105 protein-coding genes and 2 tRNA genes (1 of these 107 running past the window's edge) are annotated in these 115,343 nt (G+C 50.1%); 54 read left to right on the forward strand and 53 right to left on the reverse strand.

Annotated features, from left to right (window positions below):
- Nucleotides 1-266: 266 nt before the first annotated feature.
- The gene (locus DESTI_RS18640) at nucleotides 267-899 is read left to right on the forward strand and encodes a hypothetical protein (RefSeq protein WP_014811521.1); all 633 of its coding nucleotides are present in this window, start codon (nucleotides 267-269) and stop codon (nucleotides 897-899) included.
- Nucleotides 900-941: 42 nt separating this feature from the next.
- Here DESTI_RS18640 and DESTI_RS18645 read toward each other — a convergent pair whose 3' ends face one another.
- From DESTI_RS18645 to DESTI_RS18700, 11 genes are all read right to left on the reverse strand, one after another.
- Entirely contained in the window at nucleotides 942-2,414 is a 1,473-nt protein-coding gene (locus DESTI_RS18645; RefSeq protein ID WP_014811522.1) for a B12-binding domain-containing radical SAM protein, read from the reverse strand.
- 90 nt (nucleotides 2,415-2,504) lie between these two features.
- On the reverse strand, nucleotides 2,505-3,389 hold the full coding sequence (gene hflC, locus DESTI_RS18650) for a protease modulator HflC (protein ID WP_014811523.1): 885 nt from the start codon (nucleotides 3,387-3,389) through the stop codon (nucleotides 2,505-2,507).
- 3 nt (nucleotides 3,390-3,392) lie between these two features.
- Entirely contained in the window at nucleotides 3,393-4,445 is a 1,053-nt protein-coding gene (hflK, locus tag DESTI_RS18655; protein ID WP_014811524.1) for an FtsH protease activity modulator HflK, read from the reverse strand.
- 184 nt (nucleotides 4,446-4,629) lie between these two features.
- A complete protein-coding gene (locus DESTI_RS18660) occupies nucleotides 4,630-5,991 on the reverse strand; it encodes an IS701 family transposase (RefSeq protein WP_014808181.1) in 1,362 nt (453 codons plus the stop codon).
- A 475-nt stretch (nucleotides 5,992-6,466) separates the two neighbouring features.
- On the reverse strand, nucleotides 6,467-6,889 hold the full coding sequence (locus tag DESTI_RS18665) for a hypothetical protein (protein ID WP_014811525.1): 423 nt from the start codon (nucleotides 6,887-6,889) through the stop codon (nucleotides 6,467-6,469).
- Between the two features lie 670 nt (nucleotides 6,890-7,559).
- Nucleotides 7,560-8,957 carry a class II fumarate hydratase gene (locus tag DESTI_RS18675; protein WP_014811527.1) on the reverse strand — a complete coding sequence of 466 codons (1,398 nt, stop codon included), beginning with the start codon at nucleotides 8,955-8,957 and terminating at the stop codon, nucleotides 7,560-7,562.
- A 225-nt stretch (nucleotides 8,958-9,182) separates the two neighbouring features.
- Complete coding sequence (locus DESTI_RS18680; RefSeq protein WP_014811528.1) at nucleotides 9,183-10,001, reverse strand: thiamine pyrophosphate-dependent enzyme; 819 nt, start codon at nucleotides 9,999-10,001, stop codon at nucleotides 9,183-9,185.
- On the reverse strand, nucleotides 9,998-11,776 hold the full coding sequence (locus tag DESTI_RS18685) for a 2-oxoacid:acceptor oxidoreductase subunit alpha (protein WP_014811529.1): 1,779 nt from the start codon (nucleotides 11,774-11,776) through the stop codon (nucleotides 9,998-10,000). Before DESTI_RS18685 ends, DESTI_RS18680 begins: the two co-directional genes overlap by 4 nt.
- A gap of 2 nt (nucleotides 11,777-11,778) precedes the next feature.
- A complete protein-coding gene (locus DESTI_RS18690) occupies nucleotides 11,779-12,795 on the reverse strand; it encodes an NAD(P)/FAD-dependent oxidoreductase (protein WP_014811530.1) in 1,017 nt (338 codons plus the stop codon).
- Nucleotide 12,796: 1 nt separating this feature from the next.
- Nucleotides 12,797-14,542 (reverse strand): FAD-dependent oxidoreductase, encoded by a 1,746-nt coding sequence (locus tag DESTI_RS18695; RefSeq protein WP_014811531.1) that lies wholly within the window; start codon nucleotides 14,540-14,542, stop codon nucleotides 12,797-12,799.
- Between the two features lie 479 nt (nucleotides 14,543-15,021).
- On the reverse strand, nucleotides 15,022-16,206 hold the full coding sequence (locus DESTI_RS18700) for an efflux RND transporter periplasmic adaptor subunit (RefSeq protein WP_014811532.1): 1,185 nt from the start codon (nucleotides 16,204-16,206) through the stop codon (nucleotides 15,022-15,024).
- A gap of 177 nt (nucleotides 16,207-16,383) precedes the next feature.
- Between DESTI_RS18700 and DESTI_RS29130 the strand changes: the two genes are divergently transcribed.
- From DESTI_RS29130 to DESTI_RS18715, 3 genes are all read left to right on the forward strand, one after another.
- A complete protein-coding gene (locus DESTI_RS29130) occupies nucleotides 16,384-17,076 on the forward strand; it encodes a phosphatase PAP2 family protein (RefSeq protein WP_014811533.1) in 693 nt (230 codons plus the stop codon).
- Between the two features lie 101 nt (nucleotides 17,077-17,177).
- Nucleotides 17,178-17,603 (forward strand): hypothetical protein, encoded by a 426-nt coding sequence (locus DESTI_RS18710; protein ID WP_014811534.1) that lies wholly within the window; start codon nucleotides 17,178-17,180, stop codon nucleotides 17,601-17,603.
- Between the two features lie 6 nt (nucleotides 17,604-17,609).
- A complete protein-coding gene (locus tag DESTI_RS18715; protein WP_014811535.1) occupies nucleotides 17,610-18,626 on the forward strand; it encodes a lysylphosphatidylglycerol synthase transmembrane domain-containing protein in 1,017 nt (338 codons plus the stop codon).
- 176 nt (nucleotides 18,627-18,802) lie between these two features.
- On the opposite strand, the gene DESTI_RS31100 is transcribed toward DESTI_RS18715, so the two are convergent.
- The 7 genes from DESTI_RS31100 to DESTI_RS18745 all read right to left on the reverse strand — a co-directional run bounded on the left by DESTI_RS31100 (nucleotide 18,803) and on the right by DESTI_RS18745 (nucleotide 25,639).
- Complete coding sequence (locus DESTI_RS31100) at nucleotides 18,803-18,955, reverse strand: DUF5989 family protein (RefSeq protein WP_014811536.1); 153 nt, start codon at nucleotides 18,953-18,955, stop codon at nucleotides 18,803-18,805.
- A 27-nt stretch (nucleotides 18,956-18,982) separates the two neighbouring features.
- Entirely contained in the window at nucleotides 18,983-19,423 is a 441-nt protein-coding gene (locus DESTI_RS29135; RefSeq protein ID WP_014811537.1) for an SxtJ family membrane protein, read from the reverse strand.
- A gap of 138 nt (nucleotides 19,424-19,561) precedes the next feature.
- Nucleotides 19,562-21,379, reverse strand: coding sequence for a carbamoyltransferase family protein (locus DESTI_RS18725; RefSeq protein ID WP_014811538.1), 1,818 nt, complete (start codon nucleotides 21,377-21,379; stop codon nucleotides 19,562-19,564).
- Nucleotides 21,380-21,384: 5 nt separating this feature from the next.
- Nucleotides 21,385-23,232 carry a discoidin domain-containing protein gene (locus DESTI_RS18730; protein WP_014811539.1) on the reverse strand — a complete coding sequence of 616 codons (1,848 nt, stop codon included), beginning with the start codon at nucleotides 23,230-23,232 and terminating at the stop codon, nucleotides 21,385-21,387.
- A gap of 66 nt (nucleotides 23,233-23,298) precedes the next feature.
- The gene (locus tag DESTI_RS18735; RefSeq protein ID WP_014811540.1) at nucleotides 23,299-24,816 is read right to left on the reverse strand and encodes a bifunctional metallophosphatase/5'-nucleotidase; all 1,518 of its coding nucleotides are present in this window, start codon (nucleotides 24,814-24,816) and stop codon (nucleotides 23,299-23,301) included.
- Between the two features lie 67 nt (nucleotides 24,817-24,883).
- Nucleotides 24,884-24,961: transfer RNA gene (locus DESTI_RS18740), tRNA-Pro, on the reverse strand.
- Nucleotides 24,962-25,033: 72 nt separating this feature from the next.
- Complete coding sequence (locus tag DESTI_RS18745; protein WP_014811541.1) at nucleotides 25,034-25,639, reverse strand: XTP/dITP diphosphatase; 606 nt, start codon at nucleotides 25,637-25,639, stop codon at nucleotides 25,034-25,036.
- A 263-nt stretch (nucleotides 25,640-25,902) separates the two neighbouring features.
- Here DESTI_RS18745 and DESTI_RS18750 point away from each other — a divergent pair, with 263 nt between their 5' ends.
- Both DESTI_RS18750 and DESTI_RS18755 read left to right on the forward strand, forming a co-directional pair.
- Nucleotides 25,903-26,847, forward strand: a complete 945-nt coding sequence (locus tag DESTI_RS18750) for a ribose-phosphate pyrophosphokinase (RefSeq protein ID WP_014811542.1) — start codon at nucleotides 25,903-25,905, stop codon at nucleotides 26,845-26,847.
- Nucleotides 26,848-26,910: 63 nt separating this feature from the next.
- Entirely contained in the window at nucleotides 26,911-27,516 is a 606-nt protein-coding gene (locus DESTI_RS18755; RefSeq protein ID WP_014811543.1) for a 50S ribosomal protein L25, read from the forward strand.
- Between the two features lie 97 nt (nucleotides 27,517-27,613).
- On the opposite strand, the gene dinB is transcribed toward DESTI_RS18755, so the two are convergent.
- Complete coding sequence (gene dinB / locus DESTI_RS18760) at nucleotides 27,614-28,768, reverse strand: DNA polymerase IV (RefSeq protein WP_014811544.1); 1,155 nt, start codon at nucleotides 28,766-28,768, stop codon at nucleotides 27,614-27,616.
- 9 nt (nucleotides 28,769-28,777) lie between these two features.
- The gene (gene lexA / locus DESTI_RS18765; protein WP_014811545.1) at nucleotides 28,778-29,389 is read right to left on the reverse strand and encodes a transcriptional repressor LexA; all 612 of its coding nucleotides are present in this window, start codon (nucleotides 29,387-29,389) and stop codon (nucleotides 28,778-28,780) included.
- 480 nt (nucleotides 29,390-29,869) lie between these two features.
- On the opposite strand from lexA, the gene tmk reads away from it, so the two are divergent.
- Both tmk and DESTI_RS18775 read left to right on the forward strand, forming a co-directional pair.
- Nucleotides 29,870-30,493, forward strand: a complete 624-nt coding sequence (gene tmk, locus DESTI_RS18770; protein WP_014811546.1) for a dTMP kinase — start codon at nucleotides 29,870-29,872, stop codon at nucleotides 30,491-30,493.
- A gap of 128 nt (nucleotides 30,494-30,621) precedes the next feature.
- On the forward strand, nucleotides 30,622-30,930 hold the full coding sequence (locus DESTI_RS18775) for a hypothetical protein (protein WP_014811547.1): 309 nt from the start codon (nucleotides 30,622-30,624) through the stop codon (nucleotides 30,928-30,930).
- A 145-nt stretch (nucleotides 30,931-31,075) separates the two neighbouring features.
- Here the strand turns inward: DESTI_RS18775 and DESTI_RS18780 are convergent.
- Nucleotides 31,076-31,168 (reverse strand) — tRNA-Ser (locus tag DESTI_RS18780).
- Nucleotides 31,169-31,222: 54 nt separating this feature from the next.
- Here DESTI_RS18780 and era point away from each other — a divergent pair.
- Nucleotides 31,223-32,122, forward strand: coding sequence for a GTPase Era (gene era / locus DESTI_RS18785; RefSeq protein ID WP_014811548.1), 900 nt, complete (start codon nucleotides 31,223-31,225; stop codon nucleotides 32,120-32,122).
- Nucleotides 32,123-32,139: 17 nt separating this feature from the next.
- On the opposite strand, the gene DESTI_RS18790 is transcribed toward era, so the two are convergent.
- The 3 genes from DESTI_RS18790 to DESTI_RS18805 form a co-directional block, all read right to left on the reverse strand.
- Nucleotides 32,140-33,462, reverse strand: coding sequence for a DUF362 domain-containing protein (locus DESTI_RS18790; RefSeq protein WP_014811549.1), 1,323 nt, complete (start codon nucleotides 33,460-33,462; stop codon nucleotides 32,140-32,142).
- A 472-nt stretch (nucleotides 33,463-33,934) separates the two neighbouring features.
- Entirely contained in the window at nucleotides 33,935-36,325 is a 2,391-nt protein-coding gene (locus DESTI_RS18800) for a DUF3536 domain-containing protein (RefSeq protein ID WP_014811550.1), read from the reverse strand.
- A gap of 461 nt (nucleotides 36,326-36,786) precedes the next feature.
- Entirely contained in the window at nucleotides 36,787-37,488 is a 702-nt protein-coding gene (locus DESTI_RS18805; RefSeq protein ID WP_014811551.1) for a phosphoribosylanthranilate isomerase, read from the reverse strand.
- Between the two features lie 104 nt (nucleotides 37,489-37,592).
- Here DESTI_RS18805 and DESTI_RS18810 point away from each other — a divergent pair, with 104 nt between their 5' ends.
- The 4 genes from DESTI_RS18810 to DESTI_RS18825 all read left to right on the forward strand — a co-directional run bounded on the left by DESTI_RS18810 (nucleotide 37,593) and on the right by DESTI_RS18825 (nucleotide 39,154).
- Nucleotides 37,593-37,847 (forward strand): hypothetical protein, encoded by a 255-nt coding sequence (locus DESTI_RS18810; RefSeq protein ID WP_041286330.1) that lies wholly within the window; start codon nucleotides 37,593-37,595, stop codon nucleotides 37,845-37,847.
- A gap of 231 nt (nucleotides 37,848-38,078) precedes the next feature.
- Entirely contained in the window at nucleotides 38,079-38,366 is a 288-nt protein-coding gene (locus DESTI_RS18815) for a hypothetical protein (protein ID WP_157212205.1), read from the forward strand.
- A gap of 85 nt (nucleotides 38,367-38,451) precedes the next feature.
- Nucleotides 38,452-38,670 (forward strand): FmdB family zinc ribbon protein, encoded by a 219-nt coding sequence (locus DESTI_RS31810; RefSeq protein WP_014811553.1) that lies wholly within the window; start codon nucleotides 38,452-38,454, stop codon nucleotides 38,668-38,670.
- A 46-nt stretch (nucleotides 38,671-38,716) separates the two neighbouring features.
- Nucleotides 38,717-39,154: a hypothetical protein gene (locus DESTI_RS18825; RefSeq protein ID WP_014811554.1), complete on the forward strand. Its 438-nt coding sequence runs from the start codon at nucleotides 38,717-38,719 to the stop codon at nucleotides 39,152-39,154.
- 268 nt (nucleotides 39,155-39,422) lie between these two features.
- On the opposite strand, the gene mazG is transcribed toward DESTI_RS18825, so the two are convergent.
- Nucleotides 39,423-40,241 carry a nucleoside triphosphate pyrophosphohydrolase gene (gene mazG, locus DESTI_RS18830; RefSeq protein ID WP_014811555.1) on the reverse strand — a complete coding sequence of 273 codons (819 nt, stop codon included), beginning with the start codon at nucleotides 40,239-40,241 and terminating at the stop codon, nucleotides 39,423-39,425.
- Nucleotides 40,222-40,377 (reverse strand): hypothetical protein, encoded by a 156-nt coding sequence (locus tag DESTI_RS31105; RefSeq protein ID WP_169316386.1) that lies wholly within the window; start codon nucleotides 40,375-40,377, stop codon nucleotides 40,222-40,224. The genes mazG and DESTI_RS31105 overlap by 20 nt, the downstream gene beginning before the upstream one ends.
- A 177-nt stretch (nucleotides 40,378-40,554) precedes the next feature.
- Here DESTI_RS31105 and DESTI_RS18835 point away from each other — a divergent pair, with 177 nt between their 5' ends.
- Genes DESTI_RS18835 through DESTI_RS18850 form a run of 4 tightly spaced genes read left to right on the forward strand, consistent with a single transcriptional unit; the run spans nucleotide 40,555 to nucleotide 44,762 of the window.
- Entirely contained in the window at nucleotides 40,555-41,553 is a 999-nt protein-coding gene (locus DESTI_RS18835) for a PhoH family protein (protein ID WP_014811556.1), read from the forward strand.
- Nucleotides 41,554-41,558: 5 nt separating this feature from the next.
- Nucleotides 41,559-44,042, forward strand: coding sequence for an HD family phosphohydrolase (locus DESTI_RS18840; RefSeq protein WP_052316071.1), 2,484 nt, complete (start codon nucleotides 41,559-41,561; stop codon nucleotides 44,040-44,042).
- A complete protein-coding gene (gene ybeY, locus DESTI_RS18845) occupies nucleotides 43,945-44,394 on the forward strand; it encodes an rRNA maturation RNase YbeY (protein WP_014811558.1) in 450 nt (149 codons plus the stop codon). The genes DESTI_RS18840 and ybeY overlap by 98 nt, the downstream gene beginning before the upstream one ends.
- A gap of 44 nt (nucleotides 44,395-44,438) precedes the next feature.
- On the forward strand, nucleotides 44,439-44,762 hold the full coding sequence (locus tag DESTI_RS18850) for a protealysin inhibitor emfourin (protein ID WP_014811559.1): 324 nt from the start codon (nucleotides 44,439-44,441) through the stop codon (nucleotides 44,760-44,762).
- A 39-nt stretch (nucleotides 44,763-44,801) separates the two neighbouring features.
- Here the strand turns inward: DESTI_RS18850 and DESTI_RS18855 are convergent, their stop codons facing one another.
- Nucleotides 44,802-45,023, reverse strand: coding sequence for a hypothetical protein (locus tag DESTI_RS18855; RefSeq protein ID WP_014811560.1), 222 nt, complete (start codon nucleotides 45,021-45,023; stop codon nucleotides 44,802-44,804).
- 520 nt (nucleotides 45,024-45,543) lie between these two features.
- On the opposite strand from DESTI_RS18855, the gene DESTI_RS18865 reads away from it, so the two are divergent.
- Nucleotides 45,544-45,777 (forward strand): hypothetical protein, encoded by a 234-nt coding sequence (locus tag DESTI_RS18865; protein WP_014811562.1) that lies wholly within the window; start codon nucleotides 45,544-45,546, stop codon nucleotides 45,775-45,777.
- Between the two features lie 428 nt (nucleotides 45,778-46,205).
- Here DESTI_RS18865 and DESTI_RS18870 read toward each other — a convergent pair whose 3' ends face one another.
- The 6 genes from DESTI_RS18870 to DESTI_RS18895 form a co-directional block, all read right to left on the reverse strand.
- On the reverse strand, nucleotides 46,206-46,718 hold the full coding sequence (locus DESTI_RS18870) for a ferritin family protein (RefSeq protein WP_014811563.1): 513 nt from the start codon (nucleotides 46,716-46,718) through the stop codon (nucleotides 46,206-46,208).
- A 527-nt stretch (nucleotides 46,719-47,245) separates the two neighbouring features.
- Complete coding sequence (locus tag DESTI_RS18875; RefSeq protein ID WP_014811564.1) at nucleotides 47,246-48,232, reverse strand: hypothetical protein; 987 nt, start codon at nucleotides 48,230-48,232, stop codon at nucleotides 47,246-47,248.
- Between the two features lie 129 nt (nucleotides 48,233-48,361).
- Complete coding sequence (locus DESTI_RS18880; RefSeq protein WP_014811565.1) at nucleotides 48,362-49,504, reverse strand: ABC transporter permease; 1,143 nt, start codon at nucleotides 49,502-49,504, stop codon at nucleotides 48,362-48,364.
- Entirely contained in the window at nucleotides 49,501-50,427 is a 927-nt protein-coding gene (locus DESTI_RS18885; RefSeq protein ID WP_014811566.1) for an ABC transporter ATP-binding protein, read from the reverse strand. Before DESTI_RS18885 ends, DESTI_RS18880 begins: the two co-directional genes overlap by 4 nt.
- Nucleotides 50,424-51,407 (reverse strand): HlyD family secretion protein, encoded by a 984-nt coding sequence (locus DESTI_RS18890; protein WP_014811567.1) that lies wholly within the window; start codon nucleotides 51,405-51,407, stop codon nucleotides 50,424-50,426. Before DESTI_RS18890 ends, DESTI_RS18885 begins: the two co-directional genes overlap by 4 nt.
- Nucleotides 51,404-52,021 (reverse strand): TetR/AcrR family transcriptional regulator, encoded by a 618-nt coding sequence (locus DESTI_RS18895; RefSeq protein WP_014811568.1) that lies wholly within the window; start codon nucleotides 52,019-52,021, stop codon nucleotides 51,404-51,406. Before DESTI_RS18895 ends, DESTI_RS18890 begins: the two co-directional genes overlap by 4 nt.
- Before the next feature lie 243 nt (nucleotides 52,022-52,264).
- On the opposite strand from DESTI_RS18895, the gene DESTI_RS18900 reads away from it, so the two are divergent.
- From DESTI_RS18900 to DESTI_RS18915, 4 genes are all read left to right on the forward strand, one after another.
- Nucleotides 52,265-53,416, forward strand: coding sequence for an acyl-CoA dehydrogenase (locus DESTI_RS18900; protein ID WP_014811569.1), 1,152 nt, complete (start codon nucleotides 52,265-52,267; stop codon nucleotides 53,414-53,416).
- 9 nt (nucleotides 53,417-53,425) lie between these two features.
- Entirely contained in the window at nucleotides 53,426-54,397 is a 972-nt protein-coding gene (meaB, locus tag DESTI_RS18905; RefSeq protein ID WP_014811570.1) for a methylmalonyl Co-A mutase-associated GTPase MeaB, read from the forward strand.
- A complete protein-coding gene (locus DESTI_RS18910) occupies nucleotides 54,394-56,814 on the forward strand; it encodes a penicillin acylase family protein (protein WP_014811571.1) in 2,421 nt (806 codons plus the stop codon). The genes meaB and DESTI_RS18910 overlap by 4 nt, the downstream gene beginning before the upstream one ends.
- 530 nt (nucleotides 56,815-57,344) lie before the next feature.
- On the forward strand, nucleotides 57,345-57,641 hold the full coding sequence (locus DESTI_RS18915; protein ID WP_014811572.1) for a hypothetical protein: 297 nt from the start codon (nucleotides 57,345-57,347) through the stop codon (nucleotides 57,639-57,641).
- A gap of 11 nt (nucleotides 57,642-57,652) precedes the next feature.
- Here DESTI_RS18915 and DESTI_RS30875 read toward each other — a convergent pair whose 3' ends face one another.
- Nucleotides 57,653-57,829 carry a hypothetical protein gene (locus DESTI_RS30875; RefSeq protein ID WP_157212206.1) on the reverse strand — a complete coding sequence of 59 codons (177 nt, stop codon included), beginning with the start codon at nucleotides 57,827-57,829 and terminating at the stop codon, nucleotides 57,653-57,655.
- Here DESTI_RS30875 and DESTI_RS18920 point away from each other — a divergent pair.
- Nucleotides 57,812-58,153, forward strand: coding sequence for a hypothetical protein (locus DESTI_RS18920; RefSeq protein WP_157212207.1), 342 nt, complete (start codon nucleotides 57,812-57,814; stop codon nucleotides 58,151-58,153). The genes DESTI_RS30875 and DESTI_RS18920 overlap by 18 nt on opposite strands.
- A 109-nt stretch (nucleotides 58,154-58,262) precedes the next feature.
- Here the strand turns inward: DESTI_RS18920 and DESTI_RS18925 are convergent, their stop codons facing one another.
- The 6 genes from DESTI_RS18925 to DESTI_RS18950 all read right to left on the reverse strand — a co-directional run bounded on the left by DESTI_RS18925 (nucleotide 58,263) and on the right by DESTI_RS18950 (nucleotide 64,188).
- A complete protein-coding gene (locus tag DESTI_RS18925) occupies nucleotides 58,263-58,766 on the reverse strand; it encodes a hypothetical protein (RefSeq protein WP_014811574.1) in 504 nt (167 codons plus the stop codon).
- 138 nt (nucleotides 58,767-58,904) lie between these two features.
- Nucleotides 58,905-61,613 carry a vitamin B12-dependent ribonucleotide reductase gene (locus tag DESTI_RS18930; protein WP_014811575.1) on the reverse strand — a complete coding sequence of 903 codons (2,709 nt, stop codon included), beginning with the start codon at nucleotides 61,611-61,613 and terminating at the stop codon, nucleotides 58,905-58,907.
- A 76-nt stretch (nucleotides 61,614-61,689) separates the two neighbouring features.
- Nucleotides 61,690-62,094 (reverse strand): FmdB family zinc ribbon protein, encoded by a 405-nt coding sequence (locus tag DESTI_RS18935; protein ID WP_014811576.1) that lies wholly within the window; start codon nucleotides 62,092-62,094, stop codon nucleotides 61,690-61,692.
- A gap of 346 nt (nucleotides 62,095-62,440) precedes the next feature.
- Nucleotides 62,441-62,881 carry a cytidine deaminase gene (locus DESTI_RS18940; protein ID WP_014811577.1) on the reverse strand — a complete coding sequence of 147 codons (441 nt, stop codon included), beginning with the start codon at nucleotides 62,879-62,881 and terminating at the stop codon, nucleotides 62,441-62,443.
- Between the two features lie 84 nt (nucleotides 62,882-62,965).
- Complete coding sequence (locus DESTI_RS18945) at nucleotides 62,966-63,625, reverse strand: GNAT family N-acetyltransferase (protein ID WP_014811578.1); 660 nt, start codon at nucleotides 63,623-63,625, stop codon at nucleotides 62,966-62,968.
- Nucleotides 63,625-64,188: a GNAT family N-acetyltransferase gene (locus tag DESTI_RS18950; RefSeq protein WP_014811579.1), complete on the reverse strand. Its 564-nt coding sequence runs from the start codon at nucleotides 64,186-64,188 to the stop codon at nucleotides 63,625-63,627. The genes DESTI_RS18945 and DESTI_RS18950 overlap by 1 nt, the downstream gene beginning before the upstream one ends.
- A 201-nt stretch (nucleotides 64,189-64,389) precedes the next feature.
- Here DESTI_RS18950 and DESTI_RS18955 point away from each other — a divergent pair, with 201 nt between their 5' ends.
- The 11 genes from DESTI_RS18955 to DESTI_RS19005 all read left to right on the forward strand — a co-directional run bounded on the left by DESTI_RS18955 (nucleotide 64,390) and on the right by DESTI_RS19005 (nucleotide 73,633).
- Entirely contained in the window at nucleotides 64,390-64,575 is a 186-nt protein-coding gene (locus DESTI_RS18955; RefSeq protein ID WP_014811580.1) for a DUF8462 domain-containing protein, read from the forward strand.
- Nucleotides 64,576-64,677: 102 nt separating this feature from the next.
- Nucleotides 64,678-66,150, forward strand: a complete 1,473-nt coding sequence (mpl, locus tag DESTI_RS18960; RefSeq protein ID WP_014811581.1) for a UDP-N-acetylmuramate:L-alanyl-gamma-D-glutamyl-meso-diaminopimelate ligase — start codon at nucleotides 64,678-64,680, stop codon at nucleotides 66,148-66,150.
- Nucleotides 66,125-67,138 (forward strand): AmmeMemoRadiSam system radical SAM enzyme, encoded by a 1,014-nt coding sequence (gene amrS / locus DESTI_RS18965; RefSeq protein WP_014811582.1) that lies wholly within the window; start codon nucleotides 66,125-66,127, stop codon nucleotides 67,136-67,138. The genes mpl and amrS overlap by 26 nt, the downstream gene beginning before the upstream one ends.
- A 169-nt stretch (nucleotides 67,139-67,307) precedes the next feature.
- Nucleotides 67,308-67,988, forward strand: coding sequence for a ribulose-phosphate 3-epimerase (rpe, locus tag DESTI_RS18970; RefSeq protein ID WP_014811583.1), 681 nt, complete (start codon nucleotides 67,308-67,310; stop codon nucleotides 67,986-67,988).
- A 50-nt stretch (nucleotides 67,989-68,038) separates the two neighbouring features.
- Nucleotides 68,039-69,766, forward strand: a complete 1,728-nt coding sequence (locus tag DESTI_RS18975) for a tetratricopeptide repeat protein (protein ID WP_014811584.1) — start codon at nucleotides 68,039-68,041, stop codon at nucleotides 69,764-69,766.
- 54 nt (nucleotides 69,767-69,820) lie between these two features.
- Complete coding sequence (locus DESTI_RS18980; protein ID WP_014811585.1) at nucleotides 69,821-70,867, forward strand: lysozyme family protein; 1,047 nt, start codon at nucleotides 69,821-69,823, stop codon at nucleotides 70,865-70,867.
- A 107-nt stretch (nucleotides 70,868-70,974) separates the two neighbouring features.
- Nucleotides 70,975-71,415: an Hsp20/alpha crystallin family protein gene (locus tag DESTI_RS18985; protein ID WP_014811586.1), complete on the forward strand. Its 441-nt coding sequence runs from the start codon at nucleotides 70,975-70,977 to the stop codon at nucleotides 71,413-71,415.
- A 49-nt stretch (nucleotides 71,416-71,464) separates the two neighbouring features.
- A complete protein-coding gene (locus DESTI_RS18990; protein ID WP_014811587.1) occupies nucleotides 71,465-72,409 on the forward strand; it encodes a DnaJ C-terminal domain-containing protein in 945 nt (314 codons plus the stop codon).
- Between the two features lie 80 nt (nucleotides 72,410-72,489).
- Nucleotides 72,490-72,906: a DUF1844 domain-containing protein gene (locus DESTI_RS29140; RefSeq protein WP_014811588.1), complete on the forward strand. Its 417-nt coding sequence runs from the start codon at nucleotides 72,490-72,492 to the stop codon at nucleotides 72,904-72,906.
- A gap of 27 nt (nucleotides 72,907-72,933) precedes the next feature.
- Complete coding sequence (rpmB, locus tag DESTI_RS19000; RefSeq protein ID WP_014811589.1) at nucleotides 72,934-73,128, forward strand: 50S ribosomal protein L28; 195 nt, start codon at nucleotides 72,934-72,936, stop codon at nucleotides 73,126-73,128.
- Nucleotides 73,129-73,288: 160 nt separating this feature from the next.
- A complete protein-coding gene (locus DESTI_RS19005) occupies nucleotides 73,289-73,633 on the forward strand; it encodes an aromatic acid exporter family protein (protein WP_014811590.1) in 345 nt (114 codons plus the stop codon).
- Between the two features lie 148 nt (nucleotides 73,634-73,781).
- On the opposite strand, the gene DESTI_RS19010 is transcribed toward DESTI_RS19005, so the two are convergent.
- The 5 genes from DESTI_RS19010 to DESTI_RS19030 all read right to left on the reverse strand — a co-directional run bounded on the left by DESTI_RS19010 (nucleotide 73,782) and on the right by DESTI_RS19030 (nucleotide 79,726).
- On the reverse strand, nucleotides 73,782-74,309 hold the full coding sequence (locus tag DESTI_RS19010) for a hypothetical protein (RefSeq protein WP_014811591.1): 528 nt from the start codon (nucleotides 74,307-74,309) through the stop codon (nucleotides 73,782-73,784).
- A gap of 46 nt (nucleotides 74,310-74,355) precedes the next feature.
- Nucleotides 74,356-76,569 carry a RelA/SpoT family protein gene (locus tag DESTI_RS19015; protein WP_014811592.1) on the reverse strand — a complete coding sequence of 738 codons (2,214 nt, stop codon included), beginning with the start codon at nucleotides 76,567-76,569 and terminating at the stop codon, nucleotides 74,356-74,358.
- 75 nt (nucleotides 76,570-76,644) lie between these two features.
- A complete protein-coding gene (gene der, locus DESTI_RS19020; protein WP_052316143.1) occupies nucleotides 76,645-78,036 on the reverse strand; it encodes a ribosome biogenesis GTPase Der in 1,392 nt (463 codons plus the stop codon).
- Nucleotides 78,037-78,164: 128 nt separating this feature from the next.
- On the reverse strand, nucleotides 78,165-78,371 hold the full coding sequence (locus DESTI_RS19025) for a hypothetical protein (protein WP_014811594.1): 207 nt from the start codon (nucleotides 78,369-78,371) through the stop codon (nucleotides 78,165-78,167).
- Nucleotides 78,372-78,472: 101 nt separating this feature from the next.
- A complete protein-coding gene (locus tag DESTI_RS19030; protein WP_014811595.1) occupies nucleotides 78,473-79,726 on the reverse strand; it encodes a M48 family metallopeptidase in 1,254 nt (417 codons plus the stop codon).
- Between the two features lie 139 nt (nucleotides 79,727-79,865).
- On the opposite strand from DESTI_RS19030, the gene DESTI_RS19035 reads away from it, so the two are divergent.
- On the forward strand, nucleotides 79,866-80,492 hold the full coding sequence (locus DESTI_RS19035) for a cyclase family protein (RefSeq protein ID WP_014811596.1): 627 nt from the start codon (nucleotides 79,866-79,868) through the stop codon (nucleotides 80,490-80,492).
- Between the two features lie 756 nt (nucleotides 80,493-81,248).
- On the opposite strand, the gene DESTI_RS19040 is transcribed toward DESTI_RS19035, so the two are convergent.
- Nucleotides 81,249-82,391, reverse strand: coding sequence for a hypothetical protein (locus DESTI_RS19040; protein ID WP_014811597.1), 1,143 nt, complete (start codon nucleotides 82,389-82,391; stop codon nucleotides 81,249-81,251).
- Between the two features lie 266 nt (nucleotides 82,392-82,657).
- On the opposite strand from DESTI_RS19040, the gene gmhB reads away from it, so the two are divergent.
- Both gmhB and DESTI_RS19050 read left to right on the forward strand, forming a co-directional pair.
- Nucleotides 82,658-83,272 (forward strand): D-glycero-beta-D-manno-heptose 1,7-bisphosphate 7-phosphatase, encoded by a 615-nt coding sequence (gene gmhB / locus DESTI_RS19045; protein ID WP_237671499.1) that lies wholly within the window; start codon nucleotides 82,658-82,660, stop codon nucleotides 83,270-83,272.
- A gap of 39 nt (nucleotides 83,273-83,311) precedes the next feature.
- Nucleotides 83,312-84,082, forward strand: coding sequence for a YkgJ family cysteine cluster protein (locus DESTI_RS19050; RefSeq protein ID WP_014811599.1), 771 nt, complete (start codon nucleotides 83,312-83,314; stop codon nucleotides 84,080-84,082).
- A 409-nt stretch (nucleotides 84,083-84,491) separates the two neighbouring features.
- Here the strand turns inward: DESTI_RS19050 and DESTI_RS19055 are convergent, their stop codons facing one another.
- Nucleotides 84,492-86,120: a nucleotide sugar dehydrogenase gene (locus tag DESTI_RS19055; RefSeq protein WP_014811600.1), complete on the reverse strand. Its 1,629-nt coding sequence runs from the start codon at nucleotides 86,118-86,120 to the stop codon at nucleotides 84,492-84,494.
- 803 nt (nucleotides 86,121-86,923) lie between these two features.
- Between DESTI_RS19055 and leuS the strand changes: the two genes are divergently transcribed.
- The 7 genes from leuS to miaB all read left to right on the forward strand — a co-directional run bounded on the left by leuS (nucleotide 86,924) and on the right by miaB (nucleotide 95,775).
- Nucleotides 86,924-89,401 (forward strand): leucine--tRNA ligase, encoded by a 2,478-nt coding sequence (gene leuS / locus DESTI_RS19060; RefSeq protein WP_014811602.1) that lies wholly within the window; start codon nucleotides 86,924-86,926, stop codon nucleotides 89,399-89,401.
- Between the two features lie 78 nt (nucleotides 89,402-89,479).
- The gene (locus DESTI_RS19065; RefSeq protein ID WP_014811603.1) at nucleotides 89,480-89,803 is read left to right on the forward strand and encodes a hypothetical protein; all 324 of its coding nucleotides are present in this window, start codon (nucleotides 89,480-89,482) and stop codon (nucleotides 89,801-89,803) included.
- Complete coding sequence (locus tag DESTI_RS19070) at nucleotides 89,793-90,227, forward strand: hypothetical protein (protein WP_014811604.1); 435 nt, start codon at nucleotides 89,793-89,795, stop codon at nucleotides 90,225-90,227. Before DESTI_RS19065 ends, DESTI_RS19070 begins: the two co-directional genes overlap by 11 nt.
- A gap of 15 nt (nucleotides 90,228-90,242) precedes the next feature.
- Entirely contained in the window at nucleotides 90,243-90,851 is a 609-nt protein-coding gene (gene lptE, locus DESTI_RS19075) for an LPS assembly lipoprotein LptE (RefSeq protein ID WP_014811605.1), read from the forward strand.
- A gap of 162 nt (nucleotides 90,852-91,013) precedes the next feature.
- Nucleotides 91,014-92,681: a glycosyltransferase family protein gene (locus DESTI_RS19080; protein ID WP_014811606.1), complete on the forward strand. Its 1,668-nt coding sequence runs from the start codon at nucleotides 91,014-91,016 to the stop codon at nucleotides 92,679-92,681.
- 229 nt (nucleotides 92,682-92,910) lie between these two features.
- Entirely contained in the window at nucleotides 92,911-93,846 is a 936-nt protein-coding gene (mdh, locus tag DESTI_RS19085; RefSeq protein WP_014811607.1) for a malate dehydrogenase, read from the forward strand.
- A gap of 603 nt (nucleotides 93,847-94,449) precedes the next feature.
- Nucleotides 94,450-95,775 (forward strand): tRNA (N6-isopentenyl adenosine(37)-C2)-methylthiotransferase MiaB, encoded by a 1,326-nt coding sequence (miaB, locus tag DESTI_RS19095; protein WP_014811609.1) that lies wholly within the window; start codon nucleotides 94,450-94,452, stop codon nucleotides 95,773-95,775.
- A gap of 251 nt (nucleotides 95,776-96,026) precedes the next feature.
- Here miaB and dacB read toward each other — a convergent pair whose 3' ends face one another.
- On the reverse strand, nucleotides 96,027-97,541 hold the full coding sequence (gene dacB / locus DESTI_RS19100; RefSeq protein ID WP_041286335.1) for a D-alanyl-D-alanine carboxypeptidase/D-alanyl-D-alanine endopeptidase: 1,515 nt from the start codon (nucleotides 97,539-97,541) through the stop codon (nucleotides 96,027-96,029).
- A 361-nt stretch (nucleotides 97,542-97,902) separates the two neighbouring features.
- Here dacB and DESTI_RS19105 point away from each other — a divergent pair, with 361 nt between their 5' ends.
- The 8 genes from DESTI_RS19105 (at nucleotide 97,903) to DESTI_RS19140 (ending at nucleotide 107,551) form a co-directional block, all read left to right on the forward strand.
- Nucleotides 97,903-98,967, forward strand: coding sequence for a hypothetical protein (locus DESTI_RS19105; RefSeq protein ID WP_014811611.1), 1,065 nt, complete (start codon nucleotides 97,903-97,905; stop codon nucleotides 98,965-98,967).
- A gap of 673 nt (nucleotides 98,968-99,640) precedes the next feature.
- Entirely contained in the window at nucleotides 99,641-101,452 is a 1,812-nt protein-coding gene (locus DESTI_RS19110) for an SGNH/GDSL hydrolase family protein (protein ID WP_014811612.1), read from the forward strand.
- A 125-nt stretch (nucleotides 101,453-101,577) separates the two neighbouring features.
- On the forward strand, nucleotides 101,578-101,775 hold the full coding sequence (gene rpmI, locus DESTI_RS19115) for a 50S ribosomal protein L35 (RefSeq protein ID WP_014811613.1): 198 nt from the start codon (nucleotides 101,578-101,580) through the stop codon (nucleotides 101,773-101,775).
- A 54-nt stretch (nucleotides 101,776-101,829) separates the two neighbouring features.
- Nucleotides 101,830-102,189 (forward strand): 50S ribosomal protein L20, encoded by a 360-nt coding sequence (gene rplT / locus DESTI_RS19120; protein ID WP_014811614.1) that lies wholly within the window; start codon nucleotides 101,830-101,832, stop codon nucleotides 102,187-102,189.
- A 609-nt stretch (nucleotides 102,190-102,798) separates the two neighbouring features.
- Nucleotides 102,799-103,815, forward strand: coding sequence for a phenylalanine--tRNA ligase subunit alpha (pheS, locus tag DESTI_RS19125; protein WP_014811615.1), 1,017 nt, complete (start codon nucleotides 102,799-102,801; stop codon nucleotides 103,813-103,815).
- An 11-nt stretch (nucleotides 103,816-103,826) separates the two neighbouring features.
- On the forward strand, nucleotides 103,827-106,226 hold the full coding sequence (gene pheT / locus DESTI_RS19130) for a phenylalanine--tRNA ligase subunit beta (RefSeq protein WP_014811616.1): 2,400 nt from the start codon (nucleotides 103,827-103,829) through the stop codon (nucleotides 106,224-106,226).
- Nucleotides 106,227-106,332: 106 nt separating this feature from the next.
- On the forward strand, nucleotides 106,333-106,761 hold the full coding sequence (locus DESTI_RS19135) for a MerR family transcriptional regulator (protein WP_014811617.1): 429 nt from the start codon (nucleotides 106,333-106,335) through the stop codon (nucleotides 106,759-106,761).
- Between the two features lie 601 nt (nucleotides 106,762-107,362).
- Entirely contained in the window at nucleotides 107,363-107,551 is a 189-nt protein-coding gene (locus DESTI_RS19140) for a hypothetical protein (RefSeq protein ID WP_014811619.1), read from the forward strand.
- A gap of 447 nt (nucleotides 107,552-107,998) precedes the next feature.
- On the opposite strand, the gene DESTI_RS19145 is transcribed toward DESTI_RS19140, so the two are convergent.
- The 5 genes from DESTI_RS19145 to DESTI_RS30880 all read right to left on the reverse strand — a co-directional run bounded on the left by DESTI_RS19145 (nucleotide 107,999) and on the right by DESTI_RS30880 (nucleotide 112,921).
- Entirely contained in the window at nucleotides 107,999-108,457 is a 459-nt protein-coding gene (locus DESTI_RS19145) for a VOC family protein (protein ID WP_014811620.1), read from the reverse strand.
- A gap of 358 nt (nucleotides 108,458-108,815) precedes the next feature.
- On the reverse strand, nucleotides 108,816-110,150 hold the full coding sequence (gene murD / locus DESTI_RS19150; protein ID WP_014811621.1) for a UDP-N-acetylmuramoyl-L-alanine--D-glutamate ligase: 1,335 nt from the start codon (nucleotides 110,148-110,150) through the stop codon (nucleotides 108,816-108,818).
- A 33-nt stretch (nucleotides 110,151-110,183) separates the two neighbouring features.
- Nucleotides 110,184-111,680, reverse strand: a complete 1,497-nt coding sequence (locus DESTI_RS29145) for a serine/threonine-protein kinase (RefSeq protein WP_014811622.1) — start codon at nucleotides 111,678-111,680, stop codon at nucleotides 110,184-110,186.
- Nucleotides 111,681-111,824: 144 nt separating this feature from the next.
- Nucleotides 111,825-112,589: a type I methionyl aminopeptidase gene (gene map, locus DESTI_RS19160; protein ID WP_014811623.1), complete on the reverse strand. Its 765-nt coding sequence runs from the start codon at nucleotides 112,587-112,589 to the stop codon at nucleotides 111,825-111,827.
- Between the two features lie 188 nt (nucleotides 112,590-112,777).
- On the reverse strand, nucleotides 112,778-112,921 hold the full coding sequence (locus DESTI_RS30880) for a hypothetical protein (RefSeq protein ID WP_157212208.1): 144 nt from the start codon (nucleotides 112,919-112,921) through the stop codon (nucleotides 112,778-112,780).
- A 508-nt stretch (nucleotides 112,922-113,429) separates the two neighbouring features.
- On the opposite strand from DESTI_RS30880, the gene DESTI_RS19165 reads away from it, so the two are divergent.
- Both DESTI_RS19165 and DESTI_RS19170 read left to right on the forward strand, forming a co-directional pair.
- Complete coding sequence (locus DESTI_RS19165) at nucleotides 113,430-114,686, forward strand: CoB--CoM heterodisulfide reductase iron-sulfur subunit A family protein (protein WP_014811624.1); 1,257 nt, start codon at nucleotides 113,430-113,432, stop codon at nucleotides 114,684-114,686.
- A 6-nt stretch (nucleotides 114,687-114,692) separates the two neighbouring features.
- Nucleotides 114,693-115,343, forward strand: the beginning of a protein-coding gene (locus DESTI_RS19170; RefSeq protein WP_014811625.1) for an FAD-dependent oxidoreductase. Its footprint extends 1,488 nt past the window's final position; 651 of the gene's 2,139 nt are visible here — the first part of the coding sequence; its start codon is at nucleotides 114,693-114,695; the stop codon falls past the right edge of the window.

Consider the following 115,343-nt stretch of genomic DNA (forward strand, 5'->3'; position numbering starts at 1 on the left):
AAAATTGAACAATTATGCCATCAAGGCAAAATAAAAAATTGACTTCTTGCATTCCATTGTTTTAAGGTAACATTGCTAGCCTTGAAATTCGCCCGGCGGAACGACCGTATCCTCCTTGTTGGAGCCATACCCTTTTGTCTTAGCCGTCGGGCTTCTTTTTTGGCAATTCCATGACATCCGGCATGCTACAAATTCTTTCGATCAAATGTCACATATACAGATGAGGGTCACTGCCGATCAGTGAGAGAAGGACGGTACAGAGTGCTATGAGTGACGACAGTTCGACTCCCAATATAGATCCTGAACAGCCGACGGTTCAGGAAACCACAGCGCAGGAAATGCATTTGCGCGAGAGTCGAGCGGATCTCGTACTTTTCCTTGGAATCCTTTCTCTTTTCATGTGCGGTCCTCTGGGAATTATTGCCTGGATAGTCGCCAATTCGGACCTGAAAGGAATTCGGGCCGGAACGGTGTCTCCCCGACGGACGCGAATGCTTAAGACCGGAAAAGTTCTAGGCATACTGGGGGCAATTCTGTTCGTGGTCGCCATTGCAGGCGTTACCTTCACGGTACAGAAATATGATGGATTACCGGAGCTGTTGGGACCGCGACCATTGAAATCGAATCAATTCCCTTTTGTCGGAGAATGGTACGGAAACCAGGGAACGTATATTAAGATTTATCCTTCAGGCAAAGCAGATTATGTAACAGCGAATTCCCGGGTGCGCGGGGGAACTCTTACTATCACGGAACAAACATTGAGCATCGGATTTTTCGGGTTTTCAAAAACCTGGCATATAGAACGTCTTCCGGAGCATGCAAACGGATACTATGCAATGCAGTTGGACGGTGAGATATTCGTGAAAAAGAGTGAAGATATTCTGGTCCGATTCGACTGACCCAGACTAACCGAGTCCGTCGAATCGGTGTAAATGCATGATCTATTTTTTCAACAACTTTCGGAAGTGATAGCCGAATATCGCGTGGGATACTGCTTCTCCGAACGACTGACGATGAAAGAGGAACGCCTTTATCAAGAGCTTCCAATAGTAAATTTTGTTCTTGCCCTTGTCCAGAATACCCAGATAGAGAATTGAGTTAAAAAATGCCCTGATCTCCAAAAGCTGAAGACGTCTTCTGCGTACGGGCCGGTAATCCTTGAGGAATTCCAGAACCCTGTCATAGTACTCTCGTGGTGAGTAAATATAATTCAACACCGTTTGGTACCCGTCTCGTAAGATCTGAGCATCCATTTTGGGAATAAAATTCAGCGAACCGTCACAGTTATCACCAGTACAACCCTGTATAAGACGGCCTTCCGATTGCAGTCTCTTGTACAGGCGAGTTCCCGGAATAGCATTCAGAAGACCGATCATTGCCTTGGAAATGCCGCTATTCTGAATGAACTTGATCTGGCGCTCGAAGATGTTGGGAGGATCGTTGTCAAATCCGATAATAAAGCCGCCCATTACCTCCATGCCATGTCGCTGAATAGTCTTCACCGCCTCAAGGAGGTCTACGGATCTATTCTGGTGTTTGCCGCATTCCATGAGACTTTCTTCAGCCGGCGTTTCAAGTCCCAAAAATACACTGTCGAATCCCGCGGAGGTCATCAACTGCATGAGTTCCTCGTCCTGGGCGAGATTCACTGAAGCTTCCGTAAACAGAGAGAACGGATATTTTTTCGCTATTTGCCATTCGGTAAGGGTTCTTAGCGTAGACTTCACTTTCACACGATTACCGATGAAGTTGTCGTCAACGATGAAAAGGCGTCCTCGCCATCCCAGGTTATACAGGATTTCGAACTCGCGTACCATCTGTTCGTTGGATTTTACCCGCGGCCGGCGACCGTTGAGATTCACTATGTCGCAGAATTCGCAGTCAAAGGGGCATCCTCGTGAGTATTGCACGGACATGGATGCATACAATTTCATGTTGAGCAGTTCCCATTTGGGAAGAGGCGTTTTCGTGATATCCGGTTTAATATCCGAGTCATACACGCGTTTGGCACGCCCTGCTTGAAAATCCTCGAGAAACAAAGGAAGCGTTATTTCAGCTTCGCTGAGCACGAAATGATCTATTTCATCGAATTCATTCCACATGCTGGAAAACAGCGGACCGCCTGCAATCACCAGTTTCCCGGCGGCTTTGGCACGCGAAGCAACGTCCTTTACGGATTCCCGTTGAATCACCATAGCCCCGATGAGCACCACATCGGCCCAGGCAATATCGCGATCGCTGAGATCCTGCGCATTCATGTCAATGAGACGCAACTGCCAGTCTTCGGGAAGCATGGAAGCAATGGTCAACAGACCGAGAGGAACATGGGCCGCTCTCTTGCGGATGAATTTCAATATGTGCTTAAAGCTCCAGAAAGTATCCGGAATAGCCGGATACACAAGTAATGCTTTCATTGTTAACTCCTTACCGCTGACTAATTCGTTGAAGTAGATCGTTTTATAAGAGATTCAAATAAAGCCGGTGCGACAAGGCGCCACTCAATTCTATTTTTGTCCTTTACCCGGTAATTGCTTGAGTTGTTGACCGAGCGGAGAGTCAAAATACTTAAGCAATTCGGAATCAGGCCGCAACATCAAAGAAGTTTCTGTTCCGAAAATCTTTTTGTACGCTTCAAGATGCCTTGTGAAAGAGAAGAAATTCTCGTCTTTTCCGTACGCATCTGCATAAATTGCAGTAGCTTCTGCATCCCCTTCTCCGGATAAGACTTCGGATTGCCGGTACGCTTCCGCGAGAATTATCTCCTTCTCTTTGTTGGCGTTTGCGCGGATTTCCTTTGCTTTCTCCTCACCTTCAGCCCGGTAACGTTTTGCTATCCGCTCACGTTCGGCTTTCATGCGGGCGAACACGCTATTTTGTACCTCTTCCGGTAAATCGACACGTTTAATACGGACGTCAATTACCGAAATACCAAATTTCGACGCGACATCGGCGGTGCCAGCCGTTACGTGGCGCATGATCCGTTCGCGTTCCTCTCGGATGAAATCTTTGAAGAAATGATTTGCGATTTCCTGTCGCAATCGCGCTGAAATAATATCATTCATCCGCGCAATTGCTCCCTGATAATTCTGGACTGTCTGATAGAAAATCAGTGGGTCTTCGATTTTCCAGCGTGAGACGGTGTCGACCGTGAGTCGCTTCTTATCGAGCGTAATGTATTCCGCAGGCCTTGCTTCTGCCACAAGGATTCGTTTGTCCAGTAAAATGAGATCCTGAATGAGCGGATACTTGAAGTACAATCCCGGCTGACGAATAATGCGCATGGGCTTTCCGAACTGCAGGATCATCCCCTGCTCACCTTCAGAGATGACGAAAGCCGATTGAGCCAGGACCACCAAAATTATGATTATGGCGAGTACTACTCTGATCATGTCCTAATTGCCTTTCTTTTCCGTCGACTTTTCTTGGTCGGCGGGACTGGACTGCATCATCGCAGCACTGGGGGGCGTAAGCGGAAGAACAGGCAATACTCTGGAACTTCCATTCTCCATTATGTACTTCTTGGTTCCAGGAAGGAACTGCTCGGCGGTTTCCAGATAAAGGCGCTCTCGCGTGACACTCGGCGATTTCACGTATTCCCGCAGGACAGTCGTGAACCTTTCTGCATCGCCTTTTGCACGGATAACACGCTGCGCTTTGTAGGCTTCAGCTTCGCGAATGGTTTGCTGCGCCTGACCTCTGGCTTTGGGGATGACGTCTTCTCTGAATCCTTCAGCTTCTTTTATCAGGCGTTCGCGATCTTCCCAGGCTCGAACAACATCATGAAATGCCTCCTGCACTTGAGCAGGAGGATCGACCACGAGAAGTCGTGCCTGAGTAACCTTCAGCCCTGTATTGTACGAATCGAGAAGTCGTTGCAGGTATGTCTCAACCTTCTGCTGAATCTCAAGGCGGCCCTCTGTCATCGTATGATCGATGGTGTTTTCCCCGACGACTCCACGAAGCGCCACTTCAGCAGAGGTCTTCAGCGCATTTTCGGGGGCATCGGCACCGAACAGGAACTTGACCGGATCTTGGACCAAGTATTGAACAAACAGTTGAACATCCACTATGTTTTCGTCACCAGTCAGCATGAGCGATTCCACGGGAACAGTCCGCGTCCTGTTGCGGTCGGACCTGAACCCGATTTCTGCACGCCGGACCTTGGCAATATCCACAACAGTATGGGACATGAAAGGTTTAGGCAGCCGATATCTTAATCCTGGATCGGTGATGGAGTGCACTTCTCCGAACATGAGGACCACGCCTTTTTCGCCGGGTCCCACGATATAAATGCCCGAAGCAAGATATACAAGGAAAAGAATCAAAATAAAAAAGAAAAGTCCGCGGCCTTTCAGGAACCGGTCCATTAAAGCTCTGAAATCTTCTACGCCGCGTTGTAGATCGCGCACAGGGTTAGGATCTTCTCTCGGCCTGAATTGGTCCATTGTCCCTCCTTTGAACCACCATCCCCCTTTTATAGTTCATGACCGATGGGAAAGCAAATATCTCGTACCTTCGTTCCCAAGGGTCTGATATAACAAAATCAGGCAACGATCCGACTTGACGCTCCACAGATCACGGATGAATACTGGTGCGACTTCTAATACCATTTCGCAGTTATGCATATATCTATAGTTTCGCGATTCTTGCATGGTCGAGTCCGCGCGTGGAGCGCGGGCCGTTGAGTTTTTCGAACTTATTGATTCGGCTGGCTTTCGAATAAATTCTCAGCGAGAAATGACTCCTTCGAGCTGCTGCCAGCATGTCTGAAAAGGTGAACGACTTTTTCCGGCAGTACCAGGGAGCCGGGTCGGCAACGAGGTTCTTTGCAGTGACGAATTGCCCAACGAACCAAAGCACTACAAAGCAGTAGGCCCAGTAAGCAAACATAGGGGCACGGGTTACCGAGGTCTCTTTCCGACACTGAGGTTCAGCCGCACCCAGGAGGTTCTTGGTCTCTCGATTGGTCATCTCAATGCTAAAGCGTGCAGCGTAGCGCTCGATAATCTGCTGTGGTGCAGCCTGAGGGTCCGTATCGAAAAACACCATATTGGCATGGTGGCCGGCCGGGTCATGGCACAACACGATCGAAAGAGGCTGTTGCCCTGCGCTATGATACCATAGCGCCGTGAACTGATGTATCAGGAGCTTAGTTTGTTTTCCATAGCAGAAGACCCTAATCTCATTCCACCCCAGATTGGGGTCCTGGAACATCGTTTCCAGGGAGGGCAGTCGAGCGCCTCTCTTGCGAGGTCTGCCCATCACTGTAAATGGAGCAGGTTCCAGCACAGCGAACAAAGCTGCATCCTTTCTCAGCCTCCCTGTAATGTGCACATTCTTGGGTCGTGCTTTGAGGATGGTATCGCAGCAGTATCCCAGGTCGAACACAATTCTCAGTCTTTCTCCCTCTTGGAGCCATGAATGAGTCAGATTTATAAGATCCAATCCAAGTTCGGGTTTTGTCTTGTAGGGCAGGCTCTTGGGATTAAACTTGGCCTTTGGCGGCCACCAAAGGCGGGCAGCGTATGGCAGACAAAACATGCGATCGCTGATGCCGGGAAGGCGAATCGCCAGTCCTATGATGACAAAGCACACTCCATACCCCTTTTGCTTAGTATGCTTTGGGAGTGAACCATCATGCTGCCAGCCCGCGCCACAGATCTTCTTGCCAGTGTGCTTGTTCAAGGTGTCGTCAATCACCACAAGGATCTCGATCCCTTCTGCAATCAGCGTTTCTACCAACATTCTGAAGACGAAATAGGAGACAAAGTCAGTCTCCCATCGTCCCTTGCCGAGGAATCGGTAGATGCTGGCGAAGTGCTTGGATTCATGGAGTCTCATGGTCAGAATCACCTGGCTGATAGTGTGCTTGCCCATAGTGAGCACCCAACCGACCACCAGCGCAACGAAGATACGGAAACTCGGTGCGCTGAAACACGCTCTGAAATGAATCTCGTCAATCCCGAACGGATCTGGTATAGATCTCTTCAACTGGCGTTCCTCCTTCCCAGAATCTTTACACAAAACCGGGTATGTGCGGAACGCCTTATTTTTTCAAGGATTATCTCACCATCTAACCGTCCAGAATACAAAAAGGGCGAAACTATAGATATATAGGAATTGCCAAAACCAATGCCCGATTGAGGACAGGGATACTGGTAGGTGCCGTGCCTCCGTGCCGGCACGTCTTCAATATGATCAATGATATCGCTAAAATGGACCGGCAGGGACGCCGGTCCCCACCAATATCCTGTAATTCCACACGCGGGACAAACGACGAAATTTTTGGCACTGACTATAAGATAGCGAAGGCTCGGGGATGAGTTGGTAAAGCGCTCTGCTATACATGAAAGGTCAAGTGAACGATAAAAAAAAGGGACGAAATAGGGATCGTCCCTTGAGGAATTGTAGCGATCAGCCGAATGGTGGGTTATTCGCGAATATTTGTTCCTTTTGAAGAGTGCTGTTACGGCATCCGTCCGTTTCGAATTTCCAGGAGGGCCCTGTTAAACATTTCTCTTGCCTGTAGCTTTCTTTCCTGAAGAGCGGCTCGCCACGCGTCTACTTTCTCAATTGCTTCTTCTTCCCAGGGTAGCCAGCTTGAAGCTTCCCGTTTTCTGATACCTTTTTCCAGGTCTTCCGGTATTGGAGGGTTACAGCATTCCTTATAGTGGCCCTCAATTTTGCGGAGAAACTTGAAAAGCTGCTTCATCTGCTTTTTTGTCAATGTGCGATCAGGCTCATCTTCTCCGAACACTTCCTTGCGAAAGCTTACGCTGTTTTCCGTCTTCAGTTCCTCAATAAGCTTCTTCAGGTACTTGTAGTTACGATTAAAATCATACGAATCCAGAACCCCTGCGGAGGAGACGTGAGACGCGCTCTGAGTCATTGGGCACTCCTTTAGACTGTTATTTATATGTGTACTGTAATGATTACTGACAGAATGTAGAGTTGAGCGAACCCCATACACCTAATCATATCACCGGAGACGCACTGGTTGGCGTCTCAAACTCATGGGGTGGGCTCCTATCACCCCGTTCGCGGCGAGTCAAGAAATTATTATTGCTCAAACGCGAATATTGTATCTTTTATCTTTTTCTATTTCGCGAATATACCTTAACTTATTTCTCTAAATCGCGATACATTGAACCACTTTTCGCGCGGCGCGACACAATCGCGCTTAGCACTTTTGGGAGCGTATTTCCCACCGCGCGCATTTTCAGAGCGGCGAGAAGACTGAACTTTCATGTATCTATTCCCCCCGTTTCCTGAAATCTCATTGTTTTGGATGTACAGGAAATGGTGCTCCAGGACTGGATAAGGGTAGAAATTGCCGGAATTATATAATATCCGGTTGAGAATAGGAGTCTTGGTGGGTGCCGTGCCTCCGTGCCGGCACATCTTCAATATACAATGATATCGATAAAATGGACCGGCAGGGACGCCGGTCCCTACTAATATCGTGTATTCGAGTGCAGAACAAGCGTCATAATTCTTGGCAAATCGCTCTACATCTGGAGTTTCGGGGAATCCGTCGGACGAGCCCACTCCTGATATCATTACGCGTCTTGCGCGGTTCCGGCGCGTATTGCATCGTCGATCAATCTGTCGATCTCTTGTTCCGTCATCAATTTTTCAGCGAGCACTACTTCGCGGATTGTCTTTCCTTCGAGAAAAGCTCGTTGCGCTACCTTCGCGGCCCTTTCGTACCCAAGGACCGGGTTTAATGCTGTGGCCATGGCAAGGCTCTTTTCGATATTGCTTCGGCATTTTTCAGCATTCGCTGTGATGCCCGTTACACATTTGGACGTGAAGCGTCTGGCCACAGTATCCAGGAATTCAATAGATTGCAGTAAATTGTAAGCTATCAAGGGAAGCATTGTATTCAGCTCGAAATTACCCCACTGGCCTCCAAGCGTTATGGCAGTGTCATTTCCAATCACTTGAGCGCACACCTGTATGACTACTTCAGGAATAACAGGGTTCACTTTTCCCGGCATGATAGAAGAGCCGGGCTGCAGAGAAGGTATGTTGATTTCCCCTATTCCGCAGCGCGGCCCGGAAGCGAGCCAGCGAATGTCATTTGCAATCTTTATGAGACTTACTGCCAGCGTCTTGAGCGCTCCGCTGGTCTCCACTGCTGCATCCTGAGCAGCTTGTGCTTCAAAGTGATTGAGTGCCTCGCGAAAAGGAGACTGCGTTTCTCGAGAGATGAGCTCGATCACTCTTGGAGCAAATTCCGGATGCGCCTGCAACCCGTTACCGACAGCAGTTCCGCCGAGAGCCAATTCTCCGAGCCTATCTTCCAGGGACCGGAGTCGAGCTATGCCTAATTCGATTTGTCTGGCATATCCGCTGAACTCATTGCCCAGCGTAACCGGAACCGCATCCTGGAGGTGGGTCCTGCCGATTTTGTGAATCGTCGAGAATTCTCTCGCTCTATCCGCTAAGGCCTTCTGCAAATCTTCCAGCGCAGGGATAAGACGGGTACGCAGCAGGACTGTTGCCGCTATGTGAATCGCTGTGGGAATCACGTCGTTGCTGGACTGCCCTTTATTCACGTGATCGTTCGGGTGGACCGGAGATTTACCCCCCCTTTTACCAGTGAGCAGCTCGTTTGCCCTTCCGGCAACAACTTCATTCACGTTCATATTGGTGGACGTCCCGCTCCCCGTCTGAAACACATCAAGCACGAATTGATCGTCCAGCTTGCCTTCGACCACTTCAGTTGCAGCTTGAATAATAGGTTCCGCGATATCCGCGGGAAGCAATCCCAAATCTCGATTGACCATCGCCGCGTACTTCTTGATCATCCCAAGCGCCCTGACAAATGACGGCTGGAAAACAAGCCCGGAGGTGGCAAAGTTCTCCATCGCTCTCTTGGTCTGTGCACCATAGTACGCGTCCTCAGGCACCAGGACCTCGCCCATACTGTCATATTCTTTCCTGTGTCCCATGCTCTGCCCTCCAACAATTCAGGAGGACTCATACTGCATCCCAGTCATAGAAGAAAATCGGGGAGGAACTTCTTGTAAGAAGTTCCTCCCCGAACCCCACCTCAAGAACTTTTGACACTTGCCGGAACCCGAATTTCCTTACAGGAAATTGGGTTCCGGCGAATGATAAAAGTTTCTTGGAGGGGGTTTGGGGAGACATTCTTTACAAAGAAGGTCCCCCCAATATTACTTCTTGACTGTGTCAGTATGAGTCCTCCTGAAGATAATTCCAGTAGCGTAGTCGTCATTGAGTACGAGTTCAAATGCCTTTTTGAAGTCTGTGGGATCGTGGTCTTCCGGTACCGGGTGGACCCATTTTTTGAGGTTTGCCCAGGTTTTGAATGTCTTATCGAAAGTGAGGCAGGTCGAGTAGATATGGAAGAATGCAAAGCCTTCGTGTCTTGTTCCTTCTTTCACCGCCTCGGTTATTCCTTTGGGGTCTCCGGCAAAGAGGCGCGCGATGAAGGATGCTCCGTACGTTAATGCCATGAGCGTTGCATTCAGAGGTTTGTCCTGAGTTCCAAAGGGGCTTGCCTTCGTCTTGGTTCCCAGCGGCGAGCTGGGAGACGGCTGACCTTTGGTGAGTCCGTAGATGGAGTTGTCGAACATGAGATAATTTATGTTCACGTTTCTGCGGCACACATGGGGAAAATGCCCTCCACCGATGGCAAGCCCGTCACCGTCACCTCCGATGACATACACCGTCAGATCTGGATTTCCGGCTTTCACTCCTGTTGCGACGGGAAGCGTGCGTCCATGCACAGTGTGGAGTCCGTATGTACTGGTGAAGAAAGGATAACGGCCGGCACATCCGATACCTGAGACGGTAACGATCTGATGGTGAGGAATTTCCAGTTCCTGGATGCAGGCATTCAAACCCTGGTGAATGCCGAAGTATCCGCACCCCGGACACCAGGTCGGCAAGGCCTCGGAACGTATGTCGAACGCCTTGGATTCTTTGATATGCTCTATTTGCTCCGCTAGAACTTTTGCGGCTGTTTTCATGCCACACCTTCCTGAAGAAGGGCTTCGATTCGCTCCAGGATATAAGCGGGCGACATGGGAGTTCCGGTTACCAGATTCAGCCGAACCACATCGCCTTTATGGAGTTTCCCGATAAGATCCGCGAGTTGCCCTTCGAAATTCAACTCCGGAATAAGAACATAACGGCACTTGTTCATGAAAGTGCGTATTTCGCGTTCATGGAATGGATAGAGCGAGATTATCTTTAGCCCCCCTACCCTCAAGCCCTTTTCCTGAGCAGTATACACTGCCTCTTCGATGGAACCGAAGGTGGAGCCCCATCCGATGACGCCCACATCGAGTTCACCATCCGAAGAGAGTTCTTCCGGAACCGGCAAATCGGCCAGGGCAGACCGAATCTTTCGGAACCGTTTTTCCGTCATTTTCATGTGTATTTCCGGCGAATAGTCTGGCTGCCCGCGTTCTGTGTGCTCAAGACCCGTTGCCACGTACGCAAATCCCTCCATTCCGGGCAGCGATCGAGGCGAAATACCCGATTCCGTATCGAGATACCGGACATACTCATTCTGTGCAGAAGCGTCCGGGTATACCGAACCGTCAGCCTTTTCCTGTTCCGTCGCAACCGGCATCACCAGATTTTCCACTCTGTTATCCAGGTAGAAGTCTGTGAGCACGATTACCGGCGTCTGATATTTTTCGGCTAACTGGAAGCTCTTTACCGTCAGGTGGTAGCATTCGGCCACATTGGTGGGAGCAATCACTATTCTCGGGGAATCTCCGGGTCCGCCGAACACTGCCGCATGCAGATCCGATTGCTCTGTCTTGGTCGGCAATCCGGTGGATGGTCCGCCTCTCTGCGCATCGAGAATCACCGCGGGTATCTCCGCCATTATCCCGTGGGTGGTGAGCTCCGTCATGAGTGCGAATCCGGGTCCCGACGTTGCGGTCATGGCACGCGCGCCGGTATAAAAAGCTCCGAGGACTGCACCAATGGAGGCTATTTCGTCTTCCATCTGAACCACGCGTCCCCCGCGCTGCGGTAAATGCTTGGCCAGGAACTCCATGATCGGGGTGGCAGGGGTGATGGGATAGCCGAAGTAGAATCGGAGTCCTGCATCCAGAGCGGCCATTCCGATTGCCTGATTGCCCGATAGCATCACTTTATTTTTGTCCATAGCCTTCGCATCTACTGTCGAGAAAACCGCTCGCAATCTATCGCGAAATGTTTTCTGGGCGTATACGTATCCTGCATCGAAACTCTTGAGGTTCGCGTCAAGAATCCGCTCACCTTTGGATCGAAATTTCCTGGTGATTACTTCACGAAACCAATCCGGATGAACACCGAAAATCGCTGCAAAGGCTCCGAGAGCAGTAAGATTTCTCCCTCGGGAAGTGCCGGCAGCACTTGTGGCGAGATCGCCCATGGGAAGTCCGTACAGCGCTGTGCCGGGTTCTATTTCTGCAGCTAGAGACTCCTTTTCGGAGACATAGGAAGGAGGCTGATTATCGAAAAGAGCTACTGAGTCTTCTGCAAGAAACGGAACACGTGATTTGGATTGCTTGTCATCCAGCGAGATCAATACGTGAGTCTTATCTTCAAGAGCTACGATGGAGTTCGTGCCGATCCTGGAACGTGTCACACAACGTCCGAACCCGCGTATTTCAGCGGGATAGGAATCGAACCCTAGGACTGAGAAACCGCCAAGAGACATGGCTTCATTAATGAGACCGCCTGCCGCAATGGTACCATCCCCGGCCATTCCGCAGACTTCAATCGTCATATCCACTTTGGGCATGATTAGAACTCCGTCCACCACGAAGTATTCACTGTTATTTCATCGAACTGAAAGATGCCCGGCGCGGCGACATCAGCCGTGACTTGTTCCCCGAGAAGATTCAGAGCAGCCACTTTTCCGAGATTCCTGGCATTCCTGTAACCGATGGAAACCCAGTAGTCTCTTATTCCCGGATGGTACACTTGCGCACAGTCGCCTGCTGCATAGACTCCTTCAAATCGTGTCCGGAGCCGTTCATCCACGATAATGCCGCGTTCTATGGTCAGTCCGCTGCGGGCGAGGAATTTGACATCCGGCATCAGCCCGAAGAAAGCTCCAAATGCGCCTACAGTGAGCTTTCGGGTTTCCGTGTTGACTACTATTTCATTGTCGGAGATCTTTGTGATCCCCTTGATATTTTCAGACTCGATGACTTCCACGCCCTTTTTCGTCAAGGCGCGCGATACCGAGTCATGGATATCCGCATCAAAGCGGACCGGCCAGAAAGCCCCGCCCTGGATCATGAAGAATACTTTCTTTCCCATAGAAAGCAGCGCTTTTGTGAAGCACAGGGAAGTCAGATCTCCACCTACAATAAGGATCGAATCAATCTGCTGAAGCTTCTGAATCCAGGCTTTCGCATCGGGTAGGGTTTTCAGGGGAAGCATGAGGTGTTCGAACACCTGGAGGTGTTCGGGAATACGCGGTTTTCCGCCTGTGGCAAGAATGAGACCGTCGAATCGGATCACTTCTTTGTGCTCCAGAACGATCTCACGGTTGGCGAAATTCACGTCGATGACTTTTTGACCCAGCCGGAGTTTAATGTTTTTTTCCTTGTAGAAATCTAAAGGCTTAACGTGAAGATCGTCTTCTGAAAGCCTACCTGCAATGAAGTCCGGCAGCAGATTCGGTCTGTAGTAAATTGCGTGCTCCTGTCCGATAACGGTGATTCTTACGTGCGGAGCATGCTCTCTCAGTGTGGCCGCAGCTTCGTTTCCGGCAGGTCCGTTTCCGATGATCACAAAGTGCCTGGTATCCATGTCATATGCCTCCGACAGCGCGCTCCGTGAGTTCCACCTTGGATACTGAGATGCAGTCCACAGGACAAACCCGGACGCACTCTCCACAGCGGATACAGCGTTCGTTGTCGATCATGATTGCACTGACGTTTCGCCATGAGTTGGTTTCGACAATTCTTGAGATTGCTCCGGACTCGCTCAGCACGATATCCTCGGCAAGTTTTATGCAATCCCTGGGAGCCGAATCGATGCAAAGCCTGCAATAAATGCAGCGGCTCACGTCTATTTCATAATGGAGGTAGCAGAGATAACAGCGCTTCGACTCTTCATGAGCCAATTCTTTGGGCAACCCCAGCTCAACTTCAATGTTGAAAGGATGCAAACGATGAGGTGGGTCGATTGTCGGCATCTCCTGCCGTGGTATCATGTCCCAGGCACGCTGGCGATCCGTGATCCGAGCGTCTTGTATCCTGACGGTCCATTCCCGGAATTTCTTGCCGGTAAGCGATTCAGCTATCTTCTCCGCGGCTTTTCTTCCTGCAGCAATAGACTCAATCACGGTAGACGGCCCTGTCATGAAATCTCCGGCAACGTATAGTCCCGGAAGAGAAGTCCTGAAGGTTTCCGGGTCTCCTTTGACAACCCCTCGCTTGTCTTTTTCTCCCGGGGATGGTATCGGATCTGCTCCCTGACCGATTGCCACGATAACAGTATCTGCCGATTGAATAAATTCGCTCCCTGCAATCGGTTCGATGCGTCTCCGGCCGTTTGGCAGAACTTCTCCCGGATGCGTGCGGACGAACTCCACTCCTTCCACTTTTTCCGATCCGACGAGTCGCTGTGAAAGCAGCAGTCCTTGAATGGAAATTCCTTCGCGCTTGGTCTCGAAAATCTCCTCGTGAGTCACCCGCAAATCCTGCTCGGTTCCTCGGATACAGATCGAGACCTCTTTCGCTCCGAGACGAAGTGCGGTTCGAGCGCAGTCAAATGCAGTAAAACCTGCCCCGAGCACTATCACTCGATCTCCGACTCGCGGCGGGATTCCGTCTGCAACCCGCATAACAAAATCCAATCCCGGGTAAACACCTACTAGATTTTCACCCGGAATTTCGAGCATCTTAGGTGTGTAACAGCCTGCAGCCAGGAGCACGGCATCGTAACCGGACATAAGGTCCTCGACGGCAACGTCTTTACCGACCCGTACACCCGTTTTGAGCTCAACGCCAAGCTTCAGAATATTGCCGATCTCTTCTCTGAGCACCTGACGGGGAAGCCTGAATTCCGGAATGCCGTACATCAGCATGCCTCCGGGTTCCGCCAATGCTTCGAGGATAGTCACTTTCGCGCCGAGAGTTGCGAGATCGTGTGCAGCCGCGAGCCCGGCAGGTCCTGCACCTACAATACAGATTCGTCTGTTCAGCGAACCGAATAGTCCTCCCACAGGCGGCCCGAATGTGTCTTTGTGATCGTCCGCAGCCCTTTTTATATGGCAAATGTTCACCGGCTTCCCGAGTTCCGGTTCACCATGACGGCATTTCTGCTCGCAGGGGCGGGAGCAGATTCGTCCGAGCACTCCAGGCATAAGATTTACGATTCTGTTCAACTCGTAGGAATTGTCGTACTTGCCTTCGTATAACGATCGAATGTATGCAGGAATGTTTGTATATGCAGGACAAGCGCTCTGGCACGGCACGTTGACGCGCACGTAATCGAAATCCGCCGGACTGGTCGAGTACAGCATTTCCGTTTGGTGTATGTTCGTATCCATTGTTTCGCCTCCATGTGTCCGGCCATTGTGCCCGATGTAGTATTATGCCGTGTTACCGATGAAGAGTGCAGCCGTCTTTCGGTGAAAGCGGGTTCGCATGCCTCCCCTGTTGAACAATTGATGGAAAAGCCCCTGAAAAATGCAATTTCCAGTATAAAGCATTCAGCACAAACCTTGTAACAGCATTCACCGGAGACAGCCGCAATCGGCTGATACTGGACTCTCCGGCGTGCATTGCTTTTCAGGTTCTCGTATCCTCTCGGACCGCGTATTTTCGTATTTGAGGCTGTTCAAAAGTCGAAATTTACCCCAGATCGTGCCACGAATTTGTCATCGTCCTGTTGGCATCATTGTAGGGGCGGGCCTGGTGTCCGCCCAAATCAGGGTAGGCACTAGGCCTACCCCTACAAAAATACCGAATCGTGGCACGATTTGTTGTGTGTTCGAGAATTTTGAGACACTTTCATTTTTCCGGTCCGCTAGAACCTGAATCGAAGTCCTCTTGATTGCGATTCAGTTTTTTTTCGCACGCTAGCTTCCACCACGACCTTGTCGCCGGCCTTTAACTCATTCGTGAAGATCTGAATCCCCTCGATTCCTACAATTCCCACTTTGACAAGTATTGGTTTAATGTTGTTTCCATTTTCCAATTTCCACAATCGACGCTCTCCGGGTTTCAGCTCGGGCAGATTCGTAGGACCGACTATAGATTCCGAAGGGATGAAACGAAGCGCCTGATCCGGGACGATTAGAGCTTCCGGGACTTCGGTCAATCGGATGCGGACATTTGCGGTCATGCCTGGCCGGAGTCTCAGGTCCTTGTTTTCCACGTCCAATATCACGTTGTACGTGACCACGTTCTGTTCGATTTTGGGGTCGTTGCGGATCTGAGTTACTTCAGCAGCGAATTCCGTGTCGGGAAATGCCGGCACCGTGAACGTGGCCAATTGTCCGGTTTTCACTCTGCCGATATCCGCTTCGTCAACGTTGGTATGTACCTGCATGCGGGTAAGATCTTCGGCAATCTTGAAAAGAACGGGAGTTTGAAAGCTTGCAGTAACGGTCTGGCCGACATCCATATTGCGGGCAACTACTATTCCATCAACCGGAGCCTCTATGCGCGTGTATCGGAGTTGCAGTTCTGCTTCCTTGAGCTTGGCTTCAGCCTGAGAGACCTTTGCTTTATCCACCAGCACCTGAGCCTTTGCAGCATCGGCTTTAGTTTTTGCCGCGTCGTATTCTTGCTGGCTGATGGAGCTCTTTCCAATCAGGGTTTCTTTTCTCGCCAATGTCCTGAGTTCGTCTTCCAGGGTGACTTCCGATTTGACGAGATTCGCCTGCGCGGACATCAGGTCTGCCTTTGCCTGTTCGACTTTTGCTGCATAGGTGTCAGGATCGATGAGTGCTACGAGCTGATCTTTCTTAACTTCGGACTCGAAATCGGCATACAATGTTTTAATGGTTCCGGAGACCTGGCTTCCCACCAGAACTTCAACCAATGGCTTCAGCGTACCGCTGGACGTGATCTCAGCTTTGAGCGTGCCCCGCTGAACCGGCGCAGTCATGTATTTGACTTCCGGTTCTTCTTTCGATGAACCGTTGTACACGAAATAGATCCCAACGAGTGCAGCGATGATGACCAGAACGATGATTGCTCTCTTCAACTTTTTCTCCATAAATCGCCAAGCGGTTCGAATGGAAAACAATTCAGTGAAGAACAGATGCGACCTCAAGAGTATACCACTTCTCAGGAATTATGACCTGTTGCTGTTGCCAAACTGTTACGACAATGGCAAGATTCTCAAGCACCTGATCTCGTGATATTTGTTCTTGGGGTTTACATGTTTATAGACAGTCTAAGAACGAAAGGTTTCATTATAATTTGTGCATTATTGTGCCTCGGGATAGTGGGCTCTGCAATACTTGAGGTGTCCGGGGCAGACATCGATTTGACGAGCTGTTTTTACCGAGCCGGCGGTGCCAATGGCGGCTGGACCCTCGGAGCAACTTCTCCCTGGAAACAGCTCTACAGGTACGGCGAATATTCTGTGGTTGCATTCGCTCTGGGTGTGCTCGTTCTGCTGATCGCATCTTGGAAAGGACGGGTTCGGCGAGAATATACCAAACCTGCACTCGTGGTGATTCTGACGGTCATAATCGGCCCGGGAATTCTGGTGAATGGGATCCTCAAAGAGTATTGGGGCCGTCCGAGGCCGGTTGATACCATAGAATTCGGCGGGCAACAGCGATACCGGAGAGTTCTGCAGCCGGGAACTCCGGGGAATGGCAAATCGTTCACGTGCGGACACTGTGCCATGGCTTTTTCGGTGGTCTCCGGCGCCGCTTTCTATCCGCTGCATCCCACAGCCGCAGTGACAATGGTTGCAGTTGGAACAGCATACGGCATCGTCATGGGTGTTGCCAGAATCGCACAAGGAGGACATTTTCCCACGGACGTGCTCTGGTCGGGAATTCTCGTCTGCGTCGTGATTGTCTTTCTCTATTATTTTGTTTTTCGTATTCCGGAACTCTAACGGAGCACCAAGACATGAACGTTGAGCCATCTTACTGCTTCGATGTGTTGGGGATGGTGAAAATCTTGACTCGGTCGTAGATTCTCTCCTAGGATAACAGGATGAAACCACGGGTAAGCGCAAGAGAGTGTAAGCATATGTATGGCGGGGCCGCGTCGATAATACTGGCGGTGATTCTTCTTGGATTCGTGAGTGCTTGGGGTCAGGTTCCCTTTCCGCCGCAACAGCCCATGGGACCGCCGGGGCCGCCTGTCCAGCAGCCACCCCAAGGAATGCAACAACCAACGGAATATGCGTTCCGGCCGGATCTCACCAATCCGCAATTCGGGGAATGTCTGAATTTGGAAAAGCAGTGGAAAATGCTGTACCAGCATTATGTCCAGGAGTACCAGCGTGCACAGATGATGAATCCCCGAGATCCCAATTATGGTATGGTTACCCGTCAAATGCAGAACCTGAAATACCAGCTCGACAATGCCTGGAATACCTTCAGCAGTCGATGCGTGTACTTTCCTCGCCAAAGATAAGTGTCTATGCAGAACAAAGCTGTCTCTCAATCGAATGAACCGGTCCAAGCGCAGGACTCACCGGACAATAGCTCTTTTTCGTATCAACGGGTAATCAGATCCATACTGCTGCTGACTCTGGCGGGCGTCGTCTTCTATGCGGGAGCGACAATAGCCGGAGATTATACGGCCATTTCTCAAGCACTGGCCGGTTTTCCTGCGCAATCACTGGCGCTTGTGCTGGTGCTGGTCCTAGTGGGCTGGTTTTTGAGAGGATGGCGTTTTCATTATTATCTACGGAGCAACCATGCTGACGTTCCGTTTGCCTATTCCCTGGCATCGTTTCTCGCAGGGTTTGCTCTCACTGCTACTCCCGGAAAGCTCGGGGAGGCGGTAAAGGGTGTCTTTCTGAAACAGGATTATGGCGTTCCCGTGACGCAGGTAATGGGAATAGTCATGATGGAGAGATTGATGGATCTCGCCGGAGTATTGCTGCTCGCGTCGTTTTCCGTATTTCTCTTCAAAGGTTGGGAACACCTCTTTTTCCTCTGTGCCGCAGCAATCGTTGTCGGTGGCGCCTTCTTATGCATGGAAAGCCTGTACAAACCCGTGTTGGAGCGGCTCGCAAAACTGCCAGTGCTGTCTCGAATTTGCGACAAGATCCTTATCATTCTCGAAACAGGCCGGAGCCTCATGACTGTCAGAATCTTCATTGTGGGGTTGGTGGTTTCCACCATCTCTTGGGGGATGGAATCGCTTTCCCTGTACGTCATCTTTCAAGGATTCCAGCTCAAGTCTACCTTGCTGGAAGCGAACTTTGCATACTGTATCTCAACCCTTGCAGGAGCACTGACCATGCTGCCCGGAGGGGTCGTTACCACAGAAGGAACCATGGTGGGCGTACTCCACTATATGGGAATCACCTATTCCCAGGGATTGCCCGCGGTGCTACTCATTCGATTGTGTACGCTGTGGTTTGCGGTTGCCGTGGGAGCAGGCTTCATGGCCCTGCTTATGGCCAGGAACAGCCGTTCAAAGAAGTAAGATTTGGGGAACCTTCTTTGTAAAGAAGGTTCCCCAAGCCCTTCCAAGAAACTTTTAACATTTGGTTTAACTATTAATTTCCCAAGGGAAATTAATAGTTAAACCAATATTGGAAGTTCTTGGGATGGGGTTCGGGGAAACACTTCTTACAAGAAGGGTTTCCCCGATCTTACTTCTTAGAACAGTGTGTAGATAAACGGTGCTGCCACTGGCGAGCTTGCCGCGAGTATTATAAAGGCAGAGAGTATTACCAGAACCACCAGAATCGGTGCCAGCCAGAATTTCTTGCGCACCTTGAGAAAATCCCAGAATTCTTTTACCAGGGACATTTCGTTCTTCCTCCTGAATTACACGTCCTAAAATTGTCTCTCGTATCTCTCAATACTGGGGTTCGGCTCTTGTTCCTTTGCCTTCCAGTACGTCGGCGCCAGAGGGTCGAGTTTTCGTTCCATGGGATCTTTGCCGACAAGTTTCATGAACAGACCTGTCGGAGTGATAACTAAAAAGAAGACCAGAGTCAAAATGATTCGCGATATAAAGTACCCGAGCACAACGGATAACTGAATCCACACCCGGTATATTCCTCGGAATAATGGTGGTATCAATCGGCACAGCGCAAGGACCACTCCTGCAACGATCCAGATCCAGCCATTTGCGGAACCTTTCCAGAAAAGCAAATAGCTCCCGATGACCGCGGGGATTACCAGAAACAGTCCAGCCAGAATGGTGAGATCACGGCTGCTGGGCTCTTTCCATGCCGCTCTTACTTCTTCCCTGATTTCTTGGATAATATTCATGTTAACTCGACAACCCGCATTGCACGCATATGTGTATTAAAATCGTTTATTTCCAATGGACTGTTCGAAGAGTATACAATAAAACTTCATGGAAAGGAACAGTCTACACTAACCAAACGTACCTCTTTTCACAGAAAACTAATCAAGTTCAAATTGGCTGCGCCAATCCGAATCTCCTTTGAGCTCCGGTTGCTCCTTTTTATCCAGGAGAAACGATCCGAGCACCAGGTAATCCATTTCCGTACGCATGAAGCACAGGTAGGCATGTTCCGGGCTCATCACGATAGGTTCTCCACGCACATTGAATGAAGTGTTCACAATTACCGGGCAACCGGTTTTCTCGCGAAACGCTGCAATCATCTCGTGATACAGAGGATTAGTCTCTTTGTGCACGGTTTGAATTCTAGCGGAATAATCGACGTGCGTGATGGCCGGGATTTCCGATCTGGCAACATTCAGTTTATCGATACCCCAGAGTTGTTGTTCGTTGTCGGTCATCTTGCGGCGGATCTTCTCGTCCACGTTTGCCACCAGCAACATGTAGGGAGAAGGTCGATCGAGCTCGAAAAATCTCTGCACGTCTTCTGCAAGGATCGAAGGAGCAAACGGTCTAAAGCTCTCCCGATACTTGATTTTTAAGTTCATCTGGGATTGCATCTGGGGATTTCGTGCATCGCCGATGATCGAACGCGACCCGAGGGCACGTGGACCGAATTCCATTCTACCCTGGAACCAGCCGATGACTTTACCTTCGGCAATGAGGTTCGCCACTCTCGAGGGCATCTGACCGTTGCCCATATACTCGTACGGGTAGCCGTGTTTTTCGAGGAATTCTCTGATCTGAGCCTCGTCATAAGCCGGTCCAAGGTAAGAGCCGACCTGCTTATCCATTCTGTCATCTGCAGTTCTCTCATTATTCAGGAGCTGATGCCAGACAAAAAGAGCTGCTCCCAAAGCCCCTCCAGCATCCCCTGCAGCAGGCTGGATCCACAGATCGTCAAAAGGACCTTCCCGCAGAATACGGCCATTGCCCACACAGTTCAGAGCCACACCTCCCGCGAGACAAAGATACTTTTCGCCGGTGACCCTTTTGATGTGCCGGGCAGTTCGGATCATGACTTCTTCTGTCACCACCTGCACGGATTTGGCCAGATCCATCTCCCTTTGGGTAAGCTTCGCTTCAGGTTTTCGTGCAGGGCCGTCGAAGAGTCTCTCAAAGGCCGCACCGGTCATGGTAAGCCCGTACGGATAGGTGAAGTAATCCATATTGAGTTTGAACGATCCATCTTCTTTGAGGTCGATCAACTCTTTCAGGATCGCGTCTACATATTTGGGCTCTCCATAAGGGGCAAGTCCCATTACCTTATATTCGCCGGAGTTGACTTTGAAACCAGTGAAATACGTGAAAGCGGAGTACAGGAGACCCAGGGAATGGGGAAATTGGATTTCCGAATCGATCCGAATTTTATTGCCTGCGCCTACGCCGTAGCTCGTTGTGGTCCACTCTCCCACACCGTCCATGGTGAGGAAAGCGGCTCTTTCGAATGGCGATGGAAAGAAAGCGCTTGCAGCATGGGATTCGTGGTGTTCGGGAAATAGTATTTTCCCTTCGTAATCCAGGTTCTTCCGTATGAGGGTGGGCAAATGGAGCTTCTGTTTGAGCCACGACGGCATAGCCATGAGGAATGATGTCCATCCCCGCGGAGCATAAGAGATATACGTTTCCAGGATTCGCTCGAATTTAATCAACGGCTTGTCGTAAAAAGCGACATAGTCCAGTTCCTGAGCCGTAATTCCAGCCTCTTTCAAGCAATAGTCAATCGCATCTTTGGGAAAGGCGTGATCGTGCTTGATCCGGGTAAATCGTTCCTGTTGAGCGGCTGAGACAATGATCCCGTCTCTCACGAGACAGGCTGCACTGTCATGATAATATGCTGAAATTCCGAGAATATTCATGGGTTCTACCGATATACGCTCAGGGAGCGGAGTCGAATGGATCGCTCTGCGACGCGAATTGGTTTGTATCGTACAAAACGGGCCTGTACTGGTTTAGCTGCATAGTATTCGAAACCCGGCCAACGGGAAAAACTGTCCGTTTGCTGACTTGTCGCTCGCACAAACGGTTCCCACTGTTTTTCATCCAGAGATGTTTCCATTTCCCATTCATGAGGAACCGATGCTTCATCGGCCCAAACAACTCTGATCCTGCTCATGGTATGAGCTTCTCCAAAATCGAATACCATTTCGAGTGGCTGGTCTTTTACCGAACGGGCGGAAAAGAGAACCTCTCCGGGATAGCCTCGAAGCACATTTTCCGGTCCTACATCGGAGCTGTCCGGAGCAGGTGCGTACTTGACCGTGCCGGACGCTGCCAGATCCCAGAAGAAACTGTCTTTTTCCTTTATTTTATCCGTTTCATCCAGAGGTCTGGCGAAAATATGCTCTTTTACGAGATTTGCCAGCTCTTTCGCAAGGAGAAAATTAGCTCCCGGGGTAAGATGACACCAATCGGTGAAGACCCACTCCGTGACATCGTCAAAATAATCCGAAAAGTCCACCAGAAAATAATTTGTTCTTTCAGCGCTCTGTCGGGCGCGTTCAAGATATAGCTGGTACATTTTGTCTGATGGAATCCCGTAATATGTCCTGTACCCGCTGAGGGAATCGAGTATTTGCTCTTTTTCGTGCTTCTGCTTTTGGCTCAAGTAGAACCATGGCTGAAGCGCTATGATATGCGGTATTCCGTCATTCTGAAGCGCTGCGTGATAATCCTCCATGACGCGAACAACTGCAGCTATGTTGCGATCAACCCGTCTCGATTTCTCTTCCACGGAAAGATTTGCGAATGGATCGGTTCCGAATGTCTCGGACAACCCTCTTTGCATGTGAATGCCTTTGTTCAATTCCTGAAAAAGATCTCTTCCGTTCCAAAACAGTGTCACGAGATAGGAATTGTTCTTGAACCACAACGTCAGATATGAAGAAAGCCCCGGCCCGTTATACGCGAAGACCTCTTCCAGGATATTATGAAATTGTCCTTCTCTGAAGTAGTTCCAGTCAGGAGTAAGTTTACTGATCATCGGCAATTCGTTTGCGCCGTCCAGCGAGATCACGAGATCCGGCGAGTAATCCCTTAATTTCGTCATGTATCGCATGAGGAGGTGTTGATACGCGTGACCCCATACGGCCGTGTTGTATACCTTGATGGTCTTTCCCTCAATGGGAGCAGTCGCATTCAGAATCATCTCGAGAGCATGGGAAATAGTCTCGCGATATTCGATTCCGTAATTATTCATTGCAAATGCGGCTTCACCCACGGGTCCCATACCGAACGCGGTCGATCCTCCGGTAAGAAACACACGGTATTCATCAGCCGGTTTTTCTTTGGGAATATCTCGTGGCTCGCGAAATCCCGCATTGTTTGCATACTCGTACCGATTTCCCTTGGAGATGTTGTACTCAAGGCAGACTCCGGGGACAAAATCGTAATCGTAATGCGATACGGGCATGGTGAAGTCCCGTCGCGCCATAATGAGGTTTCCCGGATAAATCGAGGAGACGTAGGTTTTGCCTAACGACCAGTAAGCCACTTTTTCCAGAGCGAGCAGAATCAGAACAACACTGGCGATCAAGAAAACTATATATAACGGAACCCTGAGAACAGGCCAAACGTACCTGCCCAAAAATCCTGATTTCTTCTGAACAGATTGAAAAGACTCAGCAGCGGATTCTGTTTCCCGTGCGACTTTTTTCAGCTCCAGTTCTGCCTCGGCTTGCCCCACAAGACTTTGGGTATACTTCTCGGTCATGGCAACTCTGTTTATATCAAAAGAGCACGCAGGGCAAGAGGTCAGATGTACGAGAGTCAGACAGCGCTATTTCAATTTTTCGATTCCCGCTGCCGTTATGGGCTGTCCCGTTTGTACGAAATCGATGAAGAGTTCTGAAACCTGTTTTTCATAATTAAAACGATTGCGGCCGTTTTCTTTGAATACGGCGTATCCGTCTCCGCCTGCTGCCAAGAAGTCGCTTATCGCTACGGAATACTCGGAACTTGGTTTGAACGGCTTGCCGCCTACGGAAGCGATCTTCACGGCTCCATTGCCAACAGAATAGTCAATGCCATGAATCTGTAGCTTTCCGCCGCTCCCAGGCTCAAGTTCGACGCTTCTCTGGAGCACCGAACGGAGTTCTTCGCCGGAAAGAGTCATCTTTACAACAATGTTGGAGAACGGAAGCACGGTATAAATGTCCATCAAGGTGATCGGTCCTTCGTTGATGCTTTCCCGAATGGAGCCACCATTGATGAGTGCAACATCCGTCTTCGCGTATTCAGCCATCAAGTATGAAAGGATGCTGCCCAAGTTCGTCGTGCGATCGGACCTGACGCTGCGCTTGCTTCCATCGAGGAATATTTCGGCCTTACCTATTGGGCGCCGCATCTCCGGTCCGAAGACTTTCTGATGTTCCTCAATAATGGCCGTTATTTGTGGATCTTCTTTGATATCCGGACCAAGCGCCATTAATTCCCCGTGATATTTCACCACGTTTCCGCCTGAGACTTCCAGGTCTAGTTTGCCGACGTACTCCGAATAGGCGTCTGCCTGCACGATAAGAGTGTTCCCCACCTTCAGGGGCTGTGGCAAGTTTGTATGGGTATGGCCTCCTACGATTACGTCTATCTCGGGCACGGCTTCAGCGAGCTTCACGTCTTGGTCTACGCCAATGTGGGTCAAAGCGATAACGAGATCCGAATCCGCGGTATCCTTGACAATTTCTTTGGCCGCTTTAATGGGGTCCTCAAAAATCAGACCTTCCACGTTCCGCGGGTGCGTCGTAACAGGAGTGTCCTTGGTCGTGAGGCCGAATATGATTACCCGAGTGTCGGATTTGGGAAATTTCTTTGTGATGGACGCTTCGAACACTCTGTCACCTTTTGAGGTCCTTATATTTGCACTGAGAAGCGGAAATCCCATTTTGGGGAGCAGGTTTTTCATCAGGTTTTCCTGCCCATAGTCAAATTCATGATTTCCAACAGCCATGGCGGTGAAGCCCATGACATTCATGAGCTCTACGCCCAAAGAGCCTTTGAAGACCGCTGAAAACGGTGTTCCCGTGAGGAGATCTCCTGCCATGAACGTGAGCGTCTCTTTTCCCTGCTCTGCATTTGCCGCTCTCACCTGGTTCATCACCGTAAGCGCCTTTCCGAACCCACCCATTGCACTTTCTTTCTCTTTCTTGGGGACGTAATGAGCGTGCGGATCGTTCATGTGGAGAATGGTAAGATTCAGAGTCTCGGAGGCAAAGGATCCCTGAGTTACGAACAATCCGAGAAAGACGACAATTAACCAGAAACACCAAACCGGTCTGCGAAAAAAGGCGCAGAATTCCATCGCTTACCTCTCAATTATTTTGAAAAAGTCTTTTGAATCAGATGCAAAGAGGATGCGGACTGATGCATGGTCGGGGTGGCCGGATTCGAACCGGCGGCCTCGTGCTCCCAAGGCACGCGCGCTAACCAGGCTGCGCTACACCCCGAATTGGATGTTTATAGCCCGTGAAGATAAAAATCGCAACAGCAAGAAGATCTCTGCTGTTCCGATTCTCAACTCACGGATATTTATGATGCAGGAAATCCCCAACCTGTTTCAATGCCTTTCCACGATGGCTCACTCTGTTTTTTGCCGTTCGGTCCATTTCCGCAAAGGTTTGTCCTGCTTCCTCGTACAGGAAAATGGGATCGTACCCGAACCCCTCAGATCCCCGAAGCTCATGGATAATCTTTCCCTCGCAAACACCTTCAAAGGTGCGTTCCATTCCGTTCGGGTCTACAAGAGCCATGACGCACACAAAGCGCGCCGTGCGAAGCTCGTCAGGTACTCCATCCATTTCATGGAGCAGACGCCTGCATTTCTCCTCGTCAGACAAATCCTCCCCGCCGTATCGAGCGGAAAGCACCCCGGGCCGACCGTCCAGAGCATCGACGCAGAGCCCCGAATCGTCCGCCAGGGTAATCAGTCCTGTTTCCCGAGAGAGAGTTCGAGCCTTCTTCAGCGCATTCTCCTCGAATGTAACGCCGTCCTCTTCAACGTCCGGGAGATCCGGAAAATCAGTCATGGATCGGAATTCTATAGGTAAACCCTGTACCAGGTCTCGTATCTCTTTCACCTTGCCCTTATTCCGAGTCGCAATGAGAATGTGTGTGTCGCTCGTCATAAGCACCTCAAAACAGTAGATTCGCGGTACCTTTTTTATGCTCGGTTCTCGAGAATGTAAATCGTGGAATCCTCCCATAGGCATCAAAAAAAGAAGTGTCATAGGATGCTGATGAGCGGAGCGAACCGCAAACATTTTTGCCAGGGAGTCCCCTCCGTGCATAACTGAATGATTACAGGAGGTCTGGGTTTTTTATTGACAGAGTACAGGGCTGCAGTTAGTATTAATGGTTTAAGCAATCTCGCGTCCCAGAGGAATCCGCCATGAGGGTAGGACTCAAGATCTTCTCAGGAAATTCGAATCTGGATCTGGCACACGCTATTACGAGATATATGGGTATCCCGCTCGGCGCAGCTATGGTCGCTTCGTTCAGCGATGGCGAAATTCAGGTGGAATTTCGTGAAAACGTCAGGGGAATGGATGTATTCGTCCTTCAATCCACCTGTTGCCCTGTAAACGATAATATCATGGAACTTCTGGTTATGATTGATGCTCTGAAAAGAGCTTCCGCCAGTCGAGTGACGGCAGTGATGCCCTATTACGGATATGCTCGGCAGGATAGGAAAGTAGCCAGTCGCGCACCCATCACCGCAAAACTCATTGCAGATATCATCACAGCCGCAGGTGCCGATCGCGTGCTCACCATCGATCTGCATGCAGGGCAGATCCAGGGATTCTTTGACATCCCCGTGGATCACCTCTATGCGAGCCCCATCATGGCAGAAGCCATTAAAACGGATCTTACCACCAGCGAATGCACTGTGGTGTCCCCTGATGCGGGCGGTGTGGAGCGCGCCCGGGCTTTTGCAAAGAGGCTGGGAAGCAACCTCGCGATCATAGACAAACGCCGGTCTAAGCCGAACGAGTCCGATGTCATGCACGTCATCGGCGATGTGAGCGGAAGAGACGCAATTATTCTCGACGACATGGTAGATACGGCAGGGACTCTCTGCAAAGCCGCCGTTGCTCTGGGACATGCAGGAGCACGGAACATCTACGCGTGTGCGACTCATGCTGTTCTGTCGGGAAGCGCGGTTGACCGGATCAATCAGTCCCCCATCAAGAAACTCTATGTTACGGATACAATACCGACTCATCAAAAATTGGCTGCTTGTTCCAAGTTGCAGACAGAATCCATAGCGCCTTTGCTTGGTGAAGCAATAAGCAGAATACACCGAGAGGTTTCGGTCTCGGAACTTTTCGTTTAAACAAAGATCACGTGTCGCCGGGAAGTGGATTGAGAAAACCCGGCAAGCATGCCGGAGGAAATGATGAACAAAGTTCTTATTGAGGTTGAAAAGCGAACGGAAACAGGAAAAGGACCGGCCCGAAGATTGCGGGCAGTCGGAAAAATACCTGCAACACTATATGGCAGGAAGTCCGAACCGATTAGCCTTTCATTAAATGAACATGAATTCAGGAAGATTTATGAACGCGCCGGGAGTACTTCTCTTTTCGATTTGCAGATAAAGGGAGACGGCAAAGTTTTCACCCGAAGCGCACTTATCAAGGAACGCCAGATTCGCGCGTTTGACGGGACAATTCTGCACCTGGATTTTCAGGAAATTCTCATGGACGAGGCCATTGAAATGGCTATCCCGGTGGAATTCGAGGGCAAACCCATTGGCTTGGAAAAAGGAGGCGACTTCCTTATTACCACGAGAGAAATCCGCGTATCCTGTTTGCCCGGCAATATCCCGGAAGCTATTGTCGTCGATGTCTCCGGTCTCGATTTAGGACACTCCATCCATGTCGGGGAAATTACCCTTCCTGAAGGTGTCAGCGCAGTGGTTGAAGCAGGAGTTGCTCTTGCCAGTGTAACCGCTCCAAAGAAAGAAGAAGAGCCTGAGGAGCCCGAAGAGGAAAAAGCCGAATAGTATTGTTTCCTCCTTGTTCTCTGCTTCCATTCTCTTCAAATTCTGTTTTGCATCACAACATTTGAGTGGGACTTTCCTTTTGTGAAGAAAGTCCCACTCACCCGGATACCATTACCGATCCGAATCCGAATTTGCTGCGGATATCGTCCAAAGCACGGTCTCTGCGGATACGAACTTCACTTCCAGCATCGAACAGGTTTTCCTGAAAAATCGGCAAACCGATACCTGAAAGCTTGACTCCGACCTGACGTACTCTCGCACTTTTCTTCAAAAGTTTTGCCAGTAGTTCATCTACAGTTGTGAGGATTTCACCATTCGTGTTCATGGGGTGACTTCTGCTGAGACTTTTGCTGATGTCCGTAAAATCCGAGTACCTGATCTTCAGGGTAACAGTAGACGCCCCTACTCCTTCAGATCTCAGTCGTGCTGCCAGTTTTTCTCCCAGCTCCCGGGCCATGGATCTTATAAGTTTGCGGCTGATGGTGTCCTTCTCGAGAGTGCGCTCCTTGGAATAGGATTTCTGCATGTCGTCCGAATCCGGCTCGATGGGCCTGCCCTCTCCGCCCTGAGCCATTTCGACCAATCGTTCGCCCCATTTCCCCAGGAGAGCACGAACATCCTGTTTCCCTGCCGACACAAGGTCGCTCAATGTATGAATTCCCGCCTGCTTGAGAATCGCTTCAGCGCGTGCTCCCACTCCAGGAATGGATTCCACAGGGAGATGCTGCATGAGAACGAACGCATTGGGTGAATCAAGAAAGAGTAATCCGTTCGGTTTCGCGATACCTGCGGCAAGTTTTGCCCAACATCTGTTGGAAGCCAGACCTCCGGACACATTAATTCCGAGCGTTCCACGTATACGGAGAAGAATACGATGAGCGACTTCCCAGGGAGGCGCTTTGTGTAATCGCAATGTTCCCGAGAGATCCACGTATCCCTCATCCACACTGGTGACTTCGACGAGTGGAGAGAATTCCCTGATTATGGAAAACATCTGTCTGGAGAAAAGACTATACGCAGAAAAATTCGGCGCCAGAAAGATCCCGCGCGGACACAATCTTCTCGCTCGGGTCACCGGCATTGCAGAACGCACACCGAATCTCCGGGCCTCGTACGATGCTGCTGAGACCACCCCTCGGGAAGATGCGCCCACGATCACCGGCAACCCTTTTAACTCAGGCCTCAGCGCTTGTTCCACCGAAGCAAAGAACGCGTCGGCATCGATGTGGAGAATGAGCCTTTCTGTCTGCATCTGAGAAGCCTATCTGGCATATTTTCTAAGAATGCCGACTACTACTCCTTGAATGGAAATCTCCTCTTCATCGTAAATCATCACCGGGTACGCCGGATTCGCCGGTTCAAGCCGTATTTTCGACCCGTCCCGTCGAAAACGTTTCAGAGTCGCTTCGGAATTCCTCACCAGAGCCACTACCATATCCCCGTTCCTGACAGTCGGCCTTTTCTCGACAATGACGTAATCGCCATCCAGAACATGATCGTCCTGCATCGAGTCTCCTTTGACCTGGAGTACGAATGCGCTGTGTCTTCCCAGCATATCCGAAGGCAAGCTGATGGTTTCGGTGTCCCGGACTGCTTCGAGAGGTATTCCTGCTGCAATTCTCCCTTCAAGCGGGAGTTCGACCACCTGAGCAACCTGTTCCTCGGATGTCAGATCGATGGAACGATTTGCGTTCCATTTTTTCGTGAGGTAACCTTTTGCTTTCAGATTCTCTATATGCGCGTGTATGGTAGAAGGAGACGATCGACCTATTCCGCGTGCAACTTCTTCATAACTCGGTGCATGTCCGAATTCCTCGATGAATTTTCGGATATAATCGAGCACCATCTTCTGTTTTTTCGTGAGTGTCTGCATTTGTGTCGCCGTTAAGGTTCGAAATCGGACATGATCCGCTTTCACCAAATAGAAGCGCTTGTGTGATTCTCTCGGGAATCAAGATGGAGATTATATGAAAATAAACCGAAAGTCAAACGAATTTGTTCCGAAAGTGTGACCATTGATCTACCCGGGGGACAGATGTCTTTGCCCCGAAGGGGCTGCCCGTGAATAGCCGTGGGTGCAAACCCACGGAAAAAGCAAGGCAAACCTTTTGCTTCGAGGACCCTGGAAGGGTCCACCAAAACATCCTGCGATCATTGCCTGTTGGGCGACCCATTCAGGGTCGTTGACTCAGGGTTATGGGCGTGTCTGTGTCCACGGGTTGACACCCGTGGCTACCGTTGAACCGCCCTTCCAGGGCGCAGAATTCCTAGTGCCCGCTCTTAACTGAATGGTTGCCCGAAAGTCAGATCGCTCGTACATAATGTTCCGTAATCTCACCGAAATGGATTGAAAATGCCGAGATTTATGCACCTCAGAAAAAAGCCCTGGTTCATCGTCTTTGAAGGAATCGACGGCTCTGGTAAATCGACGCAGGCTCGACTCCTTGCTGACAAGCTCCACCAGGCTGATATTCCTGTCATTCTCACTGCAGAGCCGTCTGAAGGTCCCATAGGGTGTCTTATTCGAACCCTGAGGACTCGTCCCTCTCCTGAGGAAGAAAGGCAGCTTTTTACTCAGGATCGCAAGGATCATATTTCCCGCGTCATCGCTCCTGCGTTGAAGAATGGCATTTCCGTGATTTGTGACAGGTACGTGTATTCATCTGTTGCGTACCAGGGTGCCCGGGGAATCGACCCACGACAAATTCTGGAAGAGAATCGCACCTTCGCCCTGGAACCGGATGTTACGTTCTTGCTTCGTATCGGGGTTGACGAAGCGCTTTCTCGGATTTGTGAGGGGAGAAAAGAGGCGTTCACCATATTTGAAGCAAAGGCGAACCTTGAAAGGGTCGCGGCGATATACGATGCTTTGGATGATTCGCATGTGAAAAAGATTGACGCAAGCATGTCACCTGAGGAGATACATCGAGAGATTTTGGATTATTTGCGGCTTGCATTCACGAATTCTAGCGCTTAATCTATTTAATAAGTTGCGTATTTTTTAGGTACTTTTACATCATTTTTAGACGCCAACATGTTGACAAAATACTTATTTTTCTGTTATGATGAAATCAAGGATTACGATTTGCCATGCAAGGAGAGATCATGCGCTCCATTCGATTCATCTTTGCTTTCATGCTGTTAGGAGTTTTGTGTGTTTCCGGCATTGCGTCGGCTGCAGATTACAATTCCAGGTTCGTGCGCAACTATCCTCCAGGGTATCACGGGATGTGGTACTATGCGGAACGTTTCTTTGACAAGCCCGATAAGAGCCGCACAGAAGAATACCGCTGGGACAAGTTCACCGCGAGAATCAACAATATTCAATATCCATTCCTGCCTCATCCGTATGCATGGAACTACGGCGATCATCGTAGCTTCAATCTTCCCAACTACAATTCCAACGACTGGTAATCCGTTTCACATCCAAATGTCGGGGGGACGAACAAATACAGCTCCCTCCGGCGTTCTTCGATAAATCACATCCTCATGAAACGATTTCTGTTACTATGATATAATCAGAAGAATACGTGGGTTATTTCGGGCGGATTTTTTGTGATGGCGGAGAGAGAGGGATTCGAACCCTCGGAACACCTTGTGGGCATTCACGCGATTTCCAGTCGCGCCCCTTCGGCCACTCGGGCATCTCTCCTGGACAATCCGCACATCTTAAACCATATGCTTGTACGTGGTCAAGGAGATTTCAATGGAACCTGAGCAATCCCAAGTGTTTCGCAGCGGGATTGTCGCCCTGGCGGGAAGGCCCAATGTAGGAAAATCCACGCTGGTAAACACTATCCTGGGGAGGGAGTTGTCTATTGTAACGCCTAAGGCGCAGACTACGAGAAATCGGATAACCGCGATTCATACCATGCCTGAGGCACAACTCGTATTGCACGACACCCCAGGAATTCACGATCCCAAGACTCCGCTCAACAGAGCGCTCGTGGCCATAGCAGCAAAGACTCTCGAAGACGCGGATATCATCCTCCTCATTACGGAACCTCTCGAAGAGATTCATCGAGAAGATTTACAAATCGTAGATATGATCGGAAAAACCCGTACTCCCGCGGTACTCGCGCTGAACAAGATCGATACCGTGAAACCTCAAGCATTGCTCCCGGTAATCGAAAACTTCAACCGGCTCGAGCGATTTGAAGAAATCGTGCCAATCAGCGCGCTGCATGGAGACGGCGTGACGGAGCTGGTGAATATTCTCATAAGAATGCTTCCTCCAGGACCGGCCCTTTTCCCGGAAGACGAGATCAGCGATTTGCCTGTCCGGTTTTTTGTGGCTGAAATCGTGCGAGAACAAATAACGCGCATGACCGGAGAAGAGATCCCGTACAAAACGTCGGTTGTTGTCGAATCATTCAAGGAGGAAAGCGAGCGTATCCTTATCCATGTGGATGTGCACACGGAACGTGACAGCCAGAAGAAGATCCTCATCGGCAAAGGCGGCAGAATGATCAAACAGATTGGCATTGCCGCGCGGAAGAAGATCGAGGACTTTCTTGAGGCTCCCGTTCGCCTTGAGCTATTCGTGAAAGTAACCCCGAATTGGACCAAGAACGAAAGGATGCTTCGGGAATTCGGATATATGTGATACCTGTTCGAGACTCCTCATTCCACCCGGAAGAAGGAATCGTCAAATTCCGGTTTGCCCTCGTACTTACGTAAATAGAATCCCGGAGCCTGGTCCATGTGCTCGAAAACCGCCGGATTGAGATCGATGCCTACTTGCTGAAAAGCTTTCAAAATCGCATCAGGACGCGGGGGACATGTCTTTATGGTGATCATCTTGCCGATATCAGGGTGATTCTTATTGGCCTCGTACAGGCATTTTCCGATAAGAATGGAATGTTTCTTCCCGGGAGTGGGCTTCATGAGCTTGCCCGTCAGCACCTCCACATCGTCCCAGGCAACTCCTTTCCAGGCATACGCTACTGCGGTGAGTATTATCCCCGTGAGTAACGAGCAGTAGGTGCACATGGTGAGATCGTATTTCCAATAGGAGAGTCCCTCGATTCCCATTTTCTTCATCGGCAGCGGCAGACTGTTGTCTTCATTGTAGGGGAAAGAGTATTCCAGCTTGAGAGCCAATTCCTCCAGCGGGACTCCTGACAACTCAAGATCCGAAAGATCGGTAGTTCGTCCACTTCCGGTCGCGGCCAATGCTATGTGCGGAACGTCCGAAGGTTCGTATCCGAGAAGTCTTGCGCCTACTTTATCAGCCGAAAGCGTGTCCGAAGAGGCCACGAGGATGTTGCTTCTCCTCATTTTCCCGTCAAAAGCCGGGCCGCGTTCGTTCGTGAAAATGCCATCCAGAAGAGTGAATCCGGGCGGGATGCAATCCGATAGTTTGGACACCATGTAGTGCAGATCTTTTCCAGGGTCGATCGAGTGGCATTTTTTCCGGGAATTTATATCGAGCAGGCCTTTCAAATTCTTAATTCCCAGGCTCACTTTAGTCTGAGCATGAGTTTTGAGAACCGGTATATTCACGACGAAATCGCTCTCGAGAATATCTGTATTCACGTTTACCGTGATTTCGGAATCCAGGTTGATTTTCTGGAACGGTCGTTCGTGAACGTTGATTACCTTTACCCCGTACCGCTTTTTCAACTCGTTGTATCCAAGGCTCTCAAAGGCGTGCCACGACGTCTCCTTATCTTTGGGATCGAAAACGACACCGCCTTCGCCTATGGTAATGTCTTCCACCCCGCGTTCACGAAGAATACGGACCATGTCCTGAACAACGCGAGAGGTGGTAATCACGCCATATTTGGGGAAAAGTGTCGAACGGGTCCAGAAGACAACGTTCGGTTTGATGAAAACCCGGGAACGTGAAGAAACACCTTCGAGACCCCGGGAAAGTTCAACCGCCTTGCGCACGGATTCATAAGGTTCTTCATAGCGAATTACTGCTACTTTAGGTTTGGCCACGCTGAAACTCCTCAGACTATTGTTGCTTACGGGAAAATAATGGGAATGAAATACCGCTGAATTATATACCAAATGTCAGAATTTTTGTCTGATTGCGAAAAGCGCTTCTCGAAAATTGGTGGGTGCCGGCCTCCGTCCTGGCATATTTTCAATATGATCAATAATATCGACAGAATGGACCGGCAGGGAGAAACTGTCTCAAAATCAATGAATTTACAGAAAATCGTGCTACGATTCGACATCGTTGTAGGGGCAGGTCTCGTGCCTACCCTCCCGCAATGACCGGCACGGAGGCCGGTCACTACTGGGCACCCACGAGGGGCGCCCCTACAATCAGGCCGTGAAGATGATGAGAATTTCGTGCCACGATCTGGGAAAAATTTCGACTTTTGAGACAGCCTCGGGACGCCGGTCCCCACCAATATCTTGTATTGGAGCGTAAGATAAACGCCAGAATTTTTTGGAAATCGCTCTAAAGCCTGACGGCCAGGCGATGCGCCAATTCCACTAACGTATGAGGCAATTCGCGCATACGATGCCCGAGACTTTTCAGGATACGAAAAACTCCGATCTGGGCTTCGCCTAATTCAATGCGGCATTCGATTCGCTCACAGAGATCGAGAAACACAATGATTTCTGCTGCGACAGCAGCGTTTCCCTTGGATTTTTGCAGTTGTCCGGTTAACTGCACAATCCTTGTTCGTATCAGCCGATCGATTTCGCCCAGATCCAGGTTAATCTTCCAGAATCCTGCTTCCTGGAGAATCGCTTCAAGCCCGTCGGGGAATTTGCCATTCGAGAGTTTGTCAATCTCTTCGATCAGCCTTCTGTTCAAGGAAAAGCGGGCCACGGCAACGAAAGTGTCGGGAAGATAAGCGTCCTGCTCCACGAGCAGCTTTGCAAGATCCCGGTTTTTTTTGTAATGCGTTTCGAAGAGGCCGGCTTCTGCCTCGTACATCGTGCCCGTGATAGCGTTCAGAACCCTGCGGCGCTCTTCAACGAAAAGATCTTTCGCTGAGTAGTATGCTTCTGAAAAATGACGATCCATCTTTCGGCCGAGTTCCGTGACGGATTGGCTTCTGAACGCCTCGAGCAACTCTTCTTTCGCCTCCGCGTACCGGTATTCGCTTATGTACTCGGTTACCGAGCATCTGACGTCCACTCCACCAAAATAGTGTGCTGCAACTGCAAGCTTCATACTTTCGGTGGTTATCCTGCTCAGTACGGTCATGGCGGCAACCAGCAGGGTCCTGTCTCCGCTTTGTTCTTTCGTGAAGTCGTGCAACGCTATTTCGTAACAGTACAGTCTTTTCTTGGGGGGCACATCCTCGAAAACGGAAAGAATGGCTCCATGAGCAGCCACTCTGGGCAAGCCCGAAACCTGAGTAATTATCTTGTCCCGGAAAATTTCATCACCTGCTGGATAGGGTTTGAAATTGCTTTTAGCGTTCTTCAACACGGACAGGAAATCTTCAAGGATGTCAGGATCGAAAGGATAGATGATTTGGATAGCTCTGGCCGCGTACCTGAGAACCTGAAGGCTCTCTATTCCGGAGATATCATCGAAAAACCAGCCGCAACTCGTGTACATGAGCATGCGGTTTCTCTGAAGCTCCAGCAACTGCAATCCTTTTATCCGGTCTTCTTTCCTGAGCTGTTTCAGCCCGTGTTTCTTGAAGAAGGGCCCAATCTTGGGGCGGTTTTCCAACAAGACCTGGATATAATCGTTACGAGCTTCCCACGGATCTTTGAAAATACCTTTGCCCTGCTCTTCATACAGAGAGTCGGCCCGATCCCGTAGAAGGTCGAGAGCTTCTCTAAGAGGCGCTCTCCATTTCTGGTTCCATTCGGGTTTCTGTGAAATGGAGCAGCCGCAATCGCCGGACCAGCGACCGACCCCGTGGGCGCAGCTCCACGCCGAGTTCTCGATTATTTCTACTTCAGCTTTGGGCGGATGGAGTGCAAGATACTCTGCATAGTTGGTTACTCGAACGTCATGCCTTCGGAAGAGTTCTTTGAGTGCATAGGAGAGCGCCATTTCACCGAATCGATGATGATGTCCGTAGGATTCACCGTCTGTGGCAATGTTGATAACCTGTGGGCGGTCGTCTGTTGTGAATGCGTTCAAAAGGCGGTTTTTCAGCTCTTCTCCGTTATCGAGCAGTTTTTCGAACGCTATTGCCCTGGATATCGGGCCGTCGTAGAAGAAAATCGCTATAGAAAGCTTTTTGGACAATCGGCATAGATACGGTCTTGAGGGATCGATCGCTCCGTTGTGCAGAGTCTCCCATTCATGCTTTGGTGCCAGCTTGAATCTTTGCGCCTGAGTTTGCGAAAGGATCGTGAATTTGATGCCCTGTGTCGCCATGATCCGCAGGGACTCAAGATCGACGGCAGTTTCCGGCAACCACATGCCTTCGGGATCACGCTGGAATCTCCTGCGAAAGTCTTCAATTCCCCAGATTATCTGAGTAAACTTATCCCTGGACGATGCCAAAGGCATGATCATATGATTGTACGCTTGAGCCAGAGCGTTTCCATGGCCGGAGCGTTTTTTCACGCTGGCTGCATCCGCATCGAGGATAGCCTGATAGGTATCCGGATCGTGTCGGTCCAACCAGGAAAGCAGCGTAGGCCCGAAATCGAAACTGATGTACTCGTAATTATTCAGTACGTCTCTGAGACGACTGTGCCGATCGAGAATTCGTGCTTGCGTGTTGGGCCTGTAACACTCAAACGCAATTCGCTCGTTCCAATCGTGGAAAGGATGAGCGGATTGTTGAATTTCAATCTTTTCCAGCCATGGGTTTTCCCGGGGCGGTTGGTAGAAGTGCCCGTGAATGCAAATGTATTTCCTTATCATGCACTTATCTCAGAAGAATGCGTGGCAAGCAGTCTGCAGCCGTAAAGATTTCTCATGGGGCCGCCCTCTCCCGAATCCGCACGAAAGCAACAAAAGAATAGCCATACGGTTCCTCCCGGTCAAGAAATGAATGCTGCACTGTATCCATTCGGTTACGCGTGGAAGAGCTTTCTGCAGCCCCATAGGGGCTGCCCAAGAGTAGCCGTGGGTGCAAAACCCACGGAAGCGATATGGCTAGTCCTTTTGTCTTCAAGACCCTGAAGGGGTCCACCAACGACATCTGAGAGTTATTGTCTTGTTGGTCGACCCCTTTCAGGGGTCGTTGAACTATGCTTACGGGCCGCCGCTGTCCACGGGTTGACACCCCGTGGCTACCATTGGGCCGCCCTTCCAGGGCGCAGAATTCTTAGTGGCCGCTCACCGAATGGTTGCGCTGCATTGGCTTTGGTTCAGTAGAATTCTCAGCAGACAGAAATGTCGCGAAATGCGGTCAGTGCCTGACTCGCAAATCGTCTGATTTTGTCAAAGTTTCTGGAGCCGTCCGGATTTTCAACACCTGTGTGGACATCAACCCCATGCGGACGGACGGTGAGCACAGCTTCTCGCACATTCTCAGGGGAGAGTCCTCCGGCCAGGATTACCGGGACGGAAGCGATGCGCACTATTTCAGCGCTTAGACGCCAGTCATGAGTCTTGCCGGTTGCTCCAATCCTTCCGGTCACAGGATCGAGCGAATCCAAAATAATTGCGTCCCAAAGCGGAGACTGGAACCGTGGAACGTGTTGCAGAGAAGAATCTCCGTTTACGGTTATCCTCCCTATGCTCATTACGTGGGGAAGATGTTCCCGAAAACGCTGAATTTCATGGTCGGAAATTTCCCCATGAAATTGAATTGCTCGGCCTCCGGTTTTACACAGCAGCTCAATAGCTGCATCGGCTCGATTCAGATAGGTGATAATAACGGGCAGCAAGTCACTGGGAAGATCCCGAATTATGCACTTGGTTTTCTCCACATTCAAATCGTCATGGAGCCCGTGTGGCAATTCCAGGGTAAAGCCTACCGAATTCACCCCGCATTCGTGGCAGAACAGAGCCTCTTCAACGGTCGACACACCTGCTACTTGCACTATCGGACACCAGTTCAGAATTTGGCCTTTTATCATGCGAAAGCCCTTACAGAGTCCGGTCTTGTAATCGGAAAAGCCTGGACACAAAAAGGATTGTTGGATATGTTATCGAATACAAAAAAACATAATTCAAGCCATCTATGTCAAAAAAAGCCACATACGAACGTCCCAGGCTCATCGAGTTCGGTCCCAATCTCGAAGCATCTGCAGCCTGTTCGACCGGCTCGACGCATGGTTCGGGCAACTGCAATACCGGATACTCCGGTGCGGCATGTACTGTTGGCGGCAATGTGGGTGCAGGAAATTGCGCAAACGGAAGCGGAAACTGGCTGGTAAATTGTGTTGAAGGTGGAATAGCGATACTTGGACGCTGCACATCCGGGGGCTTTCGCTAGAACGGAATTATCCTGCTCTGGGACTGGTAATTCTAGAATTCTCGATATCGCGGATGTCAATCGACGCTATTTGGAGCCACATTAGCAGATAACTTGGTACTCGAGAGATGACCTGTCTTTGCCATTTCGATTGACGTACCTTTGCATTTCATGCTAAAAGAGACGGAATCCTAAATAGTTAGGCAAACGAGAGTGCACAAAGTCTTAAAATATTTTACCTTGGCCAGTTGCATGTTTTCACTCTCCGTTATGGCAGGCTGCGCGGGCAAGCTCGCTACAGCAGGGGCTGCACGCGTTGTTCAGGTCGCTCCCACTGGAGTCATGCTTCTGCAATATGAGGATGGAAAGACCTCCTGGAAATTGATCAATCCTGACAGCCCGCGAATCGATACGCAGACTGCTGAAAAGAATGTCTTGAAACCGGCTCGTTATGTTGAAACCAAAAAGGGCAGCACCCTGACTTTTCCATCCGGAGACACTATTCTATATAAAGACATCCCAACCGATAAGGAAAACTGACGACGTTTATCTTATAAACGGGTTGCAACTTTTTTATCGGAAGCGCATCTTGGAATGATGAAACGGACAAGGAGGAATTTCTTTTATGCCAATATATGAGTACCGCTGCGACGAATGCCAGGTTGAATTTGAGAAGCTGGTCTTTGGGAGTGACGTAGTGTCATGTCCCAAATGTGGAGGAGAGGTTCACAGAATGATGTCTTGCTGCACTTTCAAGAGTGCTGCAGGGGATTTCAAGACTTCGGGAACGGGAAAATCCGGGTGCAGCGGTTGTTCGGCCACTTCTTGCGCAACATGTCATTGAAATTGCACATGCTTCCGTTTCGAATACCGAAAGGAGGTCTGCATCGATGATGGACACCGAAAATCCGCACCTGCGGTTACAACAGCAGATAGATTGCCAATTGGAAACGAATCCCCGGGAAGCGCTCAAATCCTGGGAACGAGCCGGCTGGAACGAAGAACCCGGCACAGATGTAGACGAAGCCCCACTGAAGTATATGGCTTTAGTACTGCTCGATGCAATTGAAGAGCGCGCTGCTCGATTTGCGGTGGAGAAAGACGAAGGAGTCACCGTGTACGCGGACTCCACCTACACGCTTCCCCAGGCTCCCCCTCACGTTATCGCAAGGGGATTGGAGTTGATGAGGGAAATGGTCGGGCTGGAAGGCCCCTCAGGCGAGGGAACTCTTTCTCTCGGCATACGGAATGATAGTCTTGAGCTTGTCATTCAGAAACAGGCCGGTTTGCATACGATCAATATTCCCGACATGGGACCGGTGACCTGATTGGCTTCATGATTTCGCAATGAAAGTGAAAGAAATCGGAGAGGGATTGTGAATTCCTCTCCGATTTTTACTGCAAGTGTCTGAAATTTTGTCCGATTGCCAAAAGCGTTTCTCGAAAATCGGAGGATGCCGTGCCTCCGTGCCGGCACGTTTTCATAATAAATCGACGAGTTCGGTCCGGCAGCGACGCCGGACCCTACCGTTCCTTATAAAAGGAAGGTGTTCAAAAGGTCAGAAATTATGTGATGCCAATTGCCATAGACAGCGTCTATGCTCCAAGACGTTTCTTTTCGAGCTCTTTGGCCTCATCCCATAATGCATCCATCTCTGCGAGATTGACCTGATCCCAAGACTTGCCCTGTTCCTTGAGCTTCTCCTCAATAAATCGAAAGCGTCGCTCGAATTTGTCCGAGGTGCTGTGAAGCGCAGATTCACTGTGCACGTCCAAATGTCTGGCAGCATTTACCGTCACAAACAGAAGGTCTCCCAGTTCTTCCTTCACGTGCCGGGAATCTCCTGATTGAACTGCCTCTTTTAACTCAGCCAATTCTTCATCTAGTTTCTGAAACACTTCCTCCGGGCGTGTCCAGTCGAATCCCACTCTTTGCGCTCTGCGTGCCAGTTTTTGAGCGCGATTCAGAGCGGGTAGAGATCGTGGAATGCCGTCCAGGAGAGATTCTCGATGTTTAATATTCTCTTCCGATGCTTTGATTTTCGCCCAATTCTCGATTACTTCTCCGGCGGTTCTGGCTTGTGCATCGCCAAAAACATGCGGATGCCTTCGCGTCATTTTCTCGATGACGCCTTGCATGATGTTTTTCAGTGTGGCCGTTCCTTGCTGTTCGAACATGTACGCAGTGAAGACCACCAGGAACAATAGATCCCCGAGTTCGTCCGAGATCTCATGCGCGGAACCGGTTTCCATAGCTTGAACGAGTTCATGATACTCTTCGAGTATATAAGGGTGAAATGTTGCAGGAGTCTGTTTCTTGTCCCACGGACAGCCGTTTTCAGATCGAAGGGTCGCGATCAGTTTGAGCATGTTTTGAAAAGCGGCGGAAGCTTCGTCAAGAGATTCTGATTTCATCGTGATGTTCCCGGAAGAGGTTCTGTATTATCTTCCTGCCGGAATGCGGATAAAGCGCCGGGATATTCGCTATATGCTGCAGATCTTCTGCCCCGGAGATCGTTATCCGATTGTCCTCAGGAGTAAGTAATCTCACTCTATACTCCCGATATTTGCGGTTCAAGAGCTTGGCATTGATTATTTTGCAGAAGAGATGATATTATTCTCAGAATTTTGAATGCTGATAAAGTCTAATTTGAGAGGCTCAATCAGTGACCGGAACCGCCGGCCACGAAGACATGTTGGTTCAGGAGCACATGGAGGCTTCTTGGAAATGCAATCCGTGGAGCAAGGCCAGCGGTCGCCCCGTCGCGTTAGTTTCGACAATATCGGGGCTCTCCAGGCGCTTGTCGGGGAATTAAGTAAGAACATCAAGTACATTGAAAAATGTTTAGGGGTCAGCATTTCTCTCAAAGGTAACACCCTCAGTATTTATGGGGACTCGCCTGTTGACGAACTGGCAGAAAGGCTGATCAAACAGCTTTACTCAATGGCTCGAGAAGGATATCCTGTAAATCCGGCTGACATCAGCCAGAGCGTGCGTTTGCTCGATCAGAATCCGAACGCCAAGATTAAGGACTTTCTGCGGGATACAGTTTTCACGTCACCCGGCAAACGGCCGATTACCCCGAAAACCATCATGCAGAAAGAGTATGTCAAGGCGATTCTCACCCATGACATTGTTTTCGGAATAGGCCCGGCAGGAACGGGAAAAACGTACCTTGCAATGGCTGCGGCCATGGCGGCCTTTACAAAAAAGGAATTACGAAGAATCATACTTGCACGGCCTGCGGTGGAGGCCGGTGAGCGACTCGGTTTCTTGCCGGGAGACTTGTACGAAAAAGTGAACCCGTACTTGAGACCTCTTTACGATGCGTTGCACGACATGATCGATTTTGAAAAAGCTTCGAAAATGATAGAACGCGGTGACATCGAAGTGGCGCCTCTAGCCTTTATGCGAGGAAGAACCTTGAATGATTCCTTTGTGATACTCGATGAGGCTCAGAACACCACTTCAGAGCAGATGAAGATGTTTTTGACCCGCCTCGGGTACTCGTCAAGAGCCGTAATTACGGGCGATGTAACGCAAATAGATCTTCCCGAAGGCACCAGATCAGGCCTCGTAGAAGCGCGAGAAATTCTTAGTCATATAGAAGGCATTGCTTTTGTAACGTTTACCGATCAAGATGTTGTGAGACATCCACTGGTTCAGGAGATCATCAAGGCGTACGAAATGAAGTCCTCCGGTTCCGAAGGTCGAACCCGGAAATAATGCAAATGCCAGATTCTCAGCAAAAAAAACCGTCATCCGAAGGAATCAAAGATCGGCTCTCCACGCTGCGGAAAACTCTGGAGAAAAGGCTCCCTAAATGGGCGCACAATTTTTCCGAACCCAAATGGCAGCGATGGGCTATCATAGTAGGGACATCTCTCCTCGCGGCATTAATGATCGCACCGAAATCTTTCCGGGTGTACAACCTCACTGTCGGTGAAACCGCCCCTGAGACCATTATCTCTCCCCTCACATTCGAAGTCGTGGATCAGGCCGCGACTCAGAAGTACAAAGATGACGTTATCAAATCAGTTCTCCCGGTGTACGACTTTGATGAAGAAATGGTTCACGATGTACAGACCCGCATCACCAATGCATTCAATTTCATGTCGGAATACCTGGAAGCTGAAGCGATCCATCAGTCCAAGGAGATAGAAAAATCCAAGGAGCGTTCTGCAGGCTCTCCCGGAGAACCTGTCACTGCCGCACCGAAACAAAGACCATTCCAGGTGTTGGATGAAAACACGCTGAGGACACGGTTTGAGAATCTCCTTGGAGCGAATGTGTCGCCCTCCAGTTTTGCAGTGCTCAAAGCTCACGGTTTCAACCAGAGAATCCAGAGGGATCTGAAATCATTGGTAGTCCCGGTTCTCATGAAAGGCATTGTTCTGAGCCGGGATCTGGTCATGAGAGACGGAAAATCGGGCATACTCTTAAAAGTCAAGAACAGAGAAAAACTTGAACCGCTCAAGGATCTCTCCCAGATTTTCGATTTGAAAGAAGCGGTCAATTTTATCAATGTCGAAGAGCAGGATCCGTCGCGTGATTCCGCAGTTTCCAGAACCATTCGGCGTCTGGCGATGGATCTGGTGAATGTGAACATTACGTCCAACCGAGAACGCAGTGCGCAGCTCAGACAGGAGGCACTTGCTGCCGTCAAAGACGTATCGTTCAAGATTCCTAAAGGCGAGCCCATTATTAAAGAAGGTGAGCCGGTCAACGAAGGTCACCTGAAGAAGCTTGCCGGTTTGAACAAAGAGAACCCCGTATACAGCCGTTACATGATTGTGGCAGGGTTCTGTCTGATTCTCGTTCTCCTGTTGAGATTGGGTTTATATTTCTCGGAAAAGCACCTGGACAGAACAAATCATGCAACCGACGATCTGCTTCTGTTCTGTTTGCTGCTGATCGGTACGATTGTCCTGGTCCGATTTGTCTCGTCACTATCTCCCATGCTGACAGCAGCCGACAAAACCATTAGTGCCAGAACGATCACCTATGCCGCTCCAGTTGCGACCGGGTCCATGTTGATGGCACTTATGGCGGATGCGAGAATCGCTTTTATCTTTGCGGCCCTCGCTGCGGTGACTTCCGCTTTGGCGGTTGAAGGCGACATCTACCTCTTCGCGTTCTATTTCATCTCAGGCATTGTGGGACTCCACGGAATGTCACGGATTACCGATCGCACTTCCGTTTTGAGAGCAGGTTTGGTGGTCGGGCTGGTGAACATGGTGTCCATCCTCGCTATCAAAATGGCGCTGGGCAAGCTTGAGTCAGTGATGGATTTCTATGACATAGGTCTGGGATTTCTGGGGGGCCTGGTATCCGGACTTCTTGTATCAAGTCTGGCGCCCTTGCTGGAGCCTCTGGGCTATGTCACCAATGTAAAGCTGCTGGAGCTCGCGAATCTCAACCATCCGCTCCTGAAAGAAATGTCACTGCTGGCTCCGGGCACGTACCACCATTCGATTATGGTCGGCGGTCTGGCTGAGGCAGCAGCAGAGTTGATCGGAGCAAATCCGCTTCTCGCACGGGTCGGCGCGTATTACCATGATATCGGTAAGGCGGGCAAGAAAGCCAAGCCATCGTATTTCATCGAAAACCAGGAAAGGGGATACAATCCCCACGATAAACTGGAACCAAGTATGAGCGCTCTGATCCTGGTTGCGCACGTGAAACACGGCGTGGAAAAAGCGCGGGAGCATAGGCTTGGCACTCCCATCGTTGATATCATTCAGCAGCATCACGGGACCAACCTTATCAAGTTTTTCTACAACAAAGCCTTGGAACGAGCAGACAAGAATCAAACCGTGAATGAGGACAAGTACCGCTATCCCGGACCGCGCCCCCAATCGAAAGAAGCGGCGCTCGTCATGCTTGCTGACGTAGTAGAAGCTGCATGCAGGACTCTGGCGGACCCGACTCCGGCACGGATTCAGAAACGTGTTCAAACGCTCATTATGGGGTTGTTCTCCGAGGGACAGCTCGATCAATCGACGCTGACGCTGAAAGATATTCACGCAATAACAAAATCATTCGTAAGGGCTCTCCAGGGAATAATGCATTCCCGCATAGACTATCCTCCCGAAGCCCTGCCTCAGGAACGCACGAATGGAGATACTCATAAACAATCGCCAGAAAAGGATAGAAATCGACCTGCAAGAACTACAGAAGAAAACGGAAAGAATATTAGAAGACTTGGGCTGTAATGCCGACACTGTGGTTTCCATCGCGGTCGTAGACAATCCGGAAATGGCTGAACTGAACTTCCAGTATCGCGGGAAAGAGGGACCGACGAATGTACTCTCGTTTTCTCAGAGAGAAGGAGAAATACAATCCGCACATCCCCATCTTCTCGGAGATATTGTAATTTCCGCCGATCGGGCTGCAGACGATGCTCAAGCATTGAATTATACAAATGACGAAATGGTTTTATACCTTTTGATTCACGGCATTCTCCATCTTGTGGGGTACGAGCACCAGGAGCCTTCGCAAGCCTTCACTATGGAGCAAATGGTGGAAGAAATCTTTCGGAAATTCTATCCTTCCCTGCCTGAATAAATGGGCCTAGATCTACATAACAATAAAATGAAATTGGTTTTTTTATGAAGATCAGATTTCGCCAAACGGGCGGCTTTGCCAATTTGATCCAGAGTTGCGAAATAGACACCAAGACGTTGTCTCCCGCTCGAGCTGCCGAGATCGAGAATTTGGTCAGGAACAGCGGTATCCTGACTGTCAAAATCCCGTTTTGGAGAAAGGTCGCTCGTTGGCAGAGAATAGTAGCTTGCGATCTCTTCTATTACAGTATCTCAATTGAGAGCAGTGAAGTTACTTTTAGCTTGGCATTTGACGACTCCAGTATTCCCGACGGCAGTCGTCCTTTGTTAAATTACCTCAAGAACCGTGTACGGTCGCAACCTCGATAGTTTTTCTGTTTACCGTTATCTATCGTTTTTCATAGAGATTCAGAACGCATCGAATTTGCGTTTCCAGAGAGGGTCCGCTTGTCCTGAAGGTGCTCCTGCATTCTGGCCCTTACCCTTAACATCTTGAAAGAACTGCTGCACATTTTCGTCCTGCATAATTGTTTTCACCACATGAGACCCTGCTTTCCAACCGGCGCCCAAAGCAAAACCCGCAGCAGCCCAGCCCAATATTTTTATGGGGAACAATAGGAAACTCGCCATCGGTCTTCTCCTCGGTTTTCGATAAAGCCTGAATTCACTTTGTGTGCACCGTAACCGATCTTTCCATGTGAGTTGTCGGCACAGTGACGCGTACTTATTTCCTGTCGTAACATAATCATATCATTTCGTTTCGAAAAAGAACAGCTCCGTCCGACACAAGGGGGCGAAACTTGACCCTGAGCATTATTTATGCTTAAATAATTGAATCTTAGAGAGAAGATGTACACCATGTTCCCTACATTCAAGTTTCTGATTCTTCTCGTGACATTCTGTATGTGTACTTCGGGTTGTGCCTCAACTGCGCATTCTATGAAAGACAGTATTCCGCTCCTGAAGTCATTTGGTCGAGGCGAGGAAACACAGTTCAAGAAACCCGGAGAGAGCTCACCATCGCAGAAATCCCCGATCATAAATCCGTTGGTAGAAGCTTATATGGAAACGGCTTAGCGTGATGCTTTCGGGCATTCACTGCTCGTGAAAATTCCGAACATTCAGCGTTCCGCCGGTCAAGGAGAAAGGTATGGCCCGAAAAAAGCAATCGCAAACAACTGTTCCCGGGAGAAGCCTGCTTGGACGAGGCGATATCATCACGATCATGGAAAAAGGATCGCCGCTCGAATGTAAGGTCTTGTCGTGTATCTCGGCGGAAGATGGCGCGTGCCTGGCTAATCTTGAGATCCTGGAGGGAGAAAGAAAGGGAGAACGCATTTCGACCAAACTGCGCGCGGGCGGAGAGAAAAAGGTTGAAGAGTGAACGAGTATTCGGTTGAAAATCAACTACCGGACTCTGCAAACTTCCTGTCTGATACGTGTATTTTCAGTACGTAAATACTGCCGAAATCCCGCCCTGAATTTCCCGCAATAAACTTTCAAAATTGCTGAACGGTCATTCCGGGGAAAGAAAACTTCTTACAACAATTCGTTCTTAGAGTAATTCTCGAAAGCAATGGAGAGCGATTCGTCGAAATTGGTAGCCACCGGCCTCCGTACCGGTGGACAATATATAAACAAATCAGTTAATTGTGCCCGGCAGGGACGCCGGGCGCTACTAACAGTTTTCATCACAGGTATCGGATTACTTCAAAACTTTTGAGAAACACTGCAAAAACCCAATTCAGTCGGCACGGAGGCCGCTCGCTGCCGGCCGCGTCGGGTTAGCAGAGTTCGTATCCAACCTCCGTGCTAACCGATCGCTGTTGTTGTTCCGGATGCGATGAGCTGATTTCGTGCAGCGGAAAGCATGCGGATATGATCCATTTCGGCCATTATGAGTTTGTCGATTTCGCCTCTCCCGGAAACATCAGGCAATATCTCTTTCATTCCGAGGAAAAACGCGACGGAATCCTTTTCGAATTGAAGCGCCATATTCAGGACTTCCAAAGGCTCATTTGCGGATTTCAGTCTACTGGAAGCCGCCTCCACAGTAAAAATGTGCGTGTCAGCGGTAGCCTGCAAATACCCTTCCGCAAGTCCCTCCGGGTCCCACACCGCATCGGGAAAAGAAGCCGGGAGTTGCCCTCTCAAATCTCTGAATGCTTTTACGTGGCTTTCTTCCATGAAGGCAAGATCTTCAAGCAGTTTCTTCACTGCAGGGTCGTCAGCTTTTTTTGCGGCCGCTGCATAGAACTGATGGCCGTTCTCTTCTATGCGGACAGCCATTGCGAAAACATCGTCTGCGGTTCCAAAAATGAACATACATCCTCCTTGGTCAATGAGACTCTGAATGGTCCAATGTGCCAATCCTGAACGTTATCGTAAATCGGTTGCTCTGAAGTTGAACGGTAATTCACCACCGTCAACATATCTTTTTAAGACAAACTTCGCGCTGGAGCAAGTTAGATCGGTAATACTCGAAAGGTCTTCTCTGTTTTTTTCCTTCCGATCTTCGGAAATGAGGGGGGGCAGCCGCATAGGCGCTAACCTAGTTTCCAATTCTTTGTCCCAAAGGGACTGAAGAAAATAGCCCGGTAATTCATTGCCGGGAATCCATTGATCAGTCGTCCCTCCTGGACTCGAAGATCATTACATCTTTCCTTAACCGGCAATGAATCGCCAGCCTATTTCCAGTTGTTCCTCCGGAACAACGAACCAAAAATACTTTAGGTTAGCGCAGATGGGGGGCAACCGGTCACGTGTACGTAGAGTTCATACTCGCGGCAATCTCCTCAAAACAGAGGAACAGGTTGCCTCGCTTATCAGAATTCAGCGCTACGCAGTCAATTTCAATCGATTTTCCTGTACACGTTGAGTCCGATTTTTTCACTGGATCCGAAGACCAGTTGATTGCCTTCAGACGAAGCTATAATTACGGTCTTCCCGGATTTTGACGGACCGAATTCCTTTGAAAGATCTACTGTGATAGTTAGTATTGACCCGTCAAGCTTCATCTCCATATTTTTGAAGGCATTCTTGCGTCCTGTTGCAGCCTTCTTGCCCTCCTGCTTGTAAACATTGAGCCCGATCTTCTCCGAACGGCCGGGAACCGACTTATTTCCCTCCGTGGATGCGACAATTGTAGTTTTTCCCGATTTTGACGGACCAAAATCTTTTGATAGATCGATCTCAACAGTGAGTATGTCGCCGTCAACCAACATTGCTACATTCTTCATGCGTGCAGTTGCTGCTTTAGCGACCCGGGCGGCAACTTTCTTCTGCGATTCTTCTCCCGGAACCCGCTCCTTCGAAGATTTCGGGATTAATTCCGCAGGGCTCTTATCCAGTGCGGGCCCCGGCAATTCCGCACAATTGGCCTGAATGAGCAGAGATCGTATTTGCGGAGATGCTTCAGTAACTCTCTTGATGTCACGCTCGGACACAGTATCCGGATTGCAGCCCAATTCTTCCAGATTCCTCAAGAGCTCACGAGGCTTGACGGACGGTTTCGCTTCTACCGCTCGAGCCAGCGATCTCACCACGGAACGAGCCTTTTCGAAATCCTGAACGCATACTTCAAAGGTATGGATAATGTTCATCACCTGCTCAATAAGACGAGAATTCACTGTTCCGTTGACCGGGTCCGTGATCAGGTGGCTCCAACGTTCAGGAGTGGGAGTATTCTCCTCCTTGTAGTAATTTCGAAAGTCCTCAGCGCTCACAAAAAATTCGAATCCGTCCGTAGTGCGTACGAGATACGGGGATGTGGAATCATCAAGCAGTTCTACCGAAATACCCGGTCCAACACCGAGGAACTGCTGGTAATACTTCGCCATTTGATCTCCTTTCGTCCAAGGAAAAGCGTAATTCTATAGAAAACTCTCCCCAAGGTCCAGGAATCCTGTCAAAGGAGAAGAATTTGGGGAAACCCTTCTTATAAGAAGTGTTTCCCCAATTCTTACTCTTTAGTCCAGAGTGCGGCGGTAGCGTTTCGCGCCGATCGCCAGGGCTATCACGGTAAAGAGCCCTATTTGCCACAGGTCCACGACAACATCCGCAACACCGTTTCCTTTGAGCAGGATACCCCGTACTATGCGGAGAAAATGGGTAAGTGGCAAGAGCTCACCGATCATCTGCGCCCAATCGGGCATGCCTCGAAAAGAAAAAGCGAATCCTGACAATAATATATTCGGCAAAAAGAAGAAGAACGCCATTTGTATGGCCTGGCGTTGATTCTCCGCAATGGTGGAAAAAGTTACGCCCATTGCCAGGTTTGCAACGATGAACAGGAATGTGACAGTCAACAGGAGGGTCAGACTGCCTTGCATCGGGACGCCGAAAAGAAAATGTCCTGCCAGGAGAATCAGTGCAACCTGGATATATCCTACGAGAATATAAGGGATAATTTTGCCGATCAGAACTTCGACCGGTCTTGGGGGCATTGAGAGAAGGTTTTCCATGGTACCGCTTTCGCGTTCCCGCGTAATGGCCAAAGCAGTAATCATCACCATGGTCATTGTCAGAACGACACCGAGCAGGCCGGGTACGATGTTGTATTGCGTTATAACCTCAGGGTTGTATAGCGCGTGGACCCGCAATTCTACGGGACCGCTCGTGCCTGCAAGAAAACTGAGAGGTCCTTTCAGATCGTTTTGCAGTGCAGTCGTCAGCAAAGCATTCAATGAGCCGATAGCATTGCTCGTGGTGCCGGGATCGGTAGCATCCGCTTCTATGAGGATTGCAGGTTTGTCGCCCCGGAGCAGATCTCGGCTAAAATTCTCCGGAATATTGATCACAAACTGGACTTCTCCCCTCGCGAGAGCTTCACGGCCTTCCTCTTCAGTTTTCACCTGTCTGACAAAATGGAAGTACCCGCTATTCTGAATCGCATACAACAGAGTTCGTCCCTGTGGACCGTTGTCCGCGAGAAGCACCGCTGAAGGCAGTTGTTTCGGATCGGAGTTGATTGCATAACCGAAGAGAATAAGTTGGAGCAGCGGGATTCCCACCATCATTCCAAACGTGAGACGATCCCGACGCATTTGAATGAATTCCTTTACTACCATTGCCCAAAGTCGTGCGGGCGAGAATCCCTGCCATTCTTTCATGATGAAGGCCTGCCTTTCGCTTTCTCCATCAGATGAATAAAAATATCCTCCAGCCCGGACTCGACCTCCTGCCACTTATATCCCTCGGAACGAAAAGGAGCGATAGCTTTTTCGAGTTTGGCGGCATCGACTCCGCTGACGTGCAAGGCGCTCCCGAACGCCGCAGCCTGCTCCACATCCGGAAGTTTCCGGAGCCTTTCCGCAAGCTCAGTCAATCTGGGACCGCTCACAGACCATGTTGTGAGTCGGGTTTTCTCAATAACCTCGGAGATTGTCCCCTGAGTCAGGAGAACGCCATTGAGAATGAAAGCAAGGCGATGGCAGCGCTCAGCCTCATCCATGTAATGCGTAGCAATAAGGAACGTGAGCCCTTGACCTGCAAGCCGGTGAATCTCCTCCCAGAAATCGCGGCGAGCCTGTGGATCCACGCCCGCGGTAGGTTCATCCAGGAGCAGGAGTTTTGGATCGTGAATTAGACACGCTGCCAGGGCCAGGCGTTGTTTCCAACCACCGGACAATTCTCCTGCAAGCTGGTGCTGTCGTGCTTCCAGCCCGAGACGTTGTATGCTTTCACGTACGACTTCAGACCGGTTTTTCATGGAATACAAACGGGCGACGAAATCGAGATTCTCATAGATACTCAGGTCCTCATAAAAGCTGAACCGCTGAGTCATGTACCCGACCTGGCGCTTTATAATCTCACTTTCGCGAATCACATCGTATCCAAGGCACGTACCGCTTCCTTCGTCTGCACGGAGTAAACCGCATAGCATGCGGATAAATGTGGTTTTCCCGCTGCCGTTCGGGCCCAAAAAACCGCAAATTTCCCCTGTCCGGACCTGAAGATCGATATGATTCACCGCGGTTAGATCCCCGAACCTCTTGGTCATGCCGTGTACATCAATTGCGAGTTCGTCGGTCATTTATTAGGACCTATCTGCACATCCACCGGTTGCCCCGGATGCAAGAGCGCCGCTGTTTTATCGTCGAAACGCAGCTCGATCATGATCACCAGCTTGGAGCGGCTTTCCCGGCTATAAATAACGGGTGGCGTATATTCCACCTGCGGCGAGATGAAACTTACCTTCCCCACCATAGGCTCGGGACGTCCGTCAACGTACACGTGAAGCTGATCTCCATATTGTATGGTGCCAATCCTGGTCTCAGGAACGAAAGCACGCACTTTGACATTCGACGGCGGGAGCAGAGCGACCACAGGCCTGCCCGCTCCAACCCATTCGCCCTCGCGATACAGCGTGTCAAAAACGACACCGGCTTGAGGTGCATTCTGGCGCTTCTGTGCAAGATTCCACTCCGCCCGTGCGAGTGCTGCTTCCTGGGCACGCACGGTCGCCTCTGCTGCGGCAATCTGGTCGGCCCGAGCCCCGAGACGGGCGGTTTCAAGATCTGCTTCAAGCTGCGCAACTCTTTTCTTATCCTGATCGCGTGTTGAACGCGCACGGTCGAGGTCTTGCATCGCCTGTGCTCCGGTTCTTTCCAGTTGGACCAGGCGTTCGAAATTCTTCTCAGAGAAGACCAACGCAGCGCGAGCTTGTTCCAACTGCGCTTGAATCGATTCAATTTCCGTCGGGCGCCGTGGCTTCTTCAGATCCTCCAAATTTGACCGTGCCTGCACGAGTTGCTGGCTCGCCTGATCGCGAGCATCCTTTTCAGGTTGACTATCGAGGGCGAAAAGAGGGTCCCCCGGTTTCACCCACTGGCCCCGTTGCACATACAACGATTCCAACTGACCGGAGAGAGGCGATGCAACATAGACAAATTCTCCCTCGACATACCCCTGTATGCGATTCGTAGACTGAGAGCTGCAACCCGTCAGAAGGCCCAATGCCATAAGCGTGACGCCAACCAGGAAGAGCGGATTTCCTGCATTAAAAGTGATCATAGTATCGCTCTCCCCGTTTCTGTAATTATGCCTTCCAGAATCACCGAAATGATGGCGGAAAATCCGGCCTTCGGAGATATATTGAGATCCGTCAGTTTTTCCGGATTCATAATCGCCTCTGTTGCAGCCATCAGGATCTCTATGATCAGGATGACTGGTACATCCTGACGAAAAACTCCTGCGGATTGGCCATCGTGAACCAGCTTGCCGAAATACTGATACACGACCTCTCGGCGCCTGATTTCTATGACTTTGAAGATTTCCGGCGCATCTCTCCGGAGGTCACGCAGAAAAGGTGGCTGCACTTCTTCGAGATGTTTCTGAATGCGCGGGAGTAATTTATGGAGCGCAGGAATAAATTCGGATGAAGACTCTGACGTGATTTGCTTCAAATCAGCCTCGACGCTCTGAATTTTATTCAGGAGCACAGCCTCAACAAGCGCAATCTTGCTCGGAAAATGTACATAGAGCGTCTTCTTACTGATACCGAGTTCTCTCGCAAGATCGTCCATGGTTACGGCACGGAAACCATAGGCAAAAAAGTGACGACGGGCTGCGGCAACAATTCGTTGTCGGCCGGGGTTCTCCTCTGCAGAAAATTCATGCTGTTGCATCGATGCTGTCCTTCATTGACGCCTTCTCTGTCCCGAGACTGAATTGGCAGCCGGGAACTAACACTCAGGAAACTAATAGAGTATAATCAGTTTCCACCATACAGTCAAATTAAATACGCATTTTCGTTAAAGCCTTTATTTCCTGTTGACATTCGAGTGATCGACTTCTAAGGAATATGGTCAGACCTTGGAAGGCCTTATTTTAGGACTTTCGAGTGACAATATAAAACGAGGTGATCAGGTATGGATTATTTACTCACAGAAGAACAAAAGATGGCTCGAGATATGGCCAGAAAATTCTCGGACAATGAATTGAAACCCATCGCGGACCGATTGGATCGCGAACATACTCACTCCCCCGAAGTACTCAAAGCTCTTGGTGAAATGGGAGTAATGGGCGTGGCGGTTCCCGTTGAATACGGGGGGGGAGGGATGGACTATATATCCTATGCCATGATCGTAACAGAAATATCCCGGGGATGCGGTGGCACAGGGGTGATCGTGGCTGCCCACAACTCATTGTATTGCTATCCGGTGCTGAAATTCGGGACCGAGGAGCAAAAAGAAAGGTTTCTCACTCCTTGCGCTTCAGGGGAATCCGTTGGTTGCTATGCGTTGACGGAAGCAGACGCAGGAAGCGATCCTGCAGCCATGAGAACCACAGCGGTGCTCGACGGCGATTCATGGGTAATCAATGGAGAAAAAAAGTTTATCACAAATGGAAACATAGCAGATTATTGCGTATTCGCTGCTATCACTGACAGATCCAAAGGCTACAAAGGGATATCCCAGTTTGTGTGCGATGTAAGGGAGACTCCGGGATTCAAAGTCGGAAGAGTGGAGGAAAAGCTCGGAATCAACGCATCAGGAACCGCTGAACTGGTTTTTGAGGACGCACGGATTCCGAAAGACAATATTCTTGGAGCGCCCGGTGCAGGTTTGCGCCAGATGCTCGAGACGCTGGATAGCGGACGAATCAGTATCGCTTCCCAGGCATTAGGTATCGGCCGAGCAGTCCTGGAGGAAGCCACTGCGTACGCGTTGGAACGAATCCAGTTCGGCAAACCGATTGCCGAGTACCAGGCTATTCAATGGAAACTTGCCGATATGGCAACTCAACTGGATGCTGCAGAACTCCTCATATGGCGTGCAGCCTGGCTGGAAGATCACGGAATGCCGTTCGAAAAAGAGGCGGCGATGGCTAAACTGTATGCGTCGGATGTCGCGATGCAGGCATCCATAGAAGGCATCCAAGTACTGGGTGGATACGGGTATTGCAAAGAATATCCGATGGAGAGACATATGAGAGATGTCAAAATCACCCAGATCTATGAAGGAACCAACGAAATTCAACGTATGGTAATCGCAAGGAATATCCTTGGTAAACGTAAGTAGTTTCACAACATGAACACCCCACTGGTTCAAAAGGTATTAGAGGGAAACATCAGGGCCACTGCCCAGCTTATCCGGAAGATCGATGACGGAGATCGCGAAGTGTTGGACGATCTTTCCGTCTTGTATAAACATTCCGGACGTGCACATATTATCGGCGTCACGGGGTCTCCCGGCGTGGGTAAATCCACTTTGGTGGACCGGCTGGTTTCACAGTTCAGAGAAGAAGACAAAAAAGTTGGCATTCTGGCTATAGATCCCACGAGCCCTTTTACCGGTGGGGCTATTCTTGGCGACCGTATTCGCATGCAGAAGCATTTCCTTGATGAAGGTGTATTCATCCGCTCCATGGCGACTCGCGGCAAATTCGGCGGTCTCACGCGTTCTACGGCGGATGCAATAATTGTACTGGATGCCATGGGAAAGGACGTGATAATCGTCGAGACCGTCGGAGTCGGGCAGGATGAAATCGACATAGCCCACAGCGCTCATACAACCGTGCTTGTCACCATTCCAGGTATGGGAGATGACATTCAGGCCATAAAAGCCGGCCTTATGGAAATAGGCGATATATTCGTCGTGAACAAGGCGGATCGGGAAGGGGCCGGTAAAACGGTCCGTGAGTTGAAATTCATGCTCCAGATGTCTTCGGAACGCCTTGAGGCGGCAGGATGGGATCCCCCGGTAATCGAGACTGTGGCAAGCCTCAATCAGGGAATCGAACAGGTCCATGAAGCGATACTCAGGCATCGGGATCATCTTCTTCAACCAGGTCACGATCAACTCAAGAAACGGGAAGAAGTGAGAGTTCGCAATCAGCTTTTGGATCTTTTAAAGGAAAACCTCATTGAAACCGCGCTTGAACGCATTGGCGGAGTCGCGGGGTTGAACGGATTTGTTCGAGAAATCGTGGAGAGAGAAAAAGATCCTTACGGTGTAAGTTCAGAACTCCTGGAAAAGCTTATGAAAGGTCCCTCCAGTTGAATCCTCTGAGAGCGCTCCAAAAGACCGATCTCGATCCTGTGTGGTTGTCCAGGATCTTCACCATCATTCCCGTGGTTCTCATTCTCCTTGCAGGCACTGCAGTGCTGTGGATCTATTTCTTCGTTCTGTCGCTCCTTCCTGAAAACCAATCTGTCGTAGAGACGCCGGGCATCATGGCGGACGTCAAAGTGGTTCGCGATCCGAGCGGAATTCCAGGGATAATTGGTGAACGTGAAGAGGACGTTGCTCTTGTCCTCGGGTACGTCATGGCCGAAGATAGGCTCTGGCAAATGGATTATATGCGTCGAGCCGGCCAGGGCAGACTTTCGGAAATTCTTGGATCGGACTATTTGGAAAGGGACTATCTTGTCCGCATGGTTATCGCTGGAAGACCCAAAGAGCAGGCTGCAAATCTCGATGCCCGGGAACGCCTGTGGCTCGAAAAATTCGTGGAAGGCGTGAATCGTTACATTACCGACCAGGGAAGTAAGCTTCCGGTGGAGTTTTCTCTTCTCGAATACAGACCGGAGTTGTTTTCGGCCGACGATGTATTTGCGATTCTGCACGGACTCGTATGGGAGAGTTCCACTGCACCGAAATTGGACGCCGTTTTGACGAAAATCCTGGGAAAGCTGGGGAAGGAAAAGGCGTTTCCCCTGTTTCCTTCAGATCCCGCTGCTTCAGCACCATTTGTGGCTTCCGAGCTTATCGGCTGGGAACCTAAAGGCCCATTGCTCTCGCCTCTGACGTTGAAGACGGTGGTTCCTGCGCTGTACGGAGGTATCGGCTGGGTCCTGGGCAAAGAGAATACTCGCAGCGGAAAACCCATTGTAGGGTCTGCGATCTACCAGGGAATTGCCGCACCCGGATTCTGGTATCGAGCACGAATAAGCACACAGGATTTCAATCTCACGGGAGTATTCATCCCCGGAGTTCCTGCAGCAATTGCGGGCAGTAACGGTAAGCTTAGCTGGAGCTGCATTCCTGCTGCTTCTGACGATTCCGATCTGTTCATCGAGAAACTGGATGATTCTCAGCAACAGTACTGGCGCATAGACAGATGGAAGAGAATCGAAGAGGCTGTGGAACACTTCAGGATCAAAGGCGGCGATCAGGAAACCAGAAGAATAGCCTTAACCGAGACCGGTCCGATTGTCTCCGACATTCACAAGTCCTGCGCATTATCGCTGCGTTGGACCGGCCGTGACGGGACGTCGCTGTTTCCCTGCATGTTCGCACTCAACAGAGCTCATGATGAAAAGGACATAACATCCGCAGCCGGCCGTCTTGTGGCTCCATGCATGTATGTGTTGTGGGCGGACGAGCAAGAGAATTGCGGCATACGCTGGGCTGGCGCAGTTCCGGTTCGTGCGCCGGGAAGCGACGGAATAGTGCCGCTTCCTGCGTGGACGGCCGTACACGACTGGAGCGGATATTTCTCCCCCTCTGAAATGCCGGCAGTGACCAACCCAAAGGATGGTCTATCCATTGTGAGCGAGGGCAGGCCCGGAGGGCAACATTTCCCGCTGTTTGTAACATGCTATTGGAGTGATGACAGCAGGAGCACTCGTATCAGGGAGATTCTGAACAAGTCCTCGGATCATTCACGAGAACGGCTCCAGTCAACTTTTGGCGATACGGTATCCCTTGTTGCCAAGGGGTTCACACCTCTGATTCTCAATGCCGTTGCGCAAAAGGGCCTGGCAGATTCTTCAGAAAAGGAAGCTGCACGCGTGCTCGCGTCGTGGGATTTTCAGATGAACAGGGATTCTGCAGGTGCGGCAATATTCGGCCTGACCTGGCAGTCCCTGACAGAAGAGATCCTGCTGCCTCTTCTGGGTGAAGATTTGTTTAACGCGTACGTCGCTCATCATGCATTGCCAGATCGGCTGATAAAAAGCCTTCTCCTGATGCAAGACAGGAAGCTTCCCGGTCAAAAAACCGTCGAAGAGATGCTCTCTGCCAGCTTCAGAAAGGCTGTGGCACATGGGAAAAATCTCATGGGGCTGAAGCCTGGGGAATGGAGATGGGGGGCGATTCACAAAATCCAATTTCACCATCCCATAGCCGTGCGTTCACGTTTTCTTGAAGCGCTGTACGATGTCGGTCCCATGGGAGTATCCGGATCCTTCGACACGATTGCTCAATCAGGCTGGTCACAGTCTCGACCGTTCTCCGTGCAGGACAGCATATCCCTGAGTCAGATTACGGACATGACCCAACCTCCCGGACTTTTCTGCCTGACTCACATGGGCGCTTCGGCTCATTTCTTCTCTTCCCATTACAAGGACCAGATTTCCGCGTGGCTGGCAGGGCGATATTTCCGAGAACCCACCGATGTAGCGGATATACGAAAAAGCGGCTTTGATCCGGTGGTGTTCAAGTCCAAGTCCGGTCGAGCGCTCAGTCTTAACTAGTCAGAATTCGATAGTCTTAAGGCCACAAAAGTCCCGAAGGACTAACCATGAGTAGCCATGGGTGCAAGAAACTGTCTCAAAAGTCAAGAATTGATCCCTCATCGTAGCACGATCTTCTCATCATCCGCCCGGTCTGACTGTAGGGGCGCCCCTCGTGGGTGCCCGGTAGTGACCGGCCTCCGTGCCGGTCATTGCAGGAGGGTAGGCACGAGACCTACCCCTACAAGGATGATGAATCGTGGCACGATTTGTTCTGCATTCGAGAATTTTGAGACAGTTTCGGGACGCCGGTCCCCACTAATATCTTTGTATTCGGGCGCTGGATAAGCCAGAATTTTGAGCAAATCGCAATAATAGGCTGGTATTGATTTCATTTTCTCGATTTGAAAGAACGTAACCAGGTTCAATTCCTAAAGAGACTGCCTTTGCTGGCGAAAAGAGGCTCGCGTTCTCCGAAGTTGATAAAATGCGTGAATTTTAGTATAATAAATACATATCTTTTTTTATGAATTGCTTGTCTGGAGGTAAGAATGAAATTCCGTGTGTATTTCACGGCTATGGTTGTAGTGGTATTTCTCGCATCCTGTCTCATAGCAAATGCAGCTACCGCACCAAAAGGAACGTACACCGTATACGATGCCAAGAACAAATGCCAGGTCGTTTGTAAAGCTCCGAAACCGGCTTTAGAAATTCTGGAAGACGGTTTGGCGTACTTACTTGACATCCCACTGGCGATTCTCAGTCCCATCACTTGTCCGTTAGTTACCCCGGTCCTGGATAGGATCGATCCGGTGGAAGCAAGGAGTTTTCCACGTCGAATCAAATAGATGACGAAGAATTAGTTCATCCTGTCGATAAGCTCACAACCCAGGATAAGAACCGCATCTATTTCAGTAGGGTTGTCGATCTGGCCGTGGTGCAAGGATTGCTCGAAGCCGATCCGGACTCCGAAATAGGCCACTTTGCTTTTTCGCGCCATTACTTTACGGGAAAGAAATTGGACTTCGATCTGCAAGTGGCCATCCGGCAGTTCGAGCAAAGGCATCCGGAAATAGTCGGAGAAAGACACGATCGACAAGACCATCTTTTTGGCGGGATCGTTACTGCCTTTTCCAAAGAGGCACGCTCCGAAAAGCTTCGCGATCTCATTATACTGGGTGCAACGTACGGAATTTGGCCCGTAGGCACTTCTTTTGTCCTGACGTATCCCTGGGATTTGGACGGTCGCGGACGGCTTGTTCGTTTCAGGTCGGACCTGTCGGATTTCATGAAACGCCGGATAATAGAAATACTCAAAAAAGCCGGTAAATTAAGACACGAAAATCCATTCGGGGATTGATCTTATGCCAATGTGCTTTCAAAGCAGTAATATCCGGGAACCTTTTTGTAAGAAGTGTTTCCCAGATTTTATCTCTCTGAATGCAAATCAGTATTACATTGCCTTTCAATCACTTGAGCACGAAACATTTTTCGTCGCTCAACTCGCCTTTCAGGTCAAATTCAACCTGTTCTTGCGCCAGGTCCGGGGCGTTCCTCGTCGGTTCCCATTCACGCGTCTCTTTGTTCCAGATAAATTGTTGGACCGACACCCGCTTCTTCTTACGGACGTACAGCATCATATTCCATACTCCGTCGAGACGTGAAAAACACGTCTTCACATGAAGGACGTCCCGGACGTTCTTTTCGGCAAATTCGAGAGCAGCTCGATTCACTTCATCTTTGAGCCGTAGGTCTGCGGGTGGTTCCTCGGGTCTGGAATCTGTCCCCTTCGCTACTGGCGGTAGCTGAGTTTGCCCATCTTTGGATCTCTCATTCACTCCCGGCTCGGGAAGGGGTTTTGATTTAAGATCCGCGGGACCGGGAGATGATTTTGTATTCTTCAGCCCCGACAGACAACCGCACAAGGCGATCATCACCAGAAATGCAATTCCTGTATTCAAAAGAATCTTCATACATTATTCCGTGTGAAGTGGAAGGAAGCAATCATAACCATACCATGTGATATTCACATAAACAAGCCGACTATTCATCAGCTAAAGGTAAACCGAAATGCAAATGAACTACAAACAGCAGAGACTACATTGCGGAAACTATGAACATCCGCTGGTTGCTCCGCAGTTGAGGCAATTATAGCACGAGCCTTCCCTTACCATGATCGCTCCGCAGTCATGGCATGCAGGCGCATCTGATTGCAGATGGAACGGGTATGCAGTCTGTGTTCTTTGGTCGCCGCCGGATGCAGGCACGCCGGAATTCGGATTACCCTCACCCGGAGGCAATAAACCTGCCGTAACCTGCTGGTCTTTGTTGAGAAAACGGATCCCCAGGAATCGGAAAATATAATCAGTCAATGATTTCGCTATGGGAATCTCCCGATTACTGGTGAAACCGGACGGCTCGAATCGCACATGGCTGAATTTATTCACCAAAGCTTCCAACGGGACGCCGTACTGCAAAGAAATCGAGGTCAAGGTCGCTATGGTGTCCATGAGCCCGGAAATGGTGCTTCCTTCTTTTGCCATACGAATGAAGATCTCGCCAACTTTTCCGTCCTCATAGAACCCCACATGAATGTAGCCCTTCTGTCCCGCAACCTCGAATTTGTGCCGAAAACTTTTGCAGTCCACGGGCAAACGTTTCCTCACCGGCTGAGATTCGAAGAGTGCCTGGGAAGTGACTACAGGCTGAACAGCCTTGCATCCGTCCCGATATACCGCGATGGACTTCAGTCCCAGCCGCCATGCAAGCGTGAAGATGCGCTCGATCATTTCTACGCTGGCATCGTTCGGCAGGTTTACGGTTTTAGAGATGGCTCCGGAAACAAACGGCTGGACGGCAGCCATCATGCGAATGTGGCCTTCCGGCGAAATATTGCGTTTGCCTTTCAAAGGGCGAAATGCGCAATCAAAAACGGGCAGATGTTCCTGAGCCAGTTCGGGAATGTGTTCCAGGCTCCCAGTCTCCGCCAATTGCACGGTTATTTCATTGACTTGAGAGGTCGAATACCCGAGGCGCTCGAGCGCTCTGGGAACCGTGCGATTTACGATTTCCAGCCGCCCTCCCCCTGACAGGGATTTGTATTTGATGAGAGCCAGTTCCGGTTCCAGTCCTGTGGTGTCGCAGTCCATCATGAATGCTACGGTGCCGGTGGGTGCAATTACCGTTACCTGGCAGTTTGCGTATCCGTGCGCCGAGCCCAGAGCCAGAGCCGCATCCCACACCTCTTTGATTTCTTCCAGGAAGGGTTTCGGCAGAGCAGGCCCATCGATCATGGATGCCTTATCGCTGTGAGCACGAATCACGCCCAGCATGGGTTCCCTGTTTTTTTCAAATTCGCTGAAAGGACCGCGAACCGCGGCAATCCGGGCAGACTGGCTGTAGGCTTCCCCGGTCATGAGTGCAGTAATGCCCGAAGCCCAGGCACGACCTTCATCCGAATCGTAAGGGAGTCCCATGGACATGAGGAGTGCCCCCAGATCGGCATATCCTAGTCCCAATGCTCTCAGATTTCTGGAATTTCGTGTTATCGCAGGCGTGGGGTAACTTGCTTTATCAACAATAATGTCCTGTGCCGTAATCATGATGTCTACAGCGTGCCTGAATGCTTCGGTATCGAATCCGTTCTTGTCCGCAAACGCCGTGAGCTTCAATGAAGCCAGATTGCACGCGGAATCGTCAACATGCATGTACTCGGAACAGGGATTGGAAGCTCGTATGGGAGCAGTCTCAGGACAGGTGTGCCAGCGGTTGATGGTCGTGTGGAACTGAATACCGGGGTCGCCGCATGCATGAGCCGCCAAAGCCATTTCTCTCATGAGGTCCCCTGCCGGGTACGTGTCTGCGACTTTGCCTGAAGCAACGAATCGAGTCTGCCATTTTCCGTTGGTTTCGACTGCTCTCATGAACTCGTCCGTGACCCGGACCGAGTGATTGGAATTCTGAAATGCTACGGTAGAGTACGCTTCACCTTCAAGCGATCCATCGTACCCCGCGTTTACGAGCGCCTGGACCTTCTTTTCCTCCAGCGCCTTGGAACGGATGAATGCCACGATATCGGGATGATCGATATCGAGAATCACCATTTTCGCAGCTCTTCTCGTCTTGCCGCCTGACCTGATCACTCCTGCGGAAGCATCAGCGGCCTTCATGAACGACAGGGGCCCTGAGGCAAGACCGCCTCCACTGAGAGGTTCCCTGCAGGAGCGGAGCTTCGAAACGTTTACCCCCGATCCGGACCCTCCTTTGAAGATAATGCCTTCCTGGGTGTACCACTGGAGGATCGATTCCATGGTATCGTCAACACTGATGATAAAGCATGCAGAACACTGCGGATGCGGATCCGCGCCTATGTTGAACCAGACCGGACTGTTAAATGAAGCCTTCTGATGCAGTACGAGGAACAATAATTCGTCACGGAACACACGGGCATCTTCTGGCGACGCGAAGTATCCCTGATCCGTTCCCCAGACGGCTATGGTGTCCACCACCCGTGTGAGCAACGATTTTACGCTGGTTTCTCTTTCTTCCGAAGAAAGCGTTCCTCGGAAATAGCGGGAAGCAACCACCGTCAGAGCCATATCGGACCAAAACTCCGGCGTCTCTATATCGGTCTGTTCGAAAATCAGTTCGTTCTTCTCGTTGCGAATTGCAGCAGTGCGCTTCTGCCACACGACCGCATCCAGAGGGTCCCGCCCTTCTACCGTGAAAACACGGCGGAAAACCAGACCGGAATCCGACGATCGTACAGGCTGAACGCTTTTTTCTCGGGCCCTACGTTTGCTGCCGTTTGGCTTTCGCATTTTTTCTCCTGATCGGCGTTTGCGCTGTAACTCAAAGTAGCGTAATGCAAGCCCTCGTTTCAGGCAAGAGCACTTATCAAGAAGCTGCCGCGGCGTATCTGATTTCTGCTACCCAATCGGGGACCTTTCTCACGAGTCTGCGGAGATTAAGTTGTCTGCATCTCGGGCATTCACTGAAATGGAGTGATGAAATAAATCCGCACGTGCCGCACTCGTACTCGTACTGTGAGCTTTCGATTTCCACCAGGGGAATGTGGGCAGTGCTTCTTCCGTTTCGCAATTCTATGCGTCTGGCCAAGTCCTGCGTGTTAAGAAATCCTCCATAAAAGAGCTTTGAATAGACTTTTCCGAGCTGTTTCCAGGTAAGACCGAATTTCCGCACTATTTCCTCATCCGACATGTCCTGCATGATGCAGGCGAGAACCTCGGCGACTCTAAGGACACGTGTGGTCTTCGAAAACATTACAAGTTTCTTTTTCATTTGGGGGCTCCAATTATGATTATACTTTAATTTTATCATTTTATTAATTGATATTTCAAGTTATTTTGTGATTAATAATCAAGAGCAGACACGAGGCCTGCCCCTACAAGGATGGCGAATCGTGCCACGATTTTTGCGCATTCGAGAATTCTGAGACAGTCTAGGCGAGTAAGGCGAGTGTGCCCCTACCTGGCATCGGAACAGCCGATTCAGCAATTCTGTCAAATATTGTCATTGCGAGGAGCGCAGTGACGTGGCAATCTCCTGATTCAACCGGTTAATTTCAGGCGATTGCTTCGCTTCGCTCGCAATGACACCCCCGAACTGAATCTCGCTTTCCGGAAAATCAGTCGACAGTCCAGCTAAATGATTCCTGAATTTCTTTGACAGACGTATCGGGAGGGAATCCCCCTTTGAAGAGTTCGTCTACGCTCGTGACAATCCGTTCTCCTGAACGGCCTTCAGCAACGATAAGAATGTCGCGGCCTTCCAGACGGGCGAATTCCTGCAGGTATTGGAGACACGTGCCGCAGGGCAACAGGGGTGCGTACAGATCCGAAACCACGGCCACTGCGATGAAGCTTCGTGAACCGTGTATCAGCGCATGATTTACGGCATTTCGTTCGGCGCAGACGCCCAGAGCAGGAATTAAGCATTCAGTATTGCAGCCCTCGAAGATTTCTCCATCCGTTGTGAGAACCGCAGCGCCTACGCGGAATCGGCTCAAAGGAACAGAGGCATTGTCTCGCACTTGAAGAGCGGCAGAGATAAGTCGATCGATGTTCATGGATAAGATCTCGCGATGTACATTTCGAAAAAAGTATAGGGGACCCTGGATAGCAATAAAGGATTGAAGGGTCAACAACTTCCTTTAGTCATAAATGCCAAAACGGAGATGCGAGAACCTCTTCCGGTCTTGTTCGGACACTTCAGAACCTATTCGAGCCATAAAGAGATTCTCCTCCCTGAGGGATACATTGGGCTCGTTCGTGTAGTAATCTCGAAATCCGTAGTTTTTCAGCAGATTCAGCATGAGCTTGCGATACTCGAATTTGGTCAGTCCGGTTCCGTCGAGATCCCAGTGCCAGGAGAACCCGTTCATATACGCTATTTTCGATTCCAGGGAGTCGTCGTTGGATAAGGTTATATCCAGCATTTTGGAAGCTATTCCGGTTTTCCTGAAGTTGCGGCTCACCTCGATTGCGCCCAATTCGTACATGAGCTCACCCAACCTGCTCCACCGTTCCGTTTCTTCCGGAAACCAGCAGGCAAGATATCCCACCACAACACGTTCATCGCGAAGCGCCAGAGAAACGCGTCCGCCCTTTTTTGCAGCAATCCTCTCGAACACTTCGAGTTTCTGAATTATGGACGAATAATGAGCAAAGTTGCCCAGACCCGGGTCCAGTTCCAATCCATGGAAATCTTCCGCCGGAAATCGAGGATGGATGATGATGCCATTCGCTTCTTTATATGCCGGTAAAGGTTGTTTACGGGGAACAGAGATTGTTCCCACGTCCAGATTTTCCATCAAAAGTCACCCCAGTCCCGCTGCAGGGTTTTGAGCATAATTATGAGGTCGCGATACTTACCCTGTCGGTCTTTTACATAGTCTTTCAGGACGGCCTGTTCACGAAAGTCCAGTTTATGCGCCCCGTTCTTCGCTGCGTCCTCCACGCCGGAGACAAATTCTGCGACGAGTATCTCAATACCTATATTCATCGCGAGTTTGATTGTGTCAAGGAGCATCCATGTGCCGATCCTCTGTTGTCGATACTCCGGATCGACGTTTATGCGGAGATGTGCAACGTGCGACAGGCAATCCGAGGGACGTTTATGAAGCCGAACATTTGCGATGATAGTTCCATCCGGCGTGACTGCCACCAATGGCAAGAGCCGGCTGAAGTCGAGGTGCTGTATCCATTCATGCATTACATCAGGATCAGCCAGGTTCTCTCTCAAGAACCATCTCTCGTCCTCCGGAATTCTTGCGAAGAGTTCCAACAGCTTGTGTTCGTCTTCCGGAACGAGAGGTCTCAAGAGCACGGGGAGTCCATCTTTGGTTATTATTTCCTTCGGGTAGTCGTCAAACATGGCTGGCTCCTTGCACAAAAGGTTCATCAGAACATATTTTTTTAACAAAGGCCGGGAATCTTGGCAAACGCAAATTCGGTCGAGAATGGGACTCCCGGATTCCGATTCCATGTCTTAGACAGGCAAAATGGTTGCACAACCGTTCATGTGGTACTACAATGCGGTGCCGTCATAAGCGACGATTTTCTCCAGGAGGCACTTATGGACGAAAAAGAAATAACCGTACTGAGCACTATGAAAAATTTGGGAAAGCCCGTGAGACCGGGTGACGTGGCAAAAGCATTGAATCTGGACTCAAAGGAAGTATCAAAAATAATTGACGGTCTGAAGAAGAAGGGAATGGTCATTTCTCCCAAACGCTGCTATTACGCTCCTTCGGATTCTTGAAAAGAATGAGTCCTCCAGCGCCAAAAAAAACACTCAGCGGAGGACTCACGAATCTCCCCATCGATATGTTTGAAAAAAGCTCTGGGCGCATAAGCAACATCTATGGACAATTCCACGTACAGCCATGAAATTCCGAGGCTTATATCCCCACCTGCCCATATTCATCTCATGGGAATCTGTGGCACGGGCATGGGATCGCTGGCAGGAATGTTTCACTCAAAGGGGTATCGCGTTACCGGATCGGACCAAGCCGTGTATCCGCCTATGAGCGATTTTCTGAGGAATCTTGGGATTCCGATCATGGAAGGCTATCGGGCTTCCAACCTCCAGCCGAGACCTGACCTCGTCATCGTAGGAAACGTGATCCGCAGAACCAATCCGGAAGCAGTGGAGCTTGAGAAATCAGGCATACCGTATGTTTCCATGCCTCTGGCCGTTACACACTACTTTGCCCGGGACAAGACCCGCATAGTGGTCGCAGGTACCCATGGGAAAACCACGGTAACGGCAATGATCGCGTGGATACTCGCTTCTGCCGGACGCGATCCGGGATTCATGATTGGAGGCCTGCCGAAAAACTTCGGCCTGAATCACAGGGTAACGGACGGCTCGGTTTTCGTGATAGAAGGCGACGAGTACGATACAGCATATTTTGATAAACGCCCGAAGTTTCTCCATTACAGTCCCGGCATCGGAGTTATCACTTCCTGCGAATTCGATCATGCGGATATTTATGACAACTTCGATCAGATTCGAGAACAATTTCGTCTTTTTGCGGGACTTATTCCCAAAGAAGGCCGGCTCGTGGCCTTCGTCGATGACGTAAACGTCCGCGCGATCGCGGAGGCATGCAGAGGCCCTGTTGTCACGTACGGGTTCAGTTCCGTCGTCCAATGGTCCGTAACCGATGCAACCCCTTCAGACGGAGGTTTTTCCGTTGTTCTGACGAATCATGGGATGAAAGTAGCTGCAGGAAGACTTGCCGTCATCGGGATGCATAATGTCCTGAACGCAGTCGCTGCGGTTGCCGCATGTGTTCAGGTAGGACTCGATCCCCAGGAAGCTCTGGACTCGCTAGCCTCCTTTCAAGGCGTAAGAAGACGTCAGGAGATTTTGGGCGAGTATCGCGGCATCACCGTCATAGATGACTTTGCGCATCATCCCACTGCCGTACACGTTACGTGCTCGGGTGTGAAAGCTGCGTTTCCCGGCAGACGGCTTGTTGCGGTATTCGAACCTCGGACAAACACGAGCAGGCGGGCATTCTTTCAGAATTTGTACGCTTCTGCTTTCAGCGATGCAGACTTGGTTCTGATCCGAACCCCGCGCGATGTTGAAGATGTCCCGCGCTCCGACAGATTCGATTCCGAGAGGCTGGCACGGGATCTGTGCACTCAAGGTAAAGAGGCGCGGGCCTTCGGTGATACTGAAGAAATTCTCCACTTCCTGTTATCCAACCTCCGGCAAGGGGATGTAGTGCTTATTATGTCTAACGGGAGCTTCGACGACCTTTGCAGGAATCTTCAAAAAAGCCTCCAGGAGGCATGTCATGAAGGAAGCAACTCTCTACGATAAACTCGAATCCAATGCGGTAAAATGCAGGCTATGCCGCCACGGCTGCAAAATAGAGGACGGCAAAAAAGGTCTTTGCTCGGTACGTCTCAATCAGAAAGGCACTTTATACACGCTGGTCTACGACAAAGTTGTGTCCACCAACGTCGACCCAATCGAGAAAAAGCCTCTGTACCACTTTGCCCCTGGGACCAAATCGTTCTCCATAGCAACGGTAGGCTGTAATTTCTTCTGTACTTTTTGTCAGAATTATTCCATTTCCCAGATGCCTCGCGACAGGGACAGGATTATCGGTGAGGAGTATTCTCCGGCCCAGATAGTGGAAATGGCTGTGGAAAGCGGCTGTCGCAGTATTGCGTACACGTATACGGAACCCACGATTTACTACGAGTTGGCTCGTGAGACCATGGAAGAGGCTCATCGGCGTGGTCTCCTGAACGTATTCGTGACGAATGGATACATGACCCGTGACATGCTCGACGATTCAAAAGGTCTGATCGATGCGGCAAATGTGGACTTGAAAGCATTCAACGATAAGTTTTATGTTCGCTATTGCAAAGCCAGGCTGGATGGAGTCCTCGATTCTCTCAAGTACATGCGTGAACTGGGCATCTGGTTGGAAGTCACAACACTCCTGATCCATTCGCTGAATGACGAATTTCTCGAAATTCGCGAACTCGCGCGATTCATACGGAAAGAGCTCGGGGCACATGTTCCATGGCATGTCTCCAGATTTTATCCGCAATACAAAGAGCAGGATATTGCGCCCACCGATGTGGAAATCTTGCGAAAGGCGCGACAAATCGGCCTTGACGAGGGACTCAAATATGTCTACACCGGCAACGTTCCGTGGGACCCTGGGGAAAAGACTTTTTGTCCGGAATGCTCCGGGCTCTTGATCGATCGAGTGGGATATTCCATAAAAAAATACGCACTTAAAGAAGGCCGCTGCCCGAAATGCGGCTTCGAGCTTGATGGCATCGAGCTCTGACAGTGTTGACATTGGAGTGCAAACCGGCTTTAAAAGACCCGAGTCTTTTTGGCGCTTCCGTCTCCAGACGAGTGACCCGAGCCTGTCCCGACGGACTCCCGGATGATCGCCGAAATCTGTCGGAGAAGAGAATCTCATCGCAGGCCTACCATGTCCCAAAGGAAATAGTATGAATCGTAGAATTCTTGTATCCCCGTCAATCTTGTCCGCTGATTTCTCAAAACTGGGCGACGAAATTAAAGCGGTCGAACAAGCTGGGGCGGATTTCCTGCATATTGATGTGATGGACGGTCACTTCGTGCCGAATATCACGATTGGCCCTATGATTGTGGAAGCCTGCAAGAAGATTGCGACTATCCCGCTGGACGTCCATCTCATGATTGCTGAGCCTGACAGGTACCTCGAAGATTTTCACGCGGCTGGAGCAAACATTTTGACGGTTCATCCCGAAGCGACTCATCATCTCCATAGAACTCTGACGCGTATACGAGAGCTGGGAATGCAAGCAGGAGCCGCTCTAAATCCTTCAACGGGGCTCGAAGCAGTCAGATATGTGCTTGCGGAACTGGATATTCTCATGATAATGACCGTTAATCCCGGTTTCGGAGGTCAATCGTTTATTCCCACCATGCTGGAAAAAGTAAGATCCGCACGGGAGATGGCGGACAAATCGGGATATCCCATTCGCATCGAAGTGGATGGTGGAGTAGCTCCTTCGACTGCGCCTGACCTTATATGTGCGGGCGCCGATATATTTGTCGCCGGAAGTGCGGTATTCCTTCGTCCGCCGTATTCCGACGCAATCAACCTTCTTCGCAGTGCGGAAACACAGTGCCGTACGGGCGAATGAGTCAACCAGGCCGGATTCAGAACCATTCACTTTCAAGAGAAGGTCAAAGCATGAGAAAATTGCTGTTGATTATTGCAGCCCTGAGCGCGGTCGTTATGCTCGCCACCGATTATTGTTCCGCTGCCAAAGCCAAGAACAAAGTCCCTGAAGCCAAGTCAATTACGTATCCGGATCTGGAAAAGGATCCCGGTTTCTTCTTTATTCTTGCAGAACAGGCGGAGCTTGCCGGAGATACTGAAGGTGTAGTCCGGAATCTGAAAAAAGCGCTCCAATTGGACCCAGGTTCATCGTACCTGTACACGCGTGTGGGAAATGTACTGGCCAGGAACAGAAAAATCGCCGATTCTCTCATTATGACCCGCATTTCGGTGCTTTTGGAACCCACCAATGACGAAGCGTTCACGCTCCTGGGGAAAATCTTCACGGTCACGGGGGATCGTCATAAAGCCATAGAGGAATACAGTCGTGCGCTGGAGTTGAAACCCGACGAGCGAGAGCTCTACGTCTTCATCGGATCGTTGCAGGTCTCTCAGAGGCTTTTTCCAGAGGCTGAGAAGACGTTTACGAAAATGACGAAACAGTTTCCCGATGAAAAGGAAGGTTTCTTTTACCTGGGAAGAGTTTTCGTTGAAGGCAAAAAGTTCGACGAGGCAATAGAAACCTTCGAATCTCTGCTGGACAAAGGGGTTGAAAATCCTGCTCAGGTACATACGGAACTTGGCGGCATCTACCTGCTCATGAACAAACACGCCAAAGCGGAAGAACATTTCAGGGAATCCGTCGAGCTTGACCCTACCAATGTGACGTCTCGACTCAACCTCGGACAGGCTTTGGCCAGTCAGAAAAAATACGCCGAGGCGTACCAGGTTTTTGAAGATTTATCGAAACTTGCCCCCTCAAATCTTGGAATTCAGATCAAAATGGCCATGATTCTGGCCGAACAGAAACAATACGATACAGCGATAGAAATTCTGCAGAAAATTCTCCTGACAAAACCCGGATGGGATCAGGTCCGTTTTCAGTTGGGAAGGGTGCTCAAAGAACAGGGCAAACTGGACGATTCAGAAAAGGAATTTATCCAGATTCGCAAGGGCCAGCCTACTTTTCTCCATTCCCGCATCATACTGGGACTGATGTTTCTCAAAGTAAAGGATTACGGCAAAGCGCTCAGGTACGTTGATGAAGCGATTGATACGGATGTTAAGGAACCGGACCTTTTTCACATCAAGGGCTCGATTCTGGAGGAGTTGAACAGATATACCGAAGCCCTCGTGATGTACGATAAGGCTCTTGAACTCGACCCAACAAATGTCAGGATTCGTTATTCAAAAGGAAATGCACTGGAAAAAAGCGGGCGTCGCCAACAGGCACTGGTTGAAATGGAGAGAATCATCGTGGAGAAACCGGACGACGCGAGCGCTCTGAATTTCGTCGGATATACGCTTGCAGTCGGCGGAAAAGACCTCGGGAGAGCCGAAAAACTTGTCCGCAAAGCACTGGAGCTGAAGCCGGACGACGGGTACATTATGGATTCGCTGGCCTGGGTCTTGTACAAATCCGGAAAAACCGACGAAGCGCTGGATCTGCTCCTGAAAGCTATTGAAAAAGTGCAGACCGACCCTATTTTGGCCGAACACCTGGGGGACGTGCTGCTCGAGAAAAAGCGCGGTTCAGAAGCAGTTGAGGCGTACAAGAAATCTCTCCAACTGAATCCCGAAAACATCGTGGTACAGGAAAAACTTAAGAAATTGGAAAAGGAGAGTGCCGCGAAAAAATAGCGGAGCCCGAGAATTCGATCGAGCGCAGGGTGCTCCGTTCGAGCTGATGAGATTATGAAATATAGAACGATTCTTGAATCCAAGTGGAGCCGGAATCTCATTAAATGCAAAAGGACCGGAATTGTCGTTGTCGGGCTTGTTCTTTTCATGGCCCAAGCGCTGGCAGTATCGGTCGAGGCAAGAGGACCTCAGAAAGAACCTTCCCCGAGTTGCGTCAGATATTCTATTCCTCCATCCCTGCTTGAGAAGCCATTCTCATTTGCCGGTAGGATTGTACCCCTCCAGAGACCGGATGTACAGTCGAGAGTCCTTTTTCAGATAAATTTCCTCCTCCTGGATGCAAGGAGTGTTCTCACCGATTGGCTTTCGGACAAGAATCGCTATAGCTGGCTTTTTGAAGAGATTCTGGCCAAGGAAGGCATTCCGAAAGATTTTGTCTGGCTCTCTCCCATACTATCCGGAGCAAATCTCAAATCGCAATCCCGGCAAGCCGGTGTGGGCTGGTGGTCCCTCGAGAAGGTCTGTTCCGCATCTGAAGGCGTGGCAATGTCGGAAGATACATGGCATGACGATCGCATGGATCTGGAATTGTCAACCCGATGCTTCAGCCACACGATCAAAGATATCCGAAAAGAGTTGGGAAATGGGGACTGGCTCATAACCGTTGCGGCTTACATGCTTGGGCGTAATACGGTCAAAGAAGCTATGCAGAAATGGAATACCCGGGACTTTTGGGACTTGCCGCTTCCCGAACCGGCGGAAGAACTTGTGGCGAGATGGATTGCGCTCAAGATCATTGCCTCTGAAAGAAGTTACTTTGGCCTCGATTTCAAGGAATCCCACCCGTTTGTTTTCGATCAGGTCGCGGGGATTCGTCTGGCCAAAGATCTACCTGTCGCTAAAGTAGCAAAAATTCTGAACATGCCTGCCCGTGAAATAATGGAGTTGAATCCCAAATTACGGCCCTCATCCGGTATATTTCCGGCAGAGGTAAAAGGAACGCCTCTAGTGCATTCCATATCGGTGCCCCGGGGCAAGGGCTCTCTTCTGCTCCGGGAACTCGGCAAAGAAGGATATATAGCAGCTCCGCCCAAGTCGTAGGGACACCTATTTGGACTTGACTAGAGGCGGAAAAAGTCTTAACCTTGTCTCAAGAGTACAAGAATTATGCCGAAAAATTGAGACCTTAACTCGGGAGCAGGGAATAAATGACTCTCAATAAATGGGATCCAATCAAAGATTTGCTAAACATGCAGGAAAAGTTACATCGCATCATGCACACCGGATCGGCTGAATCCTGTCTCCCTCGTGCCGGATATTGGTGCCCTGCTGTTGACATTCTGGAAACGCAGGAAGCGTACATATTCAGGGTGGAGTTGCCGGGAGTAGGCAAAGAAAACATCAATGTGGAAGTCAGTAACAGCGCATTGGTCATCTCCGGCCGAAGGCCTTCCGACAAGGATCCTGAAATCTCGAATTATCATAGAATCGAGCGAAATCAGGGATTTTTTCAGAGAAGCTTTACCATTCCCGGATATGTCGACGTAGAGAATGCCGTGGCAAAATATGTGGATGGTATCCTTGAGGTAATTTTGCCCAAATCCGAGAGAGGCATTGAGCACAGCATACAGGTGATGTGTCTCCTTTGATCTCCGCCGATCATAGCTATACTAGACATTCCGAAGTAAGCGACAAAACATGCGAAAACGCGATCCCTATAGTGTGCTTGGTGTGGGGAAGACGGCCTCCGAAGAGGAGATCAAGCGGGCATATCGTAAGCTCGCCCGACTGTACCACCCCGATATGAATGGCGATAGCAAAACTGCCGAAGCCAAATTCAAAGAATTGAGCGAAGCGTACGAAATTCTTGCCGACAGAGAAAAGCGACGGATGTACGACACCTTCGGTCATGACGGTTTGGATGGCCACTTTCGCGATTTTTCCGGCACCAGGTACGGCAGCCCCGGTCAAAAGAGAAATACGTACCATTTCGATTTCAGCAACTTCTCGAGGTCCGGTGATTACGGTTTTTTTGACGATGTTTTTTCCGACTTCTTTAAGTCCGACGGTAACCGTCGTACCAGGAAATCAGGATCGGCTCGCGGCACGGACCTTGAATATCGTCTGACCGTGGACTTTTTCCAGGCTTTTCATGGTGTGTCGGCTATCGTTTCAGTCATGGATCGAAAAATCAATGTGCACGTTCCCGCGGGAGTGGATTCCGGTTCGAGGATCAGGGTTCCAGGACAGGGGGCGCCCGGATTGAGAGGGGGGCCTCCCGGAGATTTGTTTCTTGACGTGACGGTTACTCCACATCCTTTTTTCCGGAGGGAAGGTGACGATATCTTTACGACACTGCCCATAACCATTTCCGAGGCAGTTCTGGGCGCGAAAATCGAAGTTCCGGCTCCGGACGGGCGGCTCGTGCTGAAGATTCCGCAAGGCACCCAATCGGGAACGAATTTTCGGTTCAGGGATAAAGGCTTTCCTTCCATCAGGGACAAAGAGCGGGGAGATTTCTATGTGGTAGCTCAGATTATCATTCCGTCCCACATCGATCCTGTGTCTCGGGAACTTCTCGCAGAATTCGAGCGTCGAAATCCTTCCAATCCGCGACATGGTATCTGGGGGGATGGTTTCTGACGCTTTGATCGTGACTCAATCACGAATTTTTTGGATCATTCCGTACGATCTATACAATTGTTTATACATTGGAGGAGCTGATGGACGAATCTGAAAAATCTGAATTCACTATACGTGATAAACGAAGATTCACTACTGAAGGGGAGTCGAAAGCAACATCCGCAGATAAAGAACCGGAAACTCCACCTGAACAGCCAAAAACAGAAGCCCCTTCGGAAAAACCTGCCGATAGGAAGAGAGAAAGAGAATATCAGCCCCTTGATTTCAACTCTTTCGTGTTAAGCCTTGCCAATACTGCTTTGCTGCAGATGGGAATGATAAAATTCCCGGATTCCGAAACGGAACGGGATCTTTTTGGCGCCCGCCAGACCATTGACCTTCTGGCCTTGCTTCAGGACAAGACTCGTGGTAATCTGTCCGATCAAGAACAAAAAGTTCTCAATGAAACGCTCTTTCAATTGAGAATTGCTTTTGTTGAAGCTGCCAAAGAAAAATAGCGCCCATGTGAAAAGGAGAACCGACAAATGTCCCGCATTTGCGAAGTGTGCGGCAAACGACCGCTGAAGGGGTATAATGTGAGCCATGCACACAACCGTACCAAGAAAATATCATATCCTAACCTTCAGAAAGTCAGGGTCCTGGAATCCTCCGGCCGCGTAAAAAGGATGAAAGTGTGTACCCGATGCATTCGATCGAATATGATAACGAAAGCCCCCTGATGTCCATCCAATCAATTGCGCCGTAGGTATAAACTTGCGGCGCTTCCGCCACTTTCAAACTTTCAACCCTTCCTGTCCGACGACTTAACAACAAGATTGACTGTTGCGAAAAAGTGTGTGAAAAATCCAGCAACCCATACATTCTACTGGGAGCCGCACTATGAGTGAAAAAAGTTCTGATGCCGTGGAGTGGGCCTACAACCGATATATTAAAGGCAATCCCGAGAGAAAGGCTTCGTTCGAAGAAGCAAGCAGACAATCCGATCTCGCTCAACAAATCTACGACATTCGGAATAAGCTCCGTATGACGCGGGAGGACTTGGCTGAATTCTCAGGGCTTACCCCAGAGATCATTGAAGACATAGAAGAGTCCGATTATTCCGGCGATTGGGATGAAACCACAACTTTGATTAACAAAGCGTTCCGCGCCTGGGTTTCAGAAGTCATTATCCCCGTAGCCCGGATGAACCCTGATGACTATTCAGTAAAGGCGGTGAATGCTTGAAGATTATGTGTCCGACTGCAGCATTCCTGCTGACCAGGTACCCGCGTCAGTGCATCCATATAAGTCGCATGAGACCCAGAGGGGCACGAGCGTGCCGCTCGGTCTATGATGAATGAAACCCATTATGCACTGAGGAGAAGCACTGACATCACAGATTGGAATCCTGAGTGTGAGAGCGGAGAAATGGGAGACCGAAGAGCTCGAACTCTTTGACGGCTTCCTTCACATGAGGAGTAACCCGTGACCGTGCGACTTCAGGAGAAATCGGGATTGTCTGCGCGATAATGTATGCCATAATTTGGTCTTGTGAGGCACACAACGGCAATTCCTCAATCGCCCACCACCAGTCCTTTCCCCGTGACAATTCACCCAAACGGCACAAGTACTCATGCTCCAACCCCACCTCTTCCGGTCGAGCGAATGACGGACGCATCGTTAGTTGCGGAAAGCGCCCCATCGTGGACCAGCCAAGCTCAATCGTAAATGCTTCACGTTTTTGGTCCGGAACAAGAACCACCCACAGGTGCCGGCTGTCGGTAACAGCCCAACGATACGCGCGTTCACCCTGAAAACCAGCCAATGCAGAGTGCTTTTTTACCAGCGCAAAGAAAGGACAAGCACTGGTGAAGATTTGAGTAAACACTTCACGTAATGCGGCTCCATATTCTTTCCTCAATTTCGTTCCCTCTGGTCCAGTGCTGTAATTTCTTGGAAAAAACAGATCACATGATTGCCAGCCGATCGACTTTCTTTACTCCGCGTGTCGTTCTCAGGGCATTCATCAGAGAATTGAGGTGATCTACATTCTTCACGGATACGACAAAAACGCCTTCAGCATAGTTGTCGTTGACATTCTTAATGTTCGCTTGAACTATATCCGAATCATTCGACGAAATTGTGCCGCTCACCGCAGCGAGCATGCCCATCCTGTTCTCGACCTGTAAAGCGAGCTTTGCGGTCCGGCGAATAGGCTGATCTTCATCCCAGGTCACATCGATTACTCGTCTGACATCTGTTCTCGCGAGGTTGGGGCAGTCCTGATTGTGGACCGTTACGCCTCTTCCTCGAGTGATGAATCCACGAATGCTGTCTCCGGGAAGCGGATTACAGCATTTCGCGAAAGTTACCATAACGTCCGTCAGGCCCTGCACTCGCACGCCGCTCTTGGCAGTGGAATGGTTCTTTTTGATCTGTTTTTCTTCGACCAGCGATGCTTTTGCTTTTTCACGCTCTGCAGGCGGGACCAGCTTGGTAATGATGACTTTGGGTGAAATGCGGCCGTAACCGATGGCTGCGTAAAGATCGGCTTCGGTCTTGAAGCTGAACTCCTGGGCAATCTTGAGTATCTCCCCTTCTCTTTCGACCCGGGATATCTCCATACGCCACTTGCGAAGTTCCCGATCCGTGCTTTCTCTCCCGATCTGAATGGACCGTTCTCGCTCCTCGGTCAGCACATAATGGCGTATTTTAGTCTTGGCCCGACCGGTTTTGACAAATTTGAGCCAATCTTTGCTTGGTTTCTGGTGAACGGAGGTAATAATTTCAACGCTGTCGCCAGTTCGAAGCTGATATTTGAGAGACACCATTTTCCCATTGATCCTCGCGCCCACACACCGATGCCCCACTTCGGTGTGAATCGCATACGCGAAATCAAGCGGTGTCGCTCCTTTGGGAAATTCCCTTACCTCTCCTTTCGGCGTGAAAACGTAGACCTCATCAGGGTACAAATCGACCCTGACATTCTCGAAAAATTCGCGAGGGTCGTCCAGATCCTGCTGCCATTCCATCATCTGGCGCAGCCAATTCACCACTTTAGCATCTTCCGCTTCGGGAATCCTGCCTTCTTTGTACGACCAGTGGGCTGCTATACCTTCTTCAGCAATGAGGTCCATTTCCGTGGAACGTATTTGGATTTCTATGCGCAGTCCTTCCGGACCGATAACGGTAGTGTGGAGTGACTGGTACCCATTGCTTTTGGGCATGGCAATGTAATCTTTGAATCTGCCCGGGACCGGCCGCCACAGAGAATGGATCAAGCCGAGCACAGCGTAACATTCGCTGACATTATTCAGGATGATTCGAAAAGCAGTGAGATCGTGGATTTGGTCGAAATCAAGGTGCTGAGTGATCATCTTTTGATGAATGCTGAAGATTTCCTTGTTTCGTCCCTTGATTGTGCCCTTTATATTGTACTGCTCGATCTTCTCCGTGATGATACGGAGTACATTATTCGCGTACTCCTCTCTTTGTTTCAGAGATTCCTCGAGACGCCTTGCAATAGTGGAATATCGTTCGGGATTTACGTACCGAAAGGCAAGGTCCTCCAGCTCGGTACGCATCCAGTAGATCCCCAGTCGAGCTGCTAGAGGCGCGTATATATCCAGAGTCTCACGCGCAATGCGGACCTGTGCGTCGGGGGGCATGGGGCCGAGAGTTCGCATATTGTGCAACCGGTCAGCCAATTTCACCATCAATACGCGAATATCCCGGCTCATCGCCAGAATCATCTTTCGGAAATTCTCTGCCTGTCGTTCTTCTTTTGACTGGAATTCTATTTTGCTGATTTTGGTGACCCCATCCACCAACGCAGCAATTTCTTTCCCGAAGAAACGCTCGATCTCCTCAAGCGTGGCAAGGGTATCCTCTACTGTGTCGTGAAGCAGGCCCGTTGCCACGGACGCCTCATCCAACTTCATCTGGGCCAATATCATCGAGACAGCGACGGGGTGGACGAGATAGGGCTCACCGGAACGTCGTGTCTGCCCAAGATGGACCTGAGCGGAATACACGTACGCCGCGCGGATCAGATCCAGGTCAGCATCCGGATAATATGATTTGACTAAATCCTGGATTTCACCAAAACGGACTATGGTCTTGCCCGTCTGACTCACGTTTGATCCAATTTGTTGTGCACTTGTGGATACCTTTTGTTCCATTCGGAAAAAACTCGTTTGTCCCTGCAAAATATTACGACACCCGATAAGACAAGGGCAACCCCCGACATCGGCATATTAGACGAAGCGCTTCCTTGAACCCGGCCGTCGCGGTTTCTTGGCTTGCTCCTGATCGGAAAGCCTGCCCTGTCTTTTCTTCAAGACGAGGCGCAGGGGGGAACCACGAAAATCAAAGGCTTCGCGCAACCGGTTCTCGAGAAATCGTTTGTACGAAAAATGGATGGATTCCGGATAATTGCAAAAAAACATGAATGTGGGCGGAGCAGTACGAACTTGCGTCAGGTAGTAGATCTTTATGGGTTTTTTATGATGCATACCCGGTGGATGACTTGTCGTTGTTTCTTCAATGAATTTGTTCAGTTCCGCAGTGCCTACCCGTTTCCTGTACACGGATTCCATTTCTTCGATAAGACCGAAAAGTTTTACCGCACGCGTACCTTTAAGTGCCGAGAGCGTCAGTATAGGCGCATACTGGAGATATTTCAGGAATTCCCTCACATGAGCGGTAAAGGCATGGATGGTATTACTATCTTTTTGCACCAGGTCCCATTTATTGAGCAAAATGATAACCCCCCTGCCCTTTTCGTACGCGTACCCTGCAATACGAGCGTCCTGATCCGTAACCCCTTCCGTTGCGTCCAGAAGCACCAGGACAATATCGGCCCGATCGATGCTCTGGAACGCTTTGATGACACTGTATTTCTCAACCCTGTCGACGATCCGTGCACGGCGCCGTATACCTGCGGTATCGATAAACACGTATTCTTTGCCGTGGTATTTGACAACAGTGTCTATAGAATCCCGGGTGGTTCCCGGCGCAGGATTAGCTACAAGCCGCTCTTCTCCCAGGAGCAGGTTGATCAGTGTGGATTTGCCCGTATTAGGCCTGCCCACCACCGCAATTTTCGTCAACGGCTCCCCGGCCGGTTCAGAAATCGATTCCGGAATTCCTTCCAGTATGGCATCGATGAGTTCATCAGCCCCATAGCCCGTAATTGCACTTACCGGATAGATGGGCTCGACGCCGAGCCCGAAGAAATCCACCGCGAAATTTTCCTGCTTCTCTGAATCGACTTTATTGACCGCGTACAAAACTGTCTTATCAGTTCGCTGCAATGTACGGACGATCTCATAATCAGACGGTGTTATCCCAGCCTTTGCGTCGCCCATGAAAACGATGATGTCCGCTTGTTCCACTGCCACCAGGGTCTGTGTACGCATTTGGGAAAGCATGACATCTTCGGTGGTCGGCTCGAATCCGCCGGTATCCACGACTATGAAAGATTTGTCTCGGATCGTGACTTCCCCGTAATTACGATCTCTGGTGAGTCCGGGAGTGTCTTCGACCAACGCCCGGCGTGTCCCTGTCAGCATGTTGAACAGAGTAGACTTGCCGACATTCGGCCTGCCTACAAGAGCAACAAGTTTTTTACGTGTACTTTTCGCCATACCAAAACTATACCATACAATAGGAAAAGCGGTCACTTCGGCGGGAGTCCTTCATTTCCCCGGGACGAAATCACCGCTTAAATTGTGGTGCTTTTTGCTATCTTATATTGACAAATAGTCCTTTCCGCTCAATCGCACAACATGCAATCAGCCACTACCTCTCCTCTCTTACGCTCGCATTCTTCCTTTGTGATCTTTACACATTGCGGTTTTGCATTGGGAAGGCAACTGCAAGGCCGGATGCAACAGTTAACGATTTCCTGATCCTGAGAAATCGCAACAGGGGAGGTCATGAGCACGATTGCCATTGCGCCTATAAGAAGCCATCGGAACATTTCGTATTACCTCTGATTCGAAATCACGGGGAGAAACATACCACATTCTCGGTTTTGCCATAGGATTAAATGTTTTTGTTTTTTCACATCTCCATTCGATCTCAGATTCTCGCGGATTCAAGGTATTCGACTCGTTCGCGAAGTGGAGGATGAGAATAATAGAACCACACATAAAAAGGATGAGGATTCAGGTTCGAAAGATTATGGCCTGCCAGTTTTTTGAGCGCGGTCGCAAGAGGTCCTGAGTTCATCAGGAGTCGCAATGCAAAGACATCTGCACTTCGTTCGAATTTCCTGGAAATGGCTGCGCCTATAGGCCGGAGAAAATAGCCGGCTTTCTTCCAGAAAATTGCCACTATGACGAGCGCCACGTAATTGCTGACCGGATCGAGATGAAACGTCTCGTACATTAAAGGCCAGTTCAGGATACGATATGTTGCATAAAAGACGACGAGTGTGGTTGCGAGGCTCAGCAGGTATGATTTGAGCACGTGGTTCATTTTGAAATGCCCGAGCTCGTGAGCAAGCACCCCCAGGATCTCGTCCTGCGTATGGGTGTCGATGAGTGTGTCGAAGAGCACTACCCTCTTGGTTTTTCCCACACCGGTAAAATATGCATTGGAATGCGTGCTCCGTTTCCCTGCATCCATCCGAAAGATACCTTCTGTCCTCATCCCTGTTTCTCGAACCAGTGACTCAATTTTTTCTGCCAATTCGGTATTGGAAAGAGGTTCAAACTTGTTGAATAACGGTGCAATCAGAACAGGGTACAGAACAATAAGAAAGAACTGAACCACGGCAACAATCACAAATCCCAGGAGCCACCAATAATCAGGCGAAAAAAGTATGCTCCACAAGAGCGGCCCTATGGTAATTACGGCAAATACAGCGGAAATCCCGACCGCTTTTACGTTATCCAAGAACCATGTTTTTATATCCGTTCGGTTGAACCCGTATTTTTCCTCAAGAACGAATGTGGCGTAGTAATCGAAAGGGAGATCGAGTACGAAAGAAATGGCTCCGAGCATCAGGAAGAAGCACAGTCCTGCAACAACATAGGAGTAAGAGACAAAAAGACCTCCAAGCCAGGGGAATAATCCGAAAAGGATCGCCGCAAGCAACAGAGAATCACCCGTCAATTTCTTCACAATGTACAGATTGCTGGTATCCAGACTGTACTGATTCATCCGCAAGAGCTTATCCCTGTCGACAAACCCTTTCATGCTCTCAGGTACATCAGAGCCTTTCTGCACAAGGTGCCTGCGATTGAGCATCTCCATACCGATTGCGAATGCAAGCTGCAGAAGATAGATAGCGCCGAACACGATTGAAATGGAATTCCACTCAACTACCATAGATTGCTCCAATAAAGACTTCGTTTTTCATAAAATATTCTGACAACCGGCTGGATGTACTTCCACATGAGATCTATAGTATTAGCAATCCTGTTGATTTTTCCTGCCGTTTCGATGCTTTCGGATTCGGGAGAAAAACATGCCGCTCTATGATGCAACATTGGCCCTGCACGAAAAAATGGCCATTTTCCCCGGCGACCCTCCTTTCAAGATGACTCCCCTTTTTCAGACAACCATGGGAGATAAATTTAATCTATCCACCATTACCATGGGAACACATACGGGTACTCATGTCGATCCGCCGGCGCATTACCTGAATTGGGGGTATACAGTCGACGAAATTCCTCTAGAGACACTCATCGGTCCGGGGAAAATCCTGGATTTGACGGGCCACCCCGAGCTGAATCGAGATGTCCTGCATTCATGTGACCTGAAGGGCGTTGCCCGGGTTTTCTTCAAAACCGACAACAGCCGGAAACTTCTGGAGCCCGATTTTCATGAGAATTACGTGTCGCTTACGAAGGATGGAGCCTCTTATCTATCCGAGTCAGGCATCAGAATGGTTGGAACGGATTATTTTTCTATAGAAACGTACCACAGCTCGGCAGCAGAGGTTCATCACATATTGTTGCAGGCAGGAATTCTTGTTGTGGAGAGTCTCAATCTGGGGCACATACCTGCAGGCCCGTGCACGATCTACTGTCTTCCACTGAAGATTTTAGGGGCGGACGGAGCACCTGCTCGAGTACTCATAGAAATGGACTGACAAGCGATCGATTTGGGCCGCTTAATTGCGGCGCTTCGCGACTCTCACAAACCCAATAGTCACGCGAGGGAGTAGAGATCATCGTTTCTCGTGATCGCGGTACTGTGAGTTCTTAAATCCCCCCTACGCCCCTTTACTAAAGGGAACAGTGTCGCTTTTTTGCCCCCCTTTAAAAGGGGGAGCGGGGGCATAGGCGTTAAAATAAGAATCCGACTCAGGATGTGATGATCAAAGCGAACTGCATCGTTTTTGCCAGAGTGTCTGAATGACTGTCATTGCGAGCAAAGCGAAGCAATCGCCTGAAATTAAGCGCCTGATCCCAGGCGATTGCCACGTCGCTGCGCTCCTCGCAATGACAAGGATCAGGTTAGTTGCTGAATGGTGGATTCCTCGCTGTTCGCGGGCGTTTTCCATCAACATGGGTCGGCAGAGACGCCGACCCCTACCAAAGCGCTCGAGATGGGAATGTCCTTATTTTAACGCCTATGGGGGCGGGGGGATTTTCCCCGCGAATAACTGAATGCATACCCTTGTTTGAATATTTTCCTTGTGATGGCACAACGAGTATAAGGCCCGACCGGGTGTCGGGCCTTTTTGATGGGCATCGCCGTGCTTCAGGGTTCCCGAATTTCGAGGTACCGCCGGTAGAGTGGACATTCAACCTTCGGAAGGAACGCGCCCCGTTGCAAGTTCGGGAACCCGATTGACGACGCCCTTCCTCAATTGCGGTTGAGATGTTTCCAACAGGACCGGACCTTAGAAAATGATTCCTACAGCAGCCATAGCTCCTTCGAGGCTTATCTTATTTACGTTGCACGGCTGATCGATTTCCAACACTACCCAGCGCCAACCTGCCTCAATGTAGCCGTATCGTCCATAGTTCATCGGCACGGATATTCTTCCTGCCGCATATCCGTCCCAACCGAGGTAGCCTTCAAGAAAATCGATGGACCACTTGCAGTGAACAGAGGCTACACTCGTCCCGAGATATCTGACGAATCGCTCAAAGCTCATGCCTGCGGTGGCGAGATGCGCGGCCTGATTTCGTGTCCTTGTCTGGATCGTGTCACTTACCGTAAGCTTGTCATCAACCAGAGTATAGCCGGCAAACAAGCTTGATATTGCATGGGGTTGCTTGAACCAGTCATACACGAGGGCTGCTCGGTAAATGTTGCGGTCCCAAATGGTAAGCGTGGAAACGAATGCCGGATATAGAGTATTTCCGAAGTAAAACATTGATGATGGAATGAAGTTGTCCCGATAGCGGATCGGCATGAAGGAAACCCGAATGCCCCAATTGGGCTTCACCTGACACTGAGCCTCGTACTCGGACAGGTACTCGTACTTCCGCAGTCCAAGATTCTTGGTCAAACTCAATTGAGGGGCTTCGCCGCCGATTGCATTACTGCCCCATACGATCGTAGAGGAGTTGAGATTTGAATACCAGATTTTGGCATTCAACTGGAACTTGCTGCACCCCATTCTCGGGAGAAAAGGAGGTGGAGCACACGGTCCGTATCCAAATCCCTGGAGACCGAAAAGATTGGAAAGTCCTCCGCCCTGGGGAAAAGGCCCGCATGCAGACCCCGGACCCGGATTGCCCGGTGGGCAGACGGCACCCTGGGACGGATTTCCCGGATAGGCTACAGGGGGAGCGGAGTAATAACTCCTCCTGGCAGTGTACCCCGAAGAAACCGCCGATTGTTGCGTACGCACCGGTGCCTTGGAACGATACTGTGGATTTACCCGCGGTTCTGCGGACAAAGCATCGCCCTGGATCACAGTCGAGCCCGAAATATCGCTGTAGGCCCAGCTAACCGTGACGGTGGCTGCAGTTATTAGTGTTAGCGACAGAACACATAGACAAACCAATAGCTTCAAGGGCTTTACTATCACCATACCATCCCTCCTTGACTGAATGTCCTGGGATGGTGTCATTATTCAACCGCGAAATTATGTCAAGTGAATTCTGAGAAAAAGTTATACTTTTTTCAGAATAATTCTCTAAAGCCCTGTCTTTTCTAAGACCGAAAATCCGCTAAACGCTAGTCATATCCTTGAAAAAACGATCAATGTCCCGGTTTTTCGAATTAAAAAGCGCGATGCTGATAAGTAACTTGAAGGAGCCTCTGATTTCACCATCAGGGGGGGCGTGCTTGACCTCGATGCGTCGAAAACGTATCATTGCTGCCGATCTGAAGTCTCAGGCTCCGGGCACCCTCAACAAGAATATGCCGCGTAAAGCTATTTTCCTCGACCGGGACGGTGTTATTAACCACAAGTTACCGGAAGATCATTACGTTTCTTCTATAGAACAATTCGTTTTCCTGGACGGGGTCGCGGAAGCGCTTCGTCTCTTGCGCGATATGGGGTTCGTTCTCGTAGTGATCACGAATCAGCGGGGAATCGCTCGAAATTTGATGACTGAATCGGATCTCGAAAAAGTGCACAATCATATGCGTTCAGTATTGGCTCGAAACGGCGTGGTTCTTGATGCTGTGTATCATTGTCCCCATGAAAAGGACGAACTCTGCAATTGTCGAAAACCTCAACCTGGCATGATCCTGCAGGCTCAACGGGATCTTGGCATCGACCTGAATTTGTCTTACCTGGTGGGGGATTCTCCTTCAGATATGGAAGCGGGAAGCAGAGCCGGAGTTCGCTCGGTGCGGATAACCGATGGGCAGGATGATACTGCTCATGCAGTGTTCAAGGATTTATTGGATTTTGCCCGTGATCTGGCAAACCGTCAAAATACCGTCCAGGATGTGACCGTTTGACCCCTTGCCAATAGGAAGAAAGCGTCAGGAGATAAATATATGAGTAATGTTCAGGGCTGGCCTCCTCTGGACGCGAATGCCCGCTTGTCTGTAGAAAGCGAGTTTTGCTTTGGGTGCGGACCGCACGTTCCCTGTTTTACCGAGTGCTGCGGAAAACTGGAACTGCTGCTTACTCCTTATGATGTACTGCGGTTGAAGAATCGGCTGCAGCTCACATCAGAGGAGTTCCTGGACCGGTACACCGTCATGCGGTGGCGCACTGCTCACGGATTTCCCGAAGTCCTCATGGAAATGGACTGTGCTTCGGGGAAACGATGTCCTTTTGTTACCCCCACGGGCTGTTCCGTGTACGAAGACAGGCCTGGAGCGTGCAGGATTTATCCGCTCGGGCGGGCTTCCACATCTCATGTTATGGATGGATCTCACAGGGAATTCTATTTTACCGTACGCGAGGATCATTGCAGAGGCTTTGAAGAAAAGAAATCATGGAAAGTCTCCGAGTGGCTGAGCGACCAGGGGATGGAAGATTATAACCGAATCAACGATCTCCTCATGGAATTGTACGTAATGCGGAATCGCGGCAAATCCGTTGAATTCAGCCCCCAGCATCTCCAGATGTTCGTCATGTCCTGTTACAATTTGGAGAAATTTCGGCAATTCGTATTCAAGAGTCGATTTCTGGATAAATTCGAGCTTGATCCTGAGATGGTGGCCGAGATCGAAGCAGACGATACCAAATTGCTCGAATTTGCGTTTCTCTGGCTGAAATTCGCTTTGTTTCGGGAACCGGTTCTGAAGCCGAAGTCATAACCTTGCTGTATATGCGAGAGAACCAGATAGCGTAGGACGGTGGTGAGCAAAGTGAACCGCTCATTGTGGTCGAAGAACGTCCGAATGGGTGTTATTGCGAGCGAAGCGAAGCAATCCCCTGAAGGTGCAGGCATAAGTCAGAAGATTGCCGCGTCGCTTCGCTCCTCGCAATGACAATCGTTAGATTTGTTGCTGAATGGTAGGTTCTAACGCTGTTCGTGAACGTTTCCGGCAAATGCGGGTCGGCAGAGACGCCGACCCCTACCAGGAAAGTTGGAAGTAGTCTGACCTTATTTCTTGACGCCTATGCTTTGGCCCCCGTTCATAAAAGGGGGAATATTCCACCAAGTTAATGCCTGTGGGGGGTGCCACTGACCTGGGAACAGGTCAGTGTTCGCATTCCTAAGGATTAGCGTTTGTATTGTTTCTTCAGTCTATTGATATGGCCGCGTCCCAATCCTTTCACTTCGCAACCCAGTTGAAAGTATTCCTTTATTTTTTCGTCATCGAGAATTCCGAAACAATCGATCACTGCCAGCGGTCCACCTGCTGCTTTCACCACATCTGCGGGAGGGAGATTCAGGAATTGCTTGTGGCGTACCGCAAAAATCACGACATCCGCATCCGCGAGCGCTGTATCAAGATCTGGTTCCATGCGCATTTCGGACAATTTCTTCTGGCTTCTGAAAAAACGCCCCCGACTCTTTCCCGGCGTCGGGTACGTTTCCTGGGCCTCGAATTCCCACCAGTGATCCACATATGGATCGTAAACACAGATTTCAGCACCCATTTCCACGAGCCGCCGGATTATCACTTCGGAACCGCTGTATCGCGTGTCTCCCACATCCTCTCGATACGATGCACCGAGGATAGTCACTTTTGAGGCAGCGATGTACTTGCCCATATTTCGCAGCGCGTCTCTGGCCAGTTCCGGGACGTGAAGAGCGCGCGTATCGTTGATGTTGATCGCTGCAGGAGTAATCTTGAACAGATCGTCCTCGAATCCGAGGAGATGTTTGTACGCCCACACAGCCAATCCGCCATCTTTGGGGAGGCAATAGCCGCCGATTCCCGGGCCGGGGAAGATGATATTGGAATGGGTAGGCCTCACTTTAATTGCCTGAATCACTTTTACAAGATCCACTCCATTGCGCTCGGCAAACAGGCTCCATTCATTGAGAAACGCAAGAATGCTGGCGCGAAAGCTGTTCTCGACTATTTTGGCGGTCTCAGATTCAATGGGGCGTTCGAGAACCGTGAGAGGAAAATTCTTTGTGTCCAGGACTTCAGTGAGGAATTTGATAACCCGTTCCCGCGATTCCGAATTCACTCCGCTGCATACTCTCCAGAAATTTCTTATGGAAGAAACGTAATCCTTGCCGGGCATGACCCGTTCATAGCTGTGCGCGAGGAGAGGTTCCGAGGTTATTCCCCTCTTCTTGAATGCTTTTTTCACTAATGGATATGCCACCTGTTCGGTCGTACCCGGAGGAACGGTGGTTTCTATGAGCACCAGGGCATTCGAGGGAATCAGTTCTCCCGTGATCTCAAGAGCCTTTTCCAGATCTTCCATCTGAACGTACCCGGTGCTCACATTATTCAAGGATTCTTTGATGTAATCGCATTGCACGTCTACAACTACGACATCAGCGAGCGTCAAAGCCTGGTACGTATACGAAGCAGTAAGCGATTCTTTTTCGACAACACAGCGATGAATGATTTTCTCGACTTCAGGGTCTTCAGCCTTCATGGGAGCAATTCCTCTCTGGATCAGAGGAATTTTCCAGTAACTCCGGGTGCTGGGTCGTTGCATTCCGATGACGAATTTGCCCGGTTTTCCCGAATCATCCGTAGAGTCCGCAATAACTGCAGCCATCACAGCTCCGACGAACCCCATGCCCAACACCACGACAATTTCTTGCCCCATCTGCCTGTGCCGGTCAGCTAGGTCCTGGAGTCGTCTGAATTCTTTTTGGTAATCTTCATCTGTGGGAAGAGGGAATTTCTCTCCCTCGGGACTCACGGAAAAAGTCTGCATAGTGTTCTTCCTCAGGGGGAGGCCGGACGCGCCTCACATCGAGTCGAGTTTCATCCCGGGCTTCGGGATTCAACCCGACACCTTAAATCCCAAAGGCCGCGTCCGTCAACAGGAAAGGCGCTCTCTCCGTAAAGCTTCAGTTACATGCGGAATGCGATGAATGCCCCGAAGGGGCAGCCCAATGATAGTCGTGGGTGTCAGAGACTGTCTCAAAATTCTCGAATACGCAACACATCGTGCCACTATTATCCATCGGAGTAGGGGCAGACCAATGCGTCTGCCCACATTTGGGCGGACTCGCAGGTCCGCCCCTACAATCAGGCCGGGAAGACAATGAGGAATTCGTGTTACGATCCGGGTTAAATTTCGATTTTTGAGACAGTTTCGTCAACCCACGGAAACGATGTATCGAGATCTCGTTATTGCCGACCCTGGAAGGGTCTCCCCAATTATACTCCTGGAATTGTTGCGTTCTTGGGCGACCCCGCTAGGGTCGTTTGCCAGGGATTGAGGCATCCTGTTCCACGGGCTGCACCCGTGGCTACTGTTGGTCCGCCCCCTCCGGGGCTTGAGTCCTTTCTTCTCGCCGATCACTGAATGGATACCTCTCTCCTCTAGCGGCAAGTCGAGAAGAATACTTTCGACAATGCATATATGAACCATGATCCTCATTCCACCGTGTTCAGGGAATAAGGATGCATTGAAGCAACCCGATGTGTGTGCTATGAAAGGTGTTTTGAGCATTCAGACATGTTCGTCCGATCCGAAAATGAACTGAATGCTATCGGAACAATGGAGGAACCATGGAACGTAAATACAACCCAGAGGCAATCGAGAAAAAATGGCAGAATTTCTGGGATAAAGAAAAACTCTTTAAAGTGGAGCTCAATTCCTCCAAGGAAAAATACTACCTGCTTGAAATGTTTCCCTATCCTTCGGGACGCATCCATATGGGGCACGTAAGAAATTATTCCATCGGCGATGTTGTGGCACGTTTCAAGATGATGCAAGGGTTGAACGTCCTCCACCCCATGGGCTGGGACGCATTCGGTATGCCCGCGGAAAATGCAGCCATAAAGCACGGGTCTCATCCTGCAAAATGGACTATGCAAAACATCGACGAAATGCGCAGGCAACTGAAACGCATGGGCTTTTCATACGATTGGGACAGGGAAATAGCCACCTGCCACCCTGAATATTATCGATGGGAACAATGGCTGTTCGCGAGGATGATGGACAGAGGTCTGGTGTACAGAAAGAAATCCATCGTCAATTATTGTGAGCCCTGCCAGACGGTCCTTGCCAACGAGCAAGTGGAAGATGGGGCATGCTGGCGCTGCGGCACGCCAGTCGTTCATAAAGATCAGGAAGGCTGGTTCTTCAAGATCACCGATTATGCGGCAGAGCTCCTTGAATGGTGTGACAAGCTCCCAGGCTGGCCGGAAAAAGTTCTCATTATGCAGCGGAACTGGATCGGTCGGAGTGAAGGAGCCAAAATTCTGTTTGGAATCGAGAATTCCGATGAATCCATAGAAGTATTTACCACAAGGCCGGACACGCTGTACGGCGCCACTTTCATGAGCCTTGCTCCGGAACATCCGCTTGCATTGAGGCTGTCGAAGGGGACTCCTCAGGAAACCAAGGTGCGGGATTTCGTTCAGAAAGTTCTGCAGCAGGAATGGGAAAATCGCGTGGGCGATCAGGCCGAAAAAGAAGGCGTATTCACCGGAGCTTACTGCATTAACCCGGTTACCGGCTGGAGGATGCCTATCTACGTTGCCAATTTCGTCCTCTACGAATACGGCACGGGCGCTGTCATGGCGGTTCCGGCACACGATCAAAGGGATTTCGAATTCGCAAAAAAATACGGCCTGAGAATAGTAGTGGTCATTCAGCCTGAAGGCCAACCCCTCAATGCAGAGACCATGACGGAAGCGTACGTGGACCCTGGAGTTCTGGTCAATTCCAACGGCTTTGATGGCACGGAAAATGAGTCTGCAAAGAAAGCGATTTGCGATAAGCTGGCTTCCGAGAATAAGGGCGGCGCAACAATCAACTACAGGATTCGAGACTGGGGAATTTCCAGGCAAAGATACTGGGGCGCTCCCATTCCGATTATCCACTGTCCGAAATGTGGAGCAGTCCCCGTTCCTGATGCAGATTTGCCCGTTGTGCTGCCGGTTGATATAGAGTTTCCCACGAACGGTCGTTCTCCCCTCCCCGACCTGGACTGGTGGGTGAATGTGCCCTGCCCCAAGTGCGGTGAACCTGCACGACGTGAAACCGACACCATGGACACGTTTGTGGAATCTTCATGGTACTTCGACCGGTATGCCTGTCCGAGGTACGACAAGGGAATTATCGACCCGGAAACAAACGAGTACTGGTTGCCTGTAGATCAGTACATCGGGGGGATCGAACACGCGATACTCCATCTGCTGTACTCACGGTTCTTCACCAAAGTCCTGAGGGATCTCGGCATCAAAAAGTGGGACGAACCTTTCACGAACCTGCTCACCCAGGGCATGGTCATTAAAGACGGTGCGAAGATGTCCAAATCCAAGGGCAATGTGGTGGACCCCGAAGAGCTCATCGATAGGTACGGCGCGGATACGGTCAGGCTGTTCTGCCTGTTTGCCGCTCCGCCGGAGAGGGACCTCGAGTGGACGTCAGAAGGAGTCGAAGGTTCGTACCGGTTCATCGGACGTGTGTGGAATCTCGTCGCACAACTGGGGAACTACAGAATTCCGAAAACTGCCGCGGAAGACACGGATCGCTCCAGGCAGATCAGACGATTGACCCACAAAACCATCAAGAAGGTCACTGACGACATCCAGAATCGTTTTCATTTCAACACTGCGGTTGCTGCGGTAATGGAAATGGCAAACGAGATCGGGAAAACGATGCAGGAAGAAGCCCAGCCGGCTCCAGCCATTGCCTTGGCTTTACATGAGGCCGTGCGCAGTATGATTATTCTCTTGTCGCCTTTCATCCCCCATGTGTGTGAGGAGCTGTGGGAAGCTCTCGGAGAAAAGCCCGGAATGGTCCGCATTCCCTGGCCGAGTTACGATCCCGCTTTGCTGGAGCAGAACCAGGTGGTTCTGGTGGTCCAGGTGAATGGGAAGAAACGGGGAGAAATCGTGGTCTCAGTGGATGCGTCAGAGGAGGAGATCCGTACCACGGCTTTGGAGCAGGAGAATGTGGGAAAATTCCTTGAAGGCAAGTCCATTCGCAAGACTGTTCTGGTGCCGGGACGCATTCTCAATCTGGTGGTGGGATGATTGCCGACATTTGAGATTTCTCGCAAAAATTTGGATTTCCTTCAGTCAGTTCGGGAATAATTTGCATGGAGGCGAAATATGAAGAAAGCTGTGTGGCTTACGTTCGACCTCAGTGTGACCGGCGATTATGAAGGCATGTACACATGGCTGGCCAATCATGAGGCCATCGAGTGCGGAGATAATGTTGGATTCATCCAGTACGATTCGTCAGGGGACCTAATTAACGAGCTCAAGAATGACATCCGTGAAAATGTTGATATAACCAAGAAAACTCGCGTGTATGTCATATATCGCGATGACGATCAAAAAGTGAAAGGCAGTTTTCTTTTCGGGAAACGGCAGCAGGCTCCCTGGACCGGTTATGGTTCTGTTCCGGAAGGGGAGGCCGTGGATGAGTTATAGAATCGGTCGAACGGCTCTTGTAGACACCGGATTTTGGATATCCCTTCTGGATAAACGTGATCCGCACTATACCGAGGCGCAACCGAAAGCCGAAAGACTCTTTCGTTTCCACTGCATTTTTCCGTGGCCCATCTTGTACGAGACCTTGCGAACGCGTTACGTGCGACGACCACTGGCTGTGCGAAAGTTCGAGTCTTTTTTGAAACGTCCCGGAGCGACACTCCTCGATGACACAAAGTACAGAGACGAGGCTCTGACCGTGACTCTGGAAGACGAGTTGCGCGGTGGTCGAGGTCTTAGCTTGGTGGACAACGTCTTGCGCATGATTATCGAGGATCCCGCCGTCAGGGTGGACTGCATTTTCACTTTCAACACGGGTGATTTTGTCGACGTTTGCACGAAGCATCGAGTAGAAATGATTTAGGTGGGACGCTTTTTTGTGTGTGGATCAAACATTGTCCCGTCCGGAGCCGTGCCCTTATTCACTGAAAGTCAGCACATAATGCTTCCAGCCCGTCCGCTGTCCCCATATCGCAGATTAGCAGCATTAATCGTGCTGGGCGGGACTATGCTCGTAATGGCTTCCTGCGGGTACCGCTTCAGTGGAGCTCTGGAAGAATCAAAGTTTCCTTCTGACGTGAAGACCTGTGTGGTCGAGAGCGCAAAAAACCAGACGACGGTGACGGGAATTGAGACTGAACTCACCAACGATCTTCGGAATGAGTTCGCTCTCGGAACCCGACTCACTCTTGTGAGGGATGGGGGTGACGCAATCTTCAAAACCGTTATTCATTCGTATGAAGATACTCCTTCCATGTACCGGGCCGACGGAAAAGAACTTACCCGGTCCGGCGTGTTGCGGGTACTTTGCGTTCTCGAGCGATCGGATTCAAAAAAGGTCCTGTGGAAAAAGGACATCTTCGCATCCAGCACGTATGATGTCACCGATACTATTGCCGGTACTCTTTCCAATCGACGTCGAGCGATATCCCGGATAATCAAGGATCTCGTACCCAGAATTCATCGATCGATGTACGATAATTTTTGAATCCCACACAGCAGCAAGGTGTCTCGTTTCAATGAGCGTTGTTTAGTGTCGAGTTTTTTTGTCGAAGGGAAAACAAGAGTCTTCAAAATTAGGATTGCTTTCCCTGTGATTCTGGCCTAGGAATTCTGGTGTCTCCAAAGAATTTGCGGGTGGAAATATAGATTGCCGAGTCGCAGTACAGGATTACTGCTATTTTCACTTTGTGCAGCGTTGATGGTTTACGTCATGGGCCATTGGACTGCCATCATCGACCCGTACGTGATCAATGACGATGTGAGGCAGCAGCTCTATTGGATGCAGAAATGGTCGGATGAGGGAATGTTCAAAGATGACATCCTGACCGACTATGCCCGATATTACGTCCCCTGGGGTGTGAAGGCCGTCTACAGGTTCGGCGCTCTGTTCATGAACCCTGTCCAGTTCTCCAAGGTAGTGACCGGCATCCTCTTTGTTATCACTGCGGGTTTCATCTTTGGATTGGGGCAGCAATTCAAGAACGACTTGACCGGAGTGGTTGCTGTCTGTTTTTACTTCTTTTTCACGGGCTTTCTCCGCAAGATCTCCGGTGGCTTGTCGCAAAGCTTCGGATTTCCGCTGTTAACAGCGTATCTGTTCTTCCTGGCCAGAGGGAATCTTTTTCTTTCGGCTCTGGTAATTATGGTGGCTTCTGTTCTCAACCCGTACATCTTTCTCCTCTGTCTGACCACCCACATCCTGTATATCGTCGTTCAGTACGGCCCGGCACTCCTTGAGAAGCAGCATGCCTCGCTCCCCCCGGAAGATACTTCCGGAATCAAACCTATTCAACTACAACCATTGAGAAAATTACTCCTCATGCATATGCCGATACTCATCGGAATAGGCATGATGGCTCTTAGATACATTTTCCTGAAGCCCGAAGGTATAGGCGATCTGGTCTCATGGGCTCAAATGCTGAATCACGTTGAATATACCGCAGCCGGACGTTACCCGATAATTCCGGTACGTCCGATTCTCTATGAAATCGGCATGCCCTGGTTCCATTTGTTCCCTTTTGCCGAATGTGGACCCGTTGCCGGCTGGAGCGGAGTTGCCATTATATGCGTGTTGGCGGTGTTCGGATGGATACGAAATGGTTTTTCCTTTGACATGACAGGATTCCGGGTGTTCGGCTATTTGTTCCCGGCATCGCTTTTCATGTGGTGCCTTTCATATCTGCTCATGTTGAAACTCTTTCTCCCCGAACGATACGTAGAGTTCTCCCTAACTATTTTTTTCTGTTTATTCAGTGCCGTAAGTGTCCTGGCTGCTATGGAGGGAATGGGCCTGAGACGAATCATATTCCCGTGGTTGATCGTTTGCGCAGTCATTGGAGGTGGATTTCGGAGCTATCAGATAGGTGTATACGATTATTCGGATCAGAAGAACTTGTACGAGTTTCTCAAGACTACCCCTCAGTCTTCTCTCATTGCGGGGAATCCCGAGGTGATGGACACAATTCCGACCTTTGCCTGCAGAAAGGCTTTCGTCACGTACGAGTTGTCGCACACCTGGATTGACAAGTACTGGAGCATTATCAAGAAGCGGACATTCGATTTCTTCAAAGCATATTACGCTGAAGATCCTGAAGAGATACGAAAGTTCGTCCGATATTATGGCGTCGACTACATTGTAGTAAGACAACGGGACTTCGATCGGACTAATCTTGAAAAAGGAACTGTCTATTTCGAACCCTTTGGCAGTTGGATTAAAGAATTAACAAAAGATCGAACGCATTTTGCTCTATTCGATTCCAAAGAGTTTCCTGTAGTGTTCACAGGGAACGGTGTCTTCGTTGTAAAGACAAGATGACGCTATCATCTGTGTTGAATGCATCGGATTGTACATCTTTCTGTAAATCGAAATTGAGAGACTCCGGTTTGCATTGACACTGTTCACCCAGGGAGCATAATGAGTGCCTTGCACTGATTCCTTTATGCCGCAACAGCGCAGGTCTACGCCAATTTCAGGTGGTTTGTCCAAGTGAATTGGAGAGGCTTGCATTGATATCAATCATTAGAGTCAATTGGAGGGCCGCTACATGGGTAAGAAGAAAATCACAGTGGTTGGATCGGGAAACGTTGGTGCGTCCGTGGCAGCGTATGCTTCGGCGCAGGAACTCGGCGATATTGTGCTCCTTGATGTTATCGAAGGTATGCCCCAGGGAAAAGGTCTCGATATGTGGGAAGCAACTCCGGTTCTCGGAGTGGACACCCGCGTCCTCGGTACAAATCAGTACGAAATGACTGAAGGTAGTGACGTCATCATCGTTACGGCCGGCATTGCACGGAAACCGGGCATGAGCCGCGACGATCTCCTGGCCACCAATGTGAGAATCGTAGCTGAGGTGGCGGAAAAGGCATCGAAATTTTCTCCTGACGCGATCATGATCATTGTGTCCAATCCACTTGATGCGATGGTGTATACCGCATGGAAGAAGTCGGGCTATGACCCCGCGCGGATTCTCGGTATGGCCGGTGTACTCGACACTGCCCGTTTCAGAAGCTTCCTTGCCGAAGAAATCGGAGTTTCGGTGGAAGACATACACGCTCTCGTCCTGGGCGGCCATGGTGACACCATGGTTCCCCTCACCAGATATTGCTTCGTTGGCGGCATCCCTATCACCAATTTTATCTCCGAGGGCAGACTGGCAGAAATAGTCCAGAGGACGCGTCAAGGCGGGGCCGAAATCGTCAACCTGCTCAAGACAGGAAGTGCATTCTATGCTCCTGCCGCCTCTTCCGTTGAAATGGCAAAATCGATCCTGCGGGACAAGAAACGTCTCCTGCCCGTAGCTGCGTACCTCAATGGCGAATACGGGGAAAAAGGCATATTCGTGGGAGTACCCGCGATACTCGGCACATCGGGAGTGGAAAAGGTAATCGAAATAGAACTACTCCCCGAAGAGCAGGAAGCATTCGACAAATCCGTCGAAGCCGTAAAGGGTCTCGTAAAAGAGGTGGACGCCCTTCTCTAAGCGTTCGATACGGATAATTCTACCATCTGCAAGAAATTGGCATCGATGTTGCAACTTGAATAAGTCAACAACGACTCCTTAACCATACCCTCAGCCCTCCTTGCATTAGGCGGGCTATTTTTTTGTCCGCACTGTCGGCGGGAATCCCGGCCTTAGCGGAAAAGTAACAGGGCCGCGCATAGTCTTTTGTGGAGAATGACTTGTGAGCAAGACGCGCGCGATATTTTCACGGTTCATAGAATTTCGCGCGAAAATTTTTCCTTTTGTCAGGATGACCGGGAAACTTTTTCACAATCGATTTGGCCCTACTGTTGACGATCTATCGTATCCATTCCATGATGGTCCAGAATACTCGAAGCTATGCCAATTCGTATTCAAAATCTCCCCATTCCCCATAGGCGTTAAAATAAGAATGGAGACATATCAAAATCAATGGGTTAGAAAAATCCCCCCTCGCCCCCCTTTACCAAAGGGGGGAGCAGAAGTTGGCTTTCCGCCCCCTTTTCTAAAGGGGGTTAGGGGGATTTTGGTAAATCAAGCACGTTATTTTAACGCCTATGCCCCCATTCTCCCCTTTAATAAAAGGGGGTTAGGTGAAATCACGTGACTCGCAGAACGTACTATATAGAAACATACGGTTGCCAGATGAACGAGCATGACTCGGAAAAGATGGCCGCAATGCTCGATAAGCTCGGAATGTCCGCCGCTTCAGCCCCGGATACGGCCGAGGTGCTCATCATTAACACCTGCTCGATCAGAGAAAAAGCCGAACACAAAGTGTACAGTGCGCTTGGTAAATTCAAATCTCTCAAGACGAGAAAACCTGACACTGCAATCATTGTTGCAGGGTGCGTCGCACAACAGGAGAAGAACAAGCTTCTCAAGAAAGTCCCTCATCTGGACGCGGTACTAGGCACTCACCACATTTCCGAACTTCCGCGAATTCTGGATAAAATCAGAGCGAAAAAATCCCGGATCACCAGCACGGATTTCGTTGAAGATGTACAGTCACTTCATATGGTTGCACCGCTCAAAGGCGCGAATCCGGTGTGCTCGTTTGTCACTATCATGCAGGGGTGCTCGAATTTCTGCACGTACTGCGTCGTTCCATTCACTCGAGGGCCCGAGCAAAGTCGACATATGGACGAAATTCTTGAAGAAGTTACCCGACTTGCGGGCACGGGAATCCGAGAGATCACGCTTCTCGGACAAAATGTGAACGCGTACGGCAAAGATCTGGCTCGTGGTTACGCATTCGCGGATTTGCTCAGGCACCTCGACGGAATACCCGGTCTGGCGAGAATTCGATTCACCACTTCTCACCCCAGAGATTTCGACGATTCCATCATCGCGGCAATGACAAATCTGGAAACCGTTTGCGAACACATACATCTTCCTCTGCAGAGCGGCTCTGATAGTGTTTTGTCGGCAATGCACAGAGGATATTCTTTTGCCGAATATCTGGCTAAAGTAGACAGTCTGCGCGATTCCATCCCACACGTGGCAATTACGACGGATATGATCGTGGGGTTTCCCGGTGAAACCGAGGCAGATTTCATGAAAACTCTGGAAGCTTTGGAAAGGATCCGTTTCGATCAAATATTTTCGTTCAAGTACTCTGCCAGGCCTTCTACTGCAGCTCAATCCATGCCCGACCATATTCCCGAATCGGTGAAAATCGAGCGGCTGTCACGCGTCCATGAGCTTCAGGACCAAATCACGGAGCAATATCACCGATCCGCTGAAGGATCTGTCGAAGAGATTCTCGCAGAAGGCATTCGTCCCCAATCGTCCCAGGTGTTCGGCCGAACCCGTACGAACAAAATTGTCAATCTGGAAGACCCGGATTTGATCTGCCCGGGAGAACTGGTACGCGTACGCATCACTGAAGGGCTGAAACACTCGCTAAGAGCAGTCCGCGCGGTTTGATGAACCTTTCTTGTACATGCTGAGACGTGCCGCCCGAAGCCCCAGCGGGGCGATCCAAATGGTAGCCATGGGTGCAACCCATGGAAAGAATTATAGCATGACCAATAAGTGAGGCCCCTGGTAGGGCATAGGCGCTAAAATAAGAATCCGGCGTAGGATGTGATGAGCGAAGCGAATTGCATCGGTCGCGAAAGACCTCGACTGATGCGGTTCCCGCTGGTCACCGCATACGCTGGCTCTTTAGAGACATTTTACCTTGTCACGTGCGCATGAGAGGGAAATGGCGTATCCAGAATGGCCCGCATGATTCGCTCTCCGTAATCGATAAAATGCTGTACCTTACTATTCCCGTTCACAATTATGGCAAAAGTCAGCGGCTTTCCATCCGGTGAAACTGCATATCCCGCAAGTGCATTTACTCCTCGCAAATTTCCTGTTTTAGCCCTGAGTCGCCTCTTCAATTTCGCGTCGGTAAATTTTTCCTTCAGCGTACCGTCTACCCCGGCGACCCCGAAAGAAGCCATGAATTCCGCATTGTACGTGAAATCGCGGGCAGCGGTCTGCAAAACCTTCACCAGTGCAGCAGCGGAGATTCGATTATTGCGGGATAATCCGCTGGCTTCACTCAAGGTAAAGGAGGATTCAGGAATACCACAGGAAAGCAAGTGGTCTCTGATGACCGCAAGCCCTTTTTCTCTGGTGCCGGGCACCCCGTTCACCTGGGCCCCCAGTGTCAGATTGATCTGTTCCGCCATGAAATTGTTGCTGAATTTGTTAAGTCCATAGACGATCGCGGATAAGGGCCGTGAATTCGTATGCTCCCAGTAGGGTACAGCATTGGTCGGAGCCCTGCCCTGCACTATTTTACCCTGAACCCTGATGCCCTCACGGAGGAGAAATTCCCTCAATGCCTCCCCGGCATACAGAGACGGAGACGACACATTCACATACCGATTCTTTATTGGAGCATCTTCCCCGATAGTACCCTCCACACGGATGGTTTCTCGATACTTCTGCCCCCCGTTCCTGAAGATCTCTATCTGTGCGGGTTTGTTGCCCTTCACGGTCTTCACCGCTGATTTTACCTCTGCGTACTCTGAAATTGGATCGAGCGCAACTTCCGCCGGCTCACCTGCGCGAACACCGGGCCTCACGATCACTTTGACGGAGTTAAAATTCAGGGAAAGAGCGCTGTATGGGGCATGATACGCGCGAATTCCGATTTTCTCGTTTTCATCCAACGGTGGGGCTGGCTCAAAGAACGAATCATCCACCGCAATATTGCCTCGCACCTCCTTGAGTCCCCGTTCCCTGAGCTCCCTTGCCAGGACGTACAACTCCTCGGAAACCAGGTACGGATCTCCAAATCCCCTCACGTACAAATTCCCCACCGAGCCCCCCCGGGCATTATCGACCGTTACTTCCGTAACGAACACGTAATCGGGTTTCAACACGCTCAGAGCTGTCGCACTGGTTGCGATCTTCATGGTGGAAGCCGGCACCAGCGGCATGTCCGGATTCTTTTCCATGAGTACGCGGTCCGTATCCGATTCCACCACCTGCAGGGTTACGGAAAAATCAGCCGGGAGTTCTCTCTTGAGAATTGCTTCGAGCTGACCGTCAAAACGTGTTGCTAAGGCTGTACTGGGACTGAAGAGCAATTGGTAGAACAAAACCGCCACGACGAACAGCATCCAACCTGCTCTGGTCGGTCTTTTGAAACCCAGATTAACGTATGTGAATAATTTCAGCCTCAGCATCAGCATATTGACCTTCTCCTCCGGAATCACGGTTTTTTCGTCGTTGTTGTTAGGAATCCTGTTGTTTGCTGTCCCAAGAGGGGGGCGTTTCATTTCAACAACATAATTGATGACATAGCGTTATCGCATTCGCAGTACCCTGTCAAGCTTGAGCGCTTTGTTTTGGTTAAAGCCCCCTTGTTCGCGGGGTGGAGCGCGCTGCGCGCCCTCGAATTATGTATAGCTATTTCAATACGTTCCATCCTAGCATCCACTATATTCTCGTTTTTTTTATCAACCACTGGAAAATTATGTTTATTTTTTTCTTGACAGTAAAAAGGGGTTCCTATTAAAGGGATCTTCAACATTTCGAGCTGGGAGGAAGGGTATGTTGAGAAGAATACCTTCTACGCCGTTGGTATGTCTATGCATTTTCCTGTCAACCATTTTCATCTCTGCCGCCTGGGCTTCTGCACCTGATGAATCATTAGAGGTCCTTTTGAGACCCAATCAGGTCGGTGGCCCTCCTTCTCCTGTGGTCCAAAGAACGTCTGCCAAGCCTGCTAAAGTAAGAGCAGTTACCGCTCAGGGCATGGCCGTTTTAGGATGTCCACCCGTGGGAATCACAAAGGTGAAACAGCCTCTGTGCGCTCCCTATCCCGGAGTATTCGCTCCACCGTGCATTTTGCCGCAGCCGCGTCCACGTCAGTGGGAACTCAGCGTCCAGGCGTTCTTTGCCAGATCCAAAGGGTCTATTCAGTGGCCCAGGAACAACTGGATGTGGGGCGGTTACAGTGGCTGGCAGCGAGACGTCGATTTGAACGACGATCTCCAATTGCCTGCACACAACGTATTCGTAGAGTTCAACGCAAAGTACCAGTTCAGCCCTACCTGGTCCATCAGGTACTCGGTATTAACCGACGAAATCAATGGCGGCGGCTGGCCTGCGTGGAACACTTACGGTTTTTGGTTCGGAAACTACTTCTACAGTTATGGGCAGCCCCTCAGTACCAAATGGGAGCATACGTATCAGCGAATCGGGCTGGCGTATGATGCAGTGAAAAGCTGTTCCGCAAATGTGAGCATCTTTGCTGGATGGATGCATGCTGACGACAAGATCGGCGTGAACTGCTGGTATTGCGGAAATTACACGCAGACTTTCAGCAAATCCATGGATTGCGGGATAGCAGGCATCGAACTGCAGCGCTGCCTGAAAACTGCTGCAAACGGAGCGACCCTCTCGTGTGACTCCAAAGCTAGTGTCATCTTTCTGGACGATGCAGAAGGATACGACATCCAGGCAGGAGCCAGATACTCCATTCCCTTGAACGCAGGACGCTGGGGCTTCGTCAAGGGAGGTTACCGAATCGTGGAGCTCAAGAAAACAGTAAACGAGTACTACTTCAAGAATTCGCTGGAAGGCGGTTACGCGGAACTCGGATTCATCTTCTGATCTCTCTGGGTTTGTGTCCGGCCGGTGGAAAAGAGGATTACCATCGTCACCTTCGGGGCTTCCCCACTCTCAATTGCAACGGCCCTGAAGCTATAGGACGGGGGATACGCTAGCACTCTCATTTCACCGGCATTCCTTTTTAGTGAGCCCGGCCGTCTGACGGTGTCTCCCAGCTCGACCCTATCGGTCGGGCTTTTTTTTTCGATTATATCCTCGGTTCAGTCGAGAGTCGGTTGGAGATTCCGGTAATCATCATTGTCAGTCCGACGGGTCGTGTGGTATGGGATGAGCTAATGGCCTTATCGATACGTAGCTATTACCATCTTCGCAGTTATGAAGGTAAGACAGCGAAGGCTGGAGTGTCCTGAGCGGAGTGATCGGACGACTTTGCGTCGTCTGGAGCGAAGGATACCTCCAGCCTCCCGGATTATAAAAAGAAAAGCGAATCGGCATAATACTATTCTTTGAGTACATTGATCGGCGCAAGACCGTCATCTACGAGCTCGTGGTGAACAACCTTAAATTATGGGATTTTTTGACGGAATCGGGAGCAATGACTTCATCTGAACGATGGTTATCCGGAAACTCCTTTCAATAATTGCTCATATTCGGTAATAATAAGGGTTATTCTTTTGAAGCGGGGAAACCTGCGGAAACACCCCCGGAGGATTTGATGAGTCAATCCGATCGGTCCACGCTCCAGTCAGTGGACGAAAAATCTAATTCCGGACAGCGCGATAGCGTAGATGTCACTTCCACTTCCCGTCCGACCACCCCGAATTTCGGACGGAGATTGCTGCGATTCTTTTTCCTTTGCCTGTACATAGGGTTTCTTACTGCTATTGTGCTCGGGGCCCTGGCCGCGGTCGAATACTATGCTTACCTCAAGATCAAATCTTCTCCCTTGGGAGAAGCGTACAAGGGAAGAGATCTGGATCAGGCGCGTCAAAGTTCGCAAAAAGTAGCTCCTCAGTACGGGTATGAGCCGACGCCGGGTTTCGTTGCTGTTCGCAACACGCGCCTGGGCAATTCTTATGAATATATCAATGATGAGAGTTTCAAAGATTTCGACGATGTCCCTCAGGACAAACCTGCTGACGAATACAGGGTCATCGTTACCGGCGGTTCCGTGGTGTACGGTCGCGGGCCGGTGCCTCCGGCTGATGTAGTCGCGGATTTTTACGAAGTGACGTTTCGGTGGACCATTCCCCACGTAATAGAGCAGATCATGAACGCGGATCCCGATATCAAGGCGAAAATCGGCGGAAAAAAGGTCCGCGTGATAAATGCCGGAGTACCGGGATACGTGTATCAAAACAATCTCATGCGGTACCTGGCCAAGCTGCGTCTTTTCAAGCCTGATCTCGTAATTGCCCTCGATGGTGCGAATGAAGTCCATACGGTGGCAAGGCCGCTCAAGGACTGGAATTACTTCACCGAAGGCCCTTACTATGAAGTCATCACGGATGTCATGGATATGGGCTCCAAAGGTCTCGTGAATTATGTGACTCTGTGGCTCAAACGAAATACGTATCTCTTTACCTGGCTCGCAATGAAAGAGGGTGAAGGCCCCGGAATTCTCATGGAGAATAGAGGATTTTCGGCTCATCCACAGGATGCAACCCCAGAGATGATCGAGTATCGGAACCGCAATATTCGCCAGGTCGCAGACGTCATGGCCATATACCATTCCACGCTTCAGTCTGACAAAGTGCCCCATGTGTTTGCGCTGCAACCGATGTTTCGCAACTGCAAAAAGAAACGCACTCCCATGGAGGAGAAAATAGAACAGGTTACCGGCATGCAGAAGATCGGCTTCTACGATGCTGCAGAAACCTACGACGTATTCGTAGATAGCATGAAGAAGCGTGGCAATGAGGTAGGCTTTGAAGTCGCTGACCTCACCGGGATTTACGACAACGTCAGTGAATGGGTCTTCACCGATTGGTGCCATCTTACCAACGGGGCTAATTACATTCTAGCCAAAGAACTGGTGAACCGGGTGAAGACAACCGTGCTTGGACTTCCCCTGAATCCCGATGACGCATTGAAAAATCCATCGGATTCCTATTTCAAGGATTATGCGAGAACCGCCACTATTCTGGTGAACGACCGCCCCGCAGATCGCGGTCTGCAGATCCTCAAGGGATACCCGGGGTCCGAGGTCCTGGAAGTCTCGCCCGGTGGCGGATCCGCGGCAGTCGTCATGGACATAGGAGAAACAGCGCCGCTGTCCAGGATGAGAATTGTCTGGGGCGATGAAAAATCTGTACCCAAACAGTGGGCTATGGAAATCTCCAGTGATGGAAAACAGTGGGAACCATGGATGAAGGCCACAGATACGGTAACGGATAATTACGATCAATGGCCGGGATACGAACATTACGCGAATCGTGAAAGCCAGGCTAGATACATCAGGTACAGTCAATCCGGCGACGATGCAGCCAAGCCGATCCGATTAAGACAGCTCAGTGTTTTCCGGTAATCCGGAAAAAAATGATTTTTTTTGAGCGAAAATATTTGTCAAGCCGGGTTGAGTGGAGTATAAATAAAAGTTTAATATTGTATGCTGCGGCCCGACGGGGTCGATTCCAAGAATGGAGTTCCAGTATGCCGAAAATCAAGAGCAACCGCGGGGCCGCCAAGAGGTTCACGATTCTCAAGAGTGGTAAAGTCAAGCGAAAGAAAGCTTACCACAGCCATATTTTGACGAGCAAATCGACAAAGCAGAAAAGAAATCTGAGAGGCGCCGGGTACATTGACGACACGAATCTAAAGCAGATTCACCGACTTCTGCCCTACGGATAGAAAATACTCTCTCGCCGATTAAGATGCGGCGGTTTTACCGAGAAGGAGCCAAGAATGCCGAGAGCACGCAGTTCGCCCGCCAGTAGGGCTAGACGTAAAAAGATTATGAAGGCAGCGAAAGGATACTTTGGCGGCCGTAGCAGAACCCTGAAACAGGCCAAAGAGACCGTTGAACGCGCCTGGTGTTACGCATATCGCGATCGAAGACAGAGAAAACGCGATTTTCGCCGACTCTGGATCATCAGAATCAGCGCCGGGGTCAGACAGAACGGCCTCTCATACAATCGTTTCATCGAAGGCCTGAAGAAAGCGCAAGTAGCTCTGGACAGAAAAGTGCTCGCGGACCTCGCAGTGATGGAGCCCGCGGCTTTTTCCGCGATAGTTCAGCAGGCCAAAGCAGCGCTGGAAGTTTAGGGACTCCGTTTTCCTGGAGCGGATCTAATACGCATTCGCAATCAAAGAGATAACATCTGGGAAACCCTTCTTGTAAGAAGTGTTTCCCAGGCCCTTCCCAAGAACTTTTAATATTCGCCTAAGCATAGAGTTTTTCAATAGAAAAACTCTATGCTTAGGCGAGTGCTAAAAGTTTTTTGGAGGGGACGGGAACCTTTTTTACAAAAAAGGTTCCCGGGATATTACTGCTTTGAAAGCGAATTGGTATTAAACATCCGCAGCAGCCATCCGCTTCGGGAGACAAATTCCTGCGGACGAACAGCGGTCTTTTTTGGCCGCTTTTTTTGTGGCTTATTGCCGGCGTCTTTGTGCAAGATTATTACTGTGCCTCTGAAACCGTATCATACCGATTGGTAATCGAAGAAGGAATGTTCAGGTCCCGCTGAAGCGAGATCTTAACATAGTTTTACGGGATCGAACCTCTTCCGAAGAACTTGTAGCATTCGTCTGAGTTGTTGTTTTTTCAGTCGAAAAAACAACAACTCAGACGAAGTGTTGAAAGTTCTTTGGAGGGGTTTGGGGAGACTCTTTTACAAAAAAGGCTCCCCAAATCTTACGATGAGAGGGATCATGAAACAACAACTCGAAAACCTCAGGTCCAAAGCCGCGGAACTCATATCCGACACAAAGGATCAACGGATACTCTCGGAAATCCGTACTCGCCTGCTTGGCCGGAAGGGTGAACTGACGAGCATACTTCGCAGCCTGAAAGATCTGGCTCCCGATGAACGAGGCCAGGTGGGGCAGCTTGCGAACAAAATCAAAGCGGAGCTCGAAACCCTTTTCGATCGTGCAGAGACTGCGCTTCAACAAAAGGCGGAAAGCGCCAAGCTGGCGACGGAATTCGTGGACATAACTCTGCCTGGGCGACGATTCATCCCAGGCAGAACTCATATACTCAACAGGGTCGCAGACGAGCTTATCGAAGTATTTGCAGGGCTCGGTTTCCAATTGGCGGAAGGTCCGGAAGTCGAGCTGGACTACTACAATTTCGAGGCGCTGAATATTCCTCGGGATCATCCCGCGAGAGATATGCAGGACACCTTTTATTTTTCCGATAATGTTGTCCTCAGAACTCACACTTCTCCCGTTCAGATCCGGACCATGGAAAAACAGAAACCTCCGGTACGGGTCATCTGCCCGGGAAAAGTGTACAGAAGAGATGCTGATATCACGCATTCGCCCATGTTCATGCAGATTGAAGGACTTTGGGTGGACAAAGGCATATCCCTGTCCGATCTCAAGGGAGTCCTCACGGAATTCGTGCATGTGTACTTCGGAAAGGGAATCGGGCTGCGTTTCAGGCCCAGCTTCTTCCCGTTTACCGAACCGTCTGCAGAAGTGGACATTCAGTGCGTGATTTGCGGCGGCAGCGGTTGCAGAACCTGTTCACAAACAGGGTGGCTCGAAATACTCGGTTCGGGAATGGTGGACCCGGAGCTCTACAAGTTCGTCAATTACGATGCTGACATATATACCGGTTTTGCGTTCGGGATGGGTATCGAAAGAGTTGCCATGTTGAAGTATGGCATTCCTGACATCAGGACGTTCTACGACAACGACATGCGCTTTCTTACCCAATTCTGAGGAGGATTCCCATGCTGGTCAGTTTCAAATGGCTTAAAGAATTCGTTGATTTCGATCTCTCCCCTGAACGGATCGCAGACCTGTTGACAATGGGAGGAATCGAAGTAGAAGGCATTAAACCGGTCGGGCAAGGACTGGAAGGAATCCTCACTGCGCGGATCGTCCATATTGAGAAGCATCCTCATGCCGACAAACTGAGCCTTGCTGATATCGAGCTCGGGCAAAAAACAGTGCGGGTCGTCTGTGGCGCTCCCAATATTGCAGTGGACCAGACGGTTCCCTATGCAGGGCCAGGCGTAGTGCTTCCTTCAGGCCTGGAGATTGTGGAACGCGAGATCAAGGGCGTATCGTCGCCGGGAATGCTCTGCTCCGAAAAAGAACTTGGATTGGGCGAGGATGCATCCGGTATTCTGGTATTCGATGGGGAAGTTTCCTCAGGTGTGCCTTTGCCCCAAGCGTTTCCGTACATCGAAGATTGCATACTCGAAACGTCCGTAACCCCCAACAGGGGAGACTGTCTCTCCATCCTCGGCACTGCACGTGAAGTGGCCGCTCTTTTGGGGGTCCCGTGGAGAATACCCGAATTCGATCTTGATGAGAGTTCAGTCCCGATCGGAACGAAGGCGTCCATCGAGGTGCCGGACACTGATCTGTGCCCCAGATACGTCGCCCGTCTCATAGAGGGGATCAAGATAGGGCCCTCACCTTTTGAGGTGCGTTTAAGACTGGCGCGTTCCGGAGTCAGGGCGATTTCCAATGTTGTGGATGCTACGAACCTGATCCTTTTGGAGTGCGGTCAACCTCTCCATGCATTTGATTTTTCTCTTCTCGAAGACGGGAAGATCGTGGTCAAGCGCTGCGACCCGGGTGAAACGTTTACTACCCTGGACGGAGCGGAGCGCAAGCTGCCGGAAAATGCACTCATGATCAGGGACGGTAAAAGGTCTGTTGCTCTTGCCGGTATCATGGGAGGGTTGAATTCGGAGATCAACGACACGACGTCCACCGTATTGATCGAGAGTGCGTGTTTCGAGCGGTTCGGAATCAGAAGGACTGCCAAAGCGCTCGGCATGTCCACGGAAGCTTCCTACCGGTTCGAGCGCGGCATCGATCCCGATGGCACGCTCTGGGCGGCGCATCGGGTTACCCACCTCATTCAGAAGCTTGCAGGCGGGACAGTTCTGTCCGGCTATCTCGATGTTTATCCGGTACCGATCTCCAGGCCGCCGGTCTGCGTAGGAGTTGCGAAGACCAACAGCCTGCTCGGAACCGACCTGGATGGGATCAGTATGGCCGATTACCTGAAACGTCTCGGAATCGGCATAGAGAATGCCACTGAAGAGTCACTCACAGCTCTTCCGCCATCCTGGAGATGGGATCTGGAACGTGAAGTCGACATGGCGGAAGAAGTGGCTAGGGTATTCGGTTTTCAGAATATCCCGCTCACTCTTGCGGCTACTCAGTCTTCCGCGGACCTGACCCGTGAGAACCATCGAAAGATACAGACTACCAAGTCTTTGATGAATGCTTCGGGCTACTCCGAGGTGATCACGATGTCTTTTGTGTCACGGCAAGCGGGCACCGAGTTTGTTCAGGATTCCAGTAGTGAACTTGCTCTTATTAACCCTCTCACGGAAGATGCCGTGGTCATGAGGACCAGTCTCATTCCGGGTCTCTTGTCAGTCGCGAAGCGAAACATCAATTTCAGATGGGAAGACTTGAAAATCTATGAGTGCGGCAAGACTTTTACTTCCGTCCCGGGCCGTGAGCTTCCCCGAGAAGACCTGAGGCTCGCGGGTCTCGCAACAGGGTCCCGGTATCCCGACCTGTGGAACATGCCCCGGAACGAGACCGTCGATTTCTATGACGTGAAAGGCGCGCTGGAAAACCTTCTCGACGGACTGTCCGTGCACGACGTTCAGTTTACTCCTTCCAAGGTGAGTTTTATGCATCCGGGGAAGTCCGCGGACCTCATGTTAGATGGTTGTAACATAGGCTATGTAGGTGAATTATCACCAATAAAGGCACGTGAGCACGGATTTGAGATAGGAATCTACATGTTTGAGATTCTGCTGGAGCCTCTGTTTGTTCAAATGCGCAAGGAAAGGCTTTTCACTCCGCTCCCTCGCTACCCTTTTATAGAGAGGGATTTATCATTCATCGTTGAAGAAAAAGTTTCAGGGGATGTCATTAAGCGCTTGATTTCACGTTTGGGCCATGATATCATTGCTTCCGTCGTCTTATTTGATTTGTATAAAGGAGAATCGATCCCTGAGGGGTATCAGAGCATGGCCTTCCGGGTAAGGTACCAGTCTGAGGATCGAACTCTGACCGATGAGGATGTCCAGGAGGTACATTCTCGCATTGCAGACGCTCTCAAGAATGAGGTGGGAGCAGCAATGAGGGAATGACACATCAGGCTGCCACGTTGAAAGTTAGGCGTCAATATGGCAACCGGCGAAGCCTCGGATTGGAATCCAGTCGGATAGGATTCTCATTTTGAGGGGTGGTCGAATTATGACTGTCGCGATTCCCGAGAAGCAGTATTTTAAGATTGGCGAAGTCAGTGAAATTTTGGATGTTGAGCCGTATGTCCTGAGGTATTGGGAGTCTGAATTCAAGATCCTGAAGCCGACAAGGACTCGTGCCAGGCAGCGCCTGTATCACAAGAAAGATCTCGAGCTGCTCATGGAGATCAAGCATCTGCTCTATGATGAGAAATTCACCATAGCCGGTGCTAAAAAACGGCTCCAAGAAATGAAGAAGCAGACATCAGCCGAAAAGAAAGCCAAGAAGCCTGCCAAAGCAATAAAAACCAAGGATGAATCCGACAATTCCGAGGCGAAGAACGACAACTCGCCTTCAATGGAACATTCGGATTACAGAGAGATTCTCATTGAGATCAAGAAGGAACTCAAGGAACTCAGATCGATTTTGGAAGGCTAGGCTGGTCACGACGGCACAAGAAGCGTCTTCTTTTCAGCCAATCGGACGAGAGGATTGTGCGGAGCACGATCCTTTTCTCGTCTAACCAACCGGGCTGAAATCTCGGCTGTCTTGCATTCCCATCACAGAAAGAGCTCTGTTCCCGATAATCTGCACGGAATTTCAGATCTTGCTCGACCAATAACCTTCAATCGGCGAGACGAAGTCTCTATACCAGTTGCCCCAAATTAATGACCGATTGAAGGTTAGGAATGTTGGTGGGCGCCGTGCCTCCGCGCCGGCACATCTTCAACATGATCAATGATATCAACATAATGGACCGGCAGGGACGCCGGTCCCCACCTGTAGCTTCTGTTGGAGCATGGGACAATGTCAGAATTTTCAGCAGGCGCTATACTCACGTTCTTCCTGATCGTTAGTTCGCTTTCTCTCTTCTCTGATCTGCAATCACCATTTTCATTGACCCGATCCGTCCTGGTTCGATCATACTTGCATGAACCCGAGGTTTTCTATTGCTCCGAGCTTTCTGCTGCCTTATAGTGGGAATAATTGGTTCCAGCATTTGTTCTTAGCCAACCATTACAAAAAAAGGAGGCCCCCTATGAGCACACCTACTCACTGTCCAGGTTTTGAAGCTCACAAGAACCTTTCTTCCTTTATGTGCAAATGTCCCAATTGCGGTAAAGAAAAAGAGATCTTCTCCGATGAATTCGAGAAATCTCATGTGTGCTCCGGCTGCAAACAGCCGATCGATTTTTCCAAATGCACACTGGAAGCTGGAACAAAGTAGCTTTTCTCTCCTTGTCACTCGATCCAGCCGCGAACAATTTCTCGCGGCGGATTTCTTACTCAAACATTCACATTCTTGCTGTAGCCAAGGCAATTATACGATTTTGCATTCAAGATGCGCATTGATCTGACTGCGCAGATCAGTGGCACCCAAAAATAAGACCTGTCTTGATCGCAAGTTTGTATCAGTCCGTCAAATCGTTCGCTACCATCCCAAAAGGTGCGATAAAGTTTTGCATTTACAATGTGAATCGTCGAGGGAGTCTTTGTAACAACTTCTTCCGAGAATTTTACTTATAGCTGTTATCGAAAGTCTTGACGGAATCCAATGCCTGCAATGGGAAGAATCAGTAGCGCCGGCGTCCCTGCCGGCGATAACTTATTGCTTTGTTTGGTGAATTGTTCGCCGGCACGGAGGCCGGCGCTACCAATTGCTGGGAACTGCTCTTCACAATCCGTGATTACTTTCGAGAATCGGTATAGCCTCGTCCCACTTATAATCAATGATTTCGGTCAACACCCCGTTCAGTTTTTTAGGATGTATGAATGAGAACTCGCAGTCGCGAAACGGACGTGCAATCTCGCCATGAGAATCCGGTATGAACGGATAGCCTTTGCCCTGGAGATCTTTGACAGCTTCACGTGTATTATCCACATTGAAGCTTATGAGCATTATGCCCTCCCCTCGTTTTTCGATGAACCTGGCAACCTCACCATCGGGGGTTGTTGATTCCATAAGTTCAAAGCCTACTTCTCCGACCAAATAACGAGCCACTCTGATTTTTTCCAGTTCATCCACATAGGCGTCGTCAGGCTTATCTTTGCCCAAAAATGGTTCCCACACCTTGCGAGCCTCTTCCAGATTCTTCACTGCTATGCAGATGTGGTCGATTTTGTTGATTTTCATCATTACCTCCTCAGTCGTATGACCGGCACAATGATCCGGCATCACATGTCATGCCAATTCGCTTTTCTTTTTGTAATCTGGGAGACTGGAAGTATCCTTCGCTCCGGACGACGCAAAGCCGTCTAATCACTCCGCTCAGGACACTCCAGTCTTTCGCTGTCTTGTAGCAAAATGTATAAAACAGTGCCCAATTACGAAAAGCACTTCTCGGCATTGGTAGGTGCCGTGCCTCCGTGCCGGCACATTTTTCAAATACAAATCAACCAGTTCGGGCCGGCAGGGACGCCGGACCCTACTAAGGCTGGTGGCGGTTGACCTCCGTGCAGGCCAAATTAGGGTTCATGAAGGCGAATCCGTATCAGGATTCGATTATCTCTTTCACAATTCGGAGAAAGGTCTCTCCCCGGTGGTATTCATTCTGAAACATACCGAATGATGCACATCCCGGGGAAAGAAGAATCACGTCTCCGGCCCGAGCTTCCGACATTAGGCCGTACACCGCTGACTTCAGATTCTGAAAGGGGCCCAGGAGCTTTGCAGCGCCCCCTGAATCTTCAATGCCGCGGCTGAGCTTCTCCGTTCCGTTTCCTTCCAGCAGAGCTATCCTGTGAGCGCGGGATGCTGCTTCCGCGGCAAAAGCGCTCAGGTCCAATTTTTTGTCCGAACCGCCTGCAATCAGGAATATTCGTCTTCCTTCCATGGAGCGCAAAGCAGCACAACCTGCTACAGGAGTGGTGCTCGTGGAATCGTTGACGAACGAGACACCGTTTTTTTCCGCAACCCACTGGAGCCGGTGTTCGACTCCGCCAAATTCCTCAACAGTCCTTCGAATGACGCCCTCTTCGATCCCCAGATTGCGGCACAGAACAGCGGCAGCCGCTATGTTCTGACGGTTGTGCGTACCAGGTAATCGAACCGCCCATTCGCGAGGCACATCTTCTACTCTGAAAAATTTCACGCCCGCAGGAGCTTCCTTCGCGAGCGCGACTGTCTCGTCCTGGTCTCCATTGAATGCACAGAAATCATCGTTCTTCTGATAAGCGTACACTGCTTTCTTATCCTGGATGTAATCGTGCATACCAGCGTATCGGTTCAGGTGATCCGGATATACATTCGTGAAAACCGACGCAGACGGAGACAGTGCAGCATCGTGGAATCCCTGGAGCTGCCAACTGGAAAGCTCCAGCACCACCATGTCATCAGGAGTGGCATGCTCGAGAAGCGGGAGCGTAGCCTGCCCGAGAATATTCCCTGCAAGGTGAGCCTTTCTTCCTGCTTGGGAGAGAATCTTGTGGATCAACGTGGTGGTTGTCGTTTTGCCCCGGGTCCCGGTTATACCCACCACTTTGCCCTTGAAATGCTTACAAAAAAGGCTTTCATCCATCTCTACGGGAATATTGTGCTCTTCAGCTATCTTCAGAAAACGAGATGAGCGCGGAACATCGGCATTGCGAAGGACCATATCAGTATCGATAAAGTCCTCTTCCACGTGAGTTCCCAGATGAAGGGTGACAGGCAGTCCCTTGAGCCTGTCCACCGATGGGGCGAGCTGATCGGCTGTCTTGAGGTCCGTGACGGTAACGTGCGCACCGCATTGAATCAAGAAAAGAGTATCGTTCAGGCCCCGACCCAGGAGGCCGAGTCCCATGACCGTGATCCTTTTACCATGAAAAAACGAGCGAGCATTGAACACTGGTGAGCATCCTGTTCGAGAAGAGTAGATTATTCAAGGCAAGTCGAGGGGAAGATATTCCTGGGTCTCCTCATCATCGGATATGGTTTTGGTGACAATCTTTTCCTTGACCATTAGAGGTTCGGGATATTTGGCAGGAATTACGCCGCAACGCGGGCAGATTTCAATGGGCGCTTTGTTGTTGAATCCGCATAATGGACACACCAGAGGTAGGGCGGCACTTCGCCCTTTTCCGTCGGTAAGCTGCATGAGCTCGCCATCCAGTGATATCACCAGCGAAGCTATATTCCTGAGAACAATGTGCAACATCTTGAGTTGCAGGAGCGGGTCCAACTCCTTGAAAAGAAGTGCGTTTATCTGAAGCAGTTTGCAATCTCCCTGTGCGACGACTCCTGCAGATCGCTGCTGTCTGGCAAAAGCACCTACTTCTCCGAAAACCGCTCCAGGCAAGAATCCGGTAAGTATCCTGGACTGCTTGACGACTTTCACATTGCCTTCCAGGAGCACGAAGAAGTTGGAGTCAGTCTCATTTTCCCGAATGATGTATTGTCCCGCATGGCAGGTGACGAACTCGCCTACTTTCACCAGCTCGCTGATTTCTTCTTCGGAAAAGAGAGAAAACAACTCGAATTTCTTCAAGTTCTCCACAAGTTCGTCATCGGGGGATATGAGGGTATGAATCCCCGCCTTCAAACAGGCCGCAAGGTCATCGGCCAGGTCTTTGGCTCTCGGGTACCGTTTGTTCGGATTCTTTTCAAGACATTTGGAGACGATGCGATCCAACTGCTCGGGTATTTCAGGGTTGATCCTGCCCGGTGGTGGTGGCACTTCGGTGCAGATCTTGGATAAAGTGGATTCCGAATCGATCCCTTTGAAAGGAGACTGCCTGGTCAAAAGCTCGAAAAGCACCACTCCAAGTTGGTAAATATCGACGCGATGATCCTGTTCCCTTCTCAGAACCTGTTCCGGAGCCATAAACCGTGACGAGCCGACAACAGCGTGACGACGATGTCCTTTCAGATGCTTCCGGAATCTGGCTATACCGAAATCCGTTATCTTGGGAATTCCCTGTGCGGACATAATAATGTTTTCCGGCTTGATGTCGCGATGAACCACTCCTTTGGAATGTGCGTAATCCAAAGCCAGAGCAAGTTCGTAGATGATCTCTACGGATTTTTTCATGCTGAAGGGTGATGTGCGCTGGTGCTCAAGTACGGTCCTTCCGTACACAAATTCCATCACCATGTAGAACAGGTCGCCTTTTTTCCCAACGTCGTAAATGACCACAATATTCGGATGCAGGAGTGCTCCGGCAGTCTGCGTCTCCAGGAAAAAATCCCTCATCAATTTTTCTTTGGTGGTTTCCGAGCCGGGCGTGGACATGATCGTGAACACTTTTATAGCCACCGGTCTCCGGATGATCTTATCGTTGGCAAGGTACACCCTCCCCATACCGCCCTCGCCTATCAGCCGGATAATGTCGTATCGTTTTATTCTTTTCAGTTTGGTGGCATCCGGTTCCGAAGTCATATGGCCGGGACAATCCTCTCACACCAATTTGCATTCAAAATCCCCCCATTTTACCCTTTGATAAAGGCAGGTTAGAGGGGATTTTCGTTTAACTTTGAAAGCAAATTGGTATCACACCGTATTGTATCCAAGCGATCCAGAAAATTACGAAACTTTCGACAGAATGAGCGGACCGTTATCCGTTACTGCAATGGAATGCTCGAAATGAGCAGAAAGTTTTCCGTCCGCGGTTACTGCCGTCCATTCATCCTGCAAAAGCTTTATTCTCCAGGTACCTTGATTCACCATGGGTTCGAGAGCCAGGACCATGCCTTCCTGGAGTCGCGGATTCCAGCCGGGCCCTCGATAATTGGGTATCTGAGGGGGTTCATGCATTTTCCGGCCTATTCCATGTCCCACGAAATCCCGCACCACAGAGAATCCATGCGATTCTACATACTCCTGAATGGCACCGGAAATGTCCATCAGTCTGTTTCCGGTTATTGCCATGCTGATTCCTTCGTACAGCGACTGCTCTGTCACTTCCAACAGTTTCTTCGCTTGTGGGGAAATCTCTCCCACAGCGAAGGTCTTTGCCGCGTCTCCGACAAAACCTTTGAACACTACGCCGACATCGATTCCCACGATATCTCCTTCTTCGAGAACCCGAGGCCCGGGGATACCGTGCACAATTTCTTCATTCACCGATGAACATATTGCAGCAGGGTAAGGCGTCTGATTCCGCATGCGATACCCCTTGAATGCCGCAACAGCCTTTGCTTGCTCGATCATCTTGGTTGCAATATCATCAAGTTCCCCAGTAGTAGTGCCGGGACGTATCGCCTCTCCAATAGCCTGGAGAATCTCTGCAACGATGCGATTCGGTTCCCGCATCGTTTCGACTTCCTTGCGTGTTTTCAAAATTATCATACCAGATTTCATCGCTCTGCCATTCAGTACATGTTTCGTGCAAGCATATCAGAATTTTTCCATCACGTAACTAGAACCCGTTCCGATTTTCGGCTCGAAGAGTCTCATCGCTGCCGATGAGTAAAGACTTCTCACTGGCAGTCCCGATTACTTAAAGGTAATCACTGCCATACCGCAATGAACCATGCCTATTCGTCTATAAATGGCAGCCGGGTTTCCAATTCCTGTATTCTGCGGATGAACTCTCTGATGGCAGCTTCCACTTCTTCCGACATCAAATGGATATCCTCATCCTGAGATGTCTCTCTCTGCATTTCGGTTGCTTCTTCCATAGCTGTGACCACTTCTTAGATTGTTTATCAACCAATAACTGTATCATTGCGTATTATTACACAAAACCTTATCTTATTCAACCCTTATTCGTAACCCATTGAGGTATCAGTGAAAAGTAATCTCACTTTTCAATGGGCCGACAGGACGAATGTCTTCTATTCAGAGTCCCCTGCGGAACAAATTATTGCAGCAGTTAAGCACCCTAGGACGAAACCTTTTTTCGGTCGAAAATTCGACCCGATTCTTTGTTCATAATAGAGAAAATAGTGAAATCATTCTGAATCGGAATTGACAACCGGTCCTCAATAGGCGATTATGATGCGGTTAGCCTCAAAACGATTGCCGTTACTGCATTCGTGTTCCAATTAAAGAATTACTGTAACAAGCCCCTGACCGGCCGCTTAATCTCACTTTCGGGTCAGGAGCCGCACTCTTGCTGGAGGAGACTCTTGCGATCATTTCTTTGGCTGAAGCAAACACACCTGAGTAGTTAACGGAGGTAAATCCATGGGTGATGGAGAGCGAAAAATTCTGGTCGTAGGTGGCGGGATAAGCGGAATGACCGCAGCTATCGAAGCCGCCGAAACCGGAGCGGAAGTAGTTCTTGTAGAGAAAAACCCGTATCTCGGCGGCCGCGTGGCTCAGCTTAATCAATATTTTCCCAAGCTGTGCCCCCCTTCTTGCGGACTGGAGATCAATTTCAGGCGCATTAAACAGAATGCGAACATTACGTTTCACACCCTTGCAGAAGTGCAGTCGATTTCCGGAGGACCGGGAAATTACGAAGTGACGGTCGCAATTCAGCCGCGGTATGTAAACGACAACTGCACAGCATGTGGAAAATGTGCTGAAGTCTGTGAAACCGAAGTGCCGAACGGTTTGAACTATGACATGGATAATGTGAAAGCCGCACGTTTGCCCCATGCAATGGCATTTCCGTTCAAGTACATGATTGCTCCTGAAATCATCGGCACGGATGAAGCAACGAAATGCGCAGAAGCATGTCCTTATGGTGCAGTTGACCTTACCATGCAGCCGACCACGCTGACTTACAACGTTGGAGCGGTAGTATGGGCCACCGGCTGGGATCCGTACAACGCTGCTAACGTGGATTACCTCGGTTTCGGAAGTATCCCCAATGTCATCACCAGCGTTATGTTCGAACGTCTAGTGTCTCCCGGCGGTCCCACAGGCGGCAAACTCCTGAGGCCTTCTGATGGGAAAGAAGTAAAGAGCGTTGCTTTTGTGCAGTGCGCAGGTTCACGAGATGAGAACCATCTGAAATACTGTTCCGGCGTTTGCTGTCTGGCCTCCTTGAAACAAGCCACGTATCTCCGGGAACGAGTATCTGACGGAAATGCATTCATCTACTATATAGACGTCCGAGCGATGGGAAAATACGAGGATTTCTATCTCAAGGTCAAACAGGATGAAAATATCGTCCTGACCAAAAGCAAAATAGCCCGCATTACTCCGGACCCAGAAACAGGCGGAGTCATTGTGGAAGGCGAAGACATCGGGCGTGGAGCAATGGTGAAGCAGAAGGTGGATCTCGCGGTCCTGGCTGTGGGCATGGTCCCTGGTACAGCCTCCGTGAAGCCCTCCCTCGAGATGGAATACGATGATTTCGGATTCGTCACCGCATCCGGCTCTTCGGGAATAATACCCGCAGGGTGTGTGAAAGCGCCCATGGAGGTGGCTGCTTCCCTGCAGGACGCGACAGCGGCGGCTCTTAAAGCGCTACAGTGCAGCATGGGGAGGTAAATGTTTATGGATCAGAAAATCGGTGTTTATATTTGCTCTGGCTGCAATATTGGAGAATCCATAGACGTGGACGCCCTCTCCTCAGTGGCCAACGAATTTTCCATAGCGAAATGCGAATCCAATCCTGCGCTGTGCGGCGAGGAAGGACTCGCTCTCATAAAGAAGGATGTTGAATCCGGAGAAGTGAACAGCGTTCTTATCGCTGCGTGTTCAGGCCGAGTCAAAACCGACGTCTTCTCCTTCGATCCCATGACCACTATTCTCGAAAGAGTGAATATTCGGGAACACGTTGCATGGTGTCAGCCCGCAGGCGCAGAAGATACCCAGATGATGGCTGAAGACTACATGCGCATGGGCATCACCAAGGTTGAGAAGACCACGCTGCCGAAACCCTATATCGAGGAAACGGACAAAACCATTCTGGTCATCGGCGGCGGTGTGAGTGGCATGCAGGCAGCGCTCGAGGCGGCTCGGGCAGGCTATCAGGTAAAACTCGTCGAAAAGGAACCGGAACTCGGCGGAAAGATGAGCACCTGGTACAAAAATACACCTCTTGGCGCACCCTACCAGGATCTTTCTGAAATTACCGTTCAGCAAACCATAGATAGTGTCAAAGCGAATTCCAATATATCGGTGTTCACCGGCACCACCACAGAG

Origin of the sequence: Desulfomonile tiedjei DSM 6799 (assembly GCF_000266945.1) — a bacterium.
GTDB classification, from domain to species: Bacteria; Desulfobacterota; Desulfomonilia; order Desulfomonilales; family Desulfomonilaceae; genus Desulfomonile; species Desulfomonile tiedjei.

Coding starts and splice junctions, on each gene's coding strand:
- DESTI_RS19140 (WP_014811619.1), top strand. CDS start 107,363: ATGAGCACACCTACTCACTGTCCAGGTTTTGAAGCTCACAAGAACCTT.
- DESTI_RS18880 (WP_014811565.1), bottom strand. CDS start 49,504: ATGAAAGAATGGCAGGGATTCTCGCCCGCACGACTTTGGGCAATGGTA.
- DESTI_RS18875 (WP_014811564.1), bottom strand. CDS start 48,232: ATGGCGAAGTATTACCAGCAGTTCCTCGGTGTTGGACCGGGTATTTCG.
- hflK (WP_014811524.1), bottom strand. CDS start 4,445: ATGGACCAATTCAGGCCGAGAGAAGATCCTAACCCTGTGCGCGATCTA.
- DESTI_RS18925 (WP_014811574.1), bottom strand. CDS start 58,766: ATGAAGATTCTTTTGAATACAGGAATTGCATTTCTGGTGATGATCGCC.
- DESTI_RS18985 (WP_014811586.1), top strand. CDS start 70,975: ATGACTCTCAATAAATGGGATCCAATCAAAGATTTGCTAAACATGCAG.
- DESTI_RS18835 (WP_014811556.1), top strand. CDS start 40,555: ATGCAATCCGTGGAGCAAGGCCAGCGGTCGCCCCGTCGCGTTAGTTTC.
- DESTI_RS19165 (WP_014811624.1), top strand. CDS start 113,430: ATGGGTGATGGAGAGCGAAAAATTCTGGTCGTAGGTGGCGGGATAAGC.
- DESTI_RS19105 (WP_014811611.1), top strand. CDS start 97,903: ATGTTGAGAAGAATACCTTCTACGCCGTTGGTATGTCTATGCATTTTC.
- mazG (WP_014811555.1), bottom strand. CDS start 40,241: ATGAAATCAGAATCTCTTGACGAAGCTTCCGCCGCTTTTCAAAACATG.
- hflC (WP_014811523.1), bottom strand. CDS start 3,389: ATGATCAGAGTAGTACTCGCCATAATCATAATTTTGGTGGTCCTGGCT.
- amrS (WP_014811582.1), top strand. CDS start 66,125: ATGAAGGAAGCAACTCTCTACGATAAACTCGAATCCAATGCGGTAAAA.
- rpmB (WP_014811589.1), top strand. CDS start 72,934: ATGTCCCGCATTTGCGAAGTGTGCGGCAAACGACCGCTGAAGGGGTAT.
- DESTI_RS18690 (WP_014811530.1), bottom strand. CDS start 12,795: ATGGATACCAGGCACTTTGTGATCATCGGAAACGGACCTGCCGGAAAC.
- leuS (WP_014811602.1), top strand. CDS start 86,924: ATGGAACGTAAATACAACCCAGAGGCAATCGAGAAAAAATGGCAGAAT.
- DESTI_RS18885 (WP_014811566.1), bottom strand. CDS start 50,427: ATGACCGACGAACTCGCAATTGATGTACACGGCATGACCAAGAGGTTC.
- DESTI_RS18715 (WP_014811535.1), top strand. CDS start 17,610: ATGCAGAACAAAGCTGTCTCTCAATCGAATGAACCGGTCCAAGCGCAG.
- DESTI_RS18750 (WP_014811542.1), top strand. CDS start 25,903: ATGAGGGTAGGACTCAAGATCTTCTCAGGAAATTCGAATCTGGATCTG.
- DESTI_RS18755 (WP_014811543.1), top strand. CDS start 26,911: ATGAACAAAGTTCTTATTGAGGTTGAAAAGCGAACGGAAACAGGAAAA.
- rpe (WP_014811583.1), top strand. CDS start 67,308: ATGAATCGTAGAATTCTTGTATCCCCGTCAATCTTGTCCGCTGATTTC.
- rpmI (WP_014811613.1), top strand. CDS start 101,578: ATGCCGAAAATCAAGAGCAACCGCGGGGCCGCCAAGAGGTTCACGATT.
- DESTI_RS18665 (WP_014811525.1), bottom strand. CDS start 6,889: ATGACTCAGAGCGCGTCTCACGTCTCCTCCGCAGGGGTTCTGGATTCG.
- DESTI_RS18735 (WP_014811540.1), bottom strand. CDS start 24,816: ATGGAATTCTGCGCCTTTTTTCGCAGACCGGTTTGGTGTTTCTGGTTA.
- DESTI_RS31100 (WP_014811536.1), bottom strand. CDS start 18,955: ATGTCCCTGGTAAAAGAATTCTGGGATTTTCTCAAGGTGCGCAAGAAA.
- DESTI_RS19070 (WP_014811604.1), top strand. CDS start 89,793: ATGAGTTATAGAATCGGTCGAACGGCTCTTGTAGACACCGGATTTTGG.
- DESTI_RS18950 (WP_014811579.1), bottom strand. CDS start 64,188: ATGTTTGACGACTACCCGAAGGAAATAATAACCAAAGATGGACTCCCC.
- DESTI_RS18640 (WP_014811521.1), top strand. CDS start 267: ATGAGTGACGACAGTTCGACTCCCAATATAGATCCTGAACAGCCGACG.
- DESTI_RS18675 (WP_014811527.1), bottom strand. CDS start 8,957: ATGGGACACAGGAAAGAATATGACAGTATGGGCGAGGTCCTGGTGCCT.
- DESTI_RS19025 (WP_014811594.1), bottom strand. CDS start 78,371: ATGTTCCGATGGCTTCTTATAGGCGCAATGGCAATCGTGCTCATGACC.
- DESTI_RS18850 (WP_014811559.1), top strand. CDS start 44,439: ATGAAGATCAGATTTCGCCAAACGGGCGGCTTTGCCAATTTGATCCAG.
- DESTI_RS19040 (WP_014811597.1), bottom strand. CDS start 82,391: ATGGTGATAGTAAAGCCCTTGAAGCTATTGGTTTGTCTATGTGTTCTG.
- DESTI_RS19135 (WP_014811617.1), top strand. CDS start 106,333: ATGACTGTCGCGATTCCCGAGAAGCAGTATTTTAAGATTGGCGAAGTC.
- mpl (WP_014811581.1), top strand. CDS start 64,678: ATGGACAATTCCACGTACAGCCATGAAATTCCGAGGCTTATATCCCCA.
- dinB (WP_014811544.1), bottom strand. CDS start 28,768: ATGCAGACAGAAAGGCTCATTCTCCACATCGATGCCGACGCGTTCTTT.
- DESTI_RS18810 (WP_041286330.1), top strand. CDS start 37,593: ATGTCAAAAAAAGCCACATACGAACGTCCCAGGCTCATCGAGTTCGGT.
- DESTI_RS18865 (WP_014811562.1), top strand. CDS start 45,544: ATGGCCCGAAAAAAGCAATCGCAAACAACTGTTCCCGGGAGAAGCCTG.
- pheT (WP_014811616.1), top strand. CDS start 103,827: ATGCTGGTCAGTTTCAAATGGCTTAAAGAATTCGTTGATTTCGATCTC.
- DESTI_RS18775 (WP_014811547.1), top strand. CDS start 30,622: ATGCGCTCCATTCGATTCATCTTTGCTTTCATGCTGTTAGGAGTTTTG.
- DESTI_RS19065 (WP_014811603.1), top strand. CDS start 89,480: ATGAAGAAAGCTGTGTGGCTTACGTTCGACCTCAGTGTGACCGGCGAT.
- DESTI_RS19005 (WP_014811590.1), top strand. CDS start 73,289: ATGAGTGAAAAAAGTTCTGATGCCGTGGAGTGGGCCTACAACCGATAT.
- DESTI_RS18685 (WP_014811529.1), bottom strand. CDS start 11,776: ATGCCCAAAGTGGATATGACGATTGAAGTCTGCGGAATGGCCGGGGAT.
- rplT (WP_014811614.1), top strand. CDS start 101,830: ATGCCGAGAGCACGCAGTTCGCCCGCCAGTAGGGCTAGACGTAAAAAG.
- DESTI_RS29145 (WP_014811622.1), bottom strand. CDS start 111,680: ATGACTTCGGAACCGGATGCCACCAAACTGAAAAGAATAAAACGATAC.
- lexA (WP_014811545.1), bottom strand. CDS start 29,389: ATGCAGACACTCACGAAAAAACAGAAGATGGTGCTCGATTATATCCGA.
- DESTI_RS18935 (WP_014811576.1), bottom strand. CDS start 62,094: ATGAAAAAGAAACTTGTAATGTTTTCGAAGACCACACGTGTCCTTAGA.
- DESTI_RS19035 (WP_014811596.1), top strand. CDS start 79,866: ATGCCGCTCTATGATGCAACATTGGCCCTGCACGAAAAAATGGCCATT.
- der (WP_052316143.1), bottom strand. CDS start 78,036: ATGGCGAAAAGTACACGTAAAAAACTTGTTGCTCTTGTAGGCAGGCCG.
- DESTI_RS18915 (WP_014811572.1), top strand. CDS start 57,345: ATGAAATTCCGTGTGTATTTCACGGCTATGGTTGTAGTGGTATTTCTC.
- DESTI_RS18855 (WP_014811560.1), bottom strand. CDS start 45,023: ATGGCGAGTTTCCTATTGTTCCCCATAAAAATATTGGGCTGGGCTGCT.
- meaB (WP_014811570.1), top strand. CDS start 53,426: ATGAACACCCCACTGGTTCAAAAGGTATTAGAGGGAAACATCAGGGCC.
- DESTI_RS31810 (WP_014811553.1), top strand. CDS start 38,452: ATGCCAATATATGAGTACCGCTGCGACGAATGCCAGGTTGAATTTGAG.
- DESTI_RS18900 (WP_014811569.1), top strand. CDS start 52,265: ATGGATTATTTACTCACAGAAGAACAAAAGATGGCTCGAGATATGGCC.
- mdh (WP_014811607.1), top strand. CDS start 92,911: ATGGGTAAGAAGAAAATCACAGTGGTTGGATCGGGAAACGTTGGTGCG.
- DESTI_RS19015 (WP_014811592.1), bottom strand. CDS start 76,569: ATGGAACAAAAGGTATCCACAAGTGCACAACAAATTGGATCAAACGTG.
- DESTI_RS29135 (WP_014811537.1), bottom strand. CDS start 19,423: ATGAATATTATCCAAGAAATCAGGGAAGAAGTAAGAGCGGCATGGAAA.
- DESTI_RS18840 (WP_052316071.1), top strand. CDS start 41,559: ATGCCAGATTCTCAGCAAAAAAAACCGTCATCCGAAGGAATCAAAGAT.
- DESTI_RS29140 (WP_014811588.1), top strand. CDS start 72,490: ATGGACGAATCTGAAAAATCTGAATTCACTATACGTGATAAACGAAGA.
- DESTI_RS18730 (WP_014811539.1), bottom strand. CDS start 23,232: ATGACCGAGAAGTATACCCAAAGTCTTGTGGGGCAAGCCGAGGCAGAA.
- DESTI_RS29130 (WP_014811533.1), top strand. CDS start 16,384: ATGTTTATAGACAGTCTAAGAACGAAAGGTTTCATTATAATTTGTGCA.
- DESTI_RS18990 (WP_014811587.1), top strand. CDS start 71,465: ATGCGAAAACGCGATCCCTATAGTGTGCTTGGTGTGGGGAAGACGGCC.
- DESTI_RS18890 (WP_014811567.1), bottom strand. CDS start 51,407: ATGATCACTTTTAATGCAGGAAATCCGCTCTTCCTGGTTGGCGTCACG.
- dacB (WP_041286335.1), bottom strand. CDS start 97,541: ATGCTGATGCTGAGGCTGAAATTATTCACATACGTTAATCTGGGTTTC.
- DESTI_RS18975 (WP_014811584.1), top strand. CDS start 68,039: ATGAGAAAATTGCTGTTGATTATTGCAGCCCTGAGCGCGGTCGTTATG.
- DESTI_RS18805 (WP_014811551.1), bottom strand. CDS start 37,488: ATGATAAAAGGCCAAATTCTGAACTGGTGTCCGATAGTGCAAGTAGCA.
- DESTI_RS19030 (WP_014811595.1), bottom strand. CDS start 79,726: ATGGTAGTTGAGTGGAATTCCATTTCAATCGTGTTCGGCGCTATCTAT.
- gmhB (WP_237671499.1), top strand. CDS start 82,658: ATGCGTCGAAAACGTATCATTGCTGCCGATCTGAAGTCTCAGGCTCCG.
- DESTI_RS18945 (WP_014811578.1), bottom strand. CDS start 63,625: ATGGAAAATCTGGACGTGGGAACAATCTCTGTTCCCCGTAAACAACCT.
- ybeY (WP_014811558.1), top strand. CDS start 43,945: ATGGAGATACTCATAAACAATCGCCAGAAAAGGATAGAAATCGACCTG.
- DESTI_RS18725 (WP_014811538.1), bottom strand. CDS start 21,379: ATGAATATTCTCGGAATTTCAGCATATTATCATGACAGTGCAGCCTGT.
- DESTI_RS18940 (WP_014811577.1), bottom strand. CDS start 62,881: ATGAACATCGATCGACTTATCTCTGCCGCTCTTCAAGTGCGAGACAAT.
- era (WP_014811548.1), top strand. CDS start 31,223: ATGGAACCTGAGCAATCCCAAGTGTTTCGCAGCGGGATTGTCGCCCTG.
- DESTI_RS18745 (WP_014811541.1), bottom strand. CDS start 25,639: ATGACGAGCGACACACACATTCTCATTGCGACTCGGAATAAGGGCAAG.
- DESTI_RS30880 (WP_157212208.1), bottom strand. CDS start 112,921: ATGGAAGAAGCAACCGAAATGCAGAGAGAGACATCTCAGGATGAGGAT.
- DESTI_RS18930 (WP_014811575.1), bottom strand. CDS start 61,613: ATGCGAAAGCCAAACGGCAGCAAACGTAGGGCCCGAGAAAAAAGCGTT.
- DESTI_RS18825 (WP_014811554.1), top strand. CDS start 38,717: ATGATGGACACCGAAAATCCGCACCTGCGGTTACAACAGCAGATAGAT.
- DESTI_RS19110 (WP_014811612.1), top strand. CDS start 99,641: ATGAGTCAATCCGATCGGTCCACGCTCCAGTCAGTGGACGAAAAATCT.
- DESTI_RS18695 (WP_014811531.1), bottom strand. CDS start 14,542: ATGGATACGAACATACACCAAACGGAAATGCTGTACTCGACCAGTCCG.
- DESTI_RS18955 (WP_014811580.1), top strand. CDS start 64,390: ATGGACGAAAAAGAAATAACCGTACTGAGCACTATGAAAAATTTGGGA.
- DESTI_RS18680 (WP_014811528.1), bottom strand. CDS start 10,001: ATGAAAACAGCCGCAAAAGTTCTAGCGGAGCAAATAGAGCATATCAAA.
- DESTI_RS18710 (WP_014811534.1), top strand. CDS start 17,178: ATGAAACCACGGGTAAGCGCAAGAGAGTGTAAGCATATGTATGGCGGG.
- tmk (WP_014811546.1), top strand. CDS start 29,870: ATGCCGAGATTTATGCACCTCAGAAAAAAGCCCTGGTTCATCGTCTTT.
- pheS (WP_014811615.1), top strand. CDS start 102,799: ATGAAACAACAACTCGAAAACCTCAGGTCCAAAGCCGCGGAACTCATA.
- DESTI_RS19145 (WP_014811620.1), bottom strand. CDS start 108,457: ATGAAAATCAACAAAATCGACCACATCTGCATAGCAGTGAAGAATCTG.
- DESTI_RS18815 (WP_157212205.1), top strand. CDS start 38,079: ATGTTTTCACTCTCCGTTATGGCAGGCTGCGCGGGCAAGCTCGCTACA.
- map (WP_014811623.1), bottom strand. CDS start 112,589: ATGATAATTTTGAAAACACGCAAGGAAGTCGAAACGATGCGGGAACCG.
- DESTI_RS18980 (WP_014811585.1), top strand. CDS start 69,821: ATGAAATATAGAACGATTCTTGAATCCAAGTGGAGCCGGAATCTCATT.
- DESTI_RS18895 (WP_014811568.1), bottom strand. CDS start 52,021: ATGCAACAGCATGAATTTTCTGCAGAGGAGAACCCCGGCCGACAACGA.
- DESTI_RS18800 (WP_014811550.1), bottom strand. CDS start 36,325: ATGATAAGGAAATACATTTGCATTCACGGGCACTTCTACCAACCGCCC.
- DESTI_RS19055 (WP_014811600.1), bottom strand. CDS start 86,120: ATGCAGACTTTTTCCGTGAGTCCCGAGGGAGAGAAATTCCCTCTTCCC.
- DESTI_RS18645 (WP_014811522.1), bottom strand. CDS start 2,414: ATGAAAGCATTACTTGTGTATCCGGCTATTCCGGATACTTTCTGGAGC.
- DESTI_RS19050 (WP_014811599.1), top strand. CDS start 83,312: ATGAGTAATGTTCAGGGCTGGCCTCCTCTGGACGCGAATGCCCGCTTG.
- DESTI_RS18870 (WP_014811563.1), bottom strand. CDS start 46,718: ATGTTCATTTTTGGAACCGCAGACGATGTTTTCGCAATGGCTGTCCGC.